The organism is Neobacillus mesonae (assembly GCF_001636315.1).
GTDB classification, from domain to species: domain Bacteria; phylum Bacillota; class Bacilli; order Bacillales; family Cytobacillaceae; genus Neobacillus; species Neobacillus mesonae.
Window position 1 is genome coordinate 3,374,671 of sequence record NZ_KV440949.1, and the last position, 115,343, is coordinate 3,490,013.

General features: G+C 41.0%; 98 protein-coding genes, 1 pseudogene, 1 riboswitch and 1 other annotated feature (2 of these 101 only partly in view). Of the genes and pseudogenes, 73 read left to right on the forward strand and 26 right to left on the reverse strand.

All coding sequences use genetic code 11. The annotated features are described in order from the left end of the window. Nucleotides 1-628: the 5' portion of a galactosyltransferase-related protein gene (locus A6749_RS15795; protein WP_066391410.1), read on the reverse strand. Its footprint begins 71 nt before the window's first position; 628 of the gene's 699 nt are visible here — the first part of the coding sequence; the start codon lies at nt 626-628; the stop codon falls past the left edge of the window. Between the two features lie 235 nt (nt 629-863). On the opposite strand from A6749_RS15795, the gene A6749_RS15800 reads away from it, so the two are divergent. The 12 genes from A6749_RS15800 to A6749_RS15855 all read left to right on the forward strand — a co-directional run bounded on the left by A6749_RS15800 (nt 864) and on the right by A6749_RS15855 (nt 13,730). Beyond that, nucleotides 864-1,856 (forward strand): hypothetical protein, encoded by a 993-nt coding sequence (locus A6749_RS15800; RefSeq protein WP_066391413.1) that lies wholly within the window; start codon nt 864-866, stop codon nt 1,854-1,856. A 148-nt stretch (nt 1,857-2,004) separates the two neighbouring features. Beyond that, a complete protein-coding gene (locus tag A6749_RS15805) occupies nt 2,005-2,727 on the forward strand; it encodes a glycosyltransferase family 2 protein (RefSeq protein WP_066391415.1) in 723 nt (240 codons plus the stop codon). 145 nt (nt 2,728-2,872) lie between these two features. Further along, nucleotides 2,873-4,186, forward strand: a complete 1,314-nt coding sequence (locus tag A6749_RS15810) for a YheC/YheD family endospore coat-associated protein (protein ID WP_066391416.1) — start codon at nt 2,873-2,875, stop codon at nt 4,184-4,186. Nucleotides 4,187-4,231: 45 nt separating this feature from the next. Continuing rightward, a complete protein-coding gene (locus A6749_RS15815; protein ID WP_066391420.1) occupies nt 4,232-5,308 on the forward strand; it encodes a YheC/YheD family endospore coat-associated protein in 1,077 nt (358 codons plus the stop codon). A gap of 5 nt (nt 5,309-5,313) precedes the next feature. Then, on the forward strand, nt 5,314-6,699 hold the full coding sequence (locus A6749_RS15820) for a Mur ligase family protein (protein WP_066391422.1): 1,386 nt from the start codon (nt 5,314-5,316) through the stop codon (nt 6,697-6,699). A gap of 126 nt (nt 6,700-6,825) precedes the next feature. Then, the gene (locus A6749_RS15825; protein ID WP_066391424.1) at nt 6,826-8,049 is read left to right on the forward strand and encodes an ATP-grasp domain-containing protein; all 1,224 of its coding nucleotides are present in this window, start codon (nt 6,826-6,828) and stop codon (nt 8,047-8,049) included. Nucleotides 8,050-8,061: 12 nt separating this feature from the next. Beyond that, entirely contained in the window at nt 8,062-9,084 is a 1,023-nt protein-coding gene (locus tag A6749_RS15830) for a YheC/YheD family protein (protein ID WP_066391431.1), read from the forward strand. Between the two features lie 285 nt (nt 9,085-9,369). Further along, entirely contained in the window at nt 9,370-11,118 is a 1,749-nt protein-coding gene (locus A6749_RS15835) for an alkaline phosphatase D family protein (RefSeq protein WP_066391433.1), read from the forward strand. A 43-nt stretch (nt 11,119-11,161) separates the two neighbouring features. Next, a complete protein-coding gene (gene tatA, locus A6749_RS15840) occupies nt 11,162-11,368 on the forward strand; it encodes a twin-arginine translocase TatA/TatE family subunit (protein WP_066391435.1) in 207 nt (68 codons plus the stop codon). Nucleotides 11,369-11,459: 91 nt separating this feature from the next. Continuing rightward, entirely contained in the window at nt 11,460-12,179 is a 720-nt protein-coding gene (gene tatC, locus A6749_RS15845; protein ID WP_066391439.1) for a twin-arginine translocase subunit TatC, read from the forward strand. Between the two features lie 208 nt (nt 12,180-12,387). Next, nucleotides 12,388-12,963, forward strand: a complete 576-nt coding sequence (locus tag A6749_RS15850) for a LemA family protein (RefSeq protein ID WP_066391440.1) — start codon at nt 12,388-12,390, stop codon at nt 12,961-12,963. Beyond that, the gene (locus A6749_RS15855) at nt 12,963-13,730 is read left to right on the forward strand and encodes a TPM domain-containing protein (protein ID WP_066391441.1); all 768 of its coding nucleotides are present in this window, start codon (nt 12,963-12,965) and stop codon (nt 13,728-13,730) included. The genes A6749_RS15850 and A6749_RS15855 overlap by 1 nt, the downstream gene beginning before the upstream one ends. A 23-nt stretch (nt 13,731-13,753) precedes the next feature. On the opposite strand, the gene A6749_RS15860 is transcribed toward A6749_RS15855, so the two are convergent. Then, a complete protein-coding gene (locus A6749_RS15860) occupies nt 13,754-14,026 on the reverse strand; it encodes a thioredoxin family protein (RefSeq protein WP_066391443.1) in 273 nt (90 codons plus the stop codon). A gap of 452 nt (nt 14,027-14,478) precedes the next feature. On the opposite strand from A6749_RS15860, the gene A6749_RS15865 reads away from it, so the two are divergent. From A6749_RS15865 to A6749_RS15950, 18 genes are all read left to right on the forward strand, one after another. Further along, nucleotides 14,479-16,215, forward strand: coding sequence for a sensor histidine kinase (locus A6749_RS15865; protein WP_236719677.1), 1,737 nt, complete (start codon nt 14,479-14,481; stop codon nt 16,213-16,215). Continuing rightward, a complete protein-coding gene (locus tag A6749_RS15870; protein ID WP_066391445.1) occupies nt 16,190-16,972 on the forward strand; it encodes a response regulator transcription factor in 783 nt (260 codons plus the stop codon). Before A6749_RS15865 ends, A6749_RS15870 begins: the two co-directional genes overlap by 26 nt. Before the next feature lie 122 nt (nt 16,973-17,094). After that, nucleotides 17,095-18,372: an ABC transporter substrate-binding protein gene (locus tag A6749_RS15875; protein WP_066391447.1), complete on the forward strand. Its 1,278-nt coding sequence runs from the start codon at nt 17,095-17,097 to the stop codon at nt 18,370-18,372. A gap of 57 nt (nt 18,373-18,429) precedes the next feature. Further along, the gene (locus tag A6749_RS15880; protein ID WP_066401000.1) at nt 18,430-19,341 is read left to right on the forward strand and encodes a carbohydrate ABC transporter permease; all 912 of its coding nucleotides are present in this window, start codon (nt 18,430-18,432) and stop codon (nt 19,339-19,341) included. A 34-nt stretch (nt 19,342-19,375) separates the two neighbouring features. Beyond that, complete coding sequence (locus A6749_RS15885) at nt 19,376-20,206, forward strand: carbohydrate ABC transporter permease (protein ID WP_066391449.1); 831 nt, start codon at nt 19,376-19,378, stop codon at nt 20,204-20,206. Between the two features lie 89 nt (nt 20,207-20,295). Further along, on the forward strand, nt 20,296-21,561 hold the full coding sequence (locus A6749_RS15890; RefSeq protein ID WP_161487151.1) for an MFS transporter: 1,266 nt from the start codon (nt 20,296-20,298) through the stop codon (nt 21,559-21,561). A gap of 24 nt (nt 21,562-21,585) precedes the next feature. Then, nucleotides 21,586-23,274, forward strand: a complete 1,689-nt coding sequence (locus A6749_RS15895) for an amylo-alpha-1,6-glucosidase (protein WP_066391451.1) — start codon at nt 21,586-21,588, stop codon at nt 23,272-23,274. Between the two features lie 327 nt (nt 23,275-23,601). Beyond that, nucleotides 23,602-24,381, forward strand: a complete 780-nt coding sequence (locus A6749_RS15900) for an SDR family NAD(P)-dependent oxidoreductase (RefSeq protein ID WP_066391458.1) — start codon at nt 23,602-23,604, stop codon at nt 24,379-24,381. Between the two features lie 42 nt (nt 24,382-24,423). Next, nucleotides 24,424-25,812: an aminomethyl-transferring glycine dehydrogenase subunit GcvPA gene (gene gcvPA / locus A6749_RS15905; protein ID WP_066391460.1), complete on the forward strand. Its 1,389-nt coding sequence runs from the start codon at nt 24,424-24,426 to the stop codon at nt 25,810-25,812. Between the two features lie 16 nt (nt 25,813-25,828). Further along, the gene (gene gcvPB / locus A6749_RS15910; RefSeq protein WP_066391462.1) at nt 25,829-27,394 is read left to right on the forward strand and encodes an aminomethyl-transferring glycine dehydrogenase subunit GcvPB; all 1,566 of its coding nucleotides are present in this window, start codon (nt 25,829-25,831) and stop codon (nt 27,392-27,394) included. Nucleotides 27,395-27,425: 31 nt separating this feature from the next. After that, complete coding sequence (locus A6749_RS15915) at nt 27,426-28,718, forward strand: ABC transporter substrate-binding protein (protein ID WP_066391464.1); 1,293 nt, start codon at nt 27,426-27,428, stop codon at nt 28,716-28,718. Between the two features lie 77 nt (nt 28,719-28,795). Beyond that, nucleotides 28,796-29,725 (forward strand): carbohydrate ABC transporter permease, encoded by a 930-nt coding sequence (locus tag A6749_RS15920; RefSeq protein ID WP_407937533.1) that lies wholly within the window; start codon nt 28,796-28,798, stop codon nt 29,723-29,725. Beyond that, nucleotides 29,725-30,555, forward strand: coding sequence for a carbohydrate ABC transporter permease (locus A6749_RS15925; protein WP_066391466.1), 831 nt, complete (start codon nt 29,725-29,727; stop codon nt 30,553-30,555). Before A6749_RS15920 ends, A6749_RS15925 begins: the two co-directional genes overlap by 1 nt. 11 nt (nt 30,556-30,566) lie before the next feature. Further along, nucleotides 30,567-33,623, forward strand: a complete 3,057-nt coding sequence (ebgA, locus tag A6749_RS15930; RefSeq protein WP_066391467.1) for a beta-galactosidase subunit alpha — start codon at nt 30,567-30,569, stop codon at nt 33,621-33,623. A 174-nt stretch (nt 33,624-33,797) separates the two neighbouring features. Further along, on the forward strand, nt 33,798-34,979 hold the full coding sequence (locus A6749_RS15935) for a galactokinase (RefSeq protein WP_066391468.1): 1,182 nt from the start codon (nt 33,798-33,800) through the stop codon (nt 34,977-34,979). Nucleotides 34,980-35,008: 29 nt separating this feature from the next. After that, the gene (gene galT, locus A6749_RS15940) at nt 35,009-36,496 is read left to right on the forward strand and encodes a UDP-glucose--hexose-1-phosphate uridylyltransferase (protein ID WP_066391469.1); all 1,488 of its coding nucleotides are present in this window, start codon (nt 35,009-35,011) and stop codon (nt 36,494-36,496) included. A 174-nt stretch (nt 36,497-36,670) separates the two neighbouring features. Then, nucleotides 36,671-37,717 carry an aldose epimerase family protein gene (locus A6749_RS15945; protein WP_066391472.1) on the forward strand — a complete coding sequence of 349 codons (1,047 nt, stop codon included), beginning with the start codon at nt 36,671-36,673 and terminating at the stop codon, nt 37,715-37,717. Between the two features lie 17 nt (nt 37,718-37,734). Continuing rightward, nucleotides 37,735-38,727 carry a LacI family DNA-binding transcriptional regulator gene (locus A6749_RS15950; RefSeq protein ID WP_066391474.1) on the forward strand — a complete coding sequence of 331 codons (993 nt, stop codon included), beginning with the start codon at nt 37,735-37,737 and terminating at the stop codon, nt 38,725-38,727. Between the two features lie 40 nt (nt 38,728-38,767). On the opposite strand, the gene A6749_RS15955 is transcribed toward A6749_RS15950, so the two are convergent. From A6749_RS15955 to A6749_RS15970, 4 genes are all read right to left on the reverse strand, one after another. Then, nucleotides 38,768-40,261 carry an amino acid permease gene (locus A6749_RS15955; RefSeq protein WP_407937512.1) on the reverse strand — a complete coding sequence of 498 codons (1,494 nt, stop codon included), beginning with the start codon at nt 40,259-40,261 and terminating at the stop codon, nt 38,768-38,770. Between the two features lie 132 nt (nt 40,262-40,393). Then, nucleotides 40,394-41,968 carry an aminomethyl-transferring glycine dehydrogenase subunit GcvPB gene (gene gcvPB / locus A6749_RS15960; protein ID WP_066391475.1) on the reverse strand — a complete coding sequence of 525 codons (1,575 nt, stop codon included), beginning with the start codon at nt 41,966-41,968 and terminating at the stop codon, nt 40,394-40,396. Between the two features lie 26 nt (nt 41,969-41,994). Continuing rightward, nucleotides 41,995-43,383, reverse strand: a complete 1,389-nt coding sequence (gene gcvPA, locus A6749_RS15965) for an aminomethyl-transferring glycine dehydrogenase subunit GcvPA (RefSeq protein ID WP_066391476.1) — start codon at nt 43,381-43,383, stop codon at nt 41,995-41,997. 30 nt (nt 43,384-43,413) lie between these two features. Then, complete coding sequence (locus A6749_RS15970; protein ID WP_066391481.1) at nt 43,414-44,184, reverse strand: SDR family NAD(P)-dependent oxidoreductase; 771 nt, start codon at nt 44,182-44,184, stop codon at nt 43,414-43,416. Between the two features lie 227 nt (nt 44,185-44,411). On the opposite strand from A6749_RS15970, the gene A6749_RS15975 reads away from it, so the two are divergent. Then, nucleotides 44,412-45,824: a sigma-54 interaction domain-containing protein gene (locus A6749_RS15975; RefSeq protein ID WP_084797867.1), complete on the forward strand. Its 1,413-nt coding sequence runs from the start codon at nt 44,412-44,414 to the stop codon at nt 45,822-45,824. Nucleotides 45,825-45,933: 109 nt separating this feature from the next. On the opposite strand, the gene A6749_RS15980 is transcribed toward A6749_RS15975, so the two are convergent. Continuing rightward, complete coding sequence (locus tag A6749_RS15980) at nt 45,934-46,599, reverse strand: protein kinase domain-containing protein (protein ID WP_066391486.1); 666 nt, start codon at nt 46,597-46,599, stop codon at nt 45,934-45,936. Between the two features lie 377 nt (nt 46,600-46,976). Between A6749_RS15980 and A6749_RS15985 the strand changes: the two genes are divergently transcribed. From A6749_RS15985 to A6749_RS16000, 4 genes are read left to right on the forward strand one after another with little or no spacing between them, the layout of a single operon-like run. Next, a complete protein-coding gene (locus A6749_RS15985) occupies nt 46,977-47,366 on the forward strand; it encodes a GntR family transcriptional regulator (protein WP_066391488.1) in 390 nt (129 codons plus the stop codon). Beyond that, nucleotides 47,359-48,258, forward strand: a complete 900-nt coding sequence (locus tag A6749_RS15990; RefSeq protein WP_066391493.1) for an ABC transporter ATP-binding protein — start codon at nt 47,359-47,361, stop codon at nt 48,256-48,258. Before A6749_RS15985 ends, A6749_RS15990 begins: the two co-directional genes overlap by 8 nt. Further along, nucleotides 48,233-50,200 carry a DUF6449 domain-containing protein gene (locus A6749_RS15995; protein ID WP_066391497.1) on the forward strand — a complete coding sequence of 656 codons (1,968 nt, stop codon included), beginning with the start codon at nt 48,233-48,235 and terminating at the stop codon, nt 50,198-50,200. The genes A6749_RS15990 and A6749_RS15995 overlap by 26 nt, the downstream gene beginning before the upstream one ends. Before the next feature lie 32 nt (nt 50,201-50,232). Further along, on the forward strand, nt 50,233-50,748 hold the full coding sequence (locus A6749_RS16000; protein WP_084797869.1) for an RNA polymerase sigma factor: 516 nt from the start codon (nt 50,233-50,235) through the stop codon (nt 50,746-50,748). A gap of 129 nt (nt 50,749-50,877) precedes the next feature. Here the strand turns inward: A6749_RS16000 and A6749_RS16005 are convergent, their stop codons facing one another. Then, a complete protein-coding gene (locus tag A6749_RS16005) occupies nt 50,878-51,474 on the reverse strand; it encodes a DedA family protein (protein ID WP_066391499.1) in 597 nt (198 codons plus the stop codon). A 180-nt stretch (nt 51,475-51,654) separates the two neighbouring features. On the opposite strand from A6749_RS16005, the gene A6749_RS16010 reads away from it, so the two are divergent. From A6749_RS16010 to nhaC (A6749_RS16050), 10 genes and pseudogenes are all read left to right on the forward strand, one after another. Next, nucleotides 51,655-52,188: a DinB family protein gene (locus A6749_RS16010; RefSeq protein ID WP_066391501.1), complete on the forward strand. Its 534-nt coding sequence runs from the start codon at nt 51,655-51,657 to the stop codon at nt 52,186-52,188. A gap of 493 nt (nt 52,189-52,681) precedes the next feature. Beyond that, nucleotides 52,682-53,938: a GTPase HflX gene (gene hflX, locus A6749_RS16015; protein WP_066391506.1), complete on the forward strand. Its 1,257-nt coding sequence runs from the start codon at nt 52,682-52,684 to the stop codon at nt 53,936-53,938. Between the two features lie 137 nt (nt 53,939-54,075). Further along, a complete protein-coding gene (locus tag A6749_RS16020) occupies nt 54,076-54,342 on the forward strand; it encodes an efflux RND transporter periplasmic adaptor subunit (RefSeq protein WP_066391507.1) in 267 nt (88 codons plus the stop codon). 106 nt (nt 54,343-54,448) lie between these two features. Then, nucleotides 54,449-54,676: pseudogene (locus A6749_RS27730) on the forward strand (winged helix-turn-helix domain-containing protein); the annotation flags it as partial. Between the two features lie 8 nt (nt 54,677-54,684). Further along, nucleotides 54,685-55,938 (forward strand): sensor histidine kinase, encoded by a 1,254-nt coding sequence (locus A6749_RS16025; protein ID WP_066391509.1) that lies wholly within the window; start codon nt 54,685-54,687, stop codon nt 55,936-55,938. Between the two features lie 94 nt (nt 55,939-56,032). Further along, nucleotides 56,033-56,305, forward strand: coding sequence for a PepSY domain-containing protein (locus A6749_RS29410; protein WP_066391513.1), 273 nt, complete (start codon nt 56,033-56,035; stop codon nt 56,303-56,305). 62 nt (nt 56,306-56,367) lie between these two features. After that, nucleotides 56,368-56,718, forward strand: coding sequence for a hypothetical protein (locus tag A6749_RS16035; RefSeq protein ID WP_084797870.1), 351 nt, complete (start codon nt 56,368-56,370; stop codon nt 56,716-56,718). A gap of 114 nt (nt 56,719-56,832) precedes the next feature. Further along, nucleotides 56,833-57,648 (forward strand): VOC family protein, encoded by an 816-nt coding sequence (locus A6749_RS16040; RefSeq protein ID WP_066391524.1) that lies wholly within the window; start codon nt 56,833-56,835, stop codon nt 57,646-57,648. 92 nt (nt 57,649-57,740) lie between these two features. Next, nucleotides 57,741-58,838 carry an amidohydrolase gene (locus A6749_RS16045; protein WP_066391537.1) on the forward strand — a complete coding sequence of 366 codons (1,098 nt, stop codon included), beginning with the start codon at nt 57,741-57,743 and terminating at the stop codon, nt 58,836-58,838. A 180-nt stretch (nt 58,839-59,018) separates the two neighbouring features. Beyond that, the gene (gene nhaC / locus A6749_RS16050; protein WP_066391543.1) at nt 59,019-60,440 is read left to right on the forward strand and encodes a Na+/H+ antiporter NhaC; all 1,422 of its coding nucleotides are present in this window, start codon (nt 59,019-59,021) and stop codon (nt 60,438-60,440) included. 262 nt (nt 60,441-60,702) lie between these two features. On the opposite strand, the gene A6749_RS16055 is transcribed toward nhaC (A6749_RS16050), so the two are convergent. Then, entirely contained in the window at nt 60,703-61,959 is a 1,257-nt protein-coding gene (locus A6749_RS16055; protein WP_066391546.1) for a helix-turn-helix domain-containing protein, read from the reverse strand. Between the two features lie 89 nt (nt 61,960-62,048). Between A6749_RS16055 and A6749_RS16060 the strand changes: the two genes are divergently transcribed. The 7 genes from A6749_RS16060 to A6749_RS16090 all read left to right on the forward strand — a co-directional run bounded on the left by A6749_RS16060 (nt 62,049) and on the right by A6749_RS16090 (nt 72,499). Beyond that, nucleotides 62,049-63,158, forward strand: coding sequence for a mandelate racemase/muconate lactonizing enzyme family protein (locus tag A6749_RS16060; protein ID WP_066391549.1), 1,110 nt, complete (start codon nt 62,049-62,051; stop codon nt 63,156-63,158). Nucleotides 63,159-63,171: 13 nt separating this feature from the next. Next, nucleotides 63,172-63,876 carry a benzoate transporter gene (locus A6749_RS16065; RefSeq protein WP_066391552.1) on the forward strand — a complete coding sequence of 235 codons (705 nt, stop codon included), beginning with the start codon at nt 63,172-63,174 and terminating at the stop codon, nt 63,874-63,876. A gap of 233 nt (nt 63,877-64,109) precedes the next feature. Further along, nucleotides 64,110-65,318 (forward strand): hypothetical protein, encoded by a 1,209-nt coding sequence (locus A6749_RS16070; protein ID WP_066391557.1) that lies wholly within the window; start codon nt 64,110-64,112, stop codon nt 65,316-65,318. Nucleotides 65,319-65,333: 15 nt separating this feature from the next. After that, a complete protein-coding gene (locus tag A6749_RS16075; RefSeq protein WP_066391574.1) occupies nt 65,334-66,563 on the forward strand; it encodes a Zn-dependent hydrolase in 1,230 nt (409 codons plus the stop codon). A gap of 2 nt (nt 66,564-66,565) precedes the next feature. Next, nucleotides 66,566-67,741: an amidohydrolase gene (locus A6749_RS16080; protein ID WP_066391577.1), complete on the forward strand. Its 1,176-nt coding sequence runs from the start codon at nt 66,566-66,568 to the stop codon at nt 67,739-67,741. Between the two features lie 349 nt (nt 67,742-68,090). After that, entirely contained in the window at nt 68,091-70,835 is a 2,745-nt protein-coding gene (locus A6749_RS16085) for a bifunctional diguanylate cyclase/phosphodiesterase (RefSeq protein ID WP_066391579.1), read from the forward strand. A 20-nt stretch (nt 70,836-70,855) separates the two neighbouring features. After that, a complete protein-coding gene (locus A6749_RS16090) occupies nt 70,856-72,499 on the forward strand; it encodes a thiamine pyrophosphate-binding protein (RefSeq protein ID WP_066391581.1) in 1,644 nt (547 codons plus the stop codon). Nucleotides 72,500-72,573: 74 nt separating this feature from the next. Here the strand turns inward: A6749_RS16090 and A6749_RS16095 are convergent, their stop codons facing one another. Beyond that, a complete protein-coding gene (locus tag A6749_RS16095) occupies nt 72,574-73,305 on the reverse strand; it encodes a hypothetical protein (protein WP_236719679.1) in 732 nt (243 codons plus the stop codon). A gap of 231 nt (nt 73,306-73,536) precedes the next feature. On the opposite strand from A6749_RS16095, the gene A6749_RS16100 reads away from it, so the two are divergent. Then, nucleotides 73,537-74,994 carry a PstS family phosphate ABC transporter substrate-binding protein gene (locus tag A6749_RS16100; protein ID WP_066391588.1) on the forward strand — a complete coding sequence of 486 codons (1,458 nt, stop codon included), beginning with the start codon at nt 73,537-73,539 and terminating at the stop codon, nt 74,992-74,994. 84 nt (nt 74,995-75,078) lie between these two features. Here A6749_RS16100 and A6749_RS16105 read toward each other — a convergent pair whose 3' ends face one another. Then, entirely contained in the window at nt 75,079-76,752 is a 1,674-nt protein-coding gene (locus tag A6749_RS16105) for a ribonuclease J (RefSeq protein ID WP_066391597.1), read from the reverse strand. 234 nt (nt 76,753-76,986) lie between these two features. Between A6749_RS16105 and A6749_RS16110 the strand changes: the two genes are divergently transcribed. From A6749_RS16110 to tuaH, 8 genes are read left to right on the forward strand one after another with little or no spacing between them, the layout of a single operon-like run. Next, a complete protein-coding gene (locus tag A6749_RS16110; protein WP_066391606.1) occupies nt 76,987-77,646 on the forward strand; it encodes a sugar transferase in 660 nt (219 codons plus the stop codon). A gap of 19 nt (nt 77,647-77,665) precedes the next feature. After that, a complete protein-coding gene (tuaB, locus tag A6749_RS16115) occupies nt 77,666-79,129 on the forward strand; it encodes a teichuronic acid biosynthesis protein TuaB (RefSeq protein ID WP_066391609.1) in 1,464 nt (487 codons plus the stop codon). Continuing rightward, on the forward strand, nt 79,126-80,313 hold the full coding sequence (gene tuaC / locus A6749_RS16120) for a teichuronic acid biosynthesis protein TuaC (protein ID WP_066391612.1): 1,188 nt from the start codon (nt 79,126-79,128) through the stop codon (nt 80,311-80,313). Before tuaB ends, tuaC begins: the two co-directional genes overlap by 4 nt. Before the next feature lie 17 nt (nt 80,314-80,330). Then, a complete protein-coding gene (tuaD, locus tag A6749_RS16125; RefSeq protein ID WP_280525591.1) occupies nt 80,331-81,674 on the forward strand; it encodes a UDP-glucose 6-dehydrogenase TuaD in 1,344 nt (447 codons plus the stop codon). Nucleotides 81,675-81,686: 12 nt separating this feature from the next. Next, entirely contained in the window at nt 81,687-83,039 is a 1,353-nt protein-coding gene (gene tuaE, locus A6749_RS16130) for a teichuronic acid biosynthesis protein TuaE (RefSeq protein WP_407937534.1), read from the forward strand. Continuing rightward, nucleotides 83,017-83,703, forward strand: coding sequence for a GumC domain-containing protein (locus A6749_RS16135; RefSeq protein WP_066391617.1), 687 nt, complete (start codon nt 83,017-83,019; stop codon nt 83,701-83,703). Before tuaE ends, A6749_RS16135 begins: the two co-directional genes overlap by 23 nt. 14 nt (nt 83,704-83,717) lie before the next feature. After that, entirely contained in the window at nt 83,718-84,476 is a 759-nt protein-coding gene (gene tuaG / locus A6749_RS16140; protein ID WP_066391618.1) for a teichuronic acid biosynthesis protein TuaG, read from the forward strand. Nucleotides 84,477-84,491: 15 nt separating this feature from the next. Continuing rightward, the gene (tuaH, locus tag A6749_RS16145; protein ID WP_066391619.1) at nt 84,492-85,649 is read left to right on the forward strand and encodes a teichuronic acid biosynthesis protein TuaH; all 1,158 of its coding nucleotides are present in this window, start codon (nt 84,492-84,494) and stop codon (nt 85,647-85,649) included. Between the two features lie 272 nt (nt 85,650-85,921). Here tuaH and A6749_RS16150 read toward each other — a convergent pair whose 3' ends face one another. Then, nucleotides 85,922-86,107: a hypothetical protein gene (locus tag A6749_RS16150; RefSeq protein ID WP_066391630.1), complete on the reverse strand. Its 186-nt coding sequence runs from the start codon at nt 86,105-86,107 to the stop codon at nt 85,922-85,924. Between the two features lie 205 nt (nt 86,108-86,312). Continuing rightward, nucleotides 86,313-86,410, forward strand: a riboswitch (SAM riboswitch). Between the two features lie 147 nt (nt 86,411-86,557). On the opposite strand from A6749_RS16150, the gene A6749_RS16155 reads away from it, so the two are divergent. The 3 genes from A6749_RS16155 to A6749_RS16165 are packed head-to-tail and all read left to right on the forward strand — an operon-like array spanning nt 86,558 to nt 89,225. Beyond that, the gene (locus A6749_RS16155; protein WP_066391632.1) at nt 86,558-87,322 is read left to right on the forward strand and encodes an SDR family NAD(P)-dependent oxidoreductase; all 765 of its coding nucleotides are present in this window, start codon (nt 86,558-86,560) and stop codon (nt 87,320-87,322) included. 35 nt (nt 87,323-87,357) lie between these two features. Beyond that, nucleotides 87,358-88,707, forward strand: coding sequence for a Na+/H+ antiporter NhaC family protein (locus A6749_RS16160; RefSeq protein ID WP_066391635.1), 1,350 nt, complete (start codon nt 87,358-87,360; stop codon nt 88,705-88,707). 56 nt (nt 88,708-88,763) lie between these two features. Continuing rightward, nucleotides 88,764-89,225, forward strand: coding sequence for an S-ribosylhomocysteine lyase (locus tag A6749_RS16165; RefSeq protein ID WP_066391637.1), 462 nt, complete (start codon nt 88,764-88,766; stop codon nt 89,223-89,225). A gap of 283 nt (nt 89,226-89,508) precedes the next feature. Here the strand turns inward: A6749_RS16165 and A6749_RS16170 are convergent, their stop codons facing one another. From A6749_RS16170 to A6749_RS16180, 4 genes are all read right to left on the reverse strand, one after another. After that, nucleotides 89,509-90,309, reverse strand: a complete 801-nt coding sequence (locus A6749_RS16170) for a GNAT family N-acetyltransferase (protein WP_066391646.1) — start codon at nt 90,307-90,309, stop codon at nt 89,509-89,511. 94 nt (nt 90,310-90,403) lie between these two features. Next, nucleotides 90,404-90,580 (reverse strand): SE1832 family protein, encoded by a 177-nt coding sequence (locus A6749_RS28630; protein WP_169809864.1) that lies wholly within the window; start codon nt 90,578-90,580, stop codon nt 90,404-90,406. 186 nt (nt 90,581-90,766) lie between these two features. Then, nucleotides 90,767-92,179 carry a glycoside hydrolase family 18 protein gene (locus A6749_RS16175; protein ID WP_066391650.1) on the reverse strand — a complete coding sequence of 471 codons (1,413 nt, stop codon included), beginning with the start codon at nt 92,177-92,179 and terminating at the stop codon, nt 90,767-90,769. Nucleotides 92,180-92,349: 170 nt separating this feature from the next. Then, a complete protein-coding gene (locus A6749_RS16180; protein WP_066401008.1) occupies nt 92,350-94,854 on the reverse strand; it encodes an NEW3 domain-containing protein in 2,505 nt (834 codons plus the stop codon). A gap of 348 nt (nt 94,855-95,202) precedes the next feature. Here A6749_RS16180 and A6749_RS16185 point away from each other — a divergent pair, with 348 nt between their 5' ends. The 5 genes from A6749_RS16185 to argH are packed head-to-tail and all read left to right on the forward strand — an operon-like array spanning nt 95,203 to nt 101,842. After that, on the forward strand, nt 95,203-96,414 hold the full coding sequence (locus A6749_RS16185; RefSeq protein WP_236719680.1) for an ROK family transcriptional regulator: 1,212 nt from the start codon (nt 95,203-95,205) through the stop codon (nt 96,412-96,414). 15 nt (nt 96,415-96,429) lie between these two features. Continuing rightward, on the forward strand, nt 96,430-97,530 hold the full coding sequence (locus A6749_RS16190; RefSeq protein ID WP_066391652.1) for an extracellular solute-binding protein: 1,101 nt from the start codon (nt 96,430-96,432) through the stop codon (nt 97,528-97,530). Nucleotides 97,531-97,543: 13 nt separating this feature from the next. Further along, nucleotides 97,544-98,647 (forward strand): ABC transporter ATP-binding protein, encoded by a 1,104-nt coding sequence (locus A6749_RS16195; protein ID WP_066391654.1) that lies wholly within the window; start codon nt 97,544-97,546, stop codon nt 98,645-98,647. Next, entirely contained in the window at nt 98,644-100,335 is a 1,692-nt protein-coding gene (locus tag A6749_RS16200) for an ABC transporter permease (RefSeq protein ID WP_066391669.1), read from the forward strand. Before A6749_RS16195 ends, A6749_RS16200 begins: the two co-directional genes overlap by 4 nt. 16 nt (nt 100,336-100,351) lie before the next feature. Then, the gene (argH, locus tag A6749_RS16205; RefSeq protein WP_066391678.1) at nt 100,352-101,842 is read left to right on the forward strand and encodes an argininosuccinate lyase; all 1,491 of its coding nucleotides are present in this window, start codon (nt 100,352-100,354) and stop codon (nt 101,840-101,842) included. A gap of 402 nt (nt 101,843-102,244) precedes the next feature. On the opposite strand, the gene A6749_RS16210 is transcribed toward argH, so the two are convergent. From A6749_RS16210 to A6749_RS16220, 3 genes are all read right to left on the reverse strand, one after another. Continuing rightward, nucleotides 102,245-103,111, reverse strand: coding sequence for an MBL fold metallo-hydrolase (locus tag A6749_RS16210; RefSeq protein ID WP_066391683.1), 867 nt, complete (start codon nt 103,109-103,111; stop codon nt 102,245-102,247). After that, nucleotides 103,108-104,514, reverse strand: coding sequence for a Na+/H+ antiporter NhaC (gene nhaC / locus A6749_RS16215; protein WP_066391691.1), 1,407 nt, complete (start codon nt 104,512-104,514; stop codon nt 103,108-103,110). Before nhaC (A6749_RS16215) ends, A6749_RS16210 begins: the two co-directional genes overlap by 4 nt. Before the next feature lie 53 nt (nt 104,515-104,567). Further along, nucleotides 104,568-104,762 (reverse strand) — a binding site (T-box leader). 128 nt (nt 104,763-104,890) lie between these two features. Beyond that, nucleotides 104,891-105,943: a M14 family zinc carboxypeptidase gene (locus tag A6749_RS16220; RefSeq protein ID WP_066391700.1), complete on the reverse strand. Its 1,053-nt coding sequence runs from the start codon at nt 105,941-105,943 to the stop codon at nt 104,891-104,893. 347 nt (nt 105,944-106,290) lie between these two features. Here A6749_RS16220 and A6749_RS16225 point away from each other — a divergent pair, with 347 nt between their 5' ends. The 3 genes from A6749_RS16225 (at nt 106,291) to A6749_RS16235 (ending at nt 108,395) form a co-directional block, all read left to right on the forward strand. Further along, on the forward strand, nt 106,291-106,863 hold the full coding sequence (locus A6749_RS16225) for a nucleotidyltransferase family protein (RefSeq protein ID WP_269085728.1): 573 nt from the start codon (nt 106,291-106,293) through the stop codon (nt 106,861-106,863). Nucleotides 106,864-107,160: 297 nt separating this feature from the next. Continuing rightward, complete coding sequence (locus tag A6749_RS16230) at nt 107,161-107,895, forward strand: SDR family NAD(P)-dependent oxidoreductase (RefSeq protein WP_066391705.1); 735 nt, start codon at nt 107,161-107,163, stop codon at nt 107,893-107,895. A gap of 89 nt (nt 107,896-107,984) precedes the next feature. Further along, nucleotides 107,985-108,395 carry a MarR family winged helix-turn-helix transcriptional regulator gene (locus A6749_RS16235; RefSeq protein WP_153043031.1) on the forward strand — a complete coding sequence of 137 codons (411 nt, stop codon included), beginning with the start codon at nt 107,985-107,987 and terminating at the stop codon, nt 108,393-108,395. Between the two features lie 50 nt (nt 108,396-108,445). On the opposite strand, the gene A6749_RS16240 is transcribed toward A6749_RS16235, so the two are convergent. The 3 genes from A6749_RS16240 to A6749_RS16250 form a co-directional block, all read right to left on the reverse strand. Beyond that, on the reverse strand, nt 108,446-108,802 hold the full coding sequence (locus tag A6749_RS16240) for a DMT family transporter (protein ID WP_066391706.1): 357 nt from the start codon (nt 108,800-108,802) through the stop codon (nt 108,446-108,448). A gap of 30 nt (nt 108,803-108,832) precedes the next feature. Then, nucleotides 108,833-109,147 (reverse strand): DMT family transporter, encoded by a 315-nt coding sequence (locus A6749_RS16245; protein ID WP_066391708.1) that lies wholly within the window; start codon nt 109,145-109,147, stop codon nt 108,833-108,835. A 90-nt stretch (nt 109,148-109,237) separates the two neighbouring features. Further along, nucleotides 109,238-109,825: a TetR/AcrR family transcriptional regulator gene (locus tag A6749_RS16250; protein ID WP_066391712.1), complete on the reverse strand. Its 588-nt coding sequence runs from the start codon at nt 109,823-109,825 to the stop codon at nt 109,238-109,240. A 236-nt stretch (nt 109,826-110,061) separates the two neighbouring features. On the opposite strand from A6749_RS16250, the gene fabF reads away from it, so the two are divergent. After that, nucleotides 110,062-111,303, forward strand: coding sequence for a beta-ketoacyl-ACP synthase II (gene fabF, locus A6749_RS16255; protein WP_066391714.1), 1,242 nt, complete (start codon nt 110,062-110,064; stop codon nt 111,301-111,303). Between the two features lie 104 nt (nt 111,304-111,407). On the opposite strand, the gene A6749_RS16260 is transcribed toward fabF, so the two are convergent. The 4 genes from A6749_RS16260 to A6749_RS16275 all read right to left on the reverse strand — a co-directional run. Then, nucleotides 111,408-112,544 (reverse strand): Ger(x)C family spore germination protein, encoded by a 1,137-nt coding sequence (locus tag A6749_RS16260; protein WP_066391716.1) that lies wholly within the window; start codon nt 112,542-112,544, stop codon nt 111,408-111,410. Then, nucleotides 112,528-113,634 (reverse strand): GerAB/ArcD/ProY family transporter, encoded by a 1,107-nt coding sequence (locus tag A6749_RS16265; protein WP_066391727.1) that lies wholly within the window; start codon nt 113,632-113,634, stop codon nt 112,528-112,530. Before A6749_RS16265 ends, A6749_RS16260 begins: the two co-directional genes overlap by 17 nt. Continuing rightward, complete coding sequence (locus A6749_RS16270; protein ID WP_066391734.1) at nt 113,624-115,114, reverse strand: spore germination protein; 1,491 nt, start codon at nt 115,112-115,114, stop codon at nt 113,624-113,626. The genes A6749_RS16265 and A6749_RS16270 overlap by 11 nt, the downstream gene beginning before the upstream one ends. Before the next feature lie 139 nt (nt 115,115-115,253). Next, nucleotides 115,254-115,343, reverse strand: the 3' end of a protein-coding gene (locus A6749_RS16275; protein ID WP_066391744.1) for a Ger(x)C family spore germination protein. 1,032 nt of this gene lie beyond the right edge of the window; only the last 90 of its 1,122 coding nucleotides appear in the window; its start codon lies beyond the right edge, outside the window; the stop codon is at nt 115,254-115,256.

Sequence of the window (115,343 nt, forward strand, 5' to 3'; positions counted from 1 at the left end):
TATATAAATTAACGTTTTTTCGATAGTTAGGATTACCACGAGATCCAACCTTAGGATGCCATAAATGATAGATTGAGGTACCTGTTAATCTTTTAAAAGGCCCACATACAGTATTCATAGCATCTTTGAATGCATTATCCTCTTTTCCCCATCCTACAAACCTTTCATCAAACCCCTTTACCTTATTAAAGTTATCTCTCGTAATAATGATTACCCCGCTAATTGGTTCAGCCTTTTTAAATTTTCGTTCTTTACAATTAACTTTACAGGGTAAAGGCCATTGTGGGGTATAATTTAGAAGTTTTTCAGAACTTGGTTTGGATAGGTCTTTCCATGTGAAGTAAGGAATTACCCAAGCATGCTGCTTAAGCAGCTCTATCCCTCGAATTATAAGTTGTGGATTATAAAATACATCGGCATCAGCAATGACAAAAATATCCCTTGTTGCTTGTTTAGCTGCGTTATTAATGGCCTGGGATCGATTAAATGGTTTACTGCGAGATTCACCGATACACAATTCCACTTCGGGCATCAAGGTTTCATAAAAGGTCTTTACCCATTTGAATAATCTGTCTCTTAAACCATTGTCTGGTTTGTAAGGAATCAAAACAGATACATTGTTTAACATCCTTTTCCTCCTTTGCCTTAAAGAACTCATTTTAATAAACAAATGCTTGTCTATACTAAACAACCTGTTATGTTTTCTTGCATTATCATATTCGTAATAAGCTCGTATGAAAAGGACATTGTCCTATCTAGATAGTATTTTTAAAAAATGGCCAATCAAATAAGAAGATTTTACTAAAGAACCTAACCAATAAATTTTTTAACGAATAGGATATAGAAACCATAGGAATGTTTTTATGTGGAAAAAGCAGAAAGACGGAAAAGGATGGTGGAAAATGAAAACAGGAGAAAGAACCAAGAAACCTTCCGCAGCAGAAAAAACAATGAAGGAACATAGCTATAAAGCTTTGGAAGCTGAGTATTATAAAGAGGATGTAAGTAAAACTTCAGACATTACCTATATAAAAAAAAGATTGGACAAAATTGATAAGCATTTAAAGAAAAATAAAGCAAATGATCGTACTGGAGCAAATGGGGTAGAAGTTGCTTTTGGTATTTCTTTGAAAAGTAAAAAGGTTTCTCGAAATTGGATTAAAGTTCAAAACAATTTATCAAAAACACTGAAATCCATATTAAATAATACAGATCAAAACTTCCGTATAATCATTGCCGGGCATGAGAAACCGAATATAGAAGAAATGAATCATGAGCGTGTTACATGGTTATCGGTTGCATTTTCACGTCCAAGATACATTCATCAATATAGTTTAGATAAATTTCGAAAACGTCGAGTCATTGGTGCTTATTTAAGAAGAATTGGGTTTAATGGCTATTTTATGCCGCTTGATGCGGATGATTGGATCCATTTTCGATTTGTTGAATATATTCGGACAGCACCCATTTCAGATGCATTTATTTTAAATAAGGGGTTTATGGCTAATTTAAAAAATAACCAGGTATGGTTAAAGGATCGTTTTTTTATAGGCTGCGGAAGCAGTGCTGTTTTTTATTTTTCCAACAGAGATTTTCCTAGGACATCAAGAAATAGGGATGTTAGAAAAACAAAATTTAAATGGACAATTTGGCCTCATCATAAAATTACACAATACCTGAGAAGTAAAAACTATAGAATGGTAGATTTCCCATTTGTTACTTGGGTTCTCTTTCATGGCGATAATAATAGCGTAATAAAAAGAAAATCAAGCAGCAGGGTATCTCCTCATAAACATAATCGCATTTCCAAAAATTTCGGAGATTGGTTTTATAACTACTTTAAGATAAATAATTAAGCCATCATTAATTTACCTATTTGGAAGAATCATTTGTTTATGAGGGTAAGAATTTGGACAAGACTAACATCTGTACTCATACCTAAACATGTTTCCAGCAATTGAATAGGATATGGTGAAATATCCATTAGAAAGGTTGGGAGCATTTTTGAATGAGGTACCACAAACAGAGGTAAAGGGAGTATCCATTGTAACAGTAACAAATAGGCAGGAGTTCATTGAAAATGTTTTTTCAAGCTATGAAAGTCAAATCTGGCCAGAGAAGGAATTAATCATTGTATTAAATAACGACTCTATGAATCTTCTTGAATGGGAAGAATATGCACAAAAATACAATCAAGTATCCATATATCAACTACCAGAAAATGTTTCTTTAGGGAACTGCCTTAATTTCGGGGTAAAGAAGTCAAAATATAGCTATATTGCCAAATTTGATGATGATGACTATTATGGTCCTCTGTTTTTAACAGAGGCAATGTACACTTTTGATAAGATGAATGCTGATGTCGTGGGCAAGCGCACCTGCTATATGTATAATGCTCTGACGAAAGAGCTTAGAATGCGTTTTCCAGATCGAGAACACAAGCGTGCTTCCATCCTTCAAGGTGGAACGATTATGGCAAAGAAAAAGGTAATGGAAAAGGTGCCCTTTCCTGATAAAAATGTTGGTGAAGGATTAAGCTTCACACAGAGGTGCAGGGCGAGAGGGTACCGTATCTATACAACGAGCAGGTATAATTTCGCCTATATTAGACATGGGGATGATTCACATACATGGAACCCCTCCAGCAAATACTTTCATAAAACATCGAAACAAATCGCCTTTTTAGAGAGTTTTGAAGATATTGTAAATAATCATCAACCTGAATAAAATATATATTCCAATGAAAGGATCTTAACTTTGCAAGTTAGGATCCTTTTTCATAAGCCTAAAGTAGGTTTTAGCCGTTTCATCAATAAGATGTTCTTCATTTAATGGTATTAATGTTACTGTACCCAATCAAGGATGGTGAAACATGATAAAAATACTCCACAAAGCGGAACCTAACACGATTGAAATTTCTACTAAGCTTGCAGAAAACTATGATATTAATTGTGCAAAAATGATTGTAAGAATTGGAGCTTGGATTAGGGAATTAAACGTTAACATTAACGATGAATTACCCGAAGATACCATTGGCTTGCCAGAACAATTAAAACAATCTTTTACACTTCCGGAAGAACTCTCCTACGAAATTGTTATGAAAGATCGATATTTAACAATAGGCCCAATCATTGCATTTGTTGCTTTTCGAGGTAAATCGAGTATGTCACCAAGAAAAATGGAATTATTTAGACTGCGCTTCGCTGATTACCAAAAGATAAAGGGACTTGTGTTTATTTGTGCAGCAAATGGAATTGAGCCATCAACAAAAACAATAGAGGGGTATTATTATAATCCTAACGGGAAAGACCGTGAATCTAGATGGATTTATGGCGTGTTTCCATATCCGAACGCTGTTTATAAAAGAAAGCCTGTTTCCGGTTTTCGCTACAATGATTTGATTTCATCAATTGGGAATCGGGTGATTAATTCATTCTTTTTTATAAAAGACGACATTGCAAAAATGTGTCAAAGGGATCAAAAATTCCAACAGTATTTTCCATATACTGAAATGCTTCAGGATGAAGAGCAGCTGAACAGCTTGATCACAAAGCATCAATTTGTTTATTTAAAGCCCGCAAATGGATGCCAAGGCATTGGAATATATAAAGTAACGCTGGACGGACAAGGAAATTTCCAATTTATCAATAGAAGAAGAAAGATGTTTACGTTAGCAGCAGGACAGCAATTAAAAAATTTTATCGATAAATGTAAAAGGAAAAACTATATTATCCAACAAGGTATTGAATCAGGAGCTGATCATAAACAGGTTGATTTTAGGGTATATGCCCAAAAGGATCAAAAGGGGCAATGGGTTTGCCAGGGAATGATTGCTCGAGTAGGCAAAAAAGGCGCTGTTGTAACAAATTTATACTTTACTGAAAAATTATTGCCAGGTCTAAAGGCTATTGAAACAACCTTTAAAGTGGACCATAAAACTGCTGAAGGAATCCAAGCTGACATTTATAAACAATGTATTGGTGTCTGTGAAGAAATAGATAAGAGGTTTGGGAATTATGGTGATGTTGCCATAGATGTTATGGTTGACGCAAATCATCGAGTATGGATCTTGGAGATTAATAAAGACTTCGGTTATCAAAGTCTTGTAAAGCTAAAGAATCGTCCATTACTGCGGACACTTTATACGACACCTTTCGAATATGCAAAAATGTTGGCTGGTTTTTAATGAAACGGAAAGTTGAAGCATGATAACAATCAGGAGGTTAGAGGATTGAATGACTCATATATTGGAATTTTAGTAGATGGTTTTGTGTATAGAGGAATTAAACACGGCTATTCCACATTTGAACGTGTGTCTTTTTATGAGCAAGCTAGCAAACAATATGGCGTTATTCCGTGTTTTTTTCGTTTAAGGGATGTCACACTCGAATCGAACCAGGTCCAGGCATTGGTAAAGGGGGCTAATGGAAGATACAAATTAACAACTATTCCAATCCCATCAGTCATTCATAATCGCAGTTTGTTTTTTCATAAACAATCAAAAGGGAAGTTATTGAGCCTGCAAGATGCAGGCATTACCGTTTTTAACGGATGGAACCGCTATGGGAAAATGACTGTTCATGAAATTCTTATGGGGAATGAGGAATTGCATTCCCATTTGCCTGAAACGAGAAGGGCAAGTTTAGAGAACCTGAAGGAGATGATGAACCGGTATAATGAGTTGATCATCAAGCCGAATAGCAGCAGTCTTGGCGCCGGCATCATAATGGTTGAACGCGTGGACGATGGAGTGTGGGCAGTCAATCACAAACAGGAAAAGAAGCTATTTACTAACGAATTACCGTTAATACTCCTTAAAAAGGCAGCCAATAAACATTATCTGATTCAGCAGCGAATTCCGCTTGCCAAGTATCAAGGCAGGCCATTCGATTTGCGTGTATCCGTTCAGAAAAACGGCTCAGGTGAATGGCAGGTTAGTGGAATTGTTTGTAAAGTGGCGAAACTAGGCAAATATGTAACAAATGTTGCCAAGGGTGGTACGTGTAAATCGCTTCGGGAATTAATAAGCGGCTGTCCCAAAATGGATTATGACAAGGTTTATACCCAGATTGAAGCTTTTTCTCTAAAGGTAGTGAAGGAATTAGAAGGTCGGTTCCCTAGTCTGGCAGATGTGGGATTAGATATAGGTCTAACCGAAGATGGTTTCCCAATGTTTATTGAATGTAACGGAAGGGATCTAAGAATTACCTTTGGAAAGGCGAGCTTGATGGAAGAGTGGAAAGCAACTCATACTACACCAATTAGCTATGCACGCTATCTCTTAGATTCGAAGACCGCAGAGGAGTAAATAGGATGAAGGATCTCAGACTTTCAGACTTTTTAGAAACGATTGATGGTAAACTGCTCCAAGGAAATCCTGACGATTATATTCGAAAAATGGTTAGGAGGCATAATAGTCTTAGTGAACATTGTTTGTATTTTCATACCAGTAAAAAAGCTTTGAAGGCAGAAAGCTTAGCTGGAAAATCAGGGTACACGATTGTAACAGAAGATAAAGAGAACCTCCCGAAGGTATCTGAGACTGCTAATGTTATTTTGGTTGAAAATGCAAAGGATTCCTATTGGAGGTTTATAGATTACTATCGAAATCAATTCCAGATTCCTGTGATTGGAGTAACTGGTACATGTGGTAAAACAACGACGAAGGATATGATTAAACACATTATGAACCGAAGCATGAAGGTTCATTCCACCCTTTATAGTCAAAACGGGCTTCATTTGAATTTAAACTATTTAATGGGCTTGACAGAGCAGACTGAAGCAGCGGTATTTGAAATGGGGGTAGCTTATCCAGGTAACATTAGGGTAAGTGGTAAATATTTCAAACCAACCGTTGGAATCATTACAAACATTGGCGAAGCACATTTAGAAGGCTGCAGGACGTTGGAAAACTATATTAAAGCAAAGGGAGAAATGCTTGAGGTTTTAGCTGATGATGGAACATTAATTATTAATGCTGATGATGCGAATATTAAAAGTCTGCCAATTGCTTTATATAAAGGAACCGTCCTTTCATTTGGAAAGGATGAGACTGCTGACTTCCAAATTGTAGATATCCAATTTGAACAAAATAAAATGATTTATCGTTTACGGGTAGAGCACAACGAATATAAAGTTACGATCCCAGGGGCTGGAGAGCACAATGTCTATAATAGTCTGGCTGCCATTGCTGCAACTGCTGCCATTGGGATTCCCATCGAAGAAGCGGTTCAAAGGCTCAGTACGTTTCAAAATATGGAACGCCATACAAAATTATATTACGGAGATAACATAACGGTAATCGACGACACGTGGAGCTGTAATCCAAGTTCGGTAATGTCTGGTCTAGAAGTATTAAAAAAGATGTCGAACGGCATGAAAGAGGTGCTGGTTCTTGGGAGAATGCAGCGTCTTGGGAATCAAGAACGAATGCAGCATATACAGATGGCGCAAAGGCTCATGGATATTGGGGAAGTCGATCAATTGATTACCGTGGGTCCATCCGCAAGAATTACCGGTGAAAGAGCGATTGAATTAGGTATGAACCCCGCAAAAGTTCATTCGGTTATGAACGCAGAGGAATTGGAAGCTAAATTGGCTGAAATTCGTGATGAGGAAATGATGATTTTATTTAAAATGTCCCTTGGAAAAATGAGCCCGTCCTATCGAAGGGTGGTAGAAAAGTATCGATTTACCTAAGCAAAAATCATAAAGCCGCTATGAGTGTCCATGGCGGTTTTATGTGTATCATTATGTAACAGAATGACATACGTTATGATAGAGCATTTTTCTTTAATCTGTAAAAACTGGGGATGGAAGGCTAGTATGCAAACAATCGTTTTTATCGGAAGTAATAAATCTGGAACGAGCAGAGAAGCCCTAACCATTTCAAATGAAATGGGATATTTTACGGTTTTATTAACGAATCGAAAAAGTTTTATTAGACAAATGAAAGAATTTCCTGAAGTTCATCGAATAATCTATGTCGAGGATTTATTAGACAAGGATCATATTCTTTCGATTATCAAGGACCTAGAGCAAGAAAAATGTCAGATAAAAGCGGTTATTAGTTTTATAGATCCATTTGTCGCTTTTGCTGGAAGAATTTCACAAGAATTAGACCTTGTCTATTTATCTAATGATGCCCTTGCAATCATGGAGGAAAAAAACCTTGTTCGCAAACATTTTAAAAAAAATCCAGTTTCCCCCAAATATACTGTTTATCATTATGATGAATCCATTGACGAAATTATGAAGGAATTCGATGATTCCTTCCCACTTGTCCTAAAGTCTCCTGTCTCCAATGGTTCAAAGGATGTACTGCCCGTTAAGTCAACGGAGGAATTGAAAGAAGGACTAAAATATTTGAAAAAAAGAACACCGAACAAAACGGTTTTAATCGAAGAATATTTGATGGGACCGCAGTATTTAATTGAAGTCATGGTGGTAAATGGGGAGATTTCGATTATTGCCGTTATAGAGCAGGATATTTTGAATGGTACACGATTTATTATCACGGGTTATAGCTATCCGGCGTTATTAAGTTTTGATGAGAGCAAAACATTACAAAGCGCTGTCTTTCATATTATCCAACAACTTGAATTGGTTAATGGAACATGCCACCTGGAAATGCGGAATGTTAAGGGTCAGTGGAAGCTGATTGAAATTAATCCGAGGATGTCCGGCGGTGCAATGAATCGAATCATTGAAGAAGGGACAGGGATTAACCTTGTAAAGGAAACAATCAAATTATTCCTAGGGTTGGAGCCGGTTCTTGAAAAGACGGTTATGAAATATGTTTATGCAAAATTTCTTACCATTCAATCGAAAGGAAAATTAATCAAAGTAACTGGGAAAAATCGAGCCTTAAAGCATGATGGTGTGACAGAGGTTTTTGTAAAGCCGCGTAAAGGGGCAATTTTAAGGGAACCACAGTCTCTCGGTGACCGCTATGCCTATGTGATTGCTGTTGCCGATTCCGCTATAAAGGCAAAAGAAATAGCGTCAAAAGCAGCCGATGAAATAAAATTTTACTTAGACCCTCTTTAAGGAAGTGAGATTATGGTGCTTATTGGCATGCTGCACCATCGAAAGCATCCTGACATGGTGAAGAAAGCCTATCCATTTGCGGCTGTCGCCAAAATGGAGGGAATTGATTTTATTTATTTTTCCTTTGATAGTGTGGACTTTGAACAAAAGATTGTAAATGGCTGGGTTTACGAAAAGGGAAAATGGGTTCAGGAGCAAAAGGAATTCCCAGCGGTCATCATTAACAGCTGCAATCCTAAAACAAATAAACATTCTTTGATTTTACAGAGGCTAAAAACCTTTGCTATTTTTACAAGTTTCCCGGTTGGGAATAAGCTAAAGGTATATAAGAAGGTCAAAAAGGCCAAAAAATTTGCTTCATATTTGATTCCCTCATACCTCCTAACGAAGGCTAATGAACTTTTCTCATTATTAGAATCCCATCCTGCAGCAGTTATTAAACCTGTTTCCGGAAATCGCGGCAGAAAGATTTTTTTTATAAAAAAAACAGCTGAGTCATATCTTTGGATGGACGGGGCCGACACACATGCTTATAACAAACAACAATTGGAAGCTGCCATTTTTCAAGTACTAAAAGAACAGAAGTATTTGCTGCAGCCTTTTATTGAATGTAAGACAAAATCCGGATTAATCTACGACTTCCGGCTGCATGTTCAAAAAAATGGAAGCGGTCAGTGGGAAATTACATTAATATATCCTCGTATAAGCGGTAATACAAAGATGGTGAGCAATGTTTCGAGCGGCGGCTATCGTGGCGAACTGATTCCATTTCTTAAGGATGAATTTGAGGAAGACTATAGCAAGATGGAACAAAAGCTTGAAAAATTCGCATTATCCTTTGCCGATCATTTAGATACTCTTTATGAAAATCCTTTTGATGAGCTAGGGATTGATGTAGGGGTCGATCAATATCAAAGGCTCTGGTTATTTGAAGTCAATTGGCGTCCTGGAGCAAAAAACCGGGAATTTCAGGTTGCCCAACGGATGCTCCCTTATTGCCGCTATTTAGCGGAAACAAAAGGAATAATCGTATGAAGCTGAAAATTACAGAGATTTTATAGAAGGTCCAATGGGGAATAGCACCATTGGTCTTTTGTTTAAATTTTGTAAAAGATTTATGAAGAAAAGTAGGTAAGTAGAATTAGGAAAAAAGTAAATTTACCAATCGGGCATGGGGAACGTTTCTTTTTTCTATGTCTAAATAGCTAAGTATTTAATGGTATGAATTTTCCGCTTTACAATTGTTTACATTCTCTTAAAATTCCCCCTTTATAATCAAAATTGCAAGTGAGAATTAATGTGAAAGGGGAAAGAAAGATAATGCGAGAGATACCTTTAAATGAATGGATGAAGAAATTGAATTCAGAAAGGCTGCAGCACAATCTTGACAGGCGCCGTTTTCTGCAAGGGGCTGGAAAAATTGCAGGCCTATCACTGGGTATAGCAATAGCTCAATCAATGGGTGGATTTGAGGTTAATGCAGATCCAACTTTTAGTGATTATCCGTTCACACTTGGGGTTGCTTCCGGCGACCCATTATCAGACGGTGTGGTGTTATGGACGAGGCTGGCTCCCGACCCGTTAAATGGCGGCGGCATGCCTCCTCATAGTGTACCGGTAAAATGGGAGATAGCAACTGATCCATATTTTCGAAGCATTGTCGGGCGGGGGACTGAACTTGCTAGACCCGAGCTTGGCCATTCTATCCATGTAGAGGTAAGCGGATTGAAAGCCAATCACGAATATTTTTACCGGTTTAAAAGCGGAAGTGAAATAAGCCCGACTGGAAAAACAAAAACACTTCCTGAATCAGGAGAAGGTATCTCGCAGCTCAAGTTTGCCTTTGTTTCATGTCAGCAATTTGAACATGGATACTTTACTGCTTATCAGCATCTAGCAAAAGAAGAACTTGACCTTGTCTTTCATTTAGGTGATTACATATATGAATACGGACCAAATGAATATATTGCAGCAAGCGGTAATGTCCGAACTCACAGCGGTCCGGAAATAAAAACACTTGTAGACTACCGTAACCGCTATGCCCAATACCGTTCAGATACCCATTTACAAGCTGCTCATGCGGCTTTCCCGTGGATTGTGACTTGGGATGATCATGAGGTGGAGAACAACTATGCAAACATTATTCCGGAAAAGGGACAGTCCGTGGAGGAATTTATTATTCGACGGGCGGCTGCTTACCAAGCCTATTACGAGCATATGCCGCTTCGAAAGTCATCCCTGCCACAAGGAGCAGATATGAAAATTTATCGCCAGTTCGAATACGGAGACCTCGCTTCTTTCTTCGTACTTGATACACGGCAATATCGCGATGACCAGGCAAATGGGGATAAAAGCTCACCGCAGACACCTGAATCTCTTGATCCGAAACGAACCTTGCTGGGGACTGAGCAGGAAGAATGGCTGTTCCAGCGTTTGGATAATTCGACGAAAAAGTGGAATGTATTAGCACAGCAAATCTTCTTTGCCCAGCGGAATTATGGAACGGCTGCGTCACCAAAGTACAGCATGGATGCTTGGGACGGATATCCTGCTGCGCGTCAGCATGTATTAGATTATGCAAAAGAAAACCAATTAAACAATTTAATCGTTTTAACGGGTGATGTTCATGCAAGCTGGGCATCTAATTTATTGGAAGATTTTAATGATGGTAACTCTAGAGTTTTTGGAGCAGAATTTGTCGGGACCTCCATTACTTCAGGCGGTAATGGGGCAGATAAACGGGCAGATACAGATAAAATATTAGGATTGAACCCAAATATAAAATTCTTTAATGACTACCGTGGGTATGTACGCTGTAAGGTAACTCCCGACCGCTGGCAGGCCGATTACCGTGTCGTTCCCTATGTCTCCGCAATAGGAGCGGATATTTCAACAAGAGCTTCCTTTGTTTTTGAAAAAGATGGACAAGGGCTCAAACAGATTTCTACTACAGAAGTACCATTAGGACAGAAACTTTCAACTGAAGTAGAAGAGGATCGAAACCGCGCCCATAGTCGTGCACACCAAAGGCAATTAGAGAAAAAAGGGAAGAAAGTGCCTAGACCGTAATTTTCATTGCAGCCAATAAAATGTAATAAGGAGTTGAGTGTTTGTGTTTTCAAATATCGGAATTCCAGGTTTAATCTTGATCCTAGTCATTGCACTCATTATTTTCGGTCCCTCTAAACTTCCGGAAATTGGCCGTGCATTCGGACGAACCTTATCGGAATTCAAAACCGCCACCAAAGAGCTTGTCACGGGAGAGGAAAAAGAGGAAGAACAAAAAGCTGCGGTAACTTTAGTGAAAAAAGAAGGTTAGAACAAATAATGCTTAGCGAGGGCAGGCGGGGCAACTCGTCTGCTCCTCTTTTTTATCCGGGATTTCAGGACATTAAGGGAGGTATTGTTGAGTGGACGGCAAAGAATTGCATATTTTGGGACATTTAGAGGAGTTGCGGGCAAGGATCATCAAAACGGTAATTGCCTTTATCGTCATTTTTATCATCATGTTCATCAATGTTCAAGATATCTATTATTGGCTGATAAGGGATTTAGATCAAAAACTCGCTGTTCTTGGTCCGGGCGATATTGTATGGGTGTATATGATGATTACGGCGGTGTTTTCAGTGGCAGCGTTGATTCCGGTGGCCGCCTATCAGATATGGAAGTTTGTTGCACCTGCTTTAAAACCTGAGGAGCGAAGAGTAACACTATGGTTTATTCCTTTTCTTTTTCTATTATTTTTATGCGGGATAGGATTTGGCTATTTTGTTTTATTCCCAACAGTATTGGGGTTTTTAACCTCTTTGTCACAGGGGCAATTTGAGACCATGTTTACTGCCGGCGAATATTTCAGATTCATGCTGAATTTGACATTGCCTTTTGGCATCTTGTTTGAAATGCCGCTGTTAGTCATTTTTTTAACGAGGCTAGGAATAGTAAATCCCATGCGTCTTGCTAAAGTAAGGAAACTCTCCTATTTTATCTTAATTGTTGTCTCAATCTTGGTAACACCGCCAGATTTCATGTCGGATATTCTAGTTATTGTTCCGCTACTCGTTCTCTACGAATTAAGTGTGACTTTATCAAAAATAGTTTATCGGAAGAAACTGTTAAAGGAAGCGATATAAGTTTTTTGTGCGGACTTTTGTCCCGAGCTTTTTCTGTGAGCAAATGAAGGATTCGTGCTTTAGAATTGAAGTTTAAGATAAGAATTTTTGTGGTAACCAAAAAAAATCAGACTTTGGCCTTCGTTAAACACTGTCTTCTTTTGTTGAAAAAGGTAAGTTATTTTGACGGTGATACATACTATAGGAGAGAGAAGGGAGCGTGGTTACTATGAAAAAAGGTATGTTATCTATTATCGTTGTTGTGGCGATAATTGTTGTGTTTGGGCTCATGCTGATGTCCAGCTACAACAATTTTGTTAATTTGGAGGAAAATGTTGGCCAGTCATATGCCCAAATCGAAAATCAATTACAGCGAAGACTGGACTTAATCCCAAACTTGGTCAGCACTGTTAAAGGTTATGCTGCCCATGAAAAGGAAGTCATCGCCTCCATTTCGGATGCGCGCTCAAGACTTGCAGGCGCAAAAACACCCCAGGAAGAAGCAACAGCCAATGCCGATTTATCAAGTGCATTAAGCCGCCTTTTGGTTGTGGTGGAAAATTACCCAAATTTAAAAGCGGATAAGCAGTTTACCCAGCTCATGGATGAACTGGCTGGAACGGAAAATAGAATAGCTGTGGCACGAAAAGATTATAACGACCAAGTTGCAGAATATAACAAAAAGATCAAGAGGTTTCCTGGAAGCTTGATTGCAGGAATGACCGGATTTAAAGAAAAAGAATATTTCAAAGCCGACCCGAAAGCACAGGAAGTCCCAAAGGTTGACTTTGGAGGAAATGGTTAATGAACACGAAAACGATCCTCAGCTTCTTACTGGCACTTTTTACTTTATTTCTTAGTGCAGTTACTGCGAATGCCGAGGATGTTCAAATACCAAAGCCTGTTGGTGATATTTATGTACAGGATTTTGCCAATGTTTTAAGTGAAACTGAGGTTTCGCAATTAAATGCCTATGGTAGAAGTATTGAAGTCCAAACTACTGCACAGATTGCGGTGTTAACGGTCCCGACTATAGGTGGTCGTTCCATTGAGGAATTTGCTAATGAGGCATTTCGAAAATATGGCATTGGGAACCGGAAGGAAAATAATGGTGTTTTGCTGGTTCTAGCAATGAAGGAAAAGAAGATATGGATTGAGGTTGGATACGGGCTTGAAGGGGGAATCCCTGATGGAAAAGCGGGTCGGATTTTAGATGAATATGCCATACCTAAGCTTAAGAGCGGGCAACCTAACCAGGCGATTGTATCTACGTACCAGGCTCTTGCTAAAGAGGTTCTTGCAGAATATGGTATTGAAGGCGGGCAGGGCCAGCGTGAGAATCAGGCGCCACAGGCGGCAGCTGGACAGGATGAAGGGGTTGGAATCCCCTCCTGGCTGTTAATCATAATTGTACTTGTGATTGTCTTTCTAGACTTTAAATTCTTCGGCGGTACCCTTACTTATTTCCTGCTCTCGATGATCTCCCGTGGTGGAGGCAGAGGAAGCGGAGGAGGCCCCCGCGGTGGCGGCGGGGGATCTTCCGGCGGAGGAGGTGCCGGGCGTGGCTGGTAATGCTTGTTAAGAAAATATTCATTTTATATTAGTGTAAAACCCCGCTTTAAAAGCAGTGAATTGATACGCTTTTGCCCAACTCCTGCATACTTATCTATTTCTTTACCATTATCATCTAGAAGAACTAGTGTAGGAGTTTTTTTAATACTGTACCTTTCCGCTAATACTAAGTCATTTTCATCCATTGTTTTTGACAGGTTTATGATCTGGTCAGCTTCGATTCCACATTGCACTAGATAAGCGTCAAGCATTTTACAGGCTGGACAATGATCCTGCTTGAATACGATCAATTTCATAAACAGTCATCTCCTTTTAAAAAATGGCGAACAGTAACTGGTACCACTGTTCGCCATATGAAACGGTGATTTTAGATGAAAGTTGAGTCAGTTAACTATTCAGGAGGACATTCTGGACAATCATCACAATCAGCAACTAGGGTTGAGCCAGTTGATGAAATAACGAGATCTGGACATGCTTCATCTGCTGGAACACAATTTCTAATTGTAATACCACAAATTACATATTCGCAACAACGCACCTGAGGACTTCTTATGCCCACATTAATCACCTCAATTCGCTATATTATAAGGATGTTTCACTATATAGTACATGCTTTAAGTGGATAAAAAGAAACGGCATATTCATCAAAAAAAGATTTATTCATTTTTTGCTTGTTATCACCCACCCCTCCTGTTGCTCATATCCATACCGGACATGTAGAATGGATGTCGAAGGGAGGCGAATTTTGGTGGTAAGGTTTTTGCGGCGGGTAAAGGAGAAGTTTACGGATCTTTTGTATGGCAGTATTCGGGCGAAGCTAATGCTTTTTTTTGTTACGGTAGCTTTGGTACCGCTGCTTTTATTTGGGTATGCCTCTTATAAAAAGTCCTCCACGATCGTCAATCAGCAATTCAATAAATATGAGAAGTTTGCGATATCCCAGCTGGAAACGCAATTGGTGAACACGATTGACCAGATGTTTGTAGTATCAAAGGATATTCAACAATACTTATCCGACCCAACCTTAATTGTCATTAAAGAGGAGATTCCAAAGACATATGAAGGGTTCATCGAAAAAAAGAATTTTGAACGATTTCTGGAAGCCCATAAAACGTTCAATACAAAGGGCATTTATTTAATTACGGGCTCCGGGTATTTTTATGGTGGTACCTATTTAAATACGGAAATGCTATTTCAGGAACCCTTTTGGAAAAAGGCTGAGAACCTAGACTCCGGAGATCACTGGATAGGATTTTACCAAACACAGCATTACGACAACAGCAAGCCTCCCGAGCAAATGGTTGGCCTGGTTGTACCGATTCAAAGTCAATATGGGGTTTTAAAGGGAAGCAAACTGCTCATTGAAACGAAAGCAGACGAGCTCTTTTCTTATATAAAATATCTGGAACGGGATGTTCATGCGTTTGTTATGATCCGTGATGATAAGAAAAACATTCTTTACAGTTCTGCTGTAAACCGGAATCCAAATGCCAACGATATTGTTAGAAGGACCAGCCTTGATGCCTACGGGTGGCAGGTTGAGGTACGGGTTCCGGAAAAGCTGTTTTATAAGTCATCGACGGTGATTTTGAACTATACCCTGCTAGGGATATTCTTTTCGATTCTCTTAGCAAGCTTACTAGCGATGCTATTTTCTGACCCAATTGCCAAGCGGCTCAGAAAGCTGAAGGCTTCAATGGGGCGGGTAAGTGCAGGAGAGCTCGACCTGCAGGTGCCGGTAAAAGAAAGAGATGAAATCGCAAGCTTAACCGTCAGCTTCAACCAGATGGTTCTGCAAATTAAGGAGCTAATTGAGGAAATCAGCGAGACGGAAAGGTTAAAGCGGAAAGCTGAACTAAGAGCTTTCCATTACCAAATTAATCCGCATTTACTGTTTAATACGTTGAACTCCATCCAGTGGAAAGCTCGGCTCGCGAATGCTCATGAAGTCCAGCAAATGATTTATCATTTAACCGAGGTCCTTCATGAAAATTTGAATTTCTCTGATGAGTTAATTCCTTTGAAGAAGGAACTTAGTACCATCAAGCACTATTTGAAAGTGCAGGAAATTCGCTTTGGTCATATGTTTGACTATGAAGAAACGGTCAGTCCCGAGGCGATGAATTATCTAATTCCAAGGCTGTCATTGCAGCCTTTGTTTGAGAATATTTTTTTCCATGCTTTTGAGGATGGCAATGGTATGATTAAGTTAACAGTTGAAGACAAGTCTGATGTCCTAGAACTGACATTAAGTGATAATGGAAAAGGGATGACGGCGGAGAAAGCCTCGATGCTGCTCCAGTCTCATGAGACAAAGCCAAAATCACGAGGAATCGGCGTTTACAATGTTGACCAGCGGCTAAAGCTCCACTTCGGCAGCGAATATGGTCTCGAGATCGTATCAGAGCTTAAGGAAGGGACAACTATCATCATGCGCTGGCCAAAAAGGAGTGCATCATATGATCAAAGTAATAGTAGTCGATGATGAATATATCGTTCGCAAAGGCCTAATTGCCACCATTAATTGGGGAAAGTATAACATGGAAGTGGTAGCGGACGCGGCAAACGGGGTTAAGGGCTGGGAGCAGTTCCTTGAACATACTCCTGAGGTTGTTATTACCGACATCGTCATGCCGGAAATGAATGGAATTGAGCTGGCAAGGGAAATTAAGCAGGAAGCACCACATACGAAAATATTGCTGCTAAGCTGCCACCGGGATTTTGAATATGCCCAAGAAGGCATTAAGCTGGGGGCTTCTGGTTATATAGTGAAAACCGCGTTTCAGGACGATGAATTTGAAGAATATTTAGCGGCATTCGCAAAGGAAATTGAGAGGGAAAAAGCTGAAAATCCCCCTCATATCTATCAAAAAGTAGGGCATGATGCCTGGCCTGAGCCGATTCAAAAGGCTGTACAACTCATTACAAAGGACCTTTCGAAATCACACTCATCGGCTGACATTGCCTATGAGGTAGGCTTAAGTAGAAGCCATTTTAGCACACTGTTTAAAAAATCAGTAGGAGAAAGCTTTTCTGATTTTACAGAAAAACTGAAACTAACAGCGGCCTGTGAACTCCTTGAATCAACATCTTTTACTTTACAGGAAATAGGAGAGAAAATTGGAATTCAGGACGGAAAATATTTAAGCAAATGGTTTAAAAAATGCACAGGGGAGACCCCTTCTGAGTACCGTCAAACAAAAAGGAGAATGGAATCGAACAATTTTCCCCCTTTGGCCTAATATTACAGAAAACTTAAAACATTTATACGACAAATTTAATAAAATTTTCAGTATGTAGCCGCTTTCAAAGGAGATAAAATGAAAGCGGTTATATTTTTTAGTCAAAAAGGAGGAAATTCCTAATGAGGAAAATTAGTATCACAGCAATGATTTTATTACTAATTAGTATGTTTTCCTTAGCCGCTTGTTCCAGCTCCGGTTCGAGTGAAAACAAAGCAGCTGGTGACGGCGGAAATTCGGATACAAAAGGGACTACAACGCTCCGCTTTGCAACATGGGATTCTGGGGAGGCATTGAAAATCCAGCAGGATATTGCAAAAAAGTTCGAAGAAAAGAATCCTGGAGTAAAGGTTCAAGTTGAAGCATATGGTGATGGTTTTGATCAGAAGCTTGCTGCTTCTTTTGGCGCAAAAAATCCTCCAGACGTTATGTATATGTGGAATTTCCCGGCATATGTAGAATCTCTTGAGCCGCTGGATCAGTATATTAAAGGTGATCCGGAAATGGATTTAAACGATTATTACCAAGGTTTATTTAACTACTCAAGCCTAAACGGAAAAATTTATGGTATGCCGGCAGGGTTTACGACAAGGGTTGTTTATTATAACAAGGATTTATTCGATCAAGCAAAAATTCCTTATCCAAAAGATGGCTGGACCTGGGATGATTTCAAACAAATTGCGAAGAAACTGTCAGACCCAAGCAAGAAACAATACGGTTTTGGTGTTGTGCCTGAGCCTGATACGTATGACCTTCAAGGCCTCATTTGGAGTAATGGCGGAAGCTACATCAGCGACGATGGGAAGAAAATCAACGGCTATATGAACAGCCCGGAAACGATTGAAGCCATTAGTGTTTTAAGCGATATGTTAAAAGACAAAAGCGCAGTACTTGTTGGCGGTAAAAACCAGCAAAGCGGCGACGATATTTTCAAGGCTGGAAAAATTGCAATGTGGGAAAGCGGAGTCTGGCCGTTAGAAGGGTTTAAACAAGCGAAGATTAACTTTGGTACGGTTGAGGTTCCATCATTTGGCTCAAAACCAGCTAAAGGAGTGATTGCTTCTTCAGCGGTGTCAATCGCAAAGGATTCCAAACATAAAGACCTTGCCTATAAATTCGTGAAATTCTATTCTTCTCCGGAAGCGATTAAAATGCGGACAGCTGATTTACCGGTGCGCATTAGTGTCGTGAAGGAAATGAAGATGGAGCAGGATCCTAACTTGAGCCCATTCTACAAAATGCTAGAACGCTCAGATAACACACCTGCCTTCTTATTGAACAAAAACTGGAATGAAATTAACCGTAATCTCTCCGCCGCTATTAATGCCGTCATGCTTGGGCAGGATGCAAAAAAACTATTAAATACAGCAGCTGAGGACTCAGAGAGATACTTGAAGTAAGACTAACTAAATGAGGTGTTCAACATGAAAGCTATCCCTGCCTCTAATAAACCGTATATGGAGTTAAATCAAAAAAAGAAAATAAAGTGGGACAAGATTGTCCCCTTTCTTTTTATATCTCCTTGGCTGTTTGGGTTTTTGGCCTTTACACTGGGACCGCTAATATATTCACTTGTGATTAGCTTTTTTGATTGGCCTGTTGTCGGGCAGGCGAAATTCGTCGGTATTGACAACTATAAAACGATGTTTATGGACGATCCGTTATTTTGGAAATCGTTATGGGTAACCGTAAAATTTGCTGCCATTTTCGTTCCTTTAAACATCATTATCGCTTTAGTACTAGCTCTGTTATTGAATCAAAATGTAAAAGGACATTCCTTTTTTAGAACATTTTTCTATCTTCCTTCTGTTATTTCCGGGGTTGCCCTTGCAATGATCTGGGCGTGGGTGTTTAACGGAGAATATGGAATTCTTAACTACTTCTTGTCCTTAGCGGGTATCCAAGGTCCTGACTGGCTGAACGATATGAGCTGGGCGCTCGTTGCGATGGTTATTGCCAGCCTATGGGGACAAGGACAGATGATGCTGATCTTTTTGGCCGGTTTGAAAGGAATTTCTAAAGAAATGTATGAAGCGGCTTCGATAGATGGGGCGAATAAAATCACGCAATTTTTTAAGATTACGCTGCCGCTGTTAACGCCAACAATTCTGTTTAATTTAATTACAACGATTATTTCCGCATTCCAGCAATTAACGTTAGCGCTTTTGTTAACCGGAGGCGGCCCGCTTAACTCAACCTATTTTTACGCAATGTATGTTTACGAAAATGCCTTCAAATATTTTAAAATGGGCTATTCATCAGCCAATGCCTGGTTTATGTTTTTAATTGTTTTAGGTTTGTCATTATTAGTGTTCAAATCCTCGTCGGCCTGGGTGTACTACGAAGGAGAAGTGAAGAAGAAAAAATAGGTTCACACAATCTATGGATACGAGGGGTTGTCCGATGAAAACGAAAAACAGGGTTTATAAAACCTTTATATATGTTCTTTTAATCTTTTTCTCATTATTGTTTTTAGCGCCATTATTTTGGATGGTAACAACTTCATTGAAAGGACCGGATGAACTGTACCAGTTCCCGCCAAAGTGGATCCCGTCCGTCTTTCACTTTGAAAACTTTAAAAATGCCTGGATTTCTCAGCCATTTACACAATTTCTTACGAATTCCGTGACAGTTACAATCTTGGCGACGCTGGGACAAGTTATCTCTTCATCGTTAGTAGCTTACGGGTTTGCAAGATTCACATTCAAGGGAAGAGATTTTCTATTTATCGTTCTGCTTGCGACCATGATGATTCCTTGGGAAGTAACAATGATTCCGCTATATATGGAATTTAACTGGCTTGGCTGGATCAACACATTGAAACCGCTGATTGTACCTGCCTGGTTTGGCGGACCATTTTTCATCTTTTTGCTTCGTCAGTTTATTATGGGAATTCCAAAGGAACTGGATGAAGCAGCAAGAATCGATGGGGCAAACGCGTTTCAGATCTTTTATAAGATTTACCTGCCTTTGATGAAGCCGCCGTTGATTCTTGTATCGGTATTCAGCTTTTTGAACTGCTGGAATGACTATTTAGGACCGCTGGTATTTTTAAATGACCAAAGCAAATACACCTTAACACTTGGCTTGGCACAGTTCAAAGGGATGTTTGGTGTAAATATGGAAGGAATTATGGCGATCACATTCCTAGTCTGTCTGCCGCCGCTCGTTCTCTTCTTTGTTGCCCAGCGCTACATCATGGAAGACGTTTCGAAGAGTGGGGTAAAAGGGTAGATTCATCAAATTGTTTGGCAGAAATGAAAATGCTGGTCAGCAGGTTGATTCCTATCTGGCCAGCAAGTTTATTAGGAAGGTTGACATTCATGTTACAAACAATATCCTTATCGCCCGGTGTTAAAAGATTTTTAGCTACAGAATCACTGTACGGGCTAAGTATCGGAATGTTTACATTAATCCTGAATCTTCATTTATACGAATTGGGTATTTCTGAAAAACAGATTGGTTTCATTACTTCATCGGGAATTTTAGTAAAGGGAATTTTTGCAATAACAGTAGGTATTCTTGCCAAAAAAATAGGCAGGAAAAAGCTTTTGGTAGCAGGTATCGGGAGTGTTGCTTTAGGATGTACGATTTTTGCGCTATCTAAAAGCTTTATGTTATTTTTTTTGGCCCAAATCATCGTCTCTATCGGTTTCACTCTGGTTGAAACAACTGAAATTCAGCTGCTGTTCTATTATAGCCGTTCAAAAAGAGAGGAAACTCAAGCATATAGTTTTATGTTTGCTGTATTTACTGCTTTTACAGGTGTAGGAACGTTACTTGCCGGCTTTCTCCCAAAGTGGCTTGATTCTTCTGGAGACGGATACCAGAATACATTATTGATCACGTCTATTGTGTTTATCCTGTTAGTGTGTACGAGAGCTGTACTCCTTCCATCTGAACAGAGAAAAGAAGCTGTACCAGCCCCACAGAATGGTAAAAAGAATATTTCAACTGTTATGAGAAAGCCTTCACGAGACCTATGGAAAAAATTACTATTATTTTCAGTTTTGGCGTTTCTAACTGGAGGTGCCGTTTCCTGTCTGCAGCCTTATCTAAATCTATTTGTAAAATTTCGATTTGATTTTTCAAACGAGGCTATCTCTATCTTACTGGCATTTAATGGTTTTGCGTTGTTCATTGGTTCCGTTTTTTCTCCATTTTTAATTGAAAAGCTTGGGATCAATAAAACTTTTTTCTGTATTTATCTAGTAAATATTATTTTCTGCTTTATTTTATTCTTGAACATTCCTGTCTATTTTTTTTCAGCCTTACTTGTTATCAGAGGCGGGAGTTTTACGATGCTGACAAATTTGGCCGACAGCCTTTCTATGTCATCGTTTAGAGATGAAGAACGCGACCAATATGCGGGGATGAGTCTTGTTTTTCGCAGTATTGGCTCTGCGCTTGTCGCTTTTGGGATTAGCAATATTATAGCTGGGAAAAATTACACACTCCCATTTTTACTGACAGGCCTGTTTTTATTTGCAGGTTATCTCTATTTTTCCCGGGTGATTAAACCAAAATATCTTCAAAGTAATAGAGATTCTTATTCTACCGGGCAGAAACAAATTGGAAATGAAGTATAGAATTACTGAATAAGAGGTGGACTTATGTTTGATATTCGAAAAATCCCATTCAGCCGTTACGGCTCGTTTATCACAATCTCGCCCAACCATCAGGAAGGGGCAGGCGGACCGCTTTACATCCGCAATATCCGCAATGGCGACAATGATTTTGGCGAAGTATTCCGGCTTGATCTGATTTGGCAGGGACAGACGCTATCCTATAAGCCGGTGCTTGAGCCCAGCGTTCTTCGGCTTGAAAGCAGCGAAGGCTTCGCAGAGTTTTGTATAACGGAAGAAAGAGTCTTACAAATTAGAAGCAATCGGGTTGGGGTAAGATTGACGGGAATTACTGGGGCGTATGATTATGCGGTCAAGGTGGAGGAAAACCGCTGGGAAGTCAATCATTCGATGCAGGAAATGCGTTATATGCTCACCACGCTTAAAGGGCGCATTGTAATGGATGCCCCGTTTATCGAGCAGCGCTGTGAGAAAATTATCGCGGACCTGCTGCCTGCTGATTCCGAAGAGGAGATGGAATGTGTAATAGAAGAATTTACTACGGTGTATCAGCCGCGTTCCTATCTTTCTTTCGCCCAGGGACGGACCCGCGTTTCAGAAGATTTCCAAGCTTGGTATGAAAAAACGCTTGAGACACCTGAAGAATATAGTCAGGGGAAAAACCTCGCGGCTTATATTACCTGGTCCTGTGTTGTTCCTCCGGAGGGAATATTGCTGCGCCCGGCGATGTATATGTCCAAGAACTGGATGACCAACATTTGGAGCTGGGACCATTGCTTTAACGCTATGGCGTTAGCGAAAAATTCCCCTGAATTGGCCTGGGATCAGTTTATGATCTTTTTCGATCTGCAGGATACATCCGGCACGCTTCCGGATTTCGTTAATAACCGATTTGCGTTGTGGAATTTCACAAAGCCGCCTATCCATGGCTGGACGTTAAGACGATTGTGGGAGCAAAGCAGCTATGTGTCAACGGAGAAACTGGAAGAGGTTTATGAACCATTAACAAGATGGACGAAGTGGTGGCTTACCTATCAGGATGACGACCAAGATGGGATTCCACAATATAATCACGGAAATGACAGCGGCTGGGATAACAGCACGATTTTTCATAAAGGAACGCCTGTGGAAAGCCCCGATCTTTCTTCGTTCTTAGTATTGCAGATGGAGGTGCTCTCTGAAATCGCAGAAAAACTCGGACGGGAAGATGAGGCCGGAAGGTGGAAGCAGGAATCTGAAGAGCTGTTGACAAGAATGATTGAACACTTTTGGGATGGCGAACGTTTTACCGCTAAGAAATCCGGTACTCATGAAGTGATTGAGTCAGACAGTCTTGTTCTATATATTCCAGTCGTCCTTGGAAAAAGACTGCCTGCGGAGATCCTTGAAAAATTGCTTGCCGGTATTAAGCGAAAAGGCTTTTTAACGGATTATGGTCTGGCAACGGAGCTGCCTTCAAGCGCATTCTATAAGGATGATGGCTATTGGCGGGGGCCGATTTGGGCGCCGACGACCATGCTCATTGTCGACGGTCTGCTGTCTGCCGGCGAACGCGAGCTGGCTTTAGAGATTGCCCGCAAGTTTTGTGAGATGGCCAACACATCTGGTATGGCCGAAAACTATAACGCTCTGAATGGGGAGGGATTGCGGGATCCTGCCTTTACTTGGACATCGAGTGTATTTTTAATGCTTGGGCACCTAATTAAGAGTAATTAATATCATGGGGCGTTTATCGTCCATTCTATGGTTAATTTTACTAAAAAATATACTGCTGAAATCACATTAATCTAATGTTTTTACTAAGATAATAGGTGATTTCAGCACTTTTTTTGGCGAAATTTGATATTTAACTATCAATTAAACTATTTTTTACTAAAATTTTTAACTATTTATTTAGTAAAAATATTGAATATTATTATTGTTGAGAGTAAAATAAAGGGGTAAATCTTTACTAAACATAAATATCCCCTCCAGAAAAGTTAGAGCGTTTATGTTCAAGCAATTTTGAAAGGGGTTTCTAAAAAACAACAGGAGGTATACGAGATGGTTTTACAAGATTACTTTGGATTAGAAAATAAAGTTTGTGTGGTAACAGGGGGAGCGTCCGGAATTGGTTTAGCAACGGCAACACTTTTAGCTGAAGTTGGTTCTAGAGTGGTTCTGTTAGATATTAACGAAGAAAACGGGCAAAAGGCGGCTGCTGACCTTCGCGAGAAGGATTATAAGGCTGAATTTGTCCGCTGTGATGTGACAAATGCCGATGACTGTGCCAAGGTAAAAGATCATCTTGAAGCAAACTACGGTGCGGTTGATGTACTGTTTAATAACGCTGGTGTGATCAGAAGAAAAACAGTTGTAGATTTAGAAGAATCCGATTGGGATTTAGTCATCGACGTATCGTTAAAAGGAGTATATCTTCTATCAAAATATTTAATCCCGCTTATGGCAAAGGGAGGCGGCGGAAGTATCATCAATACTGGCTCTGGCTGGGGATTAAAAGGCGGAGACCAAGCAGCCGCATACTGTGCTGCAAAGGCTGGCGTTGTGAATCTAACAAAAGCAATGGCGATTGACCATGGTCCGCAAAACATCCGTGTGAACTGCATTTGCCCGGGAGACACTGATACACCGTTGTTAAGAAGTGAAGCGAAGCAATTAAACCTGCAGGAGGATGCTTTCCTAGTTTCGTCCGCAAAAGGTCGTCCATTAGAAAGACTAGGTACACCAAGAGATATTGCGAAAGGTGTATTATTCCTAGCAAGCGACTTGTCTTCTTGGATTACCGGTACAGATTTAATTGTTGACGGCGGAGGCTTGGCATAAGGTTTGATTGAACAATGTAAAGACTACTAGGAGGTTATTTATATGTCACAAAAGGTACATCCTTATATACCGAATATGGTCCCTGAAGTACAGGCTGAGATGTTAAAGGTAATCGGCGCAGAATCCATTATGGAGTTATATTCCTGCATACCTGAGGAATTACAGCTTAAGGAAGAGATGAAGATTCCTCCAGCGCTTACAGAGTATGAGCTTAGACGTCATATTGAAGGGCTTTTGAATAAAAACACCAGCACAAAGGAATATGTAAATTTCCTTGGAGCGGGGTGCTGGCAGCATTTTGTTCCAGCGGTGTGCGACGAAGTTAATCAGCGTTCTGAATTTTTAACGGCATACGCCGGTGAACCTTATGAGGATCACGGACGTTTCCAGGCACTTTTTGAGTATCAGAGTTTAGTAGCTGAGTTAGTAGATATGGATGTTGTCAATGTACCGACATTTGATTGGGGACAAGCTGCATCAACATCCGTACGGATGGCGGCCCGTATTACCGGACGGAAGAAAATCCTTCTTGCTAATACAGTGGGACCGGAACGCAGTAAGATCATCATTAATTACGGAACACCTGAACTGCAATTTGAATTTGTTGAATTTAATACAGAAACCGGCGCCATGGATTTATCCGATTTACAAGCAAAATTAACAGAGGACGTAGCGGCTGTTTATTTTGAAAATCCATCCTACCTTGGATTTATCGAGGTTCAGGGACCTGAGATTTCTAAGCTAGTGAAGGATAATAAATCGCTTCTGGTAGTCGGGGTTGACCCTATTTCTCTAGGAGTTATCGCACCTCCTAGCCAGTATGGAGCAGATATTGTCTGCGGCGATCTGCAGCCTTTAGGAATGCATATGAACTTCAGCGGCGGGCAGGCAGGATTCATCGCAACGCGTGATGAAGTGGAATTCGTTCAAGAATATCCATCCCGCTTATTTGGGATAGTTCCTACGGTTAAAGAAGGAGAATACGGATTTGGGGATGTCTTCTATGACCGGACATCATTTGCTTTACGGGAAAAAGGGAAAGAATCCGTTGGTACCCAAACGGCATTATGGGGAATCACAGCGGGTGTCTATTTAGCACTGCTTGGACCGGAAGGCATGCAGGAAGTCGGTCAAACGATTATGCAAAATAGTCAATACGCGGCACAGCAATTAAATCAAATTGATGGTGTTAAAGGGTCGCGCTTAGCTTCACCATTCTTCAAAGAGTTTATTGTTGATTTTGATGAAACCGGCCTAACAGTGAATGAAATAAATCAGAAATTGCTGAAGAAGAAAATTTTTGGCGGAAAAGACCTTTCAGAAGAGTTCCCTGAGTTTGGACAGTCGGCGCTATTTTGTGTAACCGAGGTTCATACGAAAGAGGATATTGACCATCTCGTTCAATCGATTAAAGAGATTTTGACGAAATAGAGAGGAGTTTTTTGATATGCAAAGGATTAAGCGTACGAGCAAAACCCGCGATTTTCATCAGGCAAAATGGAATGAACCGATTGTTTTCGAACTTCATCAGCCTGGTGAAAAGGGAGTAGAGCTGCCGCCTGTAAATAAACAAATCGCATCTGCTGTAGGCGATGGAGTATCTGTGATTCCGGAAATCATGAAAAGAAAGCAAAAACCAAATTTACCTGAAATCGGCCAGGCTCGTGTATTACGTCACTATGTAAGACTTTCACAGGAAACGCTTGGGTCTGATTTCAACGTAGAAATTGGTCAAGGGACTTGTACGATGAAATACATCCCTAAAATTAATGAACTGCTGATTCGTGATCCGAAAATGATGGAGCTGCATCCATTACAAGACGAAGGTACGGTTCAAGGGATGCTTGAAATCTTCCATAATCTTGATTTATGTATGCGGGAAATTTCCGGAATGGATTATTTCTCCTTCCAGCCAAGCAGCGGTACACAAGCATTGTTTACAATGGCTTCGATCGTAAGAAAGTACCATGAAACAAGAGGCGAAGGAGATCAGCGTAATGAAATCATTACGACGATTTTCTCACATCCATCTCAGGCGGCAACTGCAGCGGTAAAGGGCTATAAAATTATTACCCTGCACCCGGATGAAAATGGTTTCCCTGATATTGAGAAGCTAAAGGCAGCTGTATCCGAGAGAACAGCAGGGTTTGTAGTAGCTAACCCGGAAGACACTGGGATTTTTAATCCAAGAATTAAAGAATTTACAGATATCGTTCATGAAGCTGGCGGTCTTTGTTTCTATGACCAGGCGAATGCCAATGGCCTTTTAGGAATTACTAGAGCGAAAGAAGCAGGCTTTGATATGTGCTTCTTCAATCTCCATAAAACGTTTGCGGCACCACATATGTGCGGCGGTCCGGCAACGGGTGCACTAGGTGTAACAGCAGAATTAAGAGATTTTCTGCCTGCACCAATAGTGGAGCATCAAGACGGTAAATATTCACTTCAATATGATCTTAAACATTCAATCGGAAAGGTTCGTTCCTTCCATGGTGTAGCGCAAACGGTATTGCGTTCCTATGCGTGGATTCGCGCGCTCGGTCCTGATGGTCTGAAGGAAGTGGCGAAAATTGCCGTGTTAAACAATAACTATATGTACCATAAAGTAATGGCGATTCGCGGGGCAGGTGCACCTTATGTCAAGGGACACCGCTTAGAGCAGGTACGCTACAGCTGGGAGCAGATGGCAAAAGAAACCGGTGTCACAACAGAAGATGTGACAAGAAGAATGACAGATTTCGGTCTTCATTATTGGACAAGCCATCACCCATACATCGTACCGCAGCCATTTACACTGGAGCCGACTGAATCCTACTCAAAAGAGGATTTGGACGAATATATTCATGCGCTCGTGCAAATTTCGAATGAAGCTTATGAAAATCCGGAAATCGTCAAAACTGCACCGCATAATAGCACGATTCATAAAATGGACGAGCAGGACTTTCTTGATAACCCTGAAAAATGGTGCATTACATGGCGTTCTTATTTAAAAAAGGCAAAAACTGAGTGTTAAAAACAAACTATAAAAAATTGGGGGACCAATTATGAAAAAGTATTTGTCTGTTTTACTTGCCGTATTTCTTTTAGTGCTTTCTGCCTGTTCGAATAAATCATCTGACGATCAAGCGAAAACAGGTGATGCGAAACATCCAGCAGGTACAATCACAGTTTGGGGCTGGGACGTTGCAGCAGCAACAATGAAGGCAGCAGTTGAAAACTTCCAGAAAAAATATCCTGATGTAAAGGTAAACGTCGAGGATTTCAACAGCGGTGACCTTTACGAAAAGCTGACTGTTGGGTTAGCTGCAAGAGGAAATGGTCTGCCAGACGTGGTGTTAATGGAGGATGAACGGATTCCGGGCTATATTCATCAGTTCCCGCAAGGCTTCTTGAACTTAAATAAGCTGGGATATGACAAATATAAGGATTCTTTCAACCCTGCAAAGGTTGCTTCCGTACAGGATAAGGATGGAAACTTCATCGCGGCTCCTTGGGATATCGGCCCTGCCGGAGTATTCTACCGCGTCGACTATTTTAAAAAGGCCGGTGTTGACCCGAATTCCATCCAAACATGGGATGATTATATTGCAGCAGGAAAGAAGATTAAGGAAGCAACTGGCAAAAAGATGCTGCCAATCGATATTCCTAACTATGATGGCGTCTTCCAAATGATGATGCAGCAGCAAGGACTCTCTTATTTCGATCAAGATGGAAAAATCACGCTGAAGTCTCCGGAAGCAGTTCGTGCAATGAAAGTAATCAAACAGCTTCATGACGAAGATTTAATCTTAAATAATAAGGGCTGGGACGGTATTGTTACGGCGACAGTCAATGGTGAAGTTGCTACAGTTCCTTATGGTGTTTGGTATACAGGTTCGATTATGGACCAAGCTCCGGATTTAAAAGGTAAGTGGGATGTATTTTTCTTGCCAAGCTTTAAAGAAGGCGGCACGCGATATGCGAACGTTGGAGGATCATCTTTATTGATCCCGGCAACAACTAAAAATCAATCTGCAGCCTATGCCTTTGTTGAGTTCTTTACAACAGATAAGGCATCTCAAATGTTAGGCTTTGAAAAATACGGACTTTTCCCATCCTTAAAGGATACTTATAATGATCCGAAATTTACGGCCAATAGCGAATACTTCAATGACAGCCCGGTGTTCAAGAAATTTGCTGATATTGTTGATCAAGTGCCAAAAATTCACTTAACTGAAAACTTTGCAAAAGCAAGCAAGCTGATGTCTGATGCACAAGCGGCGATTCTTTTGGAAAATAAACCAGTAGAATCTGCCTTAAAAGATGCGCAAAACCAACTCGAAAATCAAATGAGATAGATGGCTGATCGGAAATGAGAGAGGACGCAACGCCTTCTCTCATTTCTATCAAATGGAAGCTATTCCGAAGCCAGGAGGTGCCCTTAGTGGAAAAAACGGAAAAGGTAGTCAGTACTGCCTCCAATTATCGTACCAAAAATAGAAAAAACTTATTAACTCCAAAAAATGCTCCATATGTATTTATCGCTCCGGCGTTTATATTAATTATGATTTTTACTGTGTATCCCGTTATTTCTTCGTTTATCTTAAGCTTTCAAGAGGTGCGGGGGGTAGAAAAAACGTTTGTCGGTTTATCTAACTATACACGTTTGATCCATGACCCGGTTTTTTATAAATCGTTAATTAATACGTTTCAAATCTTGATCGTTCAAGTGCCAATTATGATCTTTTTGGCCATCCTAATCGCTGTGGGGCTTAATTCGACCTTGATTAAGGCGAAGTCACTTTTCCGGATTGCCTATTTTATGCCAGCGATTACTGCTCTAGTCGCAGCCTCTATTGTGTTTATGATTCTATTAGACGAGCATTTTGGATTAGTGAACTATCTCTTATCACTTATTGGCTTGGATCATATTCCTTGGTTAACGACTCCTTTCTGGGCGAAGATTTCTGTCATTCTCGTCATGACATGGAGATGGACCGGATATAATATGGTCATATTTTTAGCGGGACTGCAAAATATCCCGGCTGATTTATACGAAGCCGCAAGTATTGATGGAGCAGGCAAGGTTAAACAATTTTTTATGATTACGCTGCCGCAATTAAAGCCGGTATTCATTTTCACAGTGGTCATGTCCACAATTGGTACACTTCAGTTGTTTGATGAGCCGTTTATTTTAACACACGGCGGTCCAAACAGCGCGACGATGACGATTACACTTTATTTATATGAAACAGGCTTTAAGTTCTTTGACTTTGGCTATGCATCGGCCATTGCGTATGTACTGGTATTGATCACTGCAGTCATTTCATGGATTCAGATGAAATTGGTAGGTGATAATGAATAATGATAACTTCTAAGAAGCTTTCAACAAAAATTTGGATTTATATTTTACTAATAATCGGTGCGATTCTATCAATTGCTCCATTTTATTGGATGATTGTCGGATCGACCCATCCATCGGGGGATATCTTTCGCGTTCCGCCAAAGCTTCTTCCCGGAAACTACTTGGCGAAAAACTTTGAATCACTAAGTGAGTCCTTAGGGATTGCAAAGGTGTTTTGGAATTCCTTGTTTATTGCGATTGTCTATACTGTTCTCAGCACGCTGATCAGTGCAATGGCAGGCTATGCGTTTGCGAAATATCGCTTTAAAGGAAAAAATGCTTTCTTTTTTGTTATTTTATGCTCATTGATGATACCTTTCCAAGTAACGTTGATTCCATTGTTTGAAATGATGGTATCATTCGATTGGTTAAATACGTATCAAGCGATTATTCTGCCAAGCTTGGCAGCACCATTTTCGATTTATCTAATGAGGCAAAATATGCAGGCTGTTCCGGATTCAATTATTGAAGCATCACGGGTTGACGGGGCAGGAGAGCTAAGAATTTTCTTTACCGTCATATTACCGGTAACAAGGCCGGCACTCGCTGCTGTTGCCATCTTCCAATTTATGTCACAATGGAACAGCTTACTCTGGCCGCTCATTACGCTAAACTCGAAGGATATGTTTACCCTTCCTGTAGCATTATCCAGCTTAATTGGAATGGCGAGAATTGATTATGGAGAAGTAATGCTGGGAACCACTTTATCAACGATTCCAATTATGATTTTCTTCTTATTGCTGCAAAAGCAATTTATCTCAGGAATTTTAGGTGGTTCTGTTAAAGAATAAGAGGTGTAGTTATGAAAAAGTTTAAAAGATGGGAAGACATTCATACGGACGGAATAAACCGGATGGAACCCCGGGCACATTTTTCCAGTTTCCCTTCACGGGAAGCTGCCCAATCGGGGGACGCTGGTAAAAGTCATTATTATCAAAGCTTGAACGGTACATGGAAGTTCCTCTTCCTTGATGCTCCGGAATATTCGCCTGAAGGCTTTTATACTGAGGAGCTTGAGACAACAAACTGGGATGATATTACTGTCCCTGGCAATTGGCAGCTGCAGGGCTATGGGAAAATGCATTATTCTGACCTGTGGTATAACTTTCCGATTATTCCACCGCGTGTGCCGACGGATAATCCAACAGGGATTTACCGCCGGGAATTTGAATTAGACCGCGACCTTGAAGGGGAGCAATTAATTCTTCGTTTTAATGGTGTGGATTCGGCATACGAGTTATATGTAAACGGCGAGTTTGCCGGCTACAGTAAAGGGGCAAGGATTCAAGCGGAATTTGATGTAACAAATCTTTGCCGCCAGGGCCGCAACAGTCTGACAGTCCGGGTGTTTCAATGGTCGGACGGTACGTATTTAGAAGACCAGGATATGTGGTGGCTAAGCGGAATTTTCCGGGATGTTGACCTTTATACAAGACCTGCTGCGGGATTATATGATTATACCGTGAATACCGAGCTCGACAGCGACAATCAAAATGCAACTCTGTCTGTTTCCGTTAAACTAACAGAGCAGAATGGCCAAACCATCAGCTATGAATTGATTGATCCAAATGGCGACCAGGTATTAAACGTAGAGAAAAAGGCGGATGAGCCTTTGGGGCAGTTCGTTGCAGCACCGTTAAAATGGAGTGCTGAAGAACCGAACTTATATCATCTTTATATGACGGTAAAAGACAGCGATGGGAAAATAATTGAGGTCATCTGTCAGCAAGTTGGTTTCCGTTCCATCGTAATTTCGGGTGAAACCTTCCTTGTCAATGGCGTGGCGATCAAGTTTAAAGGTGCCAACCGCCATGACTATAACCCTAAAACAGGCCGTGTTGTAACGAAAGCAGAAATTGAGCGTGATATTATTACGATGAAACAGAACAATATCAATGCTATTCGGACTGCGCATTATCCAAATGCTCATTATTTATATGATCTATGTGATCAATACGGTATGTATGTTATCGATGAAACGGATTTAGAATGTCATGGCTTTGAATTGACCGGAAATTATAAATGGATCAGTGATGATCCGGACTGGGAATTGGCGTATGTATCAAGAATGGAACGGATGATTGAACGCGACAAGAACCATCCTTGTATTATTATGTGGTCGCTCGGAAATGAATCATCCTTTGGCCACAACTTCCGTGCAATGGCAAAGCGGGCAAAGGAAATGGATTCGACTCGTCTCGTTCATTATGAAGGAGATTTCGAAGCGGAAGTCACCGATGTTTACAGCACGATGTATACATGGCTGGAACGTAAGGATGACAAGCTGACAATGGATAAGATCATCGAAAAGTCGAAAAAGCCGCATATTCTTTGTGAATACGCGCATGCGATGGGAAATGGACCAGGTAACTTAAAAGAGTACCAGGATTTATTTTACAAGTATGATAAGCTGCAGGGCGGTTTCATTTGGGAATGGTTTGATCATGGTATTGAAACGGTAGCCGAAGATGGTTCTGTGTATTATCGCTACGGCGGCGATTTTGGTGACGATCCGACAAACGGTAATTTCTGTATTGACGGGCTGATTATGCCTGATGGAACGCCATCACCAAGCTTATTTGAATATAAAAAGGTAATTGAACCAGTTCAAACCGAGTGTTTGGATATTGAAAAAGGTCTATTCCGCCTAATCAATCGCTATGATTTCATTTCATTGGATCATTTGGAGTTAACATGCTCCTTGTTTGAGGATGAAAAATTATTAGAATCATTTACTGTGGAACTTCCTCAGCTTAAAGGACGTGAAACGGCTAAGATTGAGCTGCCTGTAGGGCGTGAGCTTAAAAAATTGAACGGTGCGAAATATTATTTTGTCTTCTCTTACACACTGAAAGAAGATACAGCATGGGCTTCTAAAGGCCATGAACTGGCAAATGCCTCCTTTGAACTTCCTGGAAAGGAAAAGCTGCCAAAGGTGCATGCTGACGGTGAACTTCAGGTAACGAAAGATGGCGCCCTTGTAACAGTAAGCGGAGTTGATTTTACTGTAACCTTTGATTCTGTTAAAGGTTCAATCAAAGAAGTTACCCGAAATGGGAAGGTTCAGATTGAAAAAGGTCCGCAGTTTAATTTCTGGCGTGCTCCAATTGATAACGATATGTATTATGTGACCGATTATCGAACGAAATATTTCATGCATCTAGGTCATGAAATTGTAGAAGAAGTAAATTATGAGTTAAAAGACGGTGTATTCGAGTGGCAGGCTGATGCCTTATACGGGACAACCAACAGCTCCTGGTATTATCAGCTTCAATACCGTTACAGCATTTACCCGGATGGCGATATTGAGTTTCGCATCGATGGAATCGCATCAGGTATGAAGGAAAATGCGCCGGTCATGATTCCGCGTCTGGGCGTCAATATGCGCTTAAATAAAGAGTTTATCGACACAAAGTGGCGCGGCAGAGGACCTGGTGAAAGCTATGTTGATTCCAAGGAGGCAAATCATCCAGGTGTTTATCAAAAAACAGTGGACGAGTTATTCACTAATTATGTGAAGCCGCAGGAAAACGGTAACCGCTCTGACTGTGACTGGGTAAGCCTAACAGCCGGTGATGGCAATGGACTAATTTTCTCGGCAGACGAGAAATTCGATTTTAGTGCCTCACACTATGAAATCGGTGATCTTGAACATGCTAAACATACAATTGATTTGAAGCCGCGTGACTATGTAGTTTTAAATCTCGACTACAAACAAAATGGTTTAGGCAGCAATTCCTGCGGTCAGGATCAGCTTGAAAAATATCGCTGCAAATTCGAAGACTTCACGCTCGAATTCCGGATTTCAACCTTTAATACAGAAGAAATCTCGGCCGTCGAGCTTGGCCGATTACGGTAATAAATGAGCTTTAAGGATTAAAAAATTGGTAAGAAAAGGACGGTGGGGGATCCTCCGTCCTTTTTTACTCAAATTTAGTTAAAATTTTAGTAAAAATATTGAATAGGTTTTACTAAGGGGTTAAAATAAAAGTATGCTTAATTGTAAGATATATAGATAGTTGGGGGAACTATGATGAGTGAGATGACGCTGAACAATATCTTTGTTGATCTATTTCATAACATGCCTGAAAAAGCATTTTTCGCACCCGGCAGGATTAATTTAATCGGAGAACATACGGACTATAATGGTGGTCATGTTTTTCCATGTGCCATTACGTACGGAACTTATGCTGCGGCAAGAAGGCGTGAGGACAAACTTGTCCGTCTATATTCGCACAACTTTCCTGAAAAAGGAATTATTGAATTTAGCCTTAATGAATTGAATTTTGATGGGGAGCATGCTTGGGCAAATTATCCAAAGGGAATGATCCGCTATATTATTGAAGCCGGGTATCAGATTCCTGCGGGGTTTGAGTGTGCCATTGAAGGAAATATTCCAAATGGGGCAGGGCTTTCCTCATCCGCTTCAATTGAGCTGTTAACGGGCGTATTAATGAACGGCTTATTCCAATTAGAAATTCCCCGTCTTGAATTGATCAAAATCGGCAAACGGGTTGAAAATGAATTCATTGGTGTGAACAGCGGTATTATGGATCAGTTTGCGATTGGCATGGGGCAGAAGGATGCGGGGATTTTATTAGATTGCCAGACTCTTAAGTATGAATACGCTCCAATTCATCTCGAAAACCATAAAATTATCATTATGAATACGAACAAACGCCGGGAGCTGGCTGATTCAAAATACAATGAACGGAGAAGTGAGTGTGAGGCGGCGCTTGAAGTGCTTCAGCAAAAGCTGCCGATTGAAGCATTAGGACAGCTGTCGGAACAAGAGTTTGATGAACAGCAGCATTTCCTTAAGGATGAAACAGTTCGTAAACGGGCCAAACATGCGGTGTATGAAAATGTCCGCACGTTAAAAGCGCTGCAAGCATTGAGAGCCGGAAATCTTGAGGAATTTGGCCAATTAATGAATCAGTCCCATATTTCCTTACGAGATGATTATGAAGTAACCGGAGTAGAGCTTGACAGTTTAGTAGCTGCTGCATGGAATCAGCCAGGGGTTCTTGGTGCCAGGATGACAGGCGCAGGCTTCGGCGGATGTGCGATCGCCATTGTTGAGAATAATGAGGTAGAAGATTTTATTGCCAAAGTTGGTGCAATTTACGAAGATAAGATTGGGTATCCTGCCGATTTTTATGTTGCCAGCATTGGCGATGGTGCGAAGGAAATCGAATTAGAGGCAGTAAAATAAGTTTTTTGCAACTGGAAAGGGGGATCTCAATGATTAATCAACTAATTCAGCAGTTAATCGACCAAGCCATGGCAGCTGCATTGATTGAAAAGGAAGACGAAATTTATGTGCGCAATCAAGTTATGTCACTGCTCCATGTAACGGAATTTACGGTAACGGAAACACTTGGAGAAGTAAATGTAGAAGAAATTCCGGAAGTCCTTGAGCAAATGGTGGATTATGCCTGTGGACAAGGGATCATCGAAGACATTTTCGATGAAAAAGAGATTTTCGCAAGCAAAATCATGAACTGTTTTATTGCCCGTCCATCAACGGTAAATAAGCTATTTTTTGAGAAATACCAGCAAAGCCCTAAAGAGGCAACGGAGTATTTTTATGAGTTAAGTAAAAATAGTAACTACATTCAAATGAACCGGATTCGTAATAATATCGAATATAAAGCTGCAACAGAGTATGGTGAACTTGATATTACAATAAATCTTTCAAAGCCGGAAAAGGATCCGAAAAGTATTGCCCGCGAACGGGAAGCGAAGCAGACGGCTTATCCGAAATGCCTGCTTTGTGTCGAGAATGAAGGCTATGCTGGAAGAATCGGCCACCCGGCACGTTCCAATCACCGGATGATCCGCGTGGAGTTGTTAGACCAGACCTGGTATTTGCAATACTCGCCATATGTATACTATAACGAGCATTGTATTGTGTTATCGGAAACGCATACAGATATGAAAATCAGTCCTGATTCATTCCGCCGTCTGTTATCGTTTGTGGAACAATTTCCACATTATTTCCTTGGCTCGAATGCCGACCTGCCGATTGTCGGCGGTTCTATTTTATCGCATGATCATTATCAGGGCGGAAATTATGAATTTGCGATGGCAAAGGCTAAAGATGACTGGACTTTTGAATTGGCTGGTTTTCCAGCGGTACAGGGGTCTGTTGTGAAATGGCCGATGTCGGTGATCAGGCTCCGTGCAAAGAAAAGCGCCATGCTTATGGAAGCGGGATCGCATATTTTAGAGAAATGGAAAAACTATAGTGATGAGACGGTTGGAATTATGGCATGGACTGGTGAGACTCCGCATAATACGATTACTCCGATTGCCCGCAAACGAGGGGAATTCTTTGAACTGGACCTAGTTCTCCGCAATAACCGGACAAGCAATGAACACCCGCTGGGTATTTTCCATCCGCATGCTGATGTCCACCATATTAAGAAGGAAAACATTGGGCTGATTGAAGTCATGGGGCTTGCGGTTTTACCTGCCCGCTTGAAAAATGAACTTGTAGAAGTGGAGAACTATATTCTCGGCCGGGAAGCGGACGTGGCTGATTACCATTTAGAATGGGCGGAAGAGCTGAAGGCCCGTTATGGGGCTGATGTTTCTCACGGGAACGTTGCTGCGTTTGTACGGGAAGAGGTAGGAAAGAAATTTTTACGAGTTTTAGAAGATGCCGGTGTGTTCAAACGCGATGAAGCTGGAAGAGCGGGATTTGAGAGATTCATTGCAGCGTTTTGAGTTGGTATAACTGGGTATTAGTTACCAATTTTTGTAGAAAAGATCTCAAATTATGTAGAAAAAGCATTAATTTACGTAAAATTATCTCTAAATTTTGTAAAATTAGCTCTAGATTACGTAAAAATAAAATTAATGAAAAGAACGCACTTTCTTTACTATATTGGAGTGAAATGGATGGACATTACAAAAAAAAGCTTCGGTCAGTATGATGGCCGGGACGTTATCGAATACACCCTTGCTAATGATGCCGGGATGTCGGTATCCTGTTTGAATTTCGGCTGTGTTATTACGAAGATAATGGTTCCCGACCGCCATGGCAGCGTGGAAAATGTTGTCCTTGGTTTTTACCGTTTAGAGGAATATCTCGAATGGTCCCCGTACTTTGGTGCTGTTGTAGGTCGCGTGGCGGGAAGAATTCAAGGGTCCGAGTTTGAACTGGACGGAAAAGCATATACTTTGGCAGCTAATGAAGAGCCCAATCATCTGCACGGAGGCAAAAAGGGCTTTAGTTCAGTCATCTGGGAAGTTGAAACATTTGTGGAAGGTGATGCAATTGGTGTAAAGTTTTTATATCATAGTCCGGATGGAGAAGAAGGCTATCCTGGTAACTTGGAAACAACTGTTACCTACCTTTTAAACAATGATAATGAATTAAAAGTAACGTACGTGGCAATGACAGATCAAAAAACGCCGGTAACCTTAACGAATCATTCTTATTTTAACTTGAGCGGAAATGTCAAAAGTGACTGCGCTAAGCATAGACTGCAGCTTGATAACAACCGCTTTTTAGAGCTAGGTTCAGACCTGCTTCCGACCGGCAGAATGCTGAACGCTGCCGATACTCCCTTTGATTTCCGAAGCGGACGAAATCTTATAGATGGAATTCAAGCGAAGCATCCGCAGAATCTGCTTGTTGGGAATGGATATGATCACCCGCTTTTGTTTGCAAACGAGGGGGAAAATACGATTCTGTTAAGTGATGATCAAAGCGGCAGGAAACTGACAGTTAGGACAAATCAGCCATGTGTGGTATTGTATACATCAAACCAATTAGAAGGGCCTTTTTCGATTTCGGGTGTCCAGGCAAGAAATTATTTAGGTGTATGCCTTGAAACGCAAGGGTTCCCTGATGCCGTTCATCATCCGGAATTTCCTTCGGTGATTCTATCTCCAAAGGAAAAATACTACCAGGAAACGACCTATCGTTTCTCAAGTATGTAATGAGGAGAAATAAGAAAATGGCTACGATTAAAGATATTGCGAAAAAAGCAGGAGTATCGATTGCCACAGTATCTCGAGTGTTAAATTACGACAGTACTCTTTCAGTCAGTGATGAAACCAAAAAGAGAATTTTTGAAGTGGCGGAGGAACTGGACTATAAGAAGAAGACGGCAGCCCGCAAGCAAGAGTCCGGAAAAATTGCCCTTGTGCACTGGTATTCCGAAAAGGAAGAGCTGGATGATTTATATTACATGTCAATTCGACTTGGGGTGGAGAACCGCTGTCAGGAGCAGGGAATCCAAGTTGTCCGCTGTTTTCAAGATAACTATGAAGACTTGAGGCATGAGGATCTGCAGGGGCTGATTGCAATTGGAAAGTTCAGCGATAAGCAGGTGGCGGAATTACAATCGGTCAGCCAAAACATTGTTTTTGTCGATTCATCACCAGACGAAGAACAGTTTGATTCGGTCGTAATTGATTTTGAAAGAGCAACGGAAAAAGTTCTGCAATATTTATTAGATAAAGGGCATGAGCAAATTGGCTATATTGGCGGCAGAGAGGTGTTTAAAGACCAAACCTCGATGATTGAAGACCCAAGGGAACGGGCATTTAAACACTACTTAGTCGAAAAAGAGCTCCTAAATGAATCCTATATGTACACCGGAATCTTTTCTGTTGATGCCGGCTATTCTTTGATGAAAAAAGCAATCCAAGAATGCGGTGATAAGCTCCCTACGGCCTTTTTTGCCGGAAATGACTCGCTGGCAATCGGTGCGCTTCGGGCACTGCTGGAAGCAGGAATAGCTGTACCGGAGCGGGTAAACATTATTGGTGTCAATGATGTAAGTGTCTCGAAATATGTATTCCCTGCCTTAAGCACCGTAAAGGTTTACACCGAGCTTATGGGAGAGACAGCGGTAGATACTCTATTGGAACGGATTGAAGGCAGGAATACCGCTAAGAAAATATTTATTGCCACAAAACTAATGATTAGAAATAGCAGTTTTTAATGAAGGTTAGTCCCTTGAGCGTGCGGGACTAACCTCTTTATTATGACAAATGTTCTTGGCTGAAGTCGCATTCTTCTAATGGCACGACCTTCGTCTTTTTAATAAATTTATAGCCAAGCCAAAGGATAATAAATACCGGCAGACTGATATAGGATACAAGCATGCCATACCAGTTAATACTTCCTCCTGAGATCGCCTGGCTGCCTTGGCCAATAATAACAATAATACATAATACTAAAGTAATGATGGGGCCAAATGGATACCATTTTGCTTTGTATTTTAATTGATTAAGATCTCTGCCTTGGGCAATATATGCTTTTCTAAATCGATAGTGGCAGATGGCAATTCCAACCCATGTTAGAAATCCTGTTAAACCTGTCATATTCAAAAGCCAAATATAGACGACTCCGCCTCCAACAAATGAAGATAGGAAAACTAAAAGTCCGAAAATGATATTGGCGTAGAGTGCTATAGATGGGATTCCTTTTGAATTTATTTTACGAAAAATTTTCGGGGCCTTGCCTTGTTCCGCCATCGACCAAAGCATCCTTGTCGAAGCGTACGTTGCCGAATTACATGCCGATAGGACGGATGTTAAAATGACCGCATTCATTAATGATGCAGCGAATGCAAGCCCTGCTTTTTGAAATACAAGCGTAAAAGGACTTACCGAAATATTATCGACATCAGATTTTAACAGGCTTGGATCGGTATATGGAATGATCATCCCAATAACGGCGATAGCGAGAACGTAGAAGATCAGCACCCGCCAGAAGACGCTGCGAATTGCCCTTGGAACGTTACGCTCCGGATCTTCTGATTCCCCTGCAGCAATCCCCACCATTTCAGTTCCTTGAAAGGAAAAGCCGGCTATCATAAAAATACCGATAATAGCAAGAAAACCGCCTTTAAATGGTGCTTCACCCGCAGTAAAGTTGTGAATCCCTGCTGCTGGGCTAAAGAATATTCCTAATATCATTAAAATTCCGATAACTAAAAAGACAATAATTGTAACGACTTTAATACCAGCAAACCAAAACTCGGCTTCACCGAAATTTTTCACGGAAAGTACATTTAAAAGAAAAATAATCGCTAAAAAGAGGATACCCCATAAAATATCTGATGAACCCGGAAGCCAATACTTCATTACCAAGGCACCGGCGGCAAGTTCCGCTGGAATGGTTGTGGACCAGCTTAACCAGTAATTCCATCCAAGAGTAAAGCCAAATGCGGGATCGACAAAGCGGGTTCCGTATGTCTCGAATGATCCTGAAACAGGAAGAAAGGTTGCCATCTCGCCAAGACTTGTCATAAGGAAATAAACCATACAGCCAATCGCAATATAGGCCGCAAGTGCTCCCCCTGGTCCCGCCTGACTGACGGTAGCACCGCTCGCGACAAATAGGCCAGTTCCGATTGCACCCCCAATGGCAATCATCGTGATATGCCGTGAACGCAGACCACGATTTAATTTGCCTGCCTTTGAGGGGGCAGATTCCATGTTTGTTGTGTTTAATGTTTCAATTTTAGCCATCGCAAAACCCCATTTCACTTTTTTATATTCTAGTTGAATCAATGTTAAAATGGAAAGCCCTTACAATTCCTTAATCAAGTAATTGTGGGTGTAAGGAGCGGGAAGGCAATCAAAAAATGACTGCCTTCTCATTTATTTAGTTAACGCTGTTTCCAATACTTTCTTTTTGTATAAGCGCCATGTAATACACCATTCCTTTGGATCATCAAGGTAATTTTGTTCATCCAATTGATGAATTGTGCTGTTATATGGAGCATTTTGAACAATCTCAGGATTCTCGTACGCCTCATTGGAGATTTGTTCAAGTGCGGCAATATATTCATCCAGATCCGTTTTGGAATAAGATTCAGTTGGTTCAAGTGTAAACGGCTGCGGCACGATATATGGATGATGACTCGTCCAGTAATGGAGGCCGAAGTCAGTCATTCTGCGCTGCACATCTTCTGTTGTTACACCTGTTTCTTTTGTCATCTGCTCCCAGCTGTAGCGGACTTGTTCTAACCGCTGTCCTTTTACGTATGGGGCGCTTGCACCGCGAATTTTTTGCACTTTATGGTATAAATAATTGTTATTTAAAACAGCGGTTTGGGCCACTTCTTTTAACCCGTCAGGTCCAAGGGCGCGAATCCATGCATAAGATCTTAAAATGGTCTGGGCGACACCGTGGAAAGCTCTTACCTTTCCAATCGAATGCTTCAGATCGTCGTTCAAATAATAGTTTTCGCCGTCAAATTCCACGATTGGTCCCGGCAGATATTCTTTTAGTTGATCTACTACCCCAAGGGCGCCTGTTGCTGGTCCGCCGCACATATGCGGAGCCGCAAATGTTTTGTGAAGATTAAAGAAGCACATATCAAAGCCTGCTTCTTTTGCCCTTGTAATGCCAAGAAGACCGTTGGCGTTTGCTTGGTCATAATAGCAGATTCCTCCAGCTTCATGAACAATGCGGGTAAATTCCTTGATTTTTGGATTATAGATGCCTGTGTCCTCAGGGTTTGCTACAACAAAGCCAGCGGTACGTTCAGAAACCACTGCTTTTAATTTTTCGATATCAGGGAAACCATCTTCATCAGGATGAAGGGTAATTATTTTAAAACCTTTTACCGCTGCGGTTGCGGCTTGGGAAGGGTGCGAGAAAATCGTTGTAATGATTTCATTGCGCTGATCGCCTTCGCCTCTTGCTTCATGGTACTTGCGAACAATCGATGCCATTGCAAATAACGCTTGTGTTCCGCCGCTTGGCTGGAAAGAGAAAGCTTCCATACCGGAAATTTCACGCATACATAAATCCAGGTTATGAATGATTTCAAGCATTCCTTGAACCGTGCTTTCATCTTGAAGCGGGTGAAGTTCCATCATCTTCGGATTCCGGATCAATAATTCGTTGATTTTCGGAATGTACTTCATCGTACAAGTTCCTTGGCCAATTTCTACGTTAAAATCAGATCCTAACGTTTCCTGTGAGAGCCTTACATAGTGTCTAAGGACTCGTGCTTGGCCGATTTCAGGCAGTTTTGGTCTTTCTGATCTGACCATGGAACCTGGAATCATGGATACTCCATCTCCGACTTCTGATACCACCGTTTTGTCTGCTAAAGGAACTTCGACTCCTTTTTCTCCCGGTTGATGAAGTTCAAAAATAATCGGTTCATTCCATTTCGCTTGATGAAAATCACGAACCTTACTCGTTCTTTGAATTGCTTTCATAGTCCAAATTTCCTTTCTTTCGTTAATTAGTTTGAAACAATCTCTTCAATGGCCTCGATTAACCGGTCAAGATCTTCTCTTGTATGCACCTCAGTTACACAATACAAAGCAGATTGGCCGAATTCAGGAAATTCCTGTGACAGATCTTTCCCGCCGAAAATTTTCTTTTCTCGTAATCTAGCATTAATTGTTTCTACTGAAAGACCCGTTTCGTTAAAGTCAATGATGAATTCTTTAAAGAAAGGGGAGGTAAACAATGAACCTTTTACTCCTGAAATCTTATTTAGTTTCTTCACGCAATATTGGCTGTTTTGCATAATCGTTTGTCCTAATTCGTACATTCCGTTAGGGCCGAGCAAGGATAAATACACACCCGCTGTAATTCCCCATAAAGCGGTTTGGGTACCAACTGATTCCTTTCCTTTTTCCCTTAGGGCAAATGATGTCCGTTCATAGGCGACATCGCCAAATCCATATTCTCCCTCTTTAACGGTAGGGATAATTCCGAATAGCCGTGATGGATACTCATGGATAAATTTCTCTTCGTCCCTTGTCGCGATGAACCCTGCCTGCCCTCCGCTGAAGTTCATATGCATTCCAAGAGGCTGCAGGTCGCCGCAAACAATATCCGCGCCGTAGTGGCTTGGCGGGGCAAGGACGCCTAATGAAATTGGATCGACACCGACAACTAAAATAACGCCGTGGGCTTTAGCAATCTCGGAAATTTCCGTACCTTGGGATTCAATAAATCCAAGATAAGATGGGTTTTCAAAATAAATCGCCGCTGTATTTCCATCGGCTTTGTTTTTTAAGTCGGCTAAATCTAGTAAACCGGAATCTTTGTCAAATCCAATAAACTCAAATTCTAGTTCAGGGGAACCGTAATTGGTGATAATTTTGGCCCGTTCCGGTGAAACTGTTTTAGCTAGAAGCACTTTCTTTTTCCCGGTAATACGGGCTGCCATTCGAATCGATGTTGATGCGGCCTGACCCCAGTCAAATGTAGGCACGTTGACGACATCCATATCGACAAGCTCTGCTACTAAACTTTGATATTCAAATAGTGCCTGGAAACGGCCGTGGTCTTCATAGGGTTCACCGGCATAGGCAGTTAAGAATTCCGAGCGCTGATTAACTTCATCACAAACCGCCGGGACAAAATGCTGCCAACAGCCGGCACCTAGGAAATTTAGATATTCATTTGTGCTGATATTTTTACTTAACAAGCCTTCAATATGACGGCGCAGGCCATATTCCGTCAAGGCTTCAGGAATTTTCATATCTTCTTTCAACTGGAGTTCCTCCGGAATACAGGAGTAAAGCTCCATAATGGACTCCGCGCCAATTTCCTTTAACATTTGATTTTGCACTTCGGGAACCGTGTTAGGTATATATGGATGTACCTTTTTTGTCATAGTAAAACCTCCTTGTTCATTTTTGATTTATTAGGCGAGCCCGCCGCCATCAACCACCAATTCTGTTCCTGTAATCCAAGCAGACAAGTCACTCGCCAAGAATAAAACACCTTTGGCAATATCCCTTGGTGTGCCAAGTCTTTCTAACGGCCGGCCTTTTGCGGATGATACTAAGAAGGCATCTTCCTGCTGGTTTAATTGCTTCGCCTCGCTTCTTAACAGCGGTGTATCGGTATCTCCTGGGCAAATGCAGTTCACCCGGATGTTTTGCGGACCATGGTCAATCGCCATTGCTTTTGTTAGATTGACGACACCGGCTTTGGCAGCACAATAAGCTGCGGCCTTGTCACCGCCTTTTAATCCCCAGCCGGAGCCGGTGTTAATAATGCTTCCTCCTTCAGTCATGTGCGGAATCATATATTTGGATAAAAGGTAGACGCCTTTTAGGGAAACATCAATCACCGCATCCCACTCACGCTCATCTAATTCAACAACTGTCTTACGTCTGATTATGCCGGCGTTATTAAACAGAACATCTATTTTGCCATACAGGCTTTTTGTTTGGCTGCTGACTTTTTCACAGTCCGCGGCATTTGTTACATCGCATTTTAAGAACTCCACTGTATAGCCTTGATCACGAAAAGTCTGGGCAGCTTTGGCTCCTTTTTCTTCATCGATATCGAGAAGAACGACTTTAGCTCCTACTTCAGCCAAAAGCTCAGCTGTTGCATAGCCAATGCCCGATGCTGCACCAGTCACCACTGCGACTTTATCTTTTAATTGAAAATAATCTTTTTCCACGATGGTACCTCCTTTAATTTCTCATTAAATCAATATGCAAAAAACGTGCCAACTTAAAAGAGGCTGATAAATCAGTAAATTCAAACTCATTCTTTTTACTGAATTGTCAATTTTGACAATATTGTGCCACTTGTGGATAATTTAGTTTATAATTCATTTCAGGTGGAGGAATTTCTTTGTAAAAAGGGAACGAAACGGTAAACAGTTTAATGATAGGAGGGGTTGGTTTGTCCTCGACTGCGGCATTAGCAAAGGTTATTCATACTTTTTCAGAGCTTTTAGGGATTGATATTGCCTTTTTTAATAATGAGGGAGTTTTGATTGCCTCAACAGAAGAATACCTGAGAAAGAAAGGAAATCGTGTCTATTTGCCTTTTTTTAAAAAGCTTTATGAGCATCCGGTAACGTTTGTACATAAACCAGGTCATATGAATATGTGTCATGGCTGTCATTTCTCTCATAATTGCCCATCGACTGCGGAAATTGTCCAAAATATTGTCGATGATGGCCGGCATTACGGATATTTATCCTTTGTCAGCTTTACTAAGGATGGGCTGCTTGAGCGCCAAAAGGAAGTCAGCTACTGGATGACAAAGCTGGCTGAAATTATCTCTCATATATACCAAGGCTCGTACAGCGTAAAGGAAAATGCCGATCGAAAATATGAGCTGACAGACTATATTCTCGGCAATGGCGAAAAATTAAAAAGTTTAAAAGAGATTATAAAAAGTATCAAAAATAGTTCTTCCTCGATTGTAATTACCGGTGAAACAGGGACAGGGAAAAGTCTATTAGCTAAGATCATTCACGAGCAAAGCATGTTTAGAAAAGGTGATTTTGTCGAGATCAACTGTGCTAGTATTCCGGAGTCGCTATTTGAAAGTGAATTGTTTGGCTATGAAGAAGGTGCTTTTACAGGGGCTAGAAAGAAAGGGAAACCTGGCTATTTTGAACTCGCTGACCGAGGGACGCTATTTTTGGACGAGATTGCAGACCTTCCATTACATCTGCAGCCTAAGCTATTAAAAGTGTTGCAGGACAGCAGGATCCAAAGAATCGGCGGTACATTTTCCAAAAAGGTAGACGTGCGCATAATTGCTGCCACCAATCAATCGTTGAGAGAATTAATGGAATTGAAACAATTTCGTCCGGACCTTTATTACAGGCTGAATGTGATTCCGCTTTCCTTACCGCCGCTGCGGGAGCGGAAGGAGGACATTGACGGGCTTGTGCCAATTTTCATCGAGAAATTGCAGCAGCGGACCGGGAAGTTCATCCAAACATGCAGTGAAGGGTTTCTTCAAAGATTAAAGCAATATCATTGGCCCGGGAATATTAGGGAACTTGAGAATGTCATCGAGTACAGCATGAATATGGAAAAAAGCACTCAGTTAACGGAATCGTCATTGCCGCCCTATTTGTTGAATGAGGCTGTTGCCGCCATTGAAACTGTGTCAAAAAAACAAAGTATATTACAAGTGTCAGAAAAAGAAATCATTATCCAAAAGCTAAACCAATATGGCTATGATATGGGTGGCAAAAAGCAGGCAGCCGCGGAATTGGGCGTTAGCTTGAGAACATTGTACAGGAAAATGGAGAAGTTAGGGATAAGCATCACCAGCTTTGTAAATGAGGACTAGAAATTTTTAGGGGAAAAGTATATCGGCACTAGCGTCCAAACGTAAGTTGGAATCTAGTGCCTCTGAAATACTTTGAGGGATTGTCAAAAATCGGGCATTTTTTTTGTTATTACCTATAAGGTAATAAAGCATTAATAAACGCTTTTGCTGAATGATATTGGTCTTTCTGTTTTGTGGATAGAGCTTTCATTAAGACTTTTCTTAGTTTTTTATTTTTTATTTCTTTGCCTGATAGTTTTTCTGGTACAACGCCATTAATGAGATAGATACACATTAAGGATGCATTACGGATATCCTTTGATATAGTATGATCATCATTAATTTTTTTTCCAAGATTAAAATCAATAACTTTGGTTGTTTTAGGATCATCATCCTTTATCAAAATATTTTTAGGTAATATATCATTATGTGTAAATCCACTACGATGAAGTTGTTCAAGACCTTTTAAAATATTTATCGTTATTTGAACACTTTTTTTCTCTCCTATTTTCTTTGAATGGGTTCGGTTAAAGTGATATCCAAGCGGAGTACCGTCAATATACTCCATCTCAATATAGGCAATATTGTTATAGACTTTAAAATTATATAACTTAGGTAAGTATTTAGAATAACCATAATGCTCCATAATAAATGCTTCAGTTTTACTAGCCTTAATATTTCTTGTTCGTTTAATAGCAACCTTTTTCTTTTTCTCTGGATCAAAGGCACTGTACACTTTCCCATATAAACCTCGTCCAAGTAATTTTTCATCTACTATATAATGTTTATAGTTCAAAAAAATTTCCCCCCAATTAATAAAAAATGGTAAGGTGTCAAACACGTTTGAAACAATACATCAATATAATTTATTCATTGGGATAAATAAAGGTATAGGTACAAAAATCAAATTTGTAGATTAGTATAAAGAGTATTTTGTATTAGGAAATTAACCAAGTATAAACATAGGAATGAGAACTAAAAAATCTAGAAGAAAAAGTAAATGAATTGGGGAAAGTGTCCACCTGGGGTGGACACTTTCCCCTTTTTGTCTTTTTGTGGTGTCAGGCACCAAATTTTTTTAAAAAAGGGGCTTCACATTTTCCAGTGTATGGCATATAATTCTAACTGTACTAGGAATCATAGTACACTTAATACAGATTGGGGGCCCCCGTTATGTTTGAATTAGACATGAGGAGCCGTAAGCCGATTTATGAGCAATTGGTTGATAAGATGAAGGAGCTAATCATGAATGAGATGCTAAAAGCTGATGAACAGGTGCCGTCCGTCCGGACATTAGCAACGGAGCTGACCATCAACCCGAATACAATTCAAAAGGCATACCGCGAGCTGGAGAACCAAGGGTTCATCTACTCGATTAAAGGAAAAGGAAGCTTTGTCAATCCAAATCATAAAATTAAGGATTTGGAAAAAGTCAAAACGGTCAAGCAGGAGCTTGAAAAACTAGTATTAGAGGCACTCTTCCTCGGAATCTCGGCGGAAGAACTGATTCAATTAATCCAAGGGTTAGATGTTTCAAAAGGGGGAGGGGAACAAGATGATTGAAATGAAGGATGTAGGCAAGCGGTTCGACCGCTTTAAAGCACTGGAAAAAGTAAGCCTGTCAATCCAAAAAGGCTCGATTTACGGCCTGATTGGCTCAAATGGGGCCGGAAAAACGACGTTGATTAAGCTGCTGGCAGGGATTTACCGGCAGGATCACGGGGAGGTCACCATTGATGGCAGCCCGGTTTACGAAAACACCGGCTTGAAACAGAAAATCTTTTACATACCGGATCATCCATTTGTTTTCTCTCACTATACAACAAAGCAAATGGCCAGATTTTATAAGAACTGCTACTCAAGTTGGAGCGATGAGCGTTTTGAAAAGCTTGCCGAGCTGTTTGAGGTGAATTTACAGAAGAAAATTCAAACCTTCTCAAAAGGCTGGCAGCGGCAGATTGCTTTTATCCTGGCTTTGTCCGCCAACCCCGAAATTCTTATCCTGGATGAGCCAATGGACGGCCTCGATCCGGTTGTACGGAAAAAGGTAAAAAATCTGCTGATCAATGATGTAGCGGAAAGGGAAATGACCATCTTCATTTCCTCCCATAATCTGCGCGAAATCGAAGATATTTGTGACCATATCGGCATCATCCACAGTGGAACACTCATTTTGCAAAAAGAGCTGGACGAACTGAAAGCTGATATTCATAAGGTACAGGTTGCTTACCGAGATGGTGTGCCGAATCATTTATTGAAAAAATTGAACCCTCTTCATACTGAAAAACGTGGCAGTGTCAGCCTTTTCATTGTCAGAGGCGATGAGGATTCAATAGCCAGACAAATTCGCGAGACCAATCCGGTCATTTTTGATTTACTCCCGCTGACACTCGAAGAAATTTTTATTTATGAAATGGGGGATATCGGCTATGCCATCAAAAATGTCGTGGTTTAACAAGGAAATCATCATCCAAATCGCAAGAAGCACCGGCTGGATCTCAATTGTTTATTTTCTCGGTCTGCTATTTATCCTGCCGATTCAGCTGATGATGATGTATTCGGAAGAGCGGCTTCCGGACTATAGAGGTAAGTTAAGTTCACTTTTCCAAGTTAACTTTGAATTGCAGATTGGGCTGCTTGTGATTGTGCCTGTCATTCTAGCGGTGTTCCTGTTTCGCTTCCTTCATGTGAAGCAAGCTTCGGACCTCATGCACAGCCTGCCATTAAAACGGGAAAAGGTTTTTCATCATTATGCCGTTACAGGAATCGTGTTTTTAATCCTGCCAGTTGCAGCAATCACGTTAATCATTGTGATCTTACAATCTGCCTTAGACCTTGAAACCATTTATCGCTTAAAAGATATATTTTACTGGGCCGGAACCACTGCCGTCATCTCGCTGCTTTTATATACAGCTAGTGTCATGATTGCGATGACGACGGGAATTTCAGCTGTACACGCCGTGCTAGCGTATATTTTCCTATTTTTTCCGGTAGGCATCATCATGCTGCTGTTTTATAACTTGAAAATCCTGCTGTACGGCTTTCCAAGTGAGTTTTTTCTGCAGCAGCAGCTGGAAAAAATGTCGCCGATTACCTATGCAACAGGGCTTAACGGCAGGACTTTTCAATGGAGCGATGCCGCTATTTATCTTATTTTAGCTATCGTACTCTACATTTTGGCACTTGTCTTTTATAAAAAAAGAAATGTGGAGCAGGCTTCGGAGGCCATTGCGTTTCCTAAACTTCGTTCGATTTTCAAATATGGTGTTACGTTTTGTACGATGCTAGTCGGCGGGACATATTTTGGCGGGGTTTCAAATAACAGCCTTTCGTGGATAATCTTTGGCTATGTGATTGGTGCAGTATTTGGTTATTTTATTGCGGAAATGGTGCTGCAAAAAACGTGGCGGGTTTTCGCAAGGCTAAAGGGGTTAGCTATCTATGGAGCTGTGGTTGCTCTATTAGTTCTAAGTGTGAAGACGCTTGGAATCTATGAAAATCGAATCCCGGATCTAGCAGATATTCAAAGTGTTCAATTGACGAATGAACCATATTGGATTTGGAATAATGCCGAACCGGGTGAGGATTACAATAGGATGAAACCGCTAAAAGAAGAAGCGAATATAATGGCAGTCCGTAGAATGCACCAGCAGATTCTCGCAGATCGGAAGTTGAAGCATCGAAAAAATGATCAAACAATCAGTTATTTTGTTCGATATGAGTTAAAAAGTGGAAGTTCTATTACTCGTGAATATCAAGTGAATGAACGGCTTTACGAAGATTTTTTCAAGCCAGTCTATGAGTCGAAGGAATACAAACAGGCGACAGAGCCAATTTTCAAAATAAAAGATAACCAAATGAAGAGCCTTAACATTCGGGCAAATGGTCCAATGAATAAGAGGGTCACATTGTCAGATCCTGAAGAAATGATAGAAGCCATTGCAGCATTGCGAAAAGACGTATTAGCAGAAACCTATGAGGAAAATCTTTATTACCGCGACCGCGGCTCGAGCGTGGAAATCTATTTAGGTAATGATCGTTTTGTCTATCCTATTGAAATAAAACCAACGTATCGAAACATCTCCAACTGGCTGTTGGAGAAGAAGCTTAATGATCGGGTTACGGTAACCGGTGAAGATTTATCGCATGTGCTGGTGGTCAAAGGTGATCAATGGAATTTTAATGATAAAGAGCCCTCTTTAGAGGAACTGGAAAGTATAGAAGATTCCCTTGATATTAAAGATAAGCCGCAAATGGAGCAGCTTCTTAATGCAGCTTCAGCATATGATAGAAAAGAGTATAAAGTGATATTTTATTATAAATTTGGTGATTATACTGAAATCATGTCCTTCGATGAGGAGCATGCACCGGATTTTGTTAAGAAGCATTTTAGATAGAAGTGAAAGTGATTGACTAGGGGGGAGACGACTTGGGTGCGCTTGATTTCAATCAGTTATATGCAACGTATTCCCAGCGGATGCTCTATATTGCTTATCAATATACAAAAGACTCCTTCCTTGCGGAGGATGTCGTGCAGGAAGCATTCTTAAAAGCCTATAAAAAAATCAATTCAATTGATGATACAGGGAAGGTCGGGGCCTGGCTGTCTGCGATTACTGCGAGGACTGCGATTGACTTTTTACGATTGGAAAAACGAAAGGGCTGTATTCTTTTGGATTCTGTTGTATTAGAACCAATGGCAGGGGCTGGGGAAAACAGCGAAAATATTGAGGATGAAGTTTGTGTCCGCCTGTTTCAAGAGGAAGTAGACCGGAAGATGGAAACCCTATCCGCCGAATCGCAGCAAGTCCTCATCTTAAAAATCCAATACGGACTAAAAGAAACCGAAATCGCAAACATTCTTAACCTAAAGTCAGGAACCGTCAAAACCAGACTCTACCGGGCACGCAAACAGCTAAAACGGTGCCTGACACCAACGGGATAAACCGTTGGTGTCAGGTACCATTCGTGGACATTTGTCCGCCTTCAGTGGACAGTACGCTTATGTTAAGTGACGAAGTGAATATATAGAGCCCTTTTCTATGATGAAAAGGGCCTTTCTCAATATTTACTACTACTTCCCAAATACTCTTGATCTTCTCCAATAAGTAAAGTAGAGGAGACAGGTTACGGCAAAGAGCATAATAACATAGATGCTATACCTTGAAAGATAAGCACCAACATGCATCCAGTTTTCCCCAAGCGTTCTTCCTAACGTAATAAAAGTAAAACACCAGATGAATGCTCCTGCATATGCGAATAGTGCAAACTTTTTATACTTATAACCGTTAATCCCGGAAAGATACGCTACGATATGCCGAACTCCCGGTATAAAATAACCGATTAATAAAAGGAAGGGCCCGTATTTGGCAAATAATTTTCTCGTTCTCTCCACTCGTTCTTCCGTTATATGAAATTTAGGACCAAATTTTTTTAAAAACGGCAGTCCTAGTTTTACTCCTAATAAGTAACTCAGTGTAATGCCGCCAAACGCCCCAAAAAATGCACTAAGGATTGCTAAAAGATAATTCATGTTTCCTTGATAAACATTGTATCCAACATAAGTTAAAAGCACTTCATCGGGAATTGGCAGTCCTACGATGCCGCCGATTAAAGCGATGAAAATTCCGAAGTATCCATAATGCCCAATCAGACCACTCAAATGCTGCATAATCCACACTTCCTATTTATAAACTGTAAAAACCGTCCAGATTAGGATACACAAAAATCAAAAAATCATGTAAATGGTCAAGTACTTTGTGGTGGTGATTCGCCAATTTTAAAGGAAATAGGTAAGATGTGAAGAATAAAATAAAGTATGAAATTTACTGTAGGATAGGGGGAGTTAGGGATGGAGTTTGATCTGCAATCATTGTATGTGATTGATCAGAAGGAGGGCTTAGGCCCAGAATTTAGTAAGTTAGTTTCGATGATGAATTATGCGCGCTATACGACGTTAGAAGAAGTAAAGGGTTTGAATGTGGAGGAACTGGATTTTCTTTTTGATGAGGAGGCTAATTCTATTGGTATGCTGCTTGCTCATTATGCAGCTGTCGAAACAGCGTACCAAATTGAATCCTTCGAAAGCCGGGATTTTACCAATGAGGAATTAGACCGTTTAAGACCGGGATTGGAATTAGGTCAATTAGGGCGGGAACAGTTTAGAGGCAAGGATCTTGATTTTTATTTGAAGAATCTCGCTGAAGTCAGGATACAAACGATTGAAAAATTTAAAACGCTTCCTGATGAATGGCTATACGAACAATCTCCATTTTGGTGGAACCGTCCGGCCAACAATTTCTTTAAGTGGTTTCATGTCTTTGAGGATGAGCTAAATCACAGAGGGCAAATCCGGATTATTAAAAAAATGATGCGGAAACGATAAACATATTTAAAATATTCCATTGATTACCAAACTATCCAATGATATAATGGAAATAATTACAAGGAAATGGAGGTTTTCCGAGTGCGGCTACGATTCCATTATTTGAACCGTTAATTAAATAACGTTCAAGATTCTGCCGGCTGTGCAGAGTAAATGGGATTGGTCTGCCCTTTTAAGGAAACCTTTATTTTACGGAATGTGAAAAACGGGGGCTTCTCACTTTAAGAAGCGGGTTTGTTTTTGTTAGATACCGAAACTTACCTGCTCCTCTTCAGCTGCCCTCTTTTTTGCTGTCTAAAAAAATAAATGATGTATAGAAAATTGGCATTTCATCTTTTGGCAAATCGCAAAGGTGAAGGCTGTTTTTATCCTAATTTTTAGCACCAGGGACGTAGGTCCTTTAATGGGGTATTTTTGTGGTATTACTATCCATTTATTTTTGCACAGGCGGATTGTCTGTGTTTTTTATATTAAAAAAATGGAGGAATAAACCATGAGAGAAAAACTAAAAGCACTTACCGTCGGTGTTAATCTTATTAATCAAGCGGATTTCCAAGAGGCCATGAGGGAATTGGCAAATCTCGCTGCTGCCTGTGATATTGAAGTGGTTGGTGAAGTAACTCAAAATTTGAGCAGGATTAATAAAGCCTATTATTTCGGCACGGGGAAAATCGAAGAAATAAACCTGCTTCTTAAGGAAATGAATGTAGATGTCATTATTTTTAATGATGAATTATCGGCACCGCAAATCCGGAATCTGGAGGAGATATTTGCACACCGCGTTATGGACCGGACACAGCTGATTCTAGATATTTTTGCTTCCAGGGCAAAAACAAGAGAGGCACAGCTTCAAGTTGAAGTGGCGCACTTGAAGTACATGCTGCCGCGAATCATTGGTCAGCGGGAATCTTTAGGACGCCAAGGCGGTGGAGTTGGGCTCAAGAATAGAGGGGCCGGTGAAACTAAATTAGAACTAGATCGACGAAAGATTGAGGAGAAGATTACCGCTTTGAATAAGGAGTTAGAAGCACTTGTTGGACAACGGGATATCCAGCGTAGACAGCGACGGAAAAGCGGTTTGCCGCTTGTATCCTTGGTTGGATACACCAATGCCGGAAAATCAACGATTATGAACAGTTTGCTGTCCCGGGCTCATCAATCGATGAACAAACAGGTTTTTGAAAAAGATATGTTATTTGCTACCCTGGATACTGCTGTTCGGAAAATAAAACTGCCAGGACACCAGCCATTTTTACTGTCAGATACGGTAGGGTTCGTGGATAAGCTGCCTCACCACCTAGTGAAGGCGTTTCGTTCGACATTAGAGGAGGCTGCTGCAGCGGATTTACTTATTCATGTGGTCGATGTGGCGAGTCCGCATTACGAGAAGCAGATTAAAGTGACTAAGCAAACATTAAAGGAGATTGGAATTGACCATATACCTGTCATCTATGCATTTAATAAAGCAGATTTGACGAATTTTGAGTTTCCCGCGATTGGTAATGAAGGTGTATACCTTTCCGCTAAGCAAGGAACAGGGCTTTATGAGTTAATCGAGCAAATTAGCCGGCGTATTATTCATAATCAAATCCGATGCGAAATGCTCATCCCATTCAATCATGGCAGCTTGGTCTCTTATCTTAACGATAATGCTAACGTACTCTCGGCCAGTTACGAAAACAACGGCACCAAACTAACAATCGAATGCAGTGCAAACGACTATGAAAAATATCAGCAATACATCATTTAAGAAAGCGGTGTCAGGCACCATGTGAATTTTTCACATGGTGCCTGACACCAGTTTTTTGTTCTTTTAAGGAAAAGTTAAGGAACAACTATAATAATAGTCTTATTCCAAAGAAATGTAGATGAAAAGGAGTAGGACTGATGAAAAAATGGATTTTAATTACAATAAGTGTGTTGGTTGTTGGGTTTGTGGGCTTTCAGTGGTATTCATCAAAAAAGAGCGCTCAGCCCGTAGCAGCTCAAGTGAGGACAGCTGTTGTTCAACAAGGAAAATTGGATGTCAAGATTAGCGGGTCTGGAACGGTACAGCCTGTGACGAGTGAGGATATTAAGTCGACAATAGATACCAATGAAATTGATGAAGTGTTAGTTGAAACAGGTGAGAAGGTCAAAAGGATTTTGTTATGAATGAAGTAGAAATGAAAATGGCTTCATTATTTCCAAACAAAAGTGATTCATATAGTGCAACGAACCAGCAGGATTTAATGAATACAATGAGTTCCGTCAGTGATACGAATTAACTTCGAAACAATATGAACTGCTGGAATATCTAATTCAAAATAAAGGAGCAATTTTAACTAAAGAGCAAATTTATGATCGTGTTTGGGGCTTTAATTCTGATACGACCATTGCGATAGTTGAAGTGTTTATGCACCATCTCCGAAAAAAATTAGAACCATTTGGTTATCATACTGATATTATTACGATTCGTGGCGTTGGTTATATGCTAAACGAAGAATAGGAGCTAATATGTTTCGCCAGACACATATAAGACTGACCTTATTAAACTCCTTGGTTTTTATTGTTCTAATCAGCATTCTTGGAAGCATTATTTACTTTTATACAAAAGGTCAGCTCTATCAGGATGTTGACCACTCACTGCTTGAATCAGTTGAATCTTTCCAAAATAAATGGCAGCCAAAAGATGGGACTATTGGCGATGACCAGGGGCCAAGGCAGATCCGGAGAGATCCGAGAATTATGACATTATTCTGGAATGAAGACCAGCAGCTTTTAGTAGAACAGAACCGTGATTTTGAATTATTTAAGGACCATGAAAAACTCATTCAACCTAAGAGTCTGAACACACTAAAGGATGTTAAAGTGGGGGACTTTTCCTTTCGGTATATCGCGTTTAAAATTGATGTTCCCAAAGTGGGAGAAATAACTATCCAATTTATTCGCAACATTAATTCAGAAAAAGAACTTTTGGACAGGCTTTTGCTAATCATTCTATTAGGTTGTGGTGTTGGAGTGATTTGTGCTGTTGTCTCCGGTTACTTCTTAGCCGGGAGAGCTTTGGTACCGATTACAAAAGCTTGGCAGAAGCAACAGGAATTTGTTTCCGATGCCTCACACGAGTTAAGAACACCATTAGCCGTTATTCAAGCAAAAACAGATTTACTATTTCGAGCGCCATCAGCGACGATACAAGAAAGAATCCTCGATGTTTCGACGATCTCCAATGAATCGAGACGTTTGTCAAAGCTGGTGATAAATTTACTAACGCTTGCTAGGTCTGACTCTAATCAAATTGAAATGAAAAAGTCAGAATTTCAACTTGATGAGCTTTTAAAAGAAATTCTACTGCAATATGAAGAAATTGCGATTTATCAAGAAAAGCTGCTACAGCTTGAAGCAGAACCAGTTACTTTTTTTGCGGATAAAGAGAGAATTCACCAGCTGATCGTTATTTTATTGGATAACGCAATGAAGTATACAAAAGAAGGCGGTGAAATCCTCGTTTCGTGTAATCAAAGTCATTCCTCGATTTTCCTTGTGGTGAAGGATAATGGGATTGGTATTCCGGAAAAGGATATTCCAAAAATCTTTGACCGCTTTTATCAAAGTGATAAGGCACGGACTGCTGCTGAAGGGACGGGACTTGGTTTGTCCATTGCTAAATGGATTATTGATAAGCATTTTGGTAAAACGAAAGTCCAAAGTACCCTAGGAGTGGGGACTACAATTGAAATAGCTTTTCCAAAGGCCCAAAAAAGTTAAAGCTTGGGCTTTTTTTATTAAGAAAATCTTAAGGTTCGTCCTTCATAATAGGTGTATCAATTTGTATCAGGAGATTTGAAGGGAGATAAATGTGATGAAAAAAATGAGACGAGTACATTTATGGATAGGCTTAATTGCTTCGGTCTTCATTTTTATTGAGGCACTTAGCGGTTTAATTTTAAATGAGCCGTGGTTAATCGGCCAATCAAGTCCTCAATTTGGTCAAGGGTATTTTCAGCGGGGCCAATTTTCTCAAGGGCAATTCTTTCAAGGTCAGCAGGGAAATGGGGATTTTAGTCAAAGCAATGGGCAAGCAGAAGGACAATCTTCGGGTAAAGGGCAATCACAGCAAACAAATTTGGAATAGGCACACCCATTAAAATAAGTTTTCCGAGAGCCCCAGAATCGTAATTTGGGCTCTTTTTGTATTTGGTTGGATGGGTAATTCCAAAAGAAGGAATCCCGGTTGTATGGAAAGAATATCTTTATTATAGGAACGAAAAATTGCAGATAAAGGAAGTGAAGCTGTTGTCGCTTTTTAATTTCCCATTTAATAAAGTGTTGGTCTATACAGCCTTAAATAATGATGATTATTTTAAAGTAGCCTATGCATTTCAAAAAGAGGGTTTATATTACAAAGTAAAAATGAAATCACGCGATAATTCCCCTTCACCTCAGAACTTCAGTGTAAGCAACGATAGAGCCCCTGTCATTTACGATTTCTATGTAAAAAAGGAAGATCAGCATAAAGCGGAACTGATGATATCAACGGTTCGGTGATAAACTTTTTGTGGAGATCGTTTTTTTGGTTTGAAATTTCAAAAAAGTGTACAATCAAGGGAAAGAATCTGTCCCTGTGACAACAGAGGCTTTTGATAGGAGGAGTATATAATTTTGAAATTCGCCTTTGATCACCTCGTCTTTTTTTCAAATAAGCCGGAGGACGCCCTTCTTCCGTTAAAAAATAAAGGAATTCATGCTGTGAACGGCGGGCGTCATGAAAATTGGGGGACGTATAACTCCCTTGCATACTTTGGCTTAAGTTATATTGAATTTCTTGGCGTAGAAGTCCTGGGCATTGCCGAGCAGCAGGATGATAACAGGCTGGTTGCGGAAATCGTAGAGAAGTTGGTCGGCAAAAAACAGGAAGGTCCAGCTAAAATTGCGATTCGGACAAACAATTTGGAGGAGCTTGCCGCAAAGTTCAAAGAGGCGGGCTTTACAGTTTACGGTCCGCTGCCGGGCGAAAGGGTCCGAGCTGATGGACAAGTCATTAGATGGTCGCTACTGTTCCCAGAAAGTAAAACCAGCGAACTATCATTGCCGTTCTTTATCCAGTGGGAAAAATCGGATGAAGAAAGATTGGCAGAGTTTGAGGAACAAGGTTTAGTTGGGACGCATACAGCGGGTAATCCAACATTCACAAATGCAGCCTTCGTGGTACGAGATCTAGAGAAGACCCTCCAAGAGTGGGGGAGACTAGTGGATCTGCCGGTGTCAGTGGAGTTTACCGATTTAGCTTTAAATGCACTGTGCAAAACTCTAAAACTAGCTGGAACAGAGCTCTTATTCTGTACACCAATTGGCGAAGGCATTGCCCAAAAAGTGTTACAAGAAAAAGGAGAAACCCCATTCATGGTCACGTTAAACGGAACGAAGCAAGAGCAGATGTATGAGATGCAGGACGCCTACTGGAGATTCGAAGACTAAAGATAAATTGGTAGGTGTCAGGCACCATGTGAAAAATTCACATGGTGCCTGACACCCAAACAACGAAACATCAAAGAAAGGAATGTTATTCAGTGAAAGAGAATTTTGAAGGTCAGATTTTGGATTGGTTTGATCATTTTCATGCTAATCCTGAGGTGAGCTGGAAAGAGTTTAAGACGACGGAGACGATTGCCGGTATTTTGGATGAGCTTGGCGTTACATATAGAAGATTTGATGATGTTACCGGGCTGTTTGCGGAAATTGGTGAGGGAGAAGAAGTGATTGCTGTTCGGGCCGATATCGATGCATTATGGCAGGAGGTGGACGGTGTCTGGCAAGGAAATCACTCCTGCGGCCACGATGCTAATATTTCCATGGTCCTTGGGGCGCTTATGTATCTCAAGGATAAACCGCTTCACAAAAAAATCCGCTTTATTTTCCAACCGGCCGAAGAAAAGGGGAATGGCTCCATTGCCATGATTGAGCGAGGCGCCCTTGATAACGTTTCACATCTGTTTGGTGTTCACCTGCGCCCGGCAGAGGAACTGCCGTTAGGAAAAGTGACACCTTCCATTCATCACGGAGCCGGGGTCTTCCTGGAAGGAAAAATTATCGGTACAGACGCCCATGGCGCAAGACCTCATCAAGGGAAAAACGCCATAGACGTTGTGGCAGCAATCCACCAGTTTATAAAATCGATTTATTTTTCACCATTTGAATCCTATTCTGCAAAATTGACAAAAATTGTCGCTGGCGGTGGGAGTGTAAACATTATTCCGGGGACGGCAGAGTTTGCCATTGATGTTCGAGCGCAGAAAAATGATGTCTTAAATCAGCTGCAGTCCAAAATAGATGAAGGACTTGGCGGAATAGGCGCACTTTATGGCATCGAAATTCAATGGAATTGGTATGATTTTGTACCAGGGGCAGAGGTTTCAACTGATGCTGAGGCAATTGCAAGAGAAGCCATCCGATCAGTAGCGGGTGATGAAGTCCTGGCTCCGCCGGTTATTACCTCCGGTGCCGATGATTTCCACTTCTATACAATTAGAAAACCAGAACTGAAAGCTACGATGGTTGGTGTTGGTGCGGACCTTAAGCCAGGGCTGCATCATCCGAAAATGACGTTTGACCGTTCCGCACTCGACCTCGGAGCACGTATTCTAGCGGAAACATTACAAAGAGCATAATAGAAAACGATGCAGCAGCAGCTGCATCGTTTTCTATTTATTTTTCGGAAAAATCCAAAAACAAATTGACGGAATATTAAGGGTTGTTTTACTATTGTATTAACGTCTATTTAACGACAACGGAATGCAGGCAGGACAGTCAGGTTTTAATAAAATATATGAGAATGTGGGGGAAACTTTATGAAGAAGGAAATACCTTTTGGGCTGGCGACCATTCCGCTTGCTGCGATGATTGTAGTCATGGCGATTGCAGTTGTTTACCTGGAACAAGGACCGCATATGCCGCTTATTTTTGGAACGACCGTTGCAGCCATTGTGGCTTGGCGCGTTGGATTCCAATGGGATGAAATTGAAAAAATGATGTATAAGGGGATTCGACTCGCCCTTCCTGCAGTTGTCATCATCATGCTCGTTGGCTTAACGATCGGCGCGTGGCTTGGCGGCGGTATTGTGGCAACGATGATTTTTTACGGTTTAAAAATCATTACCCCCTCACTTTTTCTCGTTTCTATCTGCGCAATTTGCGCCGTTGTTTCGTTAGCAATTGGCAGCTCCTGGTCAACAATGGGAACTATCGGTGTTGCTGGCATGGGGATTGGACTTAGCATGGGGATTCCGGCACCAATGATTGCTGGCGCGATTATTTCCGGTTCATATTTCGGTGATAAAATGTCACCGCTTTCTGATACAACCAACCTTGCCTCTGGTTTAACAGGCACCGATTTATTTGTCCATATCCGCCACATGCTGTACACCACAATCCCAGGATTGATCATTGCGTTTGTGGCCTACGGCATTATGGGACTCAAGTATGGAGCTTCCGGCATGGATGCGGCAAGTATTAACCAAACAATGGAGATTCTACAGAAAAACTTTGTCATTTCGCCATTTCTATTAATTGTTCCGGTGCTGGTTATTGTTTTAGTAGCGAAAAAGGTACCGGCCATTCCTGCCTTAATCATCGGCATTATCTTAGGTTTTATTTCGCAAATATTTGTACAAGGCGGTTCGGTTTCATCCGCACTATCTGCTCTACAAAGCGGTTATGTGATTGATACGGGGAACAAAATGGTGGACAATCTGTTTACCGGCGGCGGTTTGGATTCGATGATGTACACGGTTTCGATGACCATCGTAGCGATGACGTTTGGAGGGATTCTTGAAAATACCGGAATGCTGGATGCGATTGTGAAACAAATTTTAAAATTAGCAAAGACGGCAAAAGGGGTTGTCGCTTCAACAGTTGTTTCTTGCTTTGCGACCAACGCCACTTGTTCGGAGCAGTACATTTCTATCGTTATTCCATCTCGCATGTACGCTAAGGCTTATCGGGAAAAAGGACTTCATTCGAAAAATTTATCCCGGGCGCTTGAGGATGGGGGAACGTTGACGTCTGTATTTGTTCCGTGGAATACGTGCGGCGTGTTTATTTTAGGCACACTTGGCGTTCATGCATTCGAATACGCTCCATATGCTATTTTGAATTTTGTCGTACCGATTATTTCAATTTTTTACGCCATGACAGGAATCACGATTACGAAACTCTCGGATGCGGAAATGCTTCAGGCTGGAAAAGAAGAAGAGGAAACGGCAGCAGTGTAGTGCGAAAGTGCTTAACGCAAGTAAAAGTGAGTTATCTGCAAGAAATGACTCATTATCCACAAGAAAGGGGGAGTTATACGCAAGTAATTGGTTGAAACGCAAGTAAAAGTGGGTTATCCGCAAGAAACGGTGCGTTATCCACAAATAAATGGGGGTTATCCGCAAGTAACCGGCTGAAAAGCAAGTAAAATAGCCTTATCCACAAGTAATAAGTGCTCATCTGCAAGAAATGAGCACCTATCCACAAGTACACGCGGCATGCTTAACGATATACCGGCATATTTAATTCATAAATCGCCCTCGGACGGCCTTGTTGGTAAGTCATTTCTTCACCGACAACTTTAACATAGCTGTGGTCGGCTAATTTTTTCAAGATCCGCTCGGTAGATCGCCTTGTAACCTTTAAATAGTCAGCAAGGTCTGCGGCGGTAAAATGGACGTCCTTACGAGATTTGCTGAACTCAATCATCTTAGAAAGATTGCCAGGGCTTAATCTTGTTTGTTTCGCAATCTGAACAATTTCGGGATGATCATTTTTCAATTGATGCTGCCTATTTTCATGAGGGAAAGGCCCGAGCAATTGCTTTTCCTCAGTAAGGATGTACCAACATTTACTATCAGCATCTTTTTCGGAAAACTTTAATGCGGCTTTAGCATTTTGTTCAGCGTCGATAAAGGTTGCACCATAACCGATGCCCATTTTAATGGGTTCATCCCAATTGTTCATAAAGTCATAGAATTGATTTTGGCCGATTAAGGCCTCAATTTCGCCCCTTGTACTATAGAAAACAAATAATCCATCCTCCAGCCGTTGAATAGGGGCTGGAAGCTCATGAATGAGAGCGTTTGGCTGTTCGTCTAAAACAGCGGCATTAATATAACCGACCGCTACTTGAGCGGATTTTCGCTTAAACAATTCCGCTTCCGCCCTGGCTATTTCAAGGCAGCGCCGCAGTGAAAATTTTGGATCAGTCAGTCTCATGGCGGGAATTCCAAGTGATTCTAAGCGATGATAAACCGCGTGTACGCTGGTTAAGGCCAAATCAATTTTTCCTTGGTCCCATAGTTTTTTGTGAAAGGTTACAATTTTTCCTAAATCAAAATGGCTTTCCAGCATGTTTTGATAGTCTAGTACATGCATTTTAGAGACATCTGATTCGAATTCGGTTAATACATTATAAACCACCGATGAGTCAATCATATCGATAGAAATTCGTTCTAGTGTAATGTGTTTCGTGTATAATATAGAAAGAAATGAGGATGCGACGGCCATTTCATCTGTTGCCAGATATATACAAGGGATTGGCAAACTTTCAAGTTGTTTTTTAGAAAAATAGTATGCCAAGGCACCGGCGAACAAAACGACGTCGCATGGTTTTATTTGTGTAACTAAATCCGCGGCTTCCTGCGGTTCTTGGTAAATATATGGATCGATTTCGATATCAAGCAAGTTGGCTGCGACAGGTTGAATCCTTGTGAGCGACTCGCCTGAACCGATGAAAGCAATCTTAGTACTCATTTCAGAGCCTCCATGTTTAATTTAACGTCTATTTAACGACAACTATATCAAATATAGGAAAACTTGTAAATTTTGAAAGGAAGATCATAATGAAAATTACCGAAATTAAAATTTATGCCATCCGCTTGCCACTCTTTGAGCCATTTGTCATTAGCTACCATACGTATCCTGATATGCCGTCGGTGATTGTCAAAATGGTGACCGATGAAGGTATCGTCGGCTACGGTGAAGCGGTACCGGATGAACATATAACAGGCGAGACGTGGGAAGGGGTATTCCATATTCTGAAAAATTCAATTGGCCCAGTTTTAATAGGGAAAAACCCAATGGAGATTGAAAAAATTCATGAACTAATGGACAAGACGATTTATTCTGCTCCTGCCGCAAAGGCAGCGATTGATATTGCCTGCTTTGACATCATTGGAAAAAAACTGCAGCAGCCTGTCTACCAGTTGATTGGCGGTCGCTATCATGATGAATTCCCGATTACTCATGTATTAAGCATTGCACCACCAGAAAAAATGGCGGCAGAAGCTGCGCAGATGGTGGAGAAAGGATATCGTTCTTTTAAAATGAAGGTCGGGACAAACGTCAAGGTTGATATCGAATGTATTAAAGCCGTACGCGCCCAAGTTGGACCTGATATTGCCATCCGTGTCGACGTTAATCAAGGCTGGAAAACGAGTGCAGCGACATTAACCGCGGTGAAACAATTGGAAGACTATCAAATTGATTGGATCGAACAGCCGGTTACTGGCGATGATATTGATGCAATGGTGGAAGTAAAATCGAAAACTACGATTCCGCTGATGATTGACGAAGGCTTAAAAGGAACGCGGGAAATGAGGGAAATCATCCAAAAACGTGCAGCTGATAAAGTAAATATTAAATTGATGAAATGCGGCGGCATTTACCCAGCGGTGAAATTAGCCCATCAGGCGGAGCTTGCGGCAATGGAATGTCAGGTTGGTTCAATGGTTGAATCATCAATCGGATCGGCAGCTGGCTTCCATGTTGCTTTTTCTAAAAAAGTGATTACAAGCGTTGAATTAACGGGTCCGTTGAAGTTTTCAAAGGATATCGGCAACCTGGCATACGATGTGCCATTTATCCGACTTTCGGAGACGCCGGGTCTGGGTGTTGAAGTTAATGAGGAAATTCTTAAAGAGTTAACTGTATTTCAGGACGTTGTTAGGTAGAGGGGGAAAGATAGTGAGTGCAATTTATAAAGGCACACTTGCAAACAGCGGGGATGTGCCGTATACAGTACAGAAATTATCAATATTGGATTTGCCGGAGATATTAAGTATCCAAAAGCGGGTAGTGGCAAGCATGGAAAAACAAGGAGTCCTCCAGCCGCTTTCGGAACAGGAGTATCAGTATATTCTCCAAGGAAACGGCATGATGATTGGAGCGTTTGTCGAAGAAGAATTGATCGCTTTCCGGGCCTTGCTCATTCCGAAGCTTGATGACCCGGAACATTTAGGGTTTGATATCGGGTTAACCAGGGCAGAGCTTCCGTCGGTGATTTATCAGGAGATTTCCAATGTACTGCCAAAATATCGCGGAAATGGGTTGCAAAAAAAGCTGGCGCAGCTGATTATGGAGGAATTCGGGAAAGAAAGGCACGAGTTCCGCTATGTATGTACTACCGTTGCTCCGTTTAATATTCCTAGCTTAAAAGATAAATTTGCCCAAGGAATGCGGATTGCGGCATTGAAGGAAAAATACGGCGGGCAATTGCGCTATACCTTTGTCAAAGAGCGACAAGAAGCAAAGCGCCAAGTTTGGAAGGAATCCATTCTTATCGACATGGGCGATATTGCCGCTCAGCAGGAAAAACTTAACGAAGGCTGGCGCGGAATCCAAATGCTCCGCCAAAACGATGACTCCATTGTTGTGGAGTACTGCAAATGAAAGGTGCCTGACACTCATTTTTTGGTGTCAGGCATCTTTTATTATTCTACCAAAAATTTTTGTGAAGGTTTTGAATAACATAAACTACCAACATGAGTGAAAATGCGCATTGAAAACGGTTGCAAGAAAAATTAAAATAATAAAAATTGACTGAAAAGTATAATTATATTATTATTCTAATATTATAAAATTCAAATAATGAAAATACATCACAAGAAAGCGAAGTGAATCATATGTCACAAATGCTGGCATTAGTCATTCTAGTATCTATTTTATTCATCGGCGACATTGTCGCTGTTCGTACAAAAGCGTGGGTCCCGTCCATTTTTGTATGTGCCGTTTTATTCTTGGTCGGCTATTGGACCTTTTTTCCGAAAGATATCGTTTCGGTCGCAGGTGTTCCGCCAGTTGTGGCTACGATGATGATGTACCTGTTAATTACTAATATGGGTACGTTGTTATCATTAAAGGAATTGAAAAACCAGTGGAAAACAATTGTCATTGCCTTGTCTGGGATTTTGGGAATTATTATCATGCTATTAACAGTTGGAAGCTTGATGTTCGGCTTTAAGACAGTAGTTGTTGCCATCCCGCCATTAGTAGGAGGCGTAGTCTCTGCCTTGATTATGTCGGAAGGAGCAAAAGAAGCCGGTCTAATCTCGCTATCCGTATTTGCCATTGTCATCTACGTTATGCAGGGGTTTGCAGGATATCCTCTTACATCTATCGTATTAAAGAAAGAGGGGAAAAGACTTCTTACACAATACCGCAGCGGGAAGCTTGAAATCACAGAGCAGGAAATCGCTGCATCGGAAACTGCAGCGGCTTCAGTTTCTGGAAAAATGGAGCTAAAGCTGTTTAAAAACCTGCCGGAAAAATATAACACTGATTTCTTTAAATTTTTAAGATTAGCAGTGACAGCCTATCTTGCTTACTTAGTTTCAACCCTAGCAGCACCTTACGTTTCCATCAGTCCGTTTGTTCTCTGCTTATTGTTCGGAGTAATAGCATCAAGCATCGGATTCCTGGAAAAACAAGTTTTACAAAAAGCAAATGGTTTCGGGTTCGCTCTACTGGCATTAATGCTGTTTATCTTTGATGGATTAAAGCAGGCGACACCTGGAATGATGCTGCAAATCATTTACCCGCTGATTGGCACCATTGTGTTAGGGGTAATCGGGATGTATATCTTCTCATTTATTGCCGGTAAGGTTTTAAAAGTGAGCAAAGAGATGGCATTTGCTGTTTCATTAACGGCACTTTACGGATTTCCAGCTGATTATATTATTACTAATGAAGTCGTAAAATCATTAACGGATGATGAAAAGGAAAGAGAGGTACTGTTAAGCCGCATGCTGCCGCCAATGCTTGTGGGCGGATTCGTAACGGTTACGATTGTATCAGTTATCTTAGCAGGCATCTTTGTTGGATTCTTGAAATAATAGGAGGGGGAAACTTTGAACGATTCGCAGAAACGTATCGAAGAGCATATTGAGGCGTTAAGCCAATTTACAGCAACACCGGGTCAGGGCACAACAAGGCTGACTTACAGCAAGGAAGATTTACAGGCGCGGCAGTATATAAAGGAAAAAATGAAAGAATACGGCCTTCAGGTTCGGGAAGATGGTCTTGGCAATATTTTTGGCAGGCTTGAAGGGACATTAGAGGATGCCCCAAGCGTGTTAATCGGTTCCCACTTCGACTCCGTGCCAAACGGCGGTTCCTATGATGGTCCTGCTGGTGTGGTGGCAGGATTGGAAGTGGCTGCACTGTTTGCAAAAAATAACATAAAACCGAAGTATCCGCTGGAAGTGATTGCGTTAATCGAAGAAGAAGGGTCGCGATTTGGCGGCGGTTTAATGGGATCTAGAGGGATTGTCGGTGTATTAAGCGAGGAAGATTTTCAAAACTTAACCGACCAAGACGGCGTTTCAACAGTAGAAGCCATGGCCGGAATTGGGCTGGATTCGTCGCTTCCGAAAAAAAGAGACCCAAAAACGATGAAAGCCTATTTAGAGCTGCACATTGAACAGGGACCTATCCTCGAGGAAAAGGGAATCCCGATTGGTATGGTAGAAGCAATTGTAGGGCTCACTCAATTGGAGATAACCGTGGAAGGTAAGGCAGGGCATGCCGGTACCACCCCAATGGACCGCCGCGCCGACGCGTTAGTGGCTGCCGCTAAGATGATTGCCCAGCTGCCAGAGATTGCTTTGAGTGAAGGCGAGGGCTCCGTGGTGACAACCGGGCGTCTTCATGTTTTTCCAAACGGGGCGAATGTTATTCCAAGTAAAACCGTCTTTACCGTAGATATTCGTTCCGGAAAAGAAGAACACATTTTGAACATGATATCCCAAGTGCAGCAATTAGTAGATTCGTATAATGCGTTTGGAATCAAAACTTCTGTCCAGCAGCAATTATATATGGCGCCCAAAGCAATGAACCCAGAGATTATTTCTCTTTTAAAAGAAAAATGCGGGGAATTAGATATTCCATATTGTTCAATCAATAGCGGCGCAGGCCATGATGCAATGGTGTTTTCAGATGTAACGGAAGTGGCGATGCTGTTTATTCCAAGTAAAGCCGGTCTGAGCCATTGTCCGGAAGAATGGTCCGATTCGCAGGATATCGCAAATGCCGTCCATATTTTATATGAAGCCGCGAAGACATTAACGGAGGCGGAATAGAAATGATCAATGAAAAAATAAAAGCAGCGATTCAAAAATATAGTGATGAATTAACGGAGCTGCGTCGAAGGTTTCATCGCGAGCCGGAATTATCGTGGGAGGAATTTAAGACCACCGCGTTTGTCTGCGAGTATCTTGAAAGCCTAGGAATATCCTTTCGAAAAACTGAACCAACCGGTGTGATTGCGACAATTGAAGGCGGAAAGCCAGGAAAAACAGTTGCCTTAAGGGCCGACATGGATGCATTAACAGTGGAAGAATTGAACAGAGACCTGCCATATACATCACAAGTGGAAGGGAAAATGCATGCCTGCGGCCACGATGCTCATACGGCAATGCTTTTGATTGCAGCTAAAGCGTTAAGTGAAATAAAAGATGAGCTGCCAGGAAATGTTCGTTTAGTGTTCCAGCCTGCTGAAGAAGTGGCAGCAGGGGCAAATGAAATGGTAAAGCAAGGCGCAATGGAAGGTGTCGATAATGTTTTCGGCATCCACATTTGGTCGCAAATGCCGACTGGCAAAGTTTCCTGCTCGCCAGGGCCTTCATTTGCTTCAGCGGATCTTTTTACTGTTAAATTTACGGGAAGAGGCGGCCACGGCGCGATGCCGCATGATTGTATTGACACGGCAATTGTTGCCTCATCTTTCGTAGTGAATGTACAGTCGGTCGTCTCCAGAACGATTGACCCGCAGCAGCCGGCTGTTCTCACCATTGGTAAAATGGTTGTTGGTACACGTTTCAACGTTATTGCGGAAAATGCGGTGATTGAAGGTACCATCCGTTGTTTCGATACAAAAACAAGGGATCATATTGAAGAACTGCTTAAGCATTATGCCGACCAAGTGGCAGCGATTTATGGGGCAGCGGCGGAGGTGGATTACATCCGCGGTACTCAGGCGGTGATCAATGATGAATACAGCGCAAAGCTTGTCCAAACGACAGCTGCTGCAGCCTTCGAAGATGATGTGTTGTATGTCGAAAAACCAACCATGGGCGGAGAGGACTTCAGCTTCTATTTAGACCATGCACCAGGCAGCTTCGCCCTCGTCGGCAGCGGTAACCCCGACAAAGACACCGAATGGGCCCATCACCATGGCAAATTCAACATCGACGAAGATGCCCTGGCAGTCGGCGCCGAACTATACGCACAATATGCTTGGGCGTACTTGAATGAATAGTAAATTCTAGTTTTCAATATTTTGTTTTTAAAAAGGTACGAAATCTAACATGGTTTCGTACCTTTTTTATTCAACCCTCATTTATAGCTCTTTAATCACAGGTCTATATATCTATTTATTTGTCTTTGAAAATCATTTTCTTGCTGCAATCTCAGTATTTTCCATTATTGATGAGTATTTATATCTATCTAAAGTACTAATTTTTGTATATCTATCTATCCATGGTACTAATAGTATTGTAAACTAATAGTAGAAAAATGTAGAAAAAAGTCGAAAATCATCTGATGAACATGGCGATTGTTCGACATTCGTTGAAAATTAAGTCTGCCAAGGAATGGAGTTTATCTAAATGTTTAAGGAACAAACGAGGTACTCTCGACTTGCCAACATAACGAAAATAATCAATACAAAGCGGGATTTACGTGAAGTATTAGAACAAGTAACCATTGCAATATCAGAAGAGATTGTCCGATGTGATTCTGTAGGGATTTATTTGCCTCAGGAGAATGGGACATTTAGAGGATATGTCGGAAAACCAGAGGTCATCAATGGCTGGACGCTGGACATGCATGTGATTGATACAGAAATAGACCTTTTGGCAAAAGAAGTAATTGAAACCAAGAGAACCATTTATATTCCAGACACCTCAAAGGATAGCAGGCCTGATCCTCGTGCCGTTGAAGGATTTCAAATTAAATCATTACTCGTACTGCCTATTTCATTTGAAGAAGAGCTGTTTGGACTTGTCTTTTTATTCGATTATGGTATTCCGATGAACCTAACAGAGGATGAAATACAAACCGTTGAGGCTTATGTTAATATGGCCGCTGTTGCGATACAGAATTCAAGAAATTTAACGTATAAAGAAAATCTGATTGCAGAAAAACAGCTGCTGCTGGATGTAACCCGCGATTTATCCATGTGTTCTACCATGCAGGAAAGTCTGGATACTTGTTTTTCCTACCTTGGGAAGGTTCTAGATAATTATAATACTGGAGTTCACTTGCTGGATCCATTAGCGGAAAGAAGAATTAAACCGGCTAAGTTAAGTAAGGATAGCGACTGGACCGAAGAAGAGTGGATGAACACACATCAAAAAATAGCCATAGACCAAAGCAATGATGCTGTTATGCAAGAGGTTATAGAAACTAAAAAACCGATTCTTATTCAAGATGTTTTTGCAGATGACAGACCTAATCACGATGTTTGCCGGAATTTTGGAATTACCGGGCTGTTCATGCTCCCGTTAATTTCCATGGGAGAGGCTTTAGGGCAAATATCTGTCGTAAACCTTGATGACACAGAGTTCTTTTATTCGGAGGCCCAAATACAACTGGCACAATCGATTGTGGACGCTACGGCTTCCACCCTATCAAACCTATTGTTTATGGAAAAACAAGAACTGATCATCGAGGAAAGAACTTCAGAAATAAAGGTGAAAAATAAGGAACTTGAAAGAGTTGTAGCCGAATTACAAAGTTTAAGCCGAGAGAAGGAATTAATTCTTAATTCTGCAGGGGAAGGAATATTTGGATTAGATCTTAATAAGAATATTACTTTTTGTAATCCGGCAGGTGCTGCGATGCTGGGCTATGAAACAAAAGCTGAGTTAATTGGAAAGCCATCCTGTTTGATTTTTAGAGGAAACGAAACAAACAGCAGCAATTGCAAGGATCCGGAGTTTTTCAGAAAGAACGGTTCCAGCTTTCCGGTTGAATATGTTATTTCTTCCATAAAGGAAGGACAGCAGATTGTCGGGGAAGTTGTGACCTTCAAAGATATTACCGAAAGAAAACAAATGGAAGAAGAAATTAGGTATCATGCCTATTTTGATAGTTTGACAGATTTACCGAACAGGGTTCTGTTAAAAGATCGGTTAAACCAAGGGTTGACACAAGCGAAAATAAATGGTGAACAATTGGCGGTTCTATACTTGGATTTGGATCGGTTTAAGTTTGTCAATGATACATTGGGGCATAGTTATGGTGATTTGCTGTTGACACAGGTTGCTAAGCGGTTAAGCGCGTGTGTTCCGGAAAGTGCAACCGTATCACGTCAAGGCGGAGATGAATTTACCATTTATTTACCGAATGTTAAAAATGAAAATGAAGTTTTGAAAGTTGTGAATCGTGTTATAGGTTCTTTTTCAAAACCGTTTCACTTAAGTGATCAGGAAATGTATATAAAAACAAGTATCGGAATAAGTCTATTTCCTGATAACGGTGATAGCGGAGAGATTTTAATAAAAAATGCCGATACAGCCATGTACAAGTCAAAGGAAATATCGGGGAATAGCTATCATTTCTTCAGCGAAGGAATGGATACAAGAACCTTTGAAACAATCAAGCTTGAAAATGCCTTATATAAAGCGCTGGAACGGGAAGAGCTCGTGATCTACTATCAGCCTCTCATTAACTATAAAACAGGCGAGATTGAGAGAGTTGAAGCGTTGCTGAGATGGAATCATCCCGAGGAAGGTCTCATATTTCCAGATAAATTTATCCCGCTTGCTGAAGAGACAGGGTTAATTGTTCCGATCGGCGAATGGGTCCTAAGAGAGGCTTGCAGACAGTTAAAGCAATGGCATGACCAAGGATATCCGCTAATCAGCATGTCTGTAAATTTATCTGCCCGCCAATTTGAACAAAATAATTTATTTTCGATGGTAAAAAGAATTTTAAAGGAAACAGAACTATCACCTGAATTTTTACATCTAGAACTCACTGAAAATTTAATTGTCAAAAATACACCATTGGTCCTAAAAACGATGAGAAAACTTAAAGGTTTAGGAATCAATATCGCGATTGATGATTTCGGGACAGGATATTCTTCATTGGGTTATTTGAAGAATATGCCAATATCGACATTGAAAATTGATAAGTCCTTTATTCGGCATATGTCGAAGAATGATGCTGCAATCACTAATACGATTATTACACTTGCACAAAACCTTAACTTGAATGTGATTGCAGAAGGTGTAGAAACAATGGAACAAGCAGAATTTTTAGCAGCCCGACAATGTTATTTGATGCAAGGTTATTATTTCAGCCGCCCAATAACAGCGGATGAAATTGTAAATAAATATTTTAATTAACATTAAAGTGAGGGATTGTCATGAAGGCAGCAAGAATTGTTTTAGAGTACTTAAAAGGGAATGGAGTAAATCATATATTTGGGATTCCAGCCGGTTCTGTTAACGCCTTTTTTGATGAAATGAATGAGATGCCGGAAATTACTCCGATTGTCACGAAGCATGAAGGAGCCGCTACTTATATGGCTGCTGCATATGCCAAATACACCAATAACCTAAGTGTTTGTATCGGCTCAAGCGGCCCTGGCGGAACGAACCTTGTGACGGGGGCAGCCAATGCGATGCGCGAGCATTTACCCATTTTATTTATTACGGGTGCTGTTCCTGTTTCAACAATAGGACTAAATGCATCGCAGGAATTAGATGCTCAGCCTATTTTTCAGCCGGTTACTAAATATAGCGTTACTGTGATGGAGTCCAAGAATGTCCTTGAGGAAGTTGTAAAAGCTTTAGAAATAGCTGTTTCCGGGGTACCGGGTCCTGTTCACATTGCTTTTCCTATTGATGTACAGCATGAACAAGTTGAGGCTGCGGTTATCCCAGCAGCTGCTAAAAGAATTCCGATAATTCCAGACCTGAATGTCATTAAAGAGACAGCAAAGGAACTTGTAAAAAGAGAATATGGGTATATTTTTGCAGGCCAGGGAATCAGGGGTTCTGTGGAGCAATTACAAGAGCTGGCGGAAATGCTGAATTGGCCAATTATTACCACCCCTCAGGCAAAGGGATATATTCCCGAGGATTATCCTCTATTTGCCGGTGTGTTCGGATTTGCCGGGCACGAATCTGCTTCTCAATTAATCAATGAAGGCGATGGAAAAGTATTATTGGTCGTAGGTTCAAGCTTAGGGGAAACGGCCACAAATAATTATAATGTAAACCTTGCGAAGGATCGATTTACGGTACAAATGGATTTTGACCAAACGGTGTTTAACCGTAAGTACCAAGTGGACATTCCGATTCTTGGTGATATCAATTTAAGTTTACTCTTTTTGATTGAAGAGTTAAGAGCACTTGGTCTAAATAGAAATACGGTGATGCCGGTTTATGAAGTGAATCGTGATACAGCGGGAGATTCACAGGAATATAATACGAAAAATGTACTTTCTAATATTCAAAAGTACTTGCCCGCTTCTACAAGATATACCATTGATATTGGTGAATTTATGTCCTACGTAATTCAATATATGAAGGTTTTAGATGCGGATTCTTATAATATCAATGTCCATTTCGGGGCCATGGGAAGCGGAATTGGCTCTGCCATTGGCTCGAAATTGGCTGAACCCGAACGTCCGGTGGTTTGTATAACAGGTGACGGCTGCTTTTTCATGCATGGGATGGAGATTTTAACAGCTAAGGAATATAATTTGCCAATCCTGTTTATTGTGATGAACAATGCCCGCTTGGGAATGGTATATCATGGACATGCTTTGCAGTTTAATCGGACACATCCTTCGTTTGAACAAGAGGGAATCAATATTAGCGCAATGGCTGCTGCGATGAACATACCAAGCTTTAGGGTAACGGAGCTGGAGGATATCAATCAAGAGATGATCCATAACTTAATGAATGTAAAAGGGCCGGCTGTTCTTGAAGTGGAGTTAGTTGATAATAATGTACCGCCAATGGGCGACAGGGTGAAGTTTTTATCTTCATTTGGGAAGTAGGATAGGGGAGAACCCTTATCCTGCTTTTTTTTAGAAGGAGTAAACCAATCAGATTGGTAGCCGAATGTCTTTATTTATAATTGCCGATATGAATCATGAATAACCTTAAGGATGGCTCCCATCGTTTGGCCTTTAAAGGAATCAGGGACTGGCTCCCCGGTTGGGGTTATGAAATAGTAACTTCCAGGTTTTCCTCCGCGTCTGTAGCCAATTTTCGATAATGCCTGCTGTAAGTCTGATGGAAGCTCTTCTAATCCCGTTTGTTCTGTAAAATATTTTGTTGGATAGACGCTCACATCTATATCTCCAGCTCCGGTGTCAACGATGAATAAATCATTGTCGTGGTAAACGACCCATTGTCCTTTTGAAAATAAAGAAATTCTTGCGCCTTCTAAAGAGGAAATCGCGTCTAAGTTGATTCCCAGCACTTGGTTAATCATTTGGCGGATTCCTGGTCCGTCTGGCCGTTGGTCCCGCCGATTAAGGTATGTATCAATGATTTGTCTAATTAATGGTTCGTTTGATTCTGGAGCTAGGGTTTGTTCCACCAACTCTTTAGAAAGAATAGGCATTACATCTAGGTCAAAATCAAATATAGCTTTTACGAAATCGCAAATCTCGCTTCTGCTTACGTTTCCTTCAAAAGAATCAATAAAAAGATCCATCAATTGTGCTTTACGCATCGCTTTCATTTGAGCATCCAGCTCTGCCCTAGAGGTCCCCGCTAATTCACTATTACGCTCCAAAACCCCCCTAACCCGAGCAACAATCTCAGCAGTCAATAAATCCAAACTAGCCCTCGCCATAACATAAATCTCCCATCACTAAAAATAGAACGGCCTTAACCGTATATTTGTATTTTAAAGGAAATTGGTGTCAGGCACCACTTGTGGACATTTGTACTTCTGGGGTGGACAGTGCATTTAAAAAAGAAAATTTCAGGAAATTATTGTTGTAACAATTTAATCAATAGTGTAAAATTACACTAAAATGGTTGATGGAAAATTATACATATTAATTGGGGGAGAGTGCTGTACATGTCGAAAAAGTTGAGTTTGTTGGTCTTGTGGTTCGGAGTTGTTCCGTTCATACTTTCAATCGCATCCGTCTTCACCATGAACTTCGATACTGATTATTCTTTAATTGCTGCTCTTTTACCACTGGCAGCGGGCGGTTTGCTGGCAGGATTTCTTGCCAACAGGAAACCAGTGGACCGTAATAATTCAGGGACCCATTTAGCTGTTTTTCTTTTTCCATTAGCTTACACGGCACTATTATGGGCGGTATTTATGCTGATAAGCGGCGGCTTTTATGGCGCAAATGCCTGGCTGTATTATAGTATTTTTCATATTGCCATGGGTCCGTTGTACTTCTTCGCCATGTTTATGGGAGAAGGAAGGCTTTTCCTCTGGGCACCGTTAGCTTATGAGCTCTTCTTTGTTATGGGAATGTTTCTGGCTATTCTTATAAAGAAGGCTCGTCCCGCTTTAAAAATGAAACAGGTAGTCTCCATTTTAACCGTGTTTGTCCTAGCAATCGGAACAGGGGCGGCTGTTCAATGGCATCGCAGTAAAACTGTTCTGCCATCTTATGGGTTTAAATATGGCGGGGGGTATTCATCCACGGACTTAACGCCATATGAAGTGACCAACCCTGATAATAAGCTGCCAAAGCTTAAGGAACAGTCGACATTCACGATCGCTAAACCAGCCGATATGCCAGTGTTGGATGGTGCGGAGGCTGCCTATCCGGTTTATTCAGCTTTTGCCAACGCGGCCTTTGAAAATATCACACAGGTAATGGAAAGCAGGGAAGTTGTTGCTTTTACCAATACGATATATGCTTACGAAAGGCTTTTATCTGGAGAAATAGATATTTACTTTGGTGCAGTGCCGTCAAAGGAACAACAAGAAATGGCTAAACTGCAAGGGAAAGAACTGGTTATGACCCCGATTGGAAAAGAAGCATTTGTGTTTTTCGTGAATCCGAAAAATCCGGTGAATGACCTACAGGTTTCCGAAATTAAAGGGATTTACTCGGGAAAAATTAAAGAATGGTCCAAGCTTGGCGGAAAAAATGATAGAATTATTGCCTTCCAAAGGCCAAAAAGTTCTGGCAGTCAAACGCTTCTAGAGAAAATAATGGGTGATACAAAGATTATGGAGCCATTAAAGGAAGATGTTCCTGAAGGGATGGGCGGTATTATTGAACAGGTGGCCGATTATCGAAATTATGATAATTCGATTGGATTTTCATTCCGTTTTTTTGCCACCGGAATGAATCCGAATCCGGACATCAAATTGCTCGCCATTAATGGCATCGAACCAAGCCCGGAAAACATCTCAAGCAGCAAATACCCATTTACCGCAACACTCTACGCTATCACACTCAAAGACAACCATAAGCCGGCCATTCAGCCATTTCTCCATTGGATGCAAGGACCACAAGGTCAGGAAATCGTGGAGAAGGTGGGTTATATTCGTATAGACAAATAAGATTTGGGTATGGGTGTCAGGCACCATGTGAAATTTTCACATGGTGCCTGACACCCAATTACAATAATTCCCTTGAAATCTCGATCAAATTTCAATAATGATTGGCAGAATCATTGGTTTTCGTTTGGTTTTGGTGAATAGGTATTGGCCGATGGATTTTTTTATGTTTTGTTTGATGATGTTCCATTGGCGGATGTTTTCTTCTTGCATGTCGTTGACGGTTTTTTTGACGAGGCGGTTGACCTCTTTTAGTAGATCCTCGGAATCCTTAACATACACGAAGCCGCGTGTAATCGTATCAGGTCCCTGAATAATTTTTCCGTCTTCCTTACTTAACGTAACGACAATCACCATCATCCCATCCTCTGAAAGCTGCTTGCGGTCGCGGAGCACAATTTCGCCGACGTCGCCAATCCCTATTCCGTCAACATATGTATTTCCAGAAGGGACCGACCGGGTCTGCCGGGCCATACCGTCCTTAATATCCACCACATCACCGTTGTTAATAATAAACGTATGTCCTTTTTCCACACCAATAGATTCAGCCAATAACCGGTGGTGATGGAGCATCCGAAACTCGCCGTGAATCGGAATAAAATAGGTTGGCTTCATCAATGTAAGCATCAGCTTCAAATCCTCCTGATAGCCATGTCCGGAAACATGCATTCCGGTGGAACTGCCCGAGCCATAAATCACTCTGGCCCCAAGCTGAAATAAATTATCGATGATCCGGGATACATCCCTTTCATTCCCAGGGATAGGGGATGCGGCTAAAATAACCGTATCTCCAGGATACACAGCAACATCCCGATAGTTTCCGCTGGCGAGCCGTCCAAGAGCGGCCATTGGTTCACCTTGACTGCCGGTACAAAGAATGGCGACCTTCTCGGAAGGAAGCTTATCCACATCTCGGGCATCTATCAGCATTCCCTCAGGAACATCTAGGTAACCGCGTTCAATCGCGACAGAAACCACGTTAACCATGCTCCGGCCAAGCAAAGCCAGCTTTCGATTTGTCCTAATACAGGCCGCGACTATTTGCTGAACACGGTTCACATTAGAAGCAAAGGTAGAGACGAAAATTTTCCCTTGTGCATGGATAAACGCTTCCTCTAAATGATTTCCAACCATCTGCTCAGATGGAGTCAGCCCTTTACGCTCAGCATTGGTGCTTTCAGAAATCAAGGCAAGAACACCGTTGCTGCCGATTTGTGCCATTTTATGAATATCCGAGTATTGATTATTCTCTGGGGTTAAATCGAACTTAAAGTCACCGGTATGAACGATATTTCCTTCCGGTGTATGGAACACAATCCCAAGGCAATCCGGAATACTGTGGCTCACCTTAAAAAATGAAACACCAATCTTGCCAAACTCAAGCTTGGATTCGGAATCAATAGTGACCAATTTAGTGTCTCGGGTCAGCCGGTGTTCATCTAATTTTAATTCAATCAACCCTAGTGTGAAGCGGGTGGCATAAATGGGTACATTTAATTTTTTCAAAAAATAAGGAATGCCGCCGATATGGTCTTCATGCCCGTGTGTGACAATTAAGGCGCGAATTTTTTCTCTATTTTCCTCCAAATAAGTAATATCCGGGATAATCAAATCGATTCCTAACAAACTCTCATCAGGAAACATGCCGCCGCAGTCGATGATGATGATATCGTCGGCATATTGAATGACATACATATTCTTTCCGATTTCGTTAATGCCGCCTAAGGCAAAAATGGACAGGGTATTTTCATTCGTACGCAATTTCTTTGTCCTCCCAATAAATCAGATACCGTTATTATCCCCATTCAAGTTGTATTTATTTCCACACTACAATTTACCTATATTTTGTAAAAAACTTTACAAGCTCTTAAAAGAGTTAACAAATATTCAAAATTATTTACCAACTCTTCACTCATTCTCAACAGTAGCTTCATGAAGTGTATCTATACTTTACCTATGGATCGGTAATTCTCTATCTTTTGAGGTGGTAAAGCTGTGAGTACTGAAAGAAGCTACAATATCTACCAGAAGTATCCAACCATTCCAGCCTCTAATTTCAAATTATCTAAGGATGTGGAGCATTATCTTTATGTAAAAAGAGCCTATGATCTTTTACTGGCAGCTGTTGGTATTATTATTACCCTGCCAATCGTTGTGTTATTTGCCATTCTTATTGTAATGGAAACACCAGGCTCGCCATTTTATATTCAAGAGCGGATGGGTAAGAACGGAAAATGTTTTAAGTTAATAAAATTAAGATCCATGAGAATGGATGCGGAAAAAGAAGGGGCAAAGTGGGCTGAGAAAAATGATCCGCGAATTACAAATGTAGGAGCTTTTATCAGAAAAACACGGATTGATGAATTGCCGCAATTGCTCTCTGTTCTAAAGGGAGATATGTCAATCATTGGACCAAGACCCGAAAGGCCAATGTTTACGGAAAAATTTAATAAAGAAATCAAAGGTTTTAAGAATCGGCTGCTTGTAAAACCAGGAATTACGGGCCTTGCTCAAGTAAACGGCGGATATGAAATGACGCCAAGAGAAAAGCTTCAATATGACCTGGAATATATTCAAAATCTAACCTTCTCACTAGAGCTAAAAATCATAATAAAAACTTTTAAAGTGATTGTGACGGGAGAAGGAGCACGTTAATTAAAGGCGGGGAATACATATGTCAGTCATCACAAGTCAATTACATAAGGGAATAAAGTGGACTAGTATTTCGACGCTGCTGATTACAGCTATGCAAATCGTGCAATTTATTTTACTTGGGAAACAAATGAGCATTACTGAATTTGGGTTAGTAGGAATGATTACGACCATCGTAGTGTTTGCTCAAATTGTGCTAGACCTCGGTTTGGGGTCAGCTGTTGTTCAAAAAGAAAAGGTTTCGGAACGTGTATTATCAACGCTGTTTTGGCTGAATATGGCAGTTGGAGCGGTGATGTTCTTTCTATTATCGTTCTTGAGCCCGCTTCTTGCCGCGTATTTTCATCGAAATGAGCTGGTTGAACTCATACGCCTGCTGGCTGTTATGTTTATCATCGCACCAATTGGTCAGCAGTACCAATATATATTGCAAAAAGAATTACGGTTTAACCAACTTGGTGTGATTGAAGCGGTATCAACATTGGTTTCCTTCATCACACTGGCCATTCTAATATTTATGATCAGCCCGATTTATGCCTATGTCATATCCCAAGTGGTCCTGAATTCCTTAAAAGGCATTCTGTATTTTATCAGTTATCAACAAAAATGGCGTCCACAATTCGTCTTTGATTTACGTGAATGCAAGGAATATATGGCGTTTGGAGCTTACCAATTAGCTTCCCGGTTAGTGAATCGGTTCGCATCAAATATCGATGTTATTTTGATTGGCCGGTTTATGGGGGCTGAAGCACTGGGGATTTATAATCTTGCCTACCAAATTGTGACGATTCCGGTGTTAAAAATCAATCCGATCATCACAAGGGTGGCATTTCCGGTTTTTTCAAAAAATAAGCAAAGTCATACTGCTTTAAGTGAAGGTTTCTTGCACATGACAAAGCTTTTAAGTCTCGTTTCATTTCCTATTTTAATGGGCTTGACCGCGATATCCAATGTTTTCATCCTGAACATTTTTGGACAAAAGTGGCTGGAGGCAGTGCCTATTTTGCAAATCATGGCTGTTGTAGGCATCTTAAGGGTTTTAATGAATCCGAATGGTTCGGTTATTCTGGCAAAAGGAAAAGCAAATATTGCATTTTATTGGGATACGGGTGTCCTGATTCTTTATAGTGCTGCTTTAAGTTTAGCTGTAACGACCAATAATTTGGAAGTGGTGGCTTGGTCGTATGTCTTGGTGAGTGTTGTCAATTTCTTGATTGGCAGATGGTTATTAAACTGGCTGATTCAGCTGCCTTTTTGCGGCTATTTAAAGACCATTTCAGTTCCATTCCAATTATCGTTGCTCATTACGATTATTGCTTATGGCATCAAAGAGATTTCGAGCATCTATTTTTCACAGGCAAGTATATGGCCATTGGTGATGTCGGTCAGCATCAGTGCTGCGGTCTATATTTTACTTTTGGTAAAGGCATATCCACAAATTTTCTTAAGGATTGTAAAAAAACAAACAAGAGGGCATTCAATATGAAGGTTTTATGGATAACAAGTGTATATCCCAGTGACAAACAGCCCGGGGCCGGTGTTTTTCATGAAACACAGGTTCAAGCGTTAACGCGCTTAGGAATTGAAGTTACGGTGATCTGCCCTGTTCCGCGTAATCCAAAACTACTTGAATTTGTGAAAAAACAATATCGTGTCCATCATGGAATCCCCAATATGTACAGGCGAAATGGGGTTACCGTTTTTCGACCGTCTTACTTGGCTCTACCTGGCCAGCTTAGGTGGGCACAGCCGGATCAGCGCATTGCGACTACAGTATTGGAGACGATGTCTGATTATGGGATAGAGCCTGACATCATTCATGCCCATTTTGCGATGCCGTCTGGAGGGGCGGCCAGGATTGTTGCTGAACAAATCAAACGGCCGTGGATCCTCACGTTACATGGCAGTGATGTTAATATTTATCCTTATTTTAGTGCAAGTGCTAAAAAAGCATTTCAACAATCTGTCACTAAAGCAAATCACGTATTGGCTGTAGGTGATAGCTTGAAAACGAAGGCGAAGGAATTAACAGGCAGAGAAAGCGTGGTACTCCCTATAGGAGTGGATTTGTCAGTTTTTCAACAAGTTGAAGAATCTAAAGGGGAGCTAAGAAAAAGACTTCAGCTGCCAGAGAATAAAAGGTTGGTGGTCTTTGTAGGCAGGCTGACAAAGGCAAAGGGTGTATTTGAACTGGCGCAGGCACTTGAGGGGTTGTCAGATGAAATTGCTGTTCTGTTTGTGGGAGATGGACCGGCGAATGGAAAACTAAGGCAGCACCCCGATTTTAACCGCAGGCTTTTCCTAACGGGACAAGTAGAAAATCATCGTGTAAAAGATTACATGTTAGCCAGCGATGTCTTAGCACTTCCGTCTTATACGGAAGGAATGCCGACTGTTGTGATTGAGGCGCTTGCTGCGAAAATTCCGGTGATCTGTACGGCGGTCGGCGGTGTACCAGACCTATTTGGCGAGTATCGTCACCTGTTAATTGAAAAGGAATCTGTTGCAGATTTAGTGGAGCGGATAAACGATGTACTTTACGGAAATCTGTACACAACATCCATCCGGGAAGAACTCTTTGAGCGTATTCAAGCACATTATCATATTGACCATAATGCCCTTTTACTTAAAAAAGAGTATAGCAGAACACTAGAAACTACAACGGAATAAATCAAATAAAGAAAGGATTGGTCATCTTGAAAAAAATAACCGTCATTGGAACCGGATATGTAGGTCTCGTTTCAGGTACATGTTTTGCGGATGCGGGAAACGATGTGACATGCTGCGATATTGATCAAGTTAAAATTAATAATCTTTCACAAGGCATAATACCGATATATGAGCCAGGACTAAAAGAGCTTGTTCATAAAAATGTAAGAAGCGGGACCCTTCACTTTTCGGCTAATGTTCCGCAAGCGATTCTAGATGCTGAAGTGGTATATATTGCCGTCGGTACCCCGATGAACTCCACAGGGGAAGCGGACTTAACGTATGTGAAACAAGTAGCTAAAACGATTGCTGAAAATTTAAATGGTTACAAGGTGATTGTTACAAAAAGTACCGTGCCGGTCGGAACTGGCAGATTAGTAGAAAAGGTAATTCGAAAGTATTCGAAGGATCAACATCCTTTTGATGTTGTTTCCAATCCTGAATTTTTACGAGAGGGATCGGCTATTAAGGATACGCTGAATATGGAACGTGCCGTTATTGGTGCTACAAGCGAAAAGGCGTTTCAAATCATTGCAGAATTGCATCAGCCCTTTACTTCCAACATTGTAAAGGCGTCCTTAGAAACAGCAGAAATCATTAAATATGCGGCAAATGCCTTTTTGGCAACGAAAATTTCCTTTATCAATGATATTGCCAATATTTGTGAACGTGTGGGTGCAGACGTAACCAAAGTATCCGCCGGGGTTGGGTTGGACAGCCGGATTGGCAATAAATTTTTACAAGCGGGTGTTGGCTTTGGCGGCTCATGTTTTCCAAAAGACACCGCAGCCCTTCTGCATATTGCCGAGGATTGCGGCTACGACTTTAAATTAATCAAAGCAGTCATTGAAACAAATGAAAAGCAGCGAGTACATTTAGTTGAAAAATTAGTAAACAGCTTAGGGGAGTTAAAAGGAAAAACGATAAGTGTTCTCGGCTTAGCCTTTAAACCAAATACCAATGATATCAGATCTTCACCGGCATTAGATATTATTCCGTATTTAGCAGAGCAAGGAGCTATTGTAAAAGCTTATGATCCAATCGCTATCGTTGAAACTAAAAAACAGATTGGTTATCAGTGCTCCTATACGGAAAATGCGTATGAAGCAATCAAAGGTTCGGATGCTTGTATGATTTTAACAGACTGGCAGGATGTGAAGAATCTGGATTTAGCTAAAGTAAAGCAATTGATGAACCAGCCTCTAATTGTGGATGGAAGGAATCTATTTAAGTTAGAGAGGATGCAAGAACTTGGATTTACCTATCTTTCGGTTGGCAGACCTGCAATTCAAAAAGATGCAGTTATTTCAAAGGCCATATAGGAGGTTTTTCAGATAGCTGTTTTAAGAAAAAGCAATATTGAACGTAAAAAGTATTATCCGATCATCATGTACATACTCGTCTTGTCCACTTTTCTTAACCAGTCTCTTTTAAGTATTAATGCAGGTTTTTTTCACCTGTTCTTGTATCGAGTAGTACTATTGGCGGCGGCAGCTTTATTTATCTTCCATATTATGAGAGAGAAAAATCTCCAGCAATATTGGAATAGAACAAATGTTAAGGGTGTCCTTTTGTTCCTAGTATTTTGGCTATCATATGGAGCCATATCATTGCTTTGGGCAAAGTCTATCATCGAAGGAATTAAGGCCTTATTTCTATTAGGGCTTGGCATTTCGTTTGTCTTTCTGGCTGTTTTCACATTTACACGAATGACCCATTTGTTTTGGTATTATGGCATATGGCTAGTTATGACCGTGATACTACTAATGATTGGCATGATGAATCATTTTACTCAAATACAGCTCCCAACCTCTAACCTATACGGAGCAGCGGAATATAAACGGTCCTATCCAACAGCCGTATTTTTTAATCAAAATGATTTTGCAACATTTCTAACGATTTCGTTTTTCTTTTACTTATCGCTGACCAAAAATAGCAGGCAAGTATGGTTGAAAACATCCGGTCTACTGCTAGCTATTTTATGTGTAGTGACCATTTATTGGACGGAATCAAGAGCCAGTTTGCTTGGCGTTGGATTCGGATTAATCGCTTATATTTATATTCTTCTGCCGAAAGTTTTTAAGAAAATAACGGCTTTAATCGGCACAGCTGCCTTTATACTTGCTGCTTTTGTCTTTAGCGGAAAGGCTGCCGAAAAAATTGTAGGTTTAATTAACGCATCGGATATTTATTTGAACAATGAAGTACTGCCTTCGAATATAGCAAGAATCAATTTACTAAAGAACACCATTTATTTTTTTGTCGAATCGTTTGGATTCGGTGTTGGGGCTGGGAATATCCCATTCTATTTAAAAAATGAGTCCATCTATGCGACCAACCAGGTAGTAGAGGTGCATAATTGGCTGGCTGAAATCATGGGGAATTACGGAATCTTTGTCTTGCTTGGTTACGTGACCATGTATGCCGTTCTTTTTTACCGGCTCTATCAATTATACCAACGGAAAATCAGCCGGAAACATAACGTGTTACTTGAAGCAGGCATGCTGGGGATGGTTGGATTTCTGGTCTCTAGTATCAGCCCAAGTTCTGTCAGCAACCTATTTTTTCATTGGGTGTTTTTAGGTTTTGTCATTTCTATAGTTTCTGTGTTTGCTGGTGCTAATAAGCGAGAGCAGGGACTTGCTGCTAAGGAGAAGGTTTCAAATGATTGTGATGCAAAGGATTAAAGAAAGAAGTAAGAAGTATTCCCTATTATTAATCGTTTTTACAGTTGTGCTTGGTGCGTGCGGATGGCTTCTCCCGGCTGGTAAAGAGAGTTCAAGTTATACAGCGGAAGCAGTTATAACTTTAGGAAACTATGGTTTACCAGATTTAAATAATCCGAAATATGTCACAGAATTGCTGACAACAAATGACTCTTTTTATGAATCGCATTTAGCTAGTCTGTGGGAAGAGAAGCAGGAAGAAATAACGACTAAATTACAGGTAAGGGCAGTAACAGATAACATGATGAAACTTACCTATACCGATCATACAAAAGTAGATGCAGTCAGGGTACTGAATGAGATTACAAACGCATTTATCGCTTTAGACCAAGATCATTACCAACAAAAAAAGAAGATTATTCAGGAGTCTATTACGGACCTGAATGACAAAGAAGTAGTTCCAGAGGTAAGGGTAGAGCAGGAGCGCTTCTTATATGAATTAAGGACGGCTTTAATTGATCTAAAATCGGCTGCAATTGTAAAACCAGCAGATAGAGAGACGACAGCCACCGAAAATAGAGCTTTCGGTTCAAAAGAAAGGGCGGTTTTAGGGATATTAATGGGCGTTGCGATGAGCTTTATTTGGATTTTCATTCCTTTGATTTTCAAAGAGCAGTCAATATAATGGGAGGTTTTCTTATGAGTTCACAGGAGCCATTGATCTCTATTATAACTCCTTCGTATAATGCCAGCTTGACTATTGTGGAGACAATCGAATCGGTCAGAAAGCAGACCTTTCAAGATTGGGAAATGGTGATTGTAGATGATTGCTCTACTGACGATACCCCGGCTATATTAAAGCGCTATGAACAAGAAGACGAAAGAATTCAAGTTATATATTTGAAACATAATAGCGGAGCTGCAGTTGCCCGAAACGAAGCTTTGAAGCATGCGAAGGGGAGATTTGTTGCGTTCCTTGACAGCGATGATCGCTGGAAGCCGGAAAAATTAGAAAGACAGCTGCGCTTCATGCTATCCAACAATTATGCTTTTACGTTTACTGGTTATGAATTTGTCACAAATGAAGGGAAACCGCTAAATAAGCAGGTCGCTGCACCATCCAAAATTTCTTATAATGATATGTTAAAAAACACAATTATCGGTTGTTTAACCGTTATGATTGATCGTTATAAGGTAGGACCGATTCAAATGCCTAACATACGAACCAGACAGGACCTTGCGACATGGCTTGCCATTTTAAAAAAAGGGATACCGGCATACGGGTTAAATGAGAATTTGGCTGAGTACCGTATCGGGAACCCATCGATTTCCAAAAACAAGTGGAAAGCAGCAAAAATGAACTGGTTTGTGTATCGAAAGCTTGAAAAGCTAAATGTGGTCAAAGCATGCTGGTGTTTTTCTCATTATGCTTTTTATGCCGTTATGAAGAGAATCTAAAAGGAGATCGTTCAAATGAAAAATGTTCATATCATCGTTGCAACAGGAGAATGGGAGCAGGACCAGCTGCGCTACCGAAGACACCGTCTGGCTGAATTTTTGCAGCGCCACCCTGATACAAAAGAAGTAATCTGGCTCTGTCCTGCACCAATGGTAAAAGGAAAGACTTGTACAAAATTGGCTAATGGGATTATCCAATGGACTGTCCAGGATTTGCTGCCACAAAAAGTGTTTCGATTTGGACGTTATATTAATGGGTTTTATAAGAAAAAATTGGCGCCATTCTTATTATATTTAAGGGAATTCCAGGAAAAGTATACACTTCAATTATGGTATACCTTCCCTGGTTTTCCTTTACTTGCGGAACTTTTAAACTGGAATAAAGTCATTTATGACTGCAGTGATTTATGGGCATCGCCAATGAATGGGAAGCGGTCAATCCCCGCAGCTGTTCGGGAGAATATAATAGCAGGAGCAGAAGATCGGATTATTCAGAGGGCAGATGTCATTTTTTGTACATCCGAGTATTTAAGAACGAAAATAGAAGCAAAGGCGGGGACGGCAGGAAAAGTGTTTACCTTTGAAAATGGTGTTGAATTTGATCTATTTGCCAACACTTCAGTTCAAACGGAAAATATTCTTCCTGCCGGTTTTCATGGAACTGTTTTAGGTTTTATAGGGGGAATTAAACCAAAACTCGATTTTGAACTGATACAGGAAGCAGCCCGTAAGAAACGAGAATGGCTGTTTTTATTTGTTGGACCTGATGGGACGAATGATCATCCTGCGTTTAAACATTTATTAAGTGAAAGAAATGTGGTCTGGACAGGAAGTGTCTCTCCTTCCGAGGTACCCCAATATATGAATCTAATTGATATTGGCATCATGCCTTATAAATCATCCCAATACAATCAGGCGGTTTTTCCATTAAAGTTATTTGAATTTTTGGCAGCGGGTAAATCGGTAGTGGGTATGAACCTGCCCTCAACGAAACGATATGCAGAGGATTCAATCTACACTTATTTAGACACGGATGATGCTGATCAATTTATCGGCGCCTGTGAACAATTAGAAAGCTGTAAGGGGCAGGAAGAAAGTATACGTAAACGGAAAAAATTAGCTAAGTCGAAAAACTGGAATGAAGTATTTACAGAGATGTTTAGATTAATTTAGATTCTTACTTTGTTCTGGAGAGATAAAGTTAGTGGAATTTTTCTGAATTAGATTTTGGCTTGACAAAGGAGCAATAAAATATTTTTATGAAGGAGGCAGCGATAAACCACAAAAACAGAAAATTCAAAACATGATACATAAAGGAAATCCCCCAATCTTATATATTAATGTACCAAATTCCTGTTACTATAAGTTTATCCAAATTTTGCTTAGAAATAATTAATTAGGTGTAAATATTTTGTAAAGAAAAGGAGCTTGGAAATCCAAGCTCCTTACGCTTCAATCAGATGTTTTTCTTTTTCCACTTCCAATGCCGAAACAATATAGGCAAAGCCGTTCATCAGAAAATAAATTACGTTGGATTGCACCCGTTCGGTTTCTCCTAAATAAGTATTTATGATGATGAAAGCGGAATATAAGATAACAAAACATAACGCAATTTTATTAAAAATGACCATTGTGACAACCCCCTTAGTTAGGACTCTTTCTACTTATCATATTTGTTTAGTGCCGGTCTTATGCAGGCATAAAATAAATGAGGCAGGATGGAGGGTGAATTTTAATTGGGAATTTTCAAAATATTCCTTGTTTTAGCTAAATTATTGTTGACAAGAGCTGATAATAGTCTTAAAGTAAGGATAGTTTTTAAAACTTAATATTTGATTCTTATCCAGAGAGGTGGAGGGACTGGCCCTGTGATACCTCAGCAGCAGACATTCGTACTGTGCTAATTCCAGAAGCGTAAGGCTTGAAGATAAGAAGAGCAGATTGCGATATGTCAAAACCTCTTCTTGTTTTAGGAAGAGGTTTTTTTATTGAATAATAGGCCGGTTGGCTTGCTTTTTGTATTTATTAAACCAACTACGCTTATGTGATTACTGCAACATTAGAAAGGATGGACAGCAACGATGTATTGTATGGATTTAACCGGGAAGGTAGCGATTGTGACGGGAGGCGTGCAAGGAATTGGCAAAGCGATTGTAGATGCCCTGCTGGATTGTGAAGCAAAGGTAGCTGTCATTGACAGGGAAGTAATTACGGAAAACTCAACTGACCGAGTATTGTATCTTCAAACAGATGTCTCAAACGGTGAGCAAGTGAAGGAAATGGTAGATAAAGTCGTGGAGCACTTTGGCAGAGTAGATATTTTAGTAAACAATGCCGGGGTTTCCTCGATGGGTTACGCTGTGGATATTAAAGAAGAAGATTGGGATAGAGTGATGGCGGTTAATGCCAAAGGGGTTTATTTATGCAGCCAAGCGGTAGCGCGGGTTTTACAACAACAAGGTCAAGGCGGAAAGATCATCAACATTTCTTCTCAAGCAGGAAAAAATGGCTATCGCTTGATGGGCAGCTATGTTGCCTCCAAGCATGCTGTTCTAGGGTTTACCAAAACGATGGCGATTGAACTAGCAAAAGATCAGATTAATGTTAATGCCGTCTGCCCGGGAATTGTGGAAACCGACATGAAACGGAATGAACGGGTAATTGGTGGTGAGTTAAGGGGACTGGGGGCAGATGCGATTAAAGCGGAGGACTTCTCACAGGTTCCATTAGGCAGAACAGCGTTACCGTCAGACATTGCCAATGTGGTTGTCTTCCTAGCATCAAAATACTCCGATTATATGACAGGTCAGGGTATTAACGTAACAGGCGGAATGACGATGAACTAAATTTTTTTAAAAAGCATTCAAGGGGGTTAGAAAAAATGTCAAACAATAAAACAAAGCAGGGGAGTCTGCTGGCATTATTGCCATTATTGATTTTTGTGTTGTTATTTATCGGTACAGGTGTCTTCGCGAAGGACTTTTCAAAAATGCCGTTAAGTGTGGCGATCATTATTGCAGGTGCCATTGCTCTAATGATGAATAGGAAAGAAAAGTTAACGACTAAGATTGATATTTTTTGTAAAGGGGCAGGGCACCCCAATATTATTTTGATGTGTATTGTGTTTATTTTAGCAGGGGCTTTTGCTGGGGTGGCAAAAGGAATGGGTGCAGTCGACTCCACAGTTAATCTTGGACTGTCCTTGCTGCCGGAGAACCTGTTAATGGTTGGGCTGTTTATTATCGGCTGTTTTATTTCGACCTCTATGGGGACATCCATGGGGACGGTTGTTGCTTTAGCGCCGATTGGAATTGGGATCGCCCAGCAGACAGGCATCCCGATGGCCTTAGCCATGGCTACTGTCATTGGCGGGGCCATGTTTGGCGACAATCTGTCGATGATCTCGGACACTACAATTGCTGCGGTAAGAACACAGAATACGAATATGAAGGATAAATTTAAGACGAACTTTTTCATTGTACTGCCGGGTGCTATTTTAACAGCGATTATCCTTGGGGTCATCACCTTAGGCGAACAAGGAAGTGTTGCGGGCGACCATCCATATGAAATTATTAAGGTTCTTCCTTATTTAGCTGTTTTGATAGCAGCGCTTTTAGGGGTTAACGTGTTAATTGTTCTTCTTGGCGGGACCATATTTGCTGGAATCATCGGCATGGCTTACGGTTCATATACCTTTACTGAGTTTTTGCAGGCCGTCGCTCAAGGGGTGATCAGCATGGAAGACTTGGCTATCGTCGCGTTAATGATTGGCGGCGTTGTGGAAATTATTAAGCATAACGGCGGGATTGATTATCTGCTGCACTTTATTTCAAGCAGGATTAAATCGAAAAAGGGAGCCGAGTTCGGGATTGCCGGTCTCGTCAGTGCTGCTGACATCGCCACCGCCAATAATACGATTTCGATTGTCATGGCAGGACCATTGGCAAAAGAAATCGCCGATGAATATGAAATTGATCCGAGGAAATCCGCCAGCTTGCTGGATATTTTCTCAAGCTGCTGGCAGGGCATCGTTCCATATGGCGGACAGTTCCTTGTTGCATCAGGATTAGCCGCAATTTCTCCGGTCAGCATTATTCCGTATTCCTTCTATCCAATCTTGCTTGGGATTTGCGGTGTGGCGGCCATCCTAATTGGCTATCCAAAATATCGCAAGGCAGATGCAGGTACGAAGACAAAAGAAGGTTCTTCTTTAGAAAAAAAGCTGTCTTGAGTGTACAATAGGAAGTAAGTATTTTGAAAAATTTATTAGTTTAGGAGTGTTTGACAATGACAAAGAAACTGAATGTGGAAAGTTTTAATCTGGATCATACCATTGTAAAGGCGCCATTTGTTCGCTTAGCAGGGGTTAAAGAAGGGCAGAACGGGGATGTTATCCACAAGTATGACGTCCGCTTTAAGCAGCCGAACAAGGAACATATGGAAATGCCGGCACTTCATTCGCTTGAACACTTGATGGCCGAAAATATTCGTAACCATTGCGACAAAATCGTCGATGTAAGTCCAATGGGATGCCAAACTGGCTTCTATGTAACGGTCATTAACCATGACAACTATGATGAAATCTTAGACATCCTTGAAAAGACATTAAATGACGTGCTGGCGGCAGAAGAAGTGCCAGCCTGCAACGAAGTCCAATGCGGCTGGGCAGCCAGCCACAGCCTAGAAGGCGCCAAAGAACTAGCCCAACAAATGCTCGCCAAACGCAGCGAATGGACGGAGATTTTCTAGTAAGCATGGGGGTGGTTCCTCTGCTTCATTAAGAGTAGGTGTCGGTCCCTTTTCTGGCACTATAAGGGTCCATAGTGCGCTTCAAGGGAAGAAATCCGACTTTCCGCGTTCTATAGGAGCTTCATAAAGCGCGGAAAAGGGGAAAGAATTGGTTTTCGCGCACTATAATAGGTTCATAGTACGCGCGCCATGAATGAAAAATCAGCCCTCTACGTACTATAAAAGAACTGAAGGGTGTCAGGCACCATGTGAAAATTTCACAAGGTGTCTGACACCCGTTTGTTTATAGTGGCCGGTACATTGTCCACATGCCAATATCCTTAAAGCCGAGGCGTTTGTAGATTCGGCCTGCTTCTGGGTTGTCGTAAAAGAGGCAAAGGGTTTTTCCTTCGTCGAGTACATCCTTGAATAGTTTTTGCATGATAGCGGTTGCCAGTCCTTGACGGCGGTTTTCCTTCCGGGTACAGACACCGACAATCATCGCCGACATTGAATTTTCTGCTGTAGTGGAAACACACGAAGTTATTCTGCCGTTATCTCCAGTATAATAGGTTCTTCCTGTGCCGGTTTCCATCGCCTTCACCAACATATTTCGTGAATCACTTGTTATATGAAATTCATCAATCGCACAGCGAAGTTCAATAATCTGATCTACATCCTCAATTCCTGCCTTACTAATTTCCCGGCTGGTAGAACCGGAGACATCGCCAAGGCACTCATCCGTAAGACACTCTGCAAAAAAGGTCGTTTGTTTCCTTCCGAGTAGTAGCCCATCAATGCCCTCGAATTTCTCCACAATATCCGACTTTCCAGATAATTGGATCGGCTGTTCATATTGTTTTACGATCGAAACAAACCCATCGAGGTCAAATTCTCCATTAGCATAAGGAATAAAGGATTGATAGTATCTTAGAAGAACCGCTTTGATTTCATTTTCCTCATCAAACTCTGCCCAAATTTCCTGGAATTCAGAATCATATCCGAATGCTTCTATGTCCCCTATGATAAAAAGATTAATAGAGGGTTCCTCACTTAAAAAAGCGAGAACATGTTGATGATCTTCGACTGTTAATTTTCTAATCATGCCAAATTCCCCCTTGCCTTTTTAATAGAGTAAACATAGTATTTCGAAATTTCAAGAAAAATTTAGAAAGCAGGAGAAACATCTCTAAGCTTCATTAAGCCTTTTTCAATGACTCATTTAGGGTGCGGAGTTCTTTCTCAAGTTCTGTCAGCTGCTTTTCCAACGGAGAAATGTTACCATTTACACTTTCCAGCTTTTCTAAGTCATTCTGAAGGCGGACATAATCCATCTTCAATTCACGGATTTTATACTCAATATCCTTTTTATTCATTTCCCAAGCCTCTTTTCATAAATAAGCAATATTATACCATAAAGAACCCCTGCTGTTGGAGAACAGCAGGGGCCGTTATATTTTGGTGCCTTGGTGCCTGACACCACTCGTGGACATTTGTACGCGTGAGGTGGACAGTTTGTGAAACTTTCACATGGTGCCTGACACCAAAGAGGACACCCACTATCAAATCAATTTCTTAATATTGAAGTTATCTTTTAGCAGTGCCCAGTTTTGCGGGTAGGGGTAGCCTAGTGCCCAGTAGCTGACGCCTCTGAGGTTGTAGTCTTTTACCATGTTGAATTTGGCTTGGGCGCTTCTTGCGTCTTCGAACCAGACTTCGTGGCCTTGGCCTTTTTCATCGACATAGCGGAAGAATGGTGATTGGGCGGTTGTGTCATATTGAATCGTGGCTCCATATTTTATTGCACGTCTAATTGCTTCCTGCGGGCTAAAGGTTTCGGCTTCCTGTCCTTTCACATGGGGAATTTTCCAATCGCGGGCATAAATTTGGAAGCCTAAGAAAATTTTATTCGCTGGCATCACCGAAATGGCATATTCGACAACTCTCCTCATTTGATCAATGGGCGAGATGGCCTGCGGCGGTCCAAGGCGGTATCCCCATTCATAGGTCATGAGAACAACAAAATCGGCAATTCTCCCGTGTGCCTCGTAATCATGCGCTTCGTATAACAGGCCGGCTTGCGTGGCTCCAACCTTTGGGGCAAGGGCGGTTGAGACAAAGTATCCCTTCGGATGGAGACGATCGACTGCGAGCTGAACGAATTGATTATAAAGCTCCCTGTCAGCCGGCAAAACATTCTCAAAATCAATGTTCAGTCCTTTATAGCCTTTGCTGTCCATCACCTGCAGAATGTTAGTAAGGATTTTTTCTCTGATTTCCGGAGTTGATAAAATAGTATGAGCAACATTTGACCCTGCATGAGTAGAGGTAAAGTTCGTAACAGACATCATTGGAACTACATGTTGGGACAATGCCGCAGGAATCATGGCCTCATCTTTTACGGGACTTAACGAACCATCCTCCGCAATGAGATATGCAAAAGGGGCGAAATACGTCAGCAAATGTCCAATTTCATTTAAGGACTGTACAGCAGCATCGCTTGTTTGATACGTGTAGGCATTTACTTCAATCGTCGGTTTCCCCCGTGGAATGGTTAAAACTAATCCCGGATAAATGACGTTTGGGTCTTTAATGTCATTTTCGTTTATAATTGCTTGAACCGTGGTACCATATCGGCTGGCTATTTGCCAGAGCATTTCCCCTGATTGCACGGTATGAGTAATGGGCGGGATGAATAGAGTGGTCCCAGGATAGATGAGGTTTGGATTGGTTAATTGGCTTGCCTGGATAATCGACTGGATGGTAACACCATATTGTTGCGCAATCGACCATAATGTTTCCCCGTACTTAACTGTATGAACGGTACCGGGCTTAGGGATAACCAGCGCCTGGCCGACCACTAACTGATTAGGATCAGCTAATTCATTTGTTTTGATAATGGAATTCATACTAACAGCATAACGATTAGCAATTTGCCACAAAGTCTCGCCGCTGCTCACAACATGTATAATCATAACAACTCCTCCAAGGGCAATTTCATTAATGTACTATATGTTAATATGAAAAAAATGTGTGTTTGTCCTGTATAACCAAATGCACCTCCGCCATTGGTCTATAAAAAGCCAATCTAAAAAACAAAAAAACAGCCCCTTTTTAGACTGCAAAAGGGACTGTTTTAAAAAAATTATTTGTTTCCTCCATAGCTGATTAGGTTCGTGAAGATACGGTAGCCGCCTGGGACTTGCCCTTGAATTTGACGATAGAATACAAGGTTCGTATATAGATATGTCCCTTTTCCGTATTTCGCCATCAGAATGCCGCCATCGAATGGAGCTTCGCCTGGATCAGCCATTCTGACAAATGTTTCGAAATGGTTATCCCAAGCCATTGGGAAGTATAAGCCTCTTTCTTGAATCCAATGATCCCAATCACTTTCGGTAATTTTATTCGGATAATTGAATAACGGGGAATCAGGCTGTAATACCGTCACCTTCGCATTTTCATCGGTGACTCTCCATTTGATGGAGACGTTTCCAATCGTTAATGGATATGGTGCGGTTGTTTGAGCGTTCCAGCCATCACCTGGTTTATGGTATTGCACAACTAAGTGCCCGCCATTATAAACATATTCTTTTAAACGCTCATTGCTGGCAATTAAGTCTGCCCGAGAAAGGTACGCACGGATACCGACAACGATTGTATCGTATTGACTTAAGTCAGCTGTTTTTAAATCGGACTCCGTAAGCTTTGTAATGTGTAGCCCGGCATTATTTAAATAGTCAGCCACTTTGTCAAAGCCGCTTTCAATGTAGCCGATTTTCAAATTATCATTTTTCAACAGTTCAAATGCGACGCCATTAACCTGCGCAGGATACTCGTAATAGAAGGTCCCGATATGGTCATAGTTAATTGTCTGAACCGTTGAATTAAAAGTTTTTCCGTTAACGGCGGCTTGAGCAGCAATTTTAAAATCGCCTGCCTTAATATCTTTTGGTGGTGTTAACGTAAAATTAATTTCCTTTTCCTCCAAATGCTTGCTGAATGCAACTTCTGCTTTACTTGGAGAAACCTTCCAGCCTTCTGGAACCTTCAAGGATACAGAAGCCTGTGCAGCATCATCACGGTAGTTTTGTACTTTAATAGAAACAGGGATTGATTCCTGCACATCAGCCGTATTCACAACAATATCCTCTGGCGATAAAGTGAGGCCGACGTCTGGGAGAACAGCGATGGTGCCATTTAAATCTTTCATTTGACTAACTTTTATGCCAGTGGATTCATAGGTGATCTTGGCCTGAATGGCAGGTGTTTTGTAGGCATGATAGTATTCGGCATTTTCTGGGATTGCTACCTGATAAGATAATTGTTTAACCTCTCCAGGTGCCAAATTTGTTTGATTATTCTTTGAGGTCACATTCCAGCCATCTGGAACAATTAAATCAGCGTTAACGTTGTGAAGTTTTTGTTTGCCATTATTTTTAAGCGACACTGTCACATGCGTTGTTTGTCCTTTTGTAAGGATGTTAAATTCAGAAGATGCGTCAACAACTAACTGTGAAGCTGTAAAGCTAGCTGTCTCAAGCTGTTCTTCTTTGAGCACAAGTTTATGGAGCAAATCATTTTTCACTGCTTCTGACAGTTTGGATTGCTTAGTCTTTTTCTGTAAATTGCGCACTTCTTTTAACGTGCTTTGAGATTGCTCGAAAACCTGCTCCCGGCTCGGGTAGGAAGCTACGATTGACTCTAATTGGCCTTGAAGTTTTGTAAAATGTACTTTTAAGTCGTTTTCCGTTTTAGGAAGCTCTTTGGCCCAGTCGCTAAAATTATATGGGATTCCAGCAAAAAGTTCCGGGTTGTTGCCAACTGCGGAATAAAGCAATTCAAGATTTACTTGTCTTGGCGCTGCCGGAATATCGTTACCCATCCCTTGACTTTTATGCATATAGCGGGATTGCTCACCCAATTGTGGATACGTCATTTTGTAAATGGGATCGTACATCCCTATTTCAATCGAGGTAGTTACCTGTTCCTTAGTCTCTGCCGGCAAATACAGCTTCTTCACCTGCCAGACTGATAATCCCTCTTTTAATTGCTCCGGGAATACTGCCGGATTGGCGGCATCCTTAAAGGCACGCTCTGATAAAATTTCCATCGCTCTGTGATGTCCATGCTGTGTATCAACGTTTCTAAAGGATGGCATGACAATATCAGGCTGATACGTACGAATAAAGCGGATTAAGCGCTCGTATGTTAATTCTTCTCCCCATTGTGCTAATGTATCTTCAGGACTTTTGGAAAAACCAAAATCATAGATGGCATCGGATGTTGTTTCGCTAAGGTGGAAGGCTTTAACACCAGTAATTTTCGCTGCTTCAATCATTTCCCGCGAGCGAATGATTCCTAAACCATTGCCCAGCTCATCACCGATTTCATTTTGCCCGCCTTCACCGCGGTTGCCAATTAAGCTTGACGTTTTTACACCAAGTCCTCTTGATAAATAAGCTAAAAAGTCGCTTCTCTCGTCATCCGGATGGGCACCGGTATTCAGAAATGTAACCGTTGTTTCGAGAGGCTTTACTGCATTCCAAAGATCGACATCCGGTTCCTGTGCTTTAGCTGCACTTCCGTTAAACGGCATCAGTGAAACCACTAATAAAACAGAAAGTAATCCAAGAAAAAATTTCTTCACCCTTGTAACCCCTTTCAAGTAGTTTTAAAAAAATAACTTACGGGACACCCTCCTTTGGCCTAATCATTAATAGGTTAGTTAAATTACCTAACTAACGGTAGATAACTCCTACTAATTAATAATTACCATCATAAGAGAAAAAAGTAAATACTCTAGATATTCAGAAAATTAAAACGGTAATTTGGTCCTATAGTCAATATAAATATGGTTATATTAGACTATAAATATATATATTGTGAAAATTACCAATTTATTAAAAATAATTGTTGTAAACGGTTACTAATTAAGTTATATTTTAGTTAATTATTGAAACTAACTAACTCAACAAATAATTAAGGCCGTGATGCAATGAGTATGAACGAAAGCAAAATGCAAATTAAATCGCAAAACAAAAAAAGAATACTGCAGTGTATTTTGGAAAATGCCCCCATTTCAAGGGCTGAAATTGCTGGGAAAATGAAGATTAGTAAGCCGACAGTTTCACTTCTAGTGGATGAACTAATCCAGGAAAATTGGATTTTTGAAAAAGGAATTGGCGAATCCACTTCGCAGGGAGGAAGAAGGCCGATCCATCTTTATTTTAACGAAAAAGCAGCCTATGTCATTGGCACTGATATTGGCGGTACAAAAGTAAAAATGGTCATCAGCGACTTAAACGGGACGATCATCGCCTGCAGCAGTTTTCCGACAGAGCAATTTTTACAAACTGGGCTATTAAAGAAAATTGCGAAGGAAATCGAATTAATGATTCAGAAGAATCATATTGATCAGAAAAAGATTTTAGGAATGGGTGCGGGGGTGCCGGGAATTACCGAGACAACCTGCGGGATTGTAACGGAGGCTCCCAGCTTAAATTGGATTCGATATCCGTTCATTAAAGAAGCCGAACGCTATATGTCCTTTCCAATTTACGTGGATAATGATGTCAATGTAGCGGTACTGGGGGAACAATGGCTTGGCAGCGCCAAACAAAAAGAAAATGTAATGTTTATCGCTATCGGCACTGGGATTGGGAGCGGGATGATCATTCATAATCAATTGTATCGAGGATCCTCCAATGCCGCAGGTGAAATGGGGTATATGGTGACAGATAAAAACGATATGAAAAATGAATTTAAGCCTGTTTTTCATCGTTATGGATACCTCGAAAGTGTGGCCGGTGGAAAAGCGATTGGTGAAAAACTAACTAAATTAGTCCGGCAGAGCCCGGGCCATTCGTTATACGAAAAAGCCCAATTGGAAGAGTTAACAGGAGAAATGGCATTTGCCCTAGCGAAAAAAGGAGACGAAATCGCTCTTCAAGTAATAAATGAGGCGATTGAGCATATAGCTTATGGAATTGTGAATGCGGCAAGTTTATTAAATCCAGAGGTTATTATTTTGGGAGGTGGTGTGTTTAAATCATCTGAATTTATTTTACCCAAACTCCGTGAAATCGTGGATCACTATCTTCCAAGTTCAGTAGAATTGAGAGTATCACAGTTAGGGGAAAATGCCGGAGTTTTGGGAGCTGTTTCACTGTTTTTACGGGAACACGAAAGCATGATTAACTTTTTTTAACAAGGGGGAATTGTTGTGAAAAACAAGAAAAAAGTATCGATTATTACCGCACTAACATTATCGGTGTCACTGCTTCTTGCTGCTTGCGGCGGTGATACGGAGAAATCTTCAAGCACACCTTCTAAGAAAGCAGGCGACAAAAACGAAGCAAAGATGGAGGACAAAATTGTCGTCTATTCACCACATGGAAAAGATATTCTATCAAAATTTGAACAGCAATTTGAAGCGAAATACAACGTTGATGTGGAATGGCTTGACATGGGCTCACAAGAGGTTCTTGACCGGATTCGCTCGGAAAAAAATAATCCGCAGGCGGATGTATGGTGGGGAGCCCCTTCCGTAAACTTCGACCAGGCAAAAGATGAGGGGCTTTTAGCACCATATAAACCATCTTACGCCGATAGCATAGATGCCGGTTTCCACGATCCTGACTGGAATTGGTCCGGTACAAGCCAAACACCTGAAGTTATTATGTACAACAGTAAACTAGTGAAAAAAGAAGACGCCCCTAAGGATTGGGATGAATTATTGGATCCGAAGTGGAAGGATAAAATTATTATCCGTTACCCGCTTGCTTCAGGAACGATGAGGACGATTTTTTCAGCCATGATTTACCGTGACTTCAAGGATTCAAATGACCCGGCGAAAGGCTATGAATGGTTGAAACAGCTGGATGCCAATACAAAGGAATACTCCGCGAATCCGGAAATGATGTACAACAAAGTGGCAAAAGGCGAAGGTGTTCTTTCTGTTTGGGCAATGCCTGATGTTGTTATGTTAAAGGAAAATAAGAATTATCCATTTGAATTCAATGTTCCAGCGAGCGGAACACCGGTATTAACGGAAGGTATCGCCGTTGTGAAAGGTGCGCCGCATCCTAAAGCAGCGGAAGCATTCTATGAATTTGTCAATACGCCTGAAGCGGCAAAACTGCTCGCTGAGGAATTTTACCGAATTCCAACAAGAAAAGATGTAAAAGATCTTCCAGCATGGATCACCGAAACTGAAATTAAACCGATGGATATCGATTGGAAAGTGTTCCAAAAAGAAGGCGACGGCTGGATGAAGCATTGGGATGAAAACATCAAGAACGGTGCAAAAGAAATCAAACAATAGGAAGTGGTAGGTAATGGCGTCGATTAAGATTGATCAAGTCCAAAAGGCTTTTGGAAAAGTAATAGCAGTAGATCATTTAAACTTGGAAATTAAGGACGGAGAATTCTTTACCTTTCTTGGTCCAAGCGGATGCGGTAAAACCACTACGCTAAGAATGATTGCTGGTTTTTATTACCCGACAAAAGGCATTATTCGTTTTGGCGATAAAGATATGACGCGCGTACCTCCTGAAAAAAGAAATACGGGCATGGTTTTTCAAAACTATGCCCTTTTTCCGCATATGACGGTGTTTGAAAATGTAGCTTTTGGTTTGAGAGTGAGAAAAATGGCTGCAAATGAAGTGAAAACACGTGTACAGGACGTATTGCGCAAAGTCAGGCTAGAGAAATATTCGGATCGTCAAGTGAGCCAGTTGAGCGGCGGGCAGCAGCAGCGTGTTGCCTTGGCGCGGGCATTGGTCATCGAACCGGAAATTCTTCTTCTTGATGAGCCGTTGAGTAACCTGGATGCCAAGCTTCGGGATGAGATGCGGAGTGAAATATTAAGGCTGCAAAAGGAATATAAAATCACGACCATTTATGTAACCCATGACCAAGCAGAAGCATTATCGATGAGTGACCGGATTGCCGTGTTTAATTTTGGGGTCTGCCACCAAGTTGGGACACCTTCTGAAATTTATAATCAGCCTGCAAATGATTTTGTTGCAAGTTTTATAGGTGAAATAAATCTTTTGGAAGTTAATGATTATAAAGTAGAACAAAACCATGTTAGTGTTTCTGCCCAAGTTGGCCCCGAGCCGGAAAAGATGATTGTACATAATCATCCATTTAATTTTAACCCAGATTTAGCAGGTAACCTTTCCTTATCGATTCGGCCGGAGGCAATTAAAATTTTGGATAAGCAAACAGACGAAACAAATGTATTAAAAGGAAAGATTGAGAAAGTGGAATTCTTGGGAGCGGTCATTAATCTTACTGTAAATGTGGCCGGACAGCTTCTCCAAGCGAATCTATTAAACAACCGATTACAGCAATTAAAATCTGGAGCGGATGTTTGGGTACAGCTCCCGGAGGACCAAATTCGAATCATCCCAATGGTAAGCGGTGATGCCCCATGATTAAAAACCGTGATACCAGATTTACAATCCTGCTGCTGATTCCGGTTCTTTTGGTATTGATTGCCTATGTTCTCTATCCTTCGTTAAGGACTTTTATGGAGAGTTTACAAACAAACAACGGTATTTCATTCGCAAACTACCAGGATTTTTTCACCCAGGAATCGAAAACCAATCTAGAAGCTTTATGGAATTCCGTTTATATTTCCATTTTAAGTGTACTAGTTAGTGCGCTAATTGGGATTCCGCTGGCATTTATTTTTAATCGTTATGATTTTCCCGGTAGAGGATTCTTTGCGTCCGCTGCCATCATGCCAATCGTTCTTCCGTCACTGGTCGGTGTTATGGCGTTTATGTTTTTATACGGAGAGACGGGTCTGGTTCCGAATGCCATCAAGGATTTATTCGGGCTTGAAAAAGTTCCATTTAAGATTGGCGGAGTTTCCGGGATTTTAATTGTCCACGCCTATACGATGTATGTGTATTTTTATATGACCGTATCGTCGGCGATTAATAAAATCGACCCGAGTCTAGAAGAGGCTGCCTATAATTTAGGGGCCAGCCGTTTTAACGTTTTTTGGAAGGTAACGTTTCCACTGCTGACTCCGGCGATTGTGGCTGCGTCGTTATTAGTATTTATGATTTCGATGGCCTCCTTTAGTGCACCGTTTCTTTTGGCAGGGGGTTACCGTGTATTAAGTTTACAAATCTATTTTTCAAAATTAAATGGAGATATGGAGGTCGCCGCCACCCAATCTGTCATTCTATCGATTGTGTCGATTTCCTTCTTATTATTTATGCGTTGGTATCAAAACAGGAAGGATTACCGGATGGCGACAAAGGGGATAGGTGCCCATCGCAGCGAAGTGAAAAATCCTGTGATGAAATGGGTGATGGTTTTAATCGGGATTGTTGGAGTCATTATTTTGCTCCTGCCACACTTTACGGTTCTGCTCCTCTCGTTAGTGCCGGATGGAACATGGACGTGGCAGACGTACCCAACTGTGTTTAATTTTGAAAACTATCGATTATTGCTGCAGGATCCAAATATTTTTAAGCCATTAAAAAATAGTTTATTTTTAGCTCTTATTGCGACAGCGGGGAATTTAGTATTCGGTGTATTAACGTCTTATTTGTTAGTCAAACGGAAATTTATCGGAAAAAATTTCGTTGATATTTTGGTGATGATTCCATGGGCCCTGCCTGCTACCGTTATCGGGATGAATCTGATCTTTGCTTTTAACGAGCCAAATATCTTTTCGTTTGGAAACATTCTTGTCGGTACGTTCTGGATCTTGCCGCTCGCCTATTTTGTCCGCCACATTCCATTAGTGGTCAGGTCCACGAATGCGGTGCTTGAACAATTAGATGATTCGATTGAGGAAGCTTCCAGAAATCTCGGTGCCCGCTGGTTTTATACCTTTAGAAGGGTCATTCTGCCAATTATTATGCCGGGTGTCCTATCGGGTACATTACTGGCATTCGTAGAGTCGGTCGGGGAATTCCCAACTTCGGTGTTGTTGTACACCATTTCCAACCGGCCGATTTCGATTGAAATCATGAACCAGCTAAGAATGTTTAATATGGGTCAGGCTGCAGCCTATGGAATGATTCAAATTGCCCTAATTGCCATTGTATTGTTTATTTCAAACAAGTTTTTCGGTGTCAAGGCCGAACAATCATTGTCTTAAAATCGGAGATGAAAAGATGAGTAGATTAGAGGAGTTTATCAAGAACGAAGGAACTGCTTTTCCGGGGAAAACTTATGTAGATGAACTGTTAAAGCCGGTGTTTAACGATCAGCGCGATTACCTGTTTCATGCCATGTTTGATATTCACCGTGCCCATGTGATTATGCTTGAGGAACAAAACATTATAGATTCTGATGAAGCAAGAGAGATGCTGAAGGGCATCAATAAGGTTGCCAAGGCAGATGTCAGCCAAATAATGTATCAGCCGCAATTTGAAGACTTGTTTTTCATGATGGAGGCAAAAATCGGTGAAGAAATCGGCTCCGAGTTAGCGGGTAAAATTCATATCGGCCGAAGCAGGAACGATATGGGGGTGGCCATGTACCGCTTAGTGCTGAGGGGACATCTGCTGGAATTATTGGGTAATGCCTATCGGTTAAGCGAAGCTTTATTGGACCAGGCTGATCAGCATACGGAAACGTACATTACCGGCTATACCCATACGCAGCCGGCCCAGCCGACGACGCTTGGGCATTATCTATTAGCGGTATATGATGTGTTGCAGCGGGATATTAAACGGTTGTGGGCAGCCTATGAAACGGTTAATCAATCATCACTTGGTGCGGCTGCCTTGACTACCACCGGTTTCCCAATTTGCCGTGCGCGGACATGCGAGCTTTTAGGTTTTGATAAAATGATTGAAAACTCCTATGACTGTATTGGAGGAGCCGATTATTTACTGGAAACCTCGTCTGCTCTGATGACCTGTATGGTGAACACAGGGAGATGGATTCAAGACTTTTTGCAGCACGTCACAAGGGAATTTGGTTCATTTTACGTGGCTGACTCTTATGTACAGGTTAGCAGCATCATGCCGCAGAAGCGCAATCCGGTGTCGATAGAACATTCCCGTTCGATTGCCAGCAGCGCCTATGGTGAGGCCTTGGCTGCGATGAACATGATTCACAATACGCCGTTCGGGGATATTGTCGATACGGAAGATGACCTGCAGCCGCATTTGTATCGTGCCTTTACGAATGCTGGCCGGGTAATGAAATTAATGTATGCCGTCATAACGACTCTTAAGGTAAACGGTGAACATACTAAAAAGATGGCAAGGAAATCATGTATCACGATTACGGAACTAGCGGATACCCTTGCAAGGGATTATGGTATCTCCTTTAGAAAAGCACACTCCATCGCGAGCTTTATTTCGAAAAAAACAACCGGTGCTGGGAAGGAATTATATGAATGGAAAATCGATGAAATTAACGAAATGATCAGCGGGTTCGTCGATGTTTCACTTACAGAAGAGGAATGGAAAAAGATCATTTCACCGGAGTACTTTGTTGAGATTAGAAGTATCCAGGGCGGCCCAAGTCCAAAAGAGGCTGTGAGAATGATAGGAGAAAGGAAACAAAAGCTAGGTTTGCAGAAAAATGATTACAGTAATCTTGTCGAAGAGCTGAATAATAGAAGAAACAAATTGGTGGGGTATACTATTTGAGTTGCTTTTGATAGGCTGCCGGAGTTTCGCGGGGGTATTAAAGATAAATTTTTGTTTTTTTAGGTGTAAGTTGTCCCATAGGCAGTTTCTATGGGACAGTTTGTTGCAATTTTAAAGTGGTTTTGTCTCCAAGAAGCCCTATTAAAGACAATTTTGTGCTTGCTGAGGGAGGTTTTGTCTCCAAGAAGCTCTATTAAAGAAAATTTTCCTGTTTTTCGGAGGATTTTGTCTTTAAGTTGCTTTATTAAAGACAATTTGCGGCTTGCCGAGAGCGATTTTGTCTCCAAGAGCCCCCATTAAAGACAATCTCCCATTTTCCTAGAACCAATTTGTCCTCAATTTTTTACAAAAGCCGTTGCATAGGGGTATAACCTGCCCTCTACGCAGCGGCTTTCATGGCCTTTATAACCTAAATTCCATCTCTTCCTCCGCAATATGAAATCCTCTAGCTACAATTTCCAGACGAACCTCTAGATCCAAATCAATCGCCGGATTAGAATGATTTAGATGGGTAAAATAAATGTCTGTCTGTCCTGTTAAGTCTTGTAGCAGGTCCATTGTTTCCGTCATAAGCGGGTGAGGGATTTCACGGTAATCCCTGCCAATCCTTTCAAGGTCCTTTTCGGAATGGAACGTCCCGTCCAGTAAGCAAATATCGGCGTCCTTACAAACCGTCCAAAGATTCTTGTCCCATTCATGCCAGCGGTCAATATCAGGGACATAAAGAACCTTCTTATTCGGACCTTCAATCCAAAAAGCAAAAGTCTCTGAAAACTCATTTCGATGCGGCACATCAATGGGGGTTACAGTAACGGAAGGAGCAATCCGTACCATTCCGCCATCTTGGATCTCTTTAACGTTAATATTCCCAAGCTTCGTCAACTGGCTCCAAGGGGCCTGTTCTTCTAACAATAGCTTCATTTTTTTCCCGGCCATCACAGGAATCCCCTTAGCACCAATCGCTTCCCGTCCTAAAAACAACAAACCAGGATAATGTCCTAAGTGGGCATGGGTTAAAAAGATGCTTTCCATCAGCTTTCCTTCTAAACCGTACTTCAATTGCAGTCTCACCATTTGCTCCTTGAGATCTGGACTGGCATCAATCAAATGCCAAGCTTGCTCATCGGGAAGGACAATCGCCAAGGCTGCAGCGAGACGCCGCAGCTTTGGATTTCGTATCGCCTCCATACAATTTTTACAGTAACAATTCGGATGGGGAAGACCGGCATCTTGAGCCGTCCCCAATACATTTAAAAAAACGTCGCTCATAGTGAAACACCTTCTTTTTCCTCTGTCTGATAGTTTTTCTTTGTGATTGTCCATCCTGTGAAACCAAATATTATATTCATGAGCGGCACTAGGAAAGCAAAGAACGCGTATGGAATGAATTCGCCCGGACTCACACCAAGAATTCCAGCAGCGAACACGGCCGGCACTCCCCATGGAACGAGATTAATTCCAACTGTTCCAGCTGCCTCCACACATCGAGAAAGATTTTTCGTATCAATTCCCATGTCCTTATAAGTTTTTACAAACGTTCTTGCTGGTAAAATAATCGCCAAAAATTGTGCGCCGCTAGCAAAGGCGACAACAAAGGTGGAAAGAATGGTGGAACTAATTAAAGTACCAGTGGAATGAACCTTTGACATCATTTTTTTCGTTAAAACTTCAAAAGACCCAGTCTCCTCTAATATCCCGCCAAGAGCAGTAGCTAGGATTAATAAACCAATTGTACCAAGCATGGACATGAGCCCACCTCGATTTAATAAGGAATCTAATGCCTTGACTCCGGATTCCACGTGAAAGCCGCTTGTCATGATTTGCACGATAGAGGTTACGGAAGTTCCCTGAACAAGAACCGCCAGCACGCCGCCTAAAATACTGACACCCATCAAGGCCGGAATGGCTGGTGTTTTTTTGATCATTAAAATAATCGTCAGTACCGGCATTAATAATAATAATGGATGAATCACGAACACGTCGTTTAATCCAGTCTTGATTGCCTCAATTGCCTTAATATCTGTGCCCCCATTTGCGGATGCAGAAGAACTAACAACCCAATACAATGCAATGGAGATCAAAAAGGCAGGAATGGTATCCCAAAGCATGTGCTTCACATGGCTAAACAAATCCGTTTCGGCCATTGCCGGTGCGATATTCGTTGTATCGGACAGCGGTGATAATTTATCGCCAAAATAAGCTCCGGAAATGACAGCCCCGGCAACAAGGCCTGGAGAAAATCCAAGTCCTTCACCAATCACCATAAATGCAAGGCCAATGGTTGCGATAGAAGTAAACGAGCTGCCCAATGTAATGGAAACAATCCCAGTGACAAGTGCCACAATCGGTACAAACAATGCAGGAGTGATAATCGCAAGTCCATAGTAGATCATCGTTGGGATGACACCGCTGGCAATCCATGTGCCGACGATCATGCCGATAATGAGTAAAATAAAAACAGCTGGTAAAGCTCTTTCCACCCCTTTAACCATCATTCGCTGGACCTCATCCCAGCTCCAGCCGCTAATAATGGAAATAATGGCTGCGGCAATCACACCAACCATTAACGGGACATGCATCCCAGCTTTCCAAACAAATATCGATAAGGCAGCTGCGCCAATTAAGGCGACAATTGGAATCAGCGACAACCCGATAGACATTTCTTTTTTCATGTACACCTTCCCCTTTAACTATAAATGAAATAAAAAAAGAGCCTCCATCCCGAAAAAGGGACGGAAAGCTCCGCGGTACCACCCTAGTTAGCAGACAAATAGGCTGCTCGCTTGTTTTAGATAACGGCCGAAACCGGATGTCAGCTCCCTATCTGTAATTCACGATACAGCTTGTCTGTTTTGCACCAACCAACAGATCTCTCATTTCAAGGTTTGTATCAGCTACTTTAATAGTTCAACGCTTTTGTGCTTTTATGCAATTAAGTATAAAGCAATAGTAGCTGAAACCAACTCTATTAGTCAATCATTTTTTATAAAAAAATTGGCTGATGCAGCTTCCAAAAAAGGAAGCTGACAAGCAGCCAAAGAGGGAGTATTATTCATCCTCTTCCTGGGAAGGACGAGTATTTTGGAATGGCAGTGTATCCCAGAAACTGGTATCCACTTTTTCAATTGAACCATCAGCAATAGCTCTAACGGAAGCATCTAGAGTAGTAATGGTTTGTTTAATCAAATAGCCATTACTCTTTTGTCCAATCGCATAAGATTCATAGTTATGGTCGGACATGCCGCGCATTTCAAATAGCAGTGTAGAAATATCATATTGAACAGCAGCGCCATTTCGGCCGATGTTTTCACCGTCTCCGCCATTGTATTTTGCCAAATGTCCCCAGCCGGTAGGGTCAACAGCATTGAATACGACTGCGCCTAAACGTTTCGAGCGCTCCAATACTTCTGGTTTTACGTTTTTATTTGTCGGATAAAGGAGGGAACCGGATACATATTTTCCGTCACGCTCACTTTGAGTTCCTTGATGATGCAGGTCAATCATATAATCAATCTTGTATTTTTTCAGCACATTGTTATGCAATGCTTGAGTTTCCGGATACTTTTTGTCCACATGGTCACGGTTTAAATCAGCACCTACAGCATTGTAGCGAGTTAAATGTCTGCCACCGTCAGCGACATAGTCATCAAGGGAGAAATTAACATCGCCCATGGCGCCATCAGCATTGAGCATTGGTATTACAAGGATATTTACCTTGTCCAAAACGCCCTTCATTTTACCTGTTCCTAAATGTTTAATAAACTCTAATGCACCTTCTGTTGTCAATTGTTCATTTCCGTGCTGCTGGGTTAAGAATAGAATAGTAGGATTGTTCGGATTAGACATATATTTGGCAAGATAAATGTCACGGCCTTTAATAGTTTTACCAATGACTTCTAGCTCCATGGCACTCTGTTTCGCATCCTGAGTTCTTAGAAAATCCGTCATAGAATCGTATGTATGAAGGATGGAAGTCTGAATGGACTCGTTACCGCCGTAATTCGGCCCTTCACCTACGGCACCGACAGTCATGGGAACGCGTGCAATTCCGCCTAAAGTCATTAAACCGGTTAAAGATAATGCTAGAACCTTCTTTTTCATATAGTAGCCCCCTCTTATAATAGGAAAATTCTGAAACCTACTTACAAGTTGAATATACAAGTAAATCAACAGCATGTACATAGAGAGAAATTCCTAATGCGTATGGTTCATTTTACCTGTTTTAGTTTATATTTGGATAAAATGGAACTGATTCGTAATAATCAGAAGTGATGATCTAATGAAAAGATAATGATAGAGTACCAAGAAACTATAGGCCTTAACCTGGGGTTGATTAATAAATCAGAATTATGAAATAATAATTACAAAATACTTTAAGAGACTAATAAGAAATAATAGTCCGGCAAGGAGGAAGACCTATTAATATAGATAACCAAGTATGGGGGATAATTTTAGCCGCTGGTTTTTCGAGAAGAATGGGTGAGCCGAAATTGCTTTTGCCCTATAAAGGAAAATCGCTCATTAGACATACCCTTGATGAATGCTTGAAATCACATCTGGATGAAATGATTGTAGTCGTGAATCCAAAGATAAAAAATTTGGTTGAAGAATCACAAATAGAAGGAGTTAATGAAGTCATATTGAATGATTTTTCAAACGAGGGGATGTCCACTTCAGTTAAACTTGGAGTGCAATCGCTGCCAGATTCCGTGCAGGCTGCCGTTTTTTTATTAGGAGACCAGCCGCTAATGACATCCCGTGAAGTCAATCAGATTATTAAAGACTATCATCGTCAGCCCAACTGCTCTATTATTCAAGCTAAATACGAAGACGGTATAGGGCATCCTGTCTTGTTTAAAAGAAATATGTTTCCTCATTTATTAAAAATCAGCGGGGATGAAGGCGGAAAATCAGTCATTAGCAAATTTAAGGAGCAAGTGTATTATTCCGAGATGAATAGAAAAGTCGTTCCTGATATAGATACACCCAAAGATTACAAGTTATTAATAGAGGGGGAATGAAGTCATTTTGGAAATAAAAATTCATCTAACAGCTTTCTCAGGCCTATAATGAATATACAAACAGATTCAAAAAATAGGGAAAAATATTAAATTAGGTGTCTAGAAAGACGAAGGAAGCAAGCGAACCGTCCCCTTGCTTCCTTTAGTTTGACAAATGGCGGGCTATTTACTATTATATATTTAGATATCTAAATAATTCTTAGACGATTATTTAGATATCATTTTTTGATCATATATTTAGATATCTAAATAATTTTTCCTAATATAAATAAAAAAATATTTAAGGAGCTGAAAGAAATGGGAAGATTGGAAAATAAAGTAGCGATTATTACCGGTGGTGCATCTGGTATCGGTGAAAATATGGTAGATTTATTTAGTAAAGAAGGAGCAATTGTTATCGCGGCTGATATCAATGAGGCTGCTCTTGAAAAGGCCAGCCAGAAGGAAAATGTTTACGGGATGAAGCTGAATGTTGCATCTGAAGAGGATTGGCAGCAAATGTTACAAGAGGTTAAAGAACGATTTAGGCGAATTGATATTCTCGTAAACAATGCGGGCATTTCTTCTGAAAAAGCAGTCGAAGACATCCACATCGATGATTGGCAAAAAATGATGACGGTTAACAGCTTTGGACCATTTCTAGGCATCAAGCATGTTATTCCGTATATGAAGGACCAAAAGAAGGGCTCCATTGTCAATATTTCTTCTTTTACAGCACAAATTGGCATGGGCTTTAATCATTATTCAGCATCCAAAGGTGCTGTTCGTGCGATTTCCAAAGCGGCGGCCACACAGTATGGGCGTTTAGGCATCCGTGTGAACGCTTTGTTCCCAGGGATTATTGAAACGCCGATGACCAAAGGCTTAGAAACGTCTAAGGATTTAGTCAACCATATGGTAGCCGCTACACCGCTGCAGCGATTAGGCCGTCCGGATGATATTGCCAATGCGGCACTATTTCTAGCATCAGATGAATCTTCCTTTATCACTGGAGCTGAGTTAGTCATTGACGGCGGTTATTCAGCACAATAATAAATTAGTGAGAGACCTCTTTTCATAAAAGAGGTCTTTCCTATATGATGATAATAGGAAAATAATTAGAAATAGAAAGCAGGGATATAGTGAATAATCCATCTATATTTGAACTGATCCATGCGATGGATAAGGTAAATAATAAATTAATCATTGAATGGAATAAAATGTTTAATGAAAACATTGGAATTACCCATATTTTGGTATTAGCTCATTTGAGGGAGCATGGCAAAAGCAGACCTTCAGATATTGCAAAAGCCTTAGGTTTAGCGCCGCCTTCGATTACCCATTTAACGGAAAAATTAATTAAAAAAGAGCTGGCTGTTCGCGTAGCAGATGAAAGTGATAAACGGGTTCTTTATTTGGAGATAATGGATAAAGGGCGTGACCTCTTAACCAAGGCGCAAAAGGAAGGAAAAAGGCTGCGGACACAATTATTGGAACGATTAACGGAAGAAGAACAGCTGGAGTTATTAAGGATTTATACTAAGCTTTTATAGACTAGCAAGTTATGGACTTTACGAACAGCAGCCCGGGGCTGTTCGTAAAGTCAGACATTAAGGTTTTCAGGGCTTCGACTGCCATTCGCCGCCTTGGATTCTTTTTTAGTAGAGGTCTTCATTCCAATGATGCCGGCTAATAAAATCATAAGAAAAAATATTTGATCAAAAGAGAATGGTTCCCCTAAAAAAATCCCTATTAAAAAGGTACCAACCGTTCCAATGCCTACGAAAACAGTGTAAGCAGCTGCAACAGGAATCGTTTTATAAGAACGAATGAGTAAAATGAAGCTGACGGTGATTAGAACAACGGTGATGAACCAATCGAAAAGCGAACTTGCATGTTTGAGGCTTGATGCCCATGCTACTTCTAATATTCCCGCAATAAATACTAAAATCCAATTCATTTTTTATCCACCTCTTAACATAGATGACGATCAGGCTGACATTTTTAATCCGATAACTCCTATTAAAATAAGGAAAAGTGATATCATTTGAGAAAACTGAAGCTTTTCTTTAAACCAAAAGATTCCAACTAAAGTGATTCCAATACTGCCAATCCCTGTCCAGACTGCATACGCGACACCGGCTGGGAGAACTTGCATGGCGCTTGCCAGGCAGTAAAAGGAAAAGATAAATCCCACCGTCATGACGATTAATGGAAGCTTCTTTTTTGTTCCGTTTACGTATTTCATCGCAATTGTTGCGACCACTTCTTCTATTCCCGCTAATACTAATAATCCCCAAACCATTAATATTCACCTCTTTTTGTTAATTTTCTTGATTGTGAATGACTATCAGTCATTTTTAGCTGAATAAAATATTGGATATTATCCAATACCTTATGATGGATTCGATATTGACCTTTTTATAAAGTTAAATACCTCCATTTTAAATACTTCAATGCCGTCATCTTGGGAGTGGCTGATATAGAACCGCTCTGATGCATTCTCGATAAGGTTAATAATTGTTTTGGCGGTCCATTTTACATTCATGTCAGAGATGAGTTCGTTACGCTGCATAGCCTTTTTTAGAATATTCTCAAGCCAAACATAGTATGGCTGGTAAATAGCCTCCCACTTTTCCATGGAATAATCGATGGCTAGACCAGAGTAACAGAGGATGATAATATCTTTATATTCCTTGGTAATCCTAAATGTTTCATCAATCATGACCTCAAGAATATCCCAAAATGAATTTTTCCCCCCGGTCTTTTCCTTAACGCTTTCCAATGAAATAGTCAGTAGATTATCGGCAATCGCCGGTATTAAAGCATTTTTTGATGAGAAATATAAATAAAAGGTCCCTTGCGCAACCCCTGCTTTTTTCACAATGTCGGAAATCGATGTCTTATCAAGACCTTTTTCAGAAATCACATCAATCGCAGCATGCAGGATTTTTTCATACTTTCCATCAGAACTTTTCGCCATAATGCTAAACCGCCTTTTCAAGGATAATGAATGACTATCATTCATTTTACCGTTAATTAGGGGAAAAGTCAATTTTGGTGTCAGGCACCTGTTCGTAATAAAAAACAGTACATCGAATATACCCCCTCCTACTATTACCAGGTCACAATTAATTTGTACAGCCTCCGTGAATTGGTTAAAATAGAAAAAGGATGATATAGATAGATTTTTTAATAAATGAGTAGGAGAGAGCTCATATGGGAAAAAGAGTTGTGATTACAGGGATTGGGGCAGTTACGCCCTTGGGAAATGATGCTCATTCAACATGGGAGAACATCAAAAGCGGTGTATCAGGCATAGGCCCTGGTACCATTTATAATACAGACATGGTGGATATCAAAATTGCCGCGGAAGTAAAAGGGTTTGCGCCTGAAGAGTTCATGGATCGAAAAGAAGCCAGAAGAATGGGACGGTACAGCCAATTTGCGATTGCGGCTAGTAAAATGGCTGTTAAAGATTCCAGAGTTGAAATTGGTAAGGATGTTCTGCCTGAACGGGTCGGAGTGTGGATTGGCTCGGGAATTGGCGGATTGGCTGAATTCGAGGAGCAGCATAAGAAGTTTATAGAAAAAGGGCAAAGAAGGGTGAATCCATTTACGATACCGATGCTTATTCCGGATATGGCGGCAGGTCAGGTTTCGATTGAGCTTGGGGCGAAGGGAATCAATAATTGTTCAGTAACCGCTTGTGCCTCCGGCGCCAATTCCATTGGCGATGCTTTTAGGGTCATCCAAAAAGGGGATGCCGATATGATGATTGCGGGTGGAACGGAAGCCACAATCACGGAGATGACGATCGCCGGATTTTCGAATATGACGGCTCTTTCAAAAAATCCCGACGCGAATACTGCGAGCCGGCCGTTTGATAAGAATCGTGATGGCTTTGTAATTGGAGAAGGTGCTGGAATTGTGGTATTGGAAGAGCTTGAGCACGCTTTAGCGAGGGGAGCTCATATCTATGGTGAACTGATTGGTTACGGGGCCACTGGTGATGCCCATCATATTACCACTCCAGCGCCTGAAGGAGAAGGGGCCCAGCGTGCGATGAAGCAGGCAATTAGGGATGCCGGCATTACACCGGAGCAGGTAGATTATATTAATGCACATGGCACCTCTACTTATTACAATGATTTGTATGAAACCATGGCGATTAAAGAGGTGTTTGGAGAGCATGCCTATAAGCTTTGCGTCAGCTCAACGAAATCGATGACAGGGCACTTATTGGGGGCAACCGGGGCAATCGAGGCGATCTTTTCTGTCATGGCAATCAAAGAAGGCACCATCCCGCCGACCATTAACTACGAAACACCGGATGAAGAGCTGGACTTAGATTACGTCCCGAATGTCGCCAAGAGGAAGGACGTTCAGGTGGTCCTATCCAACTCCCTAGGATTTGGCGGCCATAATGTATCGTTAGTATTTCAAAAGTTTACGCAATAAAAATGGTGCCTGACACCTTTGTTGGTGTCAGGCACCATTTCATTTATTGGTGAAGTATGCTTTAAGCCCTGGGAATAAAACAGAAGAAACGTCCCCATGCCTCATCAATCGATGATACCGGAATTGGTTAGTTCGAAATGGAGGTGTGGTTTGATGGGGATGTTTTTTAGGGCGGTGTTTTTGTATTTTTGTTCCCATAATTTGTGGTGGTGTACTTTGATTTGTTCTTCGATACCGAAGCCGTCACAGTTGGCTTCTTGCATTTTGGTAATAGTTTGTTGTGCCAGTTGTGTTAGATTTTCCTTTATTGCTTTATTCAGTTCGTCCAAGAGCATAGGTGTGGTTAGATGGTTTTTCGGATATTCGATGATTCGGTAATGAAGTTTTAGGGACAAATCCACTGTGATGGATTTATTTTCCACATTTAGCTTTGTTTTTGGCTTTGTTCCGAGAACCTCAATGACCACGTAATTTTTTTGCATGTTTTTATAATGTTTTTTGGTTCGCACTAAAAAAGACACCTTTTGCTTTTTATATCCATCTAGCAGTGTAAACATTTTGGATTCATCAATATTGAGCTTCCCGGTCATTTTTTCATTATTAAACATGGCCATCCCGACAGTCACTGCACGGTTTTGTGTTGGTTGAATTCGAAGCAGTGGCAGGAGCGGGTCCTTTGTATGTTTAAGTAATAAAGGGCAAACTGATTGAATATTATAATCGGTAAAAAAACCGGTGGCAACTCCACTTTTTAAAAATTCGCCATAGTATCGCCCAATTATATCCGCTTCTTCCTGTTTTAAGTTCACCGCATCAACCGTAGACCCTTCAATAATAGCAACTTTGGCGCCAAGAGCACCTTTTGGGTTTCGGTAAATATGGTCGATGACTTGATATAGTCCCACTTTGGCGATTTTTTCACCGAAAAGGATAACTTGGGCTTTAGAAATATCAATGCGTTCGGAAATCATAAGGTCCGCATGGAGAAGTGAGTCTTGAGCTGTCTTCCCATGTGTTGTCATAATCGTACTTTGTGAAGAGGGGGTAGATTGAGAACCTGTTGTTACACCACCTTTTCGGATTGGGTAGGCTGTACTTGAAATTATCTCGCCACCAGAAATCATATCGTAACCAATTAAGCTAATTAACTTTTGTTCCTTCAACAGCCGCTGGTCCCAACAGCCCGTTAAGAAAAAAAGAGTCAAGCCGCAAACCATCAACATTTTAATTGTTTTTCGCATTCAAATCGCCCCTCTGCTGTTTTTTAAACAACAACGAAATGAGTAAGAGAAACACTGGCATAGCCATTAAGAAGATGAAACCGATATTTGTCGTAAACTTCGTTAATTTCTCAATTTCCTTTTCCCCATTGAAAAATAGGGCAAAAATAAAGCAAAATAGCGCCGCTAAATAAACGAATGGCTGCCTCTTCCACTTTTTAATAACAAAGGTAGCTGCCAATGACGCACCGTAAAGATAGCTGACAAAGGATGTCCCCACCAAGATGATCCACAAGGAAATGATCACGATGTCTGGCCGTTCAATGATGGTGAAAGAAAATGATTTTAATAAATACAGAACGGGCTGCGGCATTAAGCTGATTTCGTCACCGCTAAAATAGATTAAACAGACAAAGGTAAGAAATGTGTATAACAAGGTGACAAATATGTTCGCCAAAGTCACAGCTTTTAGTTTCTCTTTACTGCTTGCCGGTACAAACGGCGAGACTATTAGGAATAGCTCTAATCCTTGCCATGCCAAGGTAGCATGTGCCGATCCGTTTAAAATCTTCCACACGCCTGAATGACCAATTGGCATGATGTAATGAATGTTACCGTCCTTAATGGCCATAGGTGTGACAAATATAAAGAAAAATAACACAATCATCGCAATAAAATAAAATCTGGCAATCACCGTTAGGTTTTCAATGGCAAGATAAATGCCGATCGCACACATCAACAGAAGGATAACCCAATACGGGGTGTAGGGCAGCATCCACTTTTTAATAATATAGACAAATAAAATGAGAATGGTGGCACCGGTTAGCAGGAAATAGGCAAAATAAAACAAGGTCAAGCATTTCCCGACAAATCTGCCTAACAACGATTGCAGGATTTGAAATAAATCCTGCTTTGGGAACCGATTACTTAAAATAAAATAGAAAAAAACCAGCACTTGCATGACTACACCAGTGATTAACAGTGAGATCCAGCTGTCCCCTTTGGCGAATTTGTAAGTGTCAAAGGGTAGAGACAGAAATGCTACCCCTATTTGCGTCTGAATGATAAAGGTAATTAATTGCAGCTTTGTTATTTGATTATTATTCTTCATTTTCTTCCCATCTTCTTGGTCGATATAGTCGTCTTCTATTTTTTACAAGTAAATCGCGCGGCCGGAATTTTAACAGCCAAATAGGGAAGCGCACGATGGCATCTTTCATCCCTTGTACATCGAATGGAGCAACAGGGGAGAAATAAGGTGTTCCAAGTGATTCTAGTTTACAAAGGTGGCCAATGATAAACATCAAAGAGAATATGATGCCCACAAATCCAAAGCTGGCGGCCAGAACCATGATGGGAAAGGTTAGAATCCTTACGGTGTTACTTAATTCATAGGAAGCGATTGTAAAAGATGAAATGGTTGTCATTGCAACGACAATCACCATGATGTTTGATACTAATCCCGCAGAAATAATGGCATCCCCAATGATTAAACCGCCGACAATACCAATCGTTTGCCCAATTGGCGTAGGCAGACGAATTCCGGCCTCCCGGATTAATTCGATGGTAAACGCCATAATCATCGCTTCGATTAAGGGCGGATAGGGAATATTATCAACCGAGTTTTTAACGACAACCAATATATCGCTAGGAATAATCTCGAAATGAAATCCGATGATGGCAATATACAAACCAGGTAATAATAGAGCTAAGAAGAAACTTACCACCCGTAATAAACGAAAAACAGACCCGGTAATGATCCGGCTATTGTAGTCATCTGGCGATTGGAAAAATGAAAAGAATGATACAGGAAGAATAATCGCATCAGAACTTCCTTCTGTTAATAAAGCAATTCTTCCCTCCATTAAATGGGCGATGGTCCGGTCCGGCCTTTCCGTATAAAGAATATGCGGAAAGGGCGACAAGGGGGAATCTTCAATTAACTCTTCTAAATAGCCTGGGCTAAAGGCCATATCTGTTGTAATGGTTTGAAATCTATTTACCAGTTTTTCTACAAGATTTGGATTAGCAATTCTATCGATATAAACCATGGCGGTTAGAGTATTTGTGTATTTACCGTTTTGAAAATAGCGAATATGAAGATGCCTGCTTCCAATCCCTCGTCTAATATAGCCTATATTGGTTGTTAAATTTTCAACATAGCCTAAGTGCGAGCCTCTGACCGTTTTTTCGTTATCTGGTTCAATTGGACTCCGTGATAAATCTTTAGCGGTATTAAAGGAAAAAATGTCGTCCCAGCAGTCAACGATGAAAATAGATTTCCCTTGTAACAGGGCATTTACAGCCTCCTTAAGGGTCACTCTGCTATTGTTTTCGGCTGTAAAAGGAATGTCATTAAGGTCGAAATCCTGATATTTAATTAAAGGGAATAAAATCCCCTCTTGAATTTTTTCCGAATCTGCTATCGTGGATAAATAAAAGATTGTACCTTTTCTATCTCTATATGAAATAGGCAGCATAAACAAGTCTTCGGTATTACCCATTGAATCCTTTATGAAGTCCATACGGGATTCAAGCGAAGACTCATCGATTTCAAAGGATTGTTCATTTTTAAACAAATGTTTTTTCATAAAACGAACTCCTCAGGGATGATAGGTATAATTTATATTTTACCGGAAGTTCTTATATTATTCTTTGGCAGGCTGGATATTCTCGTATACTCCAAATCATGGAAGAGACTCGATTATCATCCGCCCTTTTTTGGCGCTATCATTCCACCAACCCAGTTTTAACAAGCGTAAAATCTACCTTAACATTAACTTTTGCATCGGGAAACATTTTATGCCATTTTTCCCTCGT

What these genes read in the sequence shown, in the direction of transcription:
- A6749_RS15900 (WP_066391458.1), top strand. Translation starts at nt 23,602, where the DNA reads ATGGTTTTACAAGATTACTTTGGATTAGAAAATAAAGTTTGTGTGGTA.
- A6749_RS15895 (WP_066391451.1), top strand. Translation starts at nt 21,586, where the DNA reads ATGTTTGATATTCGAAAAATCCCATTCAGCCGTTACGGCTCGTTTATC.
- argH (WP_066391678.1), top strand. Translation starts at nt 100,352, where the DNA reads ATGAGTAGATTAGAGGAGTTTATCAAGAACGAAGGAACTGCTTTTCCG.
- A6749_RS28630 (WP_169809864.1), bottom strand. Translation starts at nt 90,580, where the DNA reads ATGAATAAAAAGGATATTGAGTATAAAATCCGTGAATTGAAGATGGAT.
- gcvPB (WP_066391475.1), bottom strand. Translation starts at nt 41,968, where the DNA reads ATGAAAGCAATTCAAAGAACGAGTAAGGTTCGTGATTTTCATCAAGCG.
- A6749_RS16060 (WP_066391549.1), top strand. Translation starts at nt 62,049, where the DNA reads ATGAAAATTACCGAAATTAAAATTTATGCCATCCGCTTGCCACTCTTT.
- A6749_RS15945 (WP_066391472.1), top strand. Translation starts at nt 36,671, where the DNA reads ATGGACATTACAAAAAAAAGCTTCGGTCAGTATGATGGCCGGGACGTT.
- A6749_RS15875 (WP_066391447.1), top strand. Translation starts at nt 17,095, where the DNA reads ATGAGGAAAATTAGTATCACAGCAATGATTTTATTACTAATTAGTATG.
- A6749_RS16185 (WP_236719680.1), top strand. Translation starts at nt 95,203, where the DNA reads ATGAGTATGAACGAAAGCAAAATGCAAATTAAATCGCAAAACAAAAAA.
- A6749_RS16090 (WP_066391581.1), top strand. Translation starts at nt 70,856, where the DNA reads ATGAAGGCAGCAAGAATTGTTTTAGAGTACTTAAAAGGGAATGGAGTA.
- A6749_RS15850 (WP_066391440.1), top strand. Translation starts at nt 12,388, where the DNA reads ATGAAAAAAGGTATGTTATCTATTATCGTTGTTGTGGCGATAATTGTT.
- tuaB (WP_066391609.1), top strand. Translation starts at nt 77,666, where the DNA reads ATGTCAGTCATCACAAGTCAATTACATAAGGGAATAAAGTGGACTAGT.
- A6749_RS15860 (WP_066391443.1), bottom strand. Translation starts at nt 14,026, where the DNA reads ATGAAATTGATCGTATTCAAGCAGGATCATTGTCCAGCCTGTAAAATG.
- tuaG (WP_066391618.1), top strand. Translation starts at nt 83,718, where the DNA reads ATGAGTTCACAGGAGCCATTGATCTCTATTATAACTCCTTCGTATAAT.
- A6749_RS16265 (WP_066391727.1), bottom strand. Translation starts at nt 113,634, where the DNA reads ATGAAGAATAATAATCAAATAACAAAGCTGCAATTAATTACCTTTATC.
- A6749_RS16230 (WP_066391705.1), top strand. Translation starts at nt 107,161, where the DNA reads ATGGGAAGATTGGAAAATAAAGTAGCGATTATTACCGGTGGTGCATCT.
- A6749_RS16260 (WP_066391716.1), bottom strand. Translation starts at nt 112,544, where the DNA reads ATGCGAAAAACAATTAAAATGTTGATGGTTTGCGGCTTGACTCTTTTT.
- A6749_RS16170 (WP_066391646.1), bottom strand. Translation starts at nt 90,309, where the DNA reads ATGATTAGAAAATTAACAGTCGAAGATCATCAACATGTTCTCGCTTTT.
- A6749_RS16095 (WP_236719679.1), bottom strand. Translation starts at nt 73,305, where the DNA reads ATGGCGAGGGCTAGTTTGGATTTATTGACTGCTGAGATTGTTGCTCGG.
- nhaC (WP_066391691.1), bottom strand. Translation starts at nt 104,514, where the DNA reads ATGAAAAAAGAAATGTCTATCGGGTTGTCGCTGATTCCAATTGTCGCC.
- A6749_RS16175 (WP_066391650.1), bottom strand. Translation starts at nt 92,179, where the DNA reads ATGATTATACATGTTGTGAGCAGCGGCGAGACTTTGTGGCAAATTGCT.
- gcvPA (WP_066391476.1), bottom strand. Translation starts at nt 43,383, where the DNA reads ATGACAAAAAAGGTACATCCATATATACCTAACACGGTTCCCGAAGTG.
- A6749_RS15830 (WP_066391431.1), top strand. Translation starts at nt 8,062, where the DNA reads ATGGTGCTTATTGGCATGCTGCACCATCGAAAGCATCCTGACATGGTG.
- gcvPA (WP_066391460.1), top strand. Translation starts at nt 24,424, where the DNA reads ATGTCACAAAAGGTACATCCTTATATACCGAATATGGTCCCTGAAGTA.
- tuaH (WP_066391619.1), top strand. Translation starts at nt 84,492, where the DNA reads ATGAAAAATGTTCATATCATCGTTGCAACAGGAGAATGGGAGCAGGAC.
- A6749_RS16165 (WP_066391637.1), top strand. Translation starts at nt 88,764, where the DNA reads ATGACAAAGAAACTGAATGTGGAAAGTTTTAATCTGGATCATACCATT.
- A6749_RS15925 (WP_066391466.1), top strand. Translation starts at nt 29,725, where the DNA reads ATGATAACTTCTAAGAAGCTTTCAACAAAAATTTGGATTTATATTTTA.
- A6749_RS16195 (WP_066391654.1), top strand. Translation starts at nt 97,544, where the DNA reads ATGGCGTCGATTAAGATTGATCAAGTCCAAAAGGCTTTTGGAAAAGTA.
- A6749_RS15995 (WP_066391497.1), top strand. Translation starts at nt 48,233, where the DNA reads ATGCCATCAAAAATGTCGTGGTTTAACAAGGAAATCATCATCCAAATC.
- A6749_RS16250 (WP_066391712.1), bottom strand. Translation starts at nt 109,825, where the DNA reads ATGGCGAAAAGTTCTGATGGAAAGTATGAAAAAATCCTGCATGCTGCG.
- gcvPB (WP_066391462.1), top strand. Translation starts at nt 25,829, where the DNA reads ATGCAAAGGATTAAGCGTACGAGCAAAACCCGCGATTTTCATCAGGCA.
- A6749_RS16025 (WP_066391509.1), top strand. Translation starts at nt 54,685, where the DNA reads ATGTTTCGCCAGACACATATAAGACTGACCTTATTAAACTCCTTGGTT.
- A6749_RS15800 (WP_066391413.1), top strand. Translation starts at nt 864, where the DNA reads ATGTGGAAAAAGCAGAAAGACGGAAAAGGATGGTGGAAAATGAAAACA.
- A6749_RS15915 (WP_066391464.1), top strand. Translation starts at nt 27,426, where the DNA reads ATGAAAAAGTATTTGTCTGTTTTACTTGCCGTATTTCTTTTAGTGCTT.
- A6749_RS16160 (WP_066391635.1), top strand. Translation starts at nt 87,358, where the DNA reads ATGTCAAACAATAAAACAAAGCAGGGGAGTCTGCTGGCATTATTGCCA.
- tuaC (WP_066391612.1), top strand. Translation starts at nt 79,126, where the DNA reads ATGAAGGTTTTATGGATAACAAGTGTATATCCCAGTGACAAACAGCCC.
- A6749_RS29410 (WP_066391513.1), top strand. Translation starts at nt 56,033, where the DNA reads ATGAAAAAAATGAGACGAGTACATTTATGGATAGGCTTAATTGCTTCG.
- A6749_RS16150 (WP_066391630.1), bottom strand. Translation starts at nt 86,107, where the DNA reads ATGGTCATTTTTAATAAAATTGCGTTATGTTTTGTTATCTTATATTCC.
- A6749_RS15835 (WP_066391433.1), top strand. Translation starts at nt 9,370, where the DNA reads ATGCGAGAGATACCTTTAAATGAATGGATGAAGAAATTGAATTCAGAA.
- A6749_RS15880 (WP_066401000.1), top strand. Translation starts at nt 18,430, where the DNA reads ATGGAGTTAAATCAAAAAAAGAAAATAAAGTGGGACAAGATTGTCCCC.
- A6749_RS16220 (WP_066391700.1), bottom strand. Translation starts at nt 105,943, where the DNA reads ATGAAAAAGAAGGTTCTAGCATTATCTTTAACCGGTTTAATGACTTTA.
- A6749_RS15820 (WP_066391422.1), top strand. Translation starts at nt 5,314, where the DNA reads ATGAAGGATCTCAGACTTTCAGACTTTTTAGAAACGATTGATGGTAAA.
- A6749_RS16240 (WP_066391706.1), bottom strand. Translation starts at nt 108,802, where the DNA reads ATGAATTGGATTTTAGTATTTATTGCGGGAATATTAGAAGTAGCATGG.
- hflX (WP_066391506.1), top strand. Translation starts at nt 52,682, where the DNA reads ATGAGAGAAAAACTAAAAGCACTTACCGTCGGTGTTAATCTTATTAAT.
- nhaC (WP_066391543.1), top strand. Translation starts at nt 59,019, where the DNA reads ATGAAGAAGGAAATACCTTTTGGGCTGGCGACCATTCCGCTTGCTGCG.
- A6749_RS15825 (WP_066391424.1), top strand. Translation starts at nt 6,826, where the DNA reads ATGCAAACAATCGTTTTTATCGGAAGTAATAAATCTGGAACGAGCAGA.
- A6749_RS16020 (WP_066391507.1), top strand. Translation starts at nt 54,076, where the DNA reads ATGAAAAAATGGATTTTAATTACAATAAGTGTGTTGGTTGTTGGGTTT.
- A6749_RS16085 (WP_066391579.1), top strand. Translation starts at nt 68,091, where the DNA reads ATGTTTAAGGAACAAACGAGGTACTCTCGACTTGCCAACATAACGAAA.
- A6749_RS15855 (WP_066391441.1), top strand. Translation starts at nt 12,963, where the DNA reads ATGAACACGAAAACGATCCTCAGCTTCTTACTGGCACTTTTTACTTTA.
- A6749_RS16200 (WP_066391669.1), top strand. Translation starts at nt 98,644, where the DNA reads ATGATTAAAAACCGTGATACCAGATTTACAATCCTGCTGCTGATTCCG.
- A6749_RS15985 (WP_066391488.1), top strand. Translation starts at nt 46,977, where the DNA reads ATGTTTGAATTAGACATGAGGAGCCGTAAGCCGATTTATGAGCAATTG.
- A6749_RS16005 (WP_066391499.1), bottom strand. Translation starts at nt 51,474, where the DNA reads ATGCAGCATTTGAGTGGTCTGATTGGGCATTATGGATACTTCGGAATT.
- A6749_RS16080 (WP_066391577.1), top strand. Translation starts at nt 66,566, where the DNA reads ATGATCAATGAAAAAATAAAAGCAGCGATTCAAAAATATAGTGATGAA.
- A6749_RS15955 (WP_407937512.1), bottom strand. Translation starts at nt 40,261, where the DNA reads ATGGCTAAAATTGAAACATTAAACACAACAAACATGGAATCTGCCCCC.
- A6749_RS16270 (WP_066391734.1), bottom strand. Translation starts at nt 115,114, where the DNA reads ATGAAAAAACATTTGTTTAAAAATGAACAATCCTTTGAAATCGATGAG.
- A6749_RS15870 (WP_066391445.1), top strand. Translation starts at nt 16,190, where the DNA reads ATGATCAAAGTAATAGTAGTCGATGATGAATATATCGTTCGCAAAGGC.
- A6749_RS16135 (WP_066391617.1), top strand. Translation starts at nt 83,017, where the DNA reads ATGATTGTGATGCAAAGGATTAAAGAAAGAAGTAAGAAGTATTCCCTA.
- A6749_RS15885 (WP_066391449.1), top strand. Translation starts at nt 19,376, where the DNA reads ATGAAAACGAAAAACAGGGTTTATAAAACCTTTATATATGTTCTTTTA.
- A6749_RS15810 (WP_066391416.1), top strand. Translation starts at nt 2,873, where the DNA reads ATGATAAAAATACTCCACAAAGCGGAACCTAACACGATTGAAATTTCT.
- ebgA (WP_066391467.1), top strand. Translation starts at nt 30,567, where the DNA reads ATGAAAAAGTTTAAAAGATGGGAAGACATTCATACGGACGGAATAAAC.
- A6749_RS15990 (WP_066391493.1), top strand. Translation starts at nt 47,359, where the DNA reads ATGATTGAAATGAAGGATGTAGGCAAGCGGTTCGACCGCTTTAAAGCA.
- A6749_RS16245 (WP_066391708.1), bottom strand. Translation starts at nt 109,147, where the DNA reads ATGGTTTGGGGATTATTAGTATTAGCGGGAATAGAAGAAGTGGTCGCA.
- A6749_RS16155 (WP_066391632.1), top strand. Translation starts at nt 86,558, where the DNA reads ATGTATTGTATGGATTTAACCGGGAAGGTAGCGATTGTGACGGGAGGC.
- A6749_RS16100 (WP_066391588.1), top strand. Translation starts at nt 73,537, where the DNA reads ATGTCGAAAAAGTTGAGTTTGTTGGTCTTGTGGTTCGGAGTTGTTCCG.
- A6749_RS15950 (WP_066391474.1), top strand. Translation starts at nt 37,735, where the DNA reads ATGGCTACGATTAAAGATATTGCGAAAAAAGCAGGAGTATCGATTGCC.
- A6749_RS15935 (WP_066391468.1), top strand. Translation starts at nt 33,798, where the DNA reads ATGAGTGAGATGACGCTGAACAATATCTTTGTTGATCTATTTCATAAC.
- A6749_RS16210 (WP_066391683.1), bottom strand. Translation starts at nt 103,111, where the DNA reads ATGAGCGACGTTTTTTTAAATGTATTGGGGACGGCTCAAGATGCCGGT.
- fabF (WP_066391714.1), top strand. Translation starts at nt 110,062, where the DNA reads ATGGGAAAAAGAGTTGTGATTACAGGGATTGGGGCAGTTACGCCCTTG.
- A6749_RS15890 (WP_161487151.1), top strand. Translation starts at nt 20,296, where the DNA reads ATGTTACAAACAATATCCTTATCGCCCGGTGTTAAAAGATTTTTAGCT.
- A6749_RS16010 (WP_066391501.1), top strand. Translation starts at nt 51,655, where the DNA reads ATGGAGTTTGATCTGCAATCATTGTATGTGATTGATCAGAAGGAGGGC.
- A6749_RS16055 (WP_066391546.1), bottom strand. Translation starts at nt 61,959, where the DNA reads ATGAGTACTAAGATTGCTTTCATCGGTTCAGGCGAGTCGCTCACAAGG.
- A6749_RS16070 (WP_066391557.1), top strand. Translation starts at nt 64,110, where the DNA reads ATGTCACAAATGCTGGCATTAGTCATTCTAGTATCTATTTTATTCATC.
- galT (WP_066391469.1), top strand. Translation starts at nt 35,009, where the DNA reads ATGATTAATCAACTAATTCAGCAGTTAATCGACCAAGCCATGGCAGCT.